The following is a 100,886-nucleotide window of genomic DNA, read 5'->3' as shown; positions in this document are numbered from 1 at the left end:
ACTCAGCAGTGAAACGATGCATCGCCGATGGTAGTGTGGGGTTTCCCCATGTGAGAGTAGGTCATCGTCAAGATTCATTTCGCAAAACCCCTATCTGCGCGAGCAGGTAGGGGTTTTGTCTTTTCCGCGCGCCAATGTTGCCGGCTTTTGACTTCTAAAATTCCTACGCCAAACAAGGCGGCCACCGGTCAGTCAGTAACGGATGTTTCCTGCAAATCTATCGGAAGCGCCTGACTGTCCAAGATAGCCAAGTGCCAGCTCTACTGTGTCCTCCAGAAATCGAACGAGGATGCATGCTTGGACAACGACACCGACTCTCTAAGGCACGGCTTTTTCTCCCAGCTCCTGCTGTGCGTGTCCATCTCGATCTTTTCAGTGCTCCTCATCGAAGTGCTCACCGGCCGTGCCCAACAGTGGTTCGATGGCTGGTCCTACTACGCTTACATGCTGCTTAATATCAACGAGCCTTTCGAAAGAATGCGCTGGATCGTCGGCGATATCAGCGAAGTAATGTTCTACAAGCATGAGCTGCCCGCCTTGGGCCTGCTCCTGGGTGCATGGCTGGCCCACTCCGCGCATCGCCAAGGCCGCCGTTGGCAAGGCTTTGCCATTTGTTATGGCAGCGGTCTATGGCCCTGGCTGGTCACCAGCTCGCTGCTCTCGCTGTTGCTCAGCCATGTCCTGTGGGGCTGGACCCTGCGCAGCGGAATCTGGCAGCCCACCTATGTCGCTTTCGTTTCGCTACCCGCCGCGCTTGTACTCGTATTCGGGAGTGGCTGGAGGGTATCCCTCACCGGCGCCGTTCTTGGAGCCGCGTTGGTGACCCCAGCGAGCCTGCTGCTGGTCAATTATCTTTGCTACCCCCTCGGGTTGCCGTTGGTGATCGGTAATCTCGGCGGCATGGCCGTCGCAAGCGCGCTCGGATTCCTCCTCTGCAAGCGCATGCCATGGATGAGGAGAGCGCTGCGGCTTTTCAATCGTGCAAGCGCATGTCGATTGCACGATGAGGCAGCATCCAACTACGGGGTACTCTGGACACTGCGCCGCGTATTGGCTGACTTTAGCGAGGCACTGTTTTTAGGCAATGAGATCGCCAGCCTTGGTTTGCTGTTCGGGGTGCTGGCGGCCTATGCGTTGTCCCCAGCGAGTCCGGCCTATGGCTCCTACCTGCTGCACGAGATCATCATCGGCCAGGCACTGTCTTCGTTGCTTGGGGTAATGCTATGGCGCCAGCAGTGGAAGCGACATGGCTGGTATCCCACATACCTGCCCCTTGTGTCAGTCGTACCCGCTGCCGTGCTGAACCTGGGTGGGCAATGGCAGGTCGTCGCCTTGAGCGCGGGGTTCGGTGCGCTGGTAGCGCCACCCTTGGCGGTGGCCATCAACATGAGACTGCCGCACTCCATGCCGGTCTTTGTTGGTAATGTACTGTCCATGGTGCTCACAACCCTGGTGATCGTGCCTCTGGTCGGGCTTTTGACGGGTTCATCAGCTTGATCCAGGCGAGAGGTTGGAAAAAACGTGACTTGACAGCGCATTGCCTGCGTCAAGGATTTGTTCGCAGGTATTGCTTGCCTCTGGACAGACTGACGTCAGCGCACCGCGCTGAGCATTCCTGGATTCATCACTGCAGTATCACTTGAGGTAGCAAGCAAGATGGCCAAGGCCGCCGATGTCGTTGTGCAATGCCTGGAAAACGAAGGTGTCGAGTATGTGTTCGGCATTCCCGGTGAAGAAAACCTCGACCTGCTCGAGTCCCTGCGCAAGTCGAAGATCAAGCTGGTGCTCACCCGCCACGAACAGTCTGCAGGTTTCATGGCCGCCACCTATGGCCGCCTGACTGGCAAGACCGGCGTCAGCCTGTCGACCCTCGGCCCTGGCGCGACCAACCTGGTCACCGCCAGCGCCTACGCCTATCTCGGCGGTATGCCGATGATGATGATCACCGGCCAGAAGCCGATCAAGAAGTCCAAGCAAGGCCGCTTCCAGATCATTGATGTGTGCGGCATGATGGCGCCCATCACCAAGTACACCCACCAGTTCGCCTCGGCCGACAACATCCCGGCTCGTATGCGAGAAGCGTTCCGCCTGGCTGAAGAAGAAAAGCCGGGCGCTGTGCACCTGGAGCTGCCGGAAGACATCGCCGCCGAGCAGACCGACAGCCTGCCGATCCCGCCAAGCCTGACCCGCCGTCCGCTGGCCGAACACAAGGCCATCGAAGCTGCCGTCGAGAAACTGCGCAACGCGCGCAACCCGATCCTGGTGATCGGTGCCGGTGCCAACCGCAAGATGACCGCCAAGGTCCTCAAGCAGCTGATCGACAAGACCGGCATCCCGTTCATCACTACCCAGATGGGCAAGGGTGTGGTCGACGAGCGCCACCCGCGCTTCCTCGGCAACGCCGCGCTGTCGTCCGGTGACTTCGTTCACCGCGCCGTCGAGGCCGCCGACCTGATCGTCAACATCGGCCACGACGTGATCGAGAAGCCGCCGTTCTTCATGGTCCGTGGCGGCACCGAAGTCATCCATGTGAGCTTCCGTTCAGCGGAAGTGGATGCCGTGTATTTCCCGCAGATCGAAGTGATCGGCGACATTGCCAACACCGTCTGGCAGCTCGGTGAAGCACTGACCGACACTTCGCACTGGGATTTCACCCGGCTGATGGCCATCCGCGAAGCCAACGAAGCCCAGATCGCCGAAGGCGCCGACGATGACCGTTTCCCGGTCTACCCACAGCGCCTGGTTGCCGACATCCGCCGCGCATTGCCTTCCGAAGGCATCGTTGCTCTCGACAATGGCATCTACAAGATCTGGTTCGCCCGTAACTACAAGGCACACAAGCCCAACACCGTGCTGCTCGACAACGCCCTGGCGACCATGGGCGCGGGCCTGCCATCGGCCATGGCCGCGCACCTGGTCTATCCGGACCGCCCGGTGATCTCGGTGTGTGGCGACGGCGGCTTCATGATGAACAGCCAGGAGCTGGAAACCGCCGTGCGCCTGGGCATGCACATCACCGTGGTGATCCTGCGTGACGACGGCTACGGCATGATCCGCTGGAAGCAGGCCAACATGGGCTTCACCGATTTCGGCCTGGACTACGGCAACCCTGACTTCGTCAAGTACGCCGAAGCCTACGGTGCCAACGGCCATCGCGTGGAAAGCGCCGAAGGCTTCCTGCCGTTGCTGGAGCACTGCATCAAGACCCCAGGCGTTCACGTGATCGACTGCCCGGTCGACTACTCCGAGAACGACCGCATCCTCAACAGCGAGCTGCGCGAGCGCGCGCTGGCGGTGTAAGGAAGTCAGCCCCGGCATCAGCCGTCGGGGTTTAAAAATGGGGCCGCATCGCGGCCCCATTTTTTTTGGTCTGGATAAACAGCCCGCTCGACACGCCCTTCAACGGCCTCAGAAATTTCGTCCCCCTCACTCAGATCTGGCTGACTAGTTGCGGTACTAAAAGACTGGCTTAACTGGCGTTCCTTCCAATAACGATAAAAAGGACGCCACCATGCCAACCCTGTCAGCCCCGCCCGGGTCGCCGTCATCCAGTTCGACCCGCAGGTCGGGCTGGAACACCGCGAAGACAATCTCCTCAAGAGCCTGGCCCTCGCCGAAGAAGCGGTGGGGCAGGGCGCGCGGGCGGTGGTGCTGACCCAGGGTACGGACAGCCTTGAGGAGACGGCCTACTTTCTGGAGCTGCTCTGGCCCCTTGAGGCGCCTCTGGTGCTGACCGGGGCGATGCGCTCGGCCAGCCAGCCGGGAGGCGATGGCCTGGCCAACCTGCTGGCGGCGGCGCAAGTGGCGCTAGCGGTCTCCAGCCGTGGGCGGGGTGTGCAGGTGGTGATGAATGACGAGATTCATGCCGCCGCCCGCGTGCGCAAGGTGTACAGCCTGGCGGTCGCTGCCTTCGCCTCACTCGGCTTCGGGCCGCAGGGGCGGGTGGTCGAAGGACGTGCAGTCTACTCAGTGCCTCCCTGCCTCGGGTCGTCCTGCCGCTGCCCCGGCGTACGGCCCATCGGGTAGCCTTGCTCGAAGCCTGCCTGGATGGTGACACGCAGCTGCTGGAGCAGATCGCTGGCCTGGGGTATGAGGGCCTGGTGATTGGCGGGTTCGGTGCCGGCCATGTCCCGGCAAGCTGGGCGCAGCCGCTTGAGACGATCGCCCGCGAGCTGTGCGTGGTCGTGGCGACCCGAACCGGCAGCGGTCCGACCGCCACTCACGGTTATGGCTTCGCTGGCGGCGAGATAGACCTGCTCAGGCGCGGTGTGCGAATGGCCGGGCCGCTCTGTCCGCGCAAGTGCCGGGTGCTGATGTGGCTGCTGTTGGGGTGTGATCTGGTCCGTGACATCGATCGCATCCTGGCGCCCCCGGTCTAGCCCGAGGGCACGGGCGGGTATTTGCCGAGGGCCGTCTTCGACCGCGCGCTTGTGCTAGGGTGCTCGGAGATTTCATCTTATGGATACCCGCCCCATGCTACCCGCGCTCACTGAAAAAGAACTCGATCGCCTCGAAGACCTGCTGATCAAATACGGAAACGACCTCTCCGTGCTCAACATCGCGGAGCTTCATGGCTTTTTCACGGCGCTGGCCAGTTCGGTCCCACGGGTGACGCCGGAGCGTTGGCTTCCGGTGGCCAGCGGCGGCAAGGTCCCGAAGTTCAAGACGCCGTCCGACGAAGAGGCCTATACCGCGCTGATGCTGCGCTTCGCTAGCGACGTAGCCAGCGAGCTTGCCAGTGAGCTCGATAGCTTCGAGCCACTCTTCGAGGAGTCGCTGGACGAAGAGGGCCCGGTGACTGTCATGGAGGAGTGGTGCTTCGGATACATGCGCGGCGTGCAGGTGGCGGGGTGGGGCGAATTGCCTCTCGAGCAGGCCGAGCAACTGAGCGTGATTTCCCTGCATGGCTTCGAGGACAACTTCGAGCTGCTCGACGCCATGACGCCAGAGCAGCTGCAAGATTGCGTGCCGCAGGTCATCGACGCGGCGAAGGCGTTGTACCGTTATCAACACAACTCACATCGCTTCTGAAGCTGCCCGCTCGCGATTATTTCGGCCAGCGAAATTATGGATTGCTGAACACGAGGATTCCCTCCGCTAGCGAACGGATACAGCATGACTTGTCTCATCGCATCCCGTTCGCCAGCCAGGAGCCTCAGTCCATGCCTGACCCTATCAAGCTCTATGACTTTCCCACGTCCGGCCACGCCCACCGCGTAAAGCTGATGCTTTCGCTGCTGAACCTGCCCAGCGAAACGGTGTTGGTCGATCTCGCCAACGGTGCGCACAGGCAGCCTGGCTTTCTGGCCCTCAACTCCTTCGGCCAGGTTCCGGTAATCGATGACAACGGTACGGTCGTCGCCGACTCCAACGCCATACTCGTCTATCTCGCCAAGACCTACGACCAAGGCCGCTGGCTACCCGAGGAGCCCGTCGCTGCCGCGCGGGTGCAGCGCTGGTTGTCGGTGGCGGCGGGGCTGGTCGCCTATGGTCCGGCCGCAGCCCGCCTGGTGACCGTGTTCGGCGCGCCGTTCAACCCAGAAGAGGTCATGGGCCGCGCCCACGGTTTGTTCAAGGTGATGGACAGCGAACTGGCCAAGACCCCGTTTCTGACAGGCTCGATTCCGACCATTGCCGATATCGCCAACTACTCCTACATCGCCCACGCGCCTGAAGGCAATGTCTCGCTGGAGCCGTACCCGCACATCCGCGCCTGGCTGGCGCGCGTCGAGGCGCTGCCCGGCTTCGTGCCCATGGCGCGCACTGCCGCCGGCCTGCAGGCCGCAGTCTGAGCCACTTCGCCCGAGGAGTTGCAGCATGTTCCCAGCTCATCCTGAATCACCGTGGCACGCGGGTGAAAAAAAGCTGCAGGAAGCGGCCGGCGTGTCCCTGCGCATGGACGAAATAGGCGCAAAGATCATCCGCGATCACATGCCGGATCAGCATCGCGCGTTCTACCAGCAATTGCCCTTCGTGATCGCAGGCACGGTCGACGCCCAAGGCAAGCCGTGGGCAACGCTGATCGAGGGCCCGGAGGGATTCATGAGTTCTCCCGAACCCAGGCGCCTGCGGATTGCGGCCACCGCGCACGAGGATGACCCCGCCGCTTCGGGCTTCATCCCCATGGCTGCCATCGGCCTGCTCGGAATTGAACTGCACAGCCGCAGGCGAAATCGCCTCAACGGCACCCTCCGGCACGTTGACGGTTATCTTGACCTGGCCGTAGAGCACGCCTTCGGTAACTGCCCCCGCTATATCCATCGACGCGCGTATACCCGCGTCGACCAGCCGGCAGGTCCCCGTGAGGACGCCACGGCACTGAATGCGCGGGCAGTCACAATGATCGAGCGCGCAGACACCTTTTTCGTCGCAAGCTATATCGAGCAGGCCGGCGGCGGGCGCTCGGTGGACGTGTCACACCGTGGCGGCCCCCCTGGTTTCGTCCGCGTGCAACACAACCGTCTGACCATCCCCGACTATGCGGGCAACCTGCACTTCAACACCTTGGGCAACCTGCTGCTCAACCCGGTGGCCGGACTATTGTTCGTCGACTTCGCGACCGGCGACCTGCTGCAACTGAGCGGGCGAGCGGAGGTGCTGCAGGACAGCTCGCTGACCGCCGCCTTCGAAGGTGCCGAGCGGGTGTGGTCGCTGGAGGTCGAGCACGTGGTGTGGCGTCCCGCGGCTGTGTCGCTGCGCTGGGCTTTCCAGGAATTGGCGCCATAATCCCACCCGAGGCGATGACCGCAGGGGCGGCGCATGGATCAGATCCACCTGATGAAAGTATTTGTGGCGGTGGGCGAGCTGGAAGGTTTCGCCGCCGCTGCCCGCCGTCTGGGCATCTCGCCTGCGGCGGTGACTCGTGCCGTGGGCACGCTGGAAGCGTCGCTGGGTGTCAAGCTGCTGCTGCGCACCACTCGCAGCGTGCGGCTGACCGAGGCGGGGGGGCGCTACCTGCAGGACACGCGGGATATCCTGGCCAGTATTGCAGAGGCCAATGAAGCGGCGGCCGGCGTCAACGCCGCGCCCAAGGGCAACCTGTCGGTGACCGCGCCGCTGCTGTTCGGCAAGGCGTTTGTCATGCCGTGTATCGTTCGTTACCTGCAGGATTATCCCGAGGTCGACGTATCGGCGTACTTTCTGGATCGAGTCGTCAACCTGGTGGAGGAGGGAATGGATGTCGCCGTCCGTATCGGCCCTCTGCCCGACTCTGGTCTCAAGGCCCTGCATGTCGGCCAGGTGCGCCGTTTGCTCTGTGCCTCACCGGGTTATCTGGACAGTCACGGAGTGCCATCGCATCCCGGCGAGTTGGCCCGGCATTCAATGATCGCCGCCAGTGGCGTTTCACCGCGGCTGGACTGGATATTCGAGCACGACGGCGACACGGTTTCCCTGCGCATCAAGCCGCGCTTGACCGTTACCAGCAATGACGCCGCCATCGTGGCCGCCGCTGGCGGCTTCGGCATCGCGCGTTTGCTGTCCTATCAGGTCGCCGAGGAGGTGGCCGCAGGACGCCTGCAGGTCGTCCTAGAGACCTTCGAGGAAGCACCTTGGCCGATCCATGTACTGCACCGCGAAAGCAAGTACGGGTCGGTCAAGGTGCGTACGTTCATTGACCAGTTGGTGGAGCATTTGCGCGCGCACCGGTATCTGAGCTGAAGAACGGCTCCTGACGAGCTGCAGATTTCGGCACCCATGCCAGCGCTCCACCAACGAGGAGATCAATCCTCGTACGCGCCACCTCCTTCACCCTCGTCTGGTGGATCGAACACTTGCTCCAGCAAGGTGCCGGTCGGGTCTGGACGGTCGGTTATCTCGACCGTACGCACCACGTCCGGCGCCAGCGGGTTGCTCGAGGTAACCGGCAGTTCCTGCCGGAACGGGCTGAACACTCTTGCCCTTAGCCGCACATCCTGCGAAGAAGCGCCGACCGACACCGTGAAGACATCGTCGTCGACTACCCAGGCCCGCTCGCGCGGCTGATAGTAGGCGAGCGCCCGCCCATTGAGCTGCACGGTGACGCGGCGTGTTTCGCCGGGCTCGAGCGTGACCTTGTTATAGCCCTTGAGCTCTTTTTCAGGCCGGTCGACCGGCGCATGCCGGGCCCCGACATACACCTGCGAAATCTCCGCCCCGGCGCGCTGGCCGGTATTGGTCACGTTGTACGAAACCCGGATCGGCCTTCCGAATGCAACAGGGGGCGACACGTCGATGTTCGAGTAGGCGAACGTGGTATACGAAAGCCCGTAGCCAAACGGATACAGCGCCTTGTTGGCCTGGCGATCGTAGCCCCGGTAGCCCAGGAACAGGTCGTTGGCGTAGCTCGTCTCGACGATGGTGCCGAAGTTGTCGAACTCGGGGAAGCTTGAGTAGAGCGGGTTGTCCTCCAGATTGCGCTCCAGGCTGATGGGCAGCTTCGCCGAAGGGTTGACGCTGCCGAACAGGATCTCGGCCAGTGCCTGGCCGCCGTTCTGACCCGGATAGAACGCGTGAAGCACGCCGCCTACCTGGTCTACCCAGTCGTTCATCTTCAGGCCCGTACCGCCGTGCATCACCACGATGGTGTTCGGATTGGCCGCCGCAACGCTCTGCACGAGCTGGCCCTGGAACTCGGGCAGCTCCCACATGTGGTCCCAGCCTTCTCCTTCGTACTCGGCGCTGTTGCCCACGGCCACCACTACGGCATCGTAGCCGGCAAGGTCGGCAGGGGCTGCCAGCGATGCCCAGCTCAGCTGCACCCCGGTGAATCCGCCAAACACGCCGATGTAGCCAGGGCGGCGGATGTATTCCAGTGTAACGTCGTAGGTCTGACCGGCCTCCAGGCTGACCTTTACCGACTCGGGGATCGTGGGAGGAATGCTGTTGTCGGGTAACGGATCGCCAGTGCCGTTGTTGAGAACTTCGGCGCCATTGACCGTGAGCCGGAACGCTCCGTCGGCGCGCACCTTGAACACGTGTTCGCCCGTGACGGTCGGCGTGACCTGCCCGCGCCAGCGCGCGGAGGTGTTGGCCGTGTCACCATTGGTGGGAGGAGCGGGATCGGTATTCCAGTCCAGGTTGACGCCAGTCTCGGTTCGGGTGACCGCCGGAGTACCGTTCAGCGTCGGATTGGTGAAGTACTCGGCGACCACACCGTCCACGGAGGTGCCCGTACCGTCGTCATGAGTCCATACGGTGGCGGCGGGGTCCAGAGACAGCCCGTCCAGGAAATCCACCTGCGCGCCCGGGGCCGTTTGGCGCAACCCGCTGAGCTCGCTGATGTAGTAGGAAGGTTCGATGAAGGCACTGCCGAAACCGGTCGGCGGCGCGTACTTGGCAAACATCCCTATGACCGCGATTCGCTGCACCTGGGCGCTGTCGAGCGGCAACAGGCCATTCCTGTTCTTGAGCAGCACGATGCCTTCGCGGGCGACGCTCAGCGCTGCGAGGTTGCTGTTCAGGCTCTGGGTGTCGAAGGTGGTGGGCGGTACATAGGTGTCGAAGCCGAAGAGGTAGATCTGGCGCAGGATCCTGCGCACCTTGTCATCAATGGTCGACTCCTGGAGTTCGCCACTTTCGATGGCCGGCAAGAGGATCGCGGCATTCATCTGGGAGCCGGCCAGCATGTCCAGATCAGTACCCGCTTGCGCAGCAGCGACGCCTTCGACAATAGCGTTGTAATCGGTCTGCACGAAGCCGCGGGAGCGCCAGTCGCGCTTGAGGATCTGGCGGATGAGATGACTGTTCTGGCAGGCATACTCACCGTTGACCTTCTGGAACGCGCACATCAAGAGTGCCACGGTGCCGTTTTTCACCGCGGACTCGAATGGCGGCATGGTGATTTCGCGAAGCACCCGCTCCGGGATGGTTTCATTGAGCGTGAAGCGGTTGGTTTCCTGGTCATTGGCCGCATAGTGCTTTGCGTCCGCCCAGACTCCGCGGGACTGGATACCGTTGATGACGGCCGCCGCCATGCCAGCGCCAAGGTAGGGATCTTCCCCTGAGACATACTCGAAGTTACGCCCGCCGTACGGCATGCGGTACATGTTCATGCCGGGACCGGTGATGTAGTGATAGCCACCGTTCGCGGTGTCATAGCCCAGAGCGCGGCCGAAATCCACCGCGCGCTCGAGGTTGAAGGTAGACGCCAGCGAGGGGCCGCTGGGATAGCCGACGCCCTGGTCATTGCCCTGGTTGGTGTAACGCAGGCCAAGGCCGCCATCCGCGCCGCGGATTTGCGGAATGCCGAATCGGGGGAGCGGCTTGACGTCCCATCCGCCGGTGCCTCCGATGTAGTCGAGTTTCTCGAGCAGTGTCATCTGCGCAACCGTTTGCCGAGCCAGGCGATCGGCCTCGGCATCGGTGCGCATGGCAGCATTGGCAGTCGGTAGAAGCGCTAGAAGTATCGCCGAGGACAACAGCGACAATATCCTGGGGTGAGGAATTGCAGGACCTTGTTTCATGATGTCATTCCGCTGTTAGTCGACCTGACGCAGGGTTCAGATCGTTCGCCAGTAATTGGCACGTGGCAGGGAAGAGCAACTGTGCAGTTGGAATGGCACCCAGGAGAACAAGCTCCGGGTTCCGCATTTATATGCAGGAAACAGGGGGTGCAGCGATCTGCATGTTCGTCCGCGCGTATAATGTCGTATTGATATTGGTGAAGATTTCCTCGAGGGGGAGTTCTGAATAAGACTTCGCTGAAACCGGCAAGTCAATGAATTATGTTTCTTTATGGTTATTTATTCTGGAAAGGAAATTCATAAGATGCATTGCATCTGAGGACCCAGAAAACTGCGTTGCACGAAGCCTGCGCAAGGGGCTACTTTCAATTGATGCTCAACTTGCATTTGCACACCAAGCTAATCGTTGTTCAGCTAACTTGTCTCAGTTATTTAACAATTTATTCAGACTCCGGACTTGTCCCGCCATGACCGAACTGCAAAGTGCAACTCCCGCTGCCGAACAGGTATGTCGGTGGCTGCTGGTCAATGGAGGGCTCAAGCCTGGGGAACTGGAGCGGGCGCGCCGACTGGCGGAGTCTGACCCAGACACTGCCTTGCTCGACCTGCTGACCCGTATGGGCAGCGTTTCCAGCCGGGAGGTGGCGCGCGCCTGGTCGGCGTTGCTGCCCTCGCCGCTGCTGGACATGGACGACATGCCCGCGCTGCTCGACCCACTGCCGCCTCTGGGCGAGCGCTTCCTGCGCCAGTACCAGGTGGTACCGGCCGGCTGGCGCGAAGGCGTGCTGATGCTGGCCCAGGTGAATCCCGCAGACCGCTATCCCGCCAGGGCAGTTGCCTACGCCTGTGAAGTGGGCTTGGACACTCTGGTCGCGGCCCGGGAAGACGTCGAAGCGCTGATTGAACGTTTTTACGGCCAGGGCCGCTCTGCCATTGGCACCCTGATCGAAAACCTCGACGGCCCGGCGCGCGGTTCAGGTGATGATATCGAGCGCCTGAAGGACCAGGCCTCCGAAGCGCCGGTGATCCGGCTGGTCAACTTGCTGATGCAGCGGGCGGTGGACTTGCGTGCCTCGGACATCCACATCGAGCCCTTCGAAAACCAGTTCAAGGTCCGCTACCGCATTGACGGCGTCCTGCAGGAGGGCGAAGCGCCACCGGTCAACTCGGCCGCAGCGGTGATCTCGCGTATCAAGATCATGGCGCACCTGGACATCGCCGAGCGGCGCCTGCCCCAGGACGGCCGGATCATGCTGCGCGTCCAGGGGCGAGAGCTCGACCTGCGGGTCTCGACCGTGCCTACACGTTTTGGCGAGTCGGTGGTGATGCGACTCCTCGACCGTCAGACCGTGGCCTTCGACCTGCCCAGTCTCGGGCTCGACAGCGCACGCCTGCAGCGCCTGCTCGACCTGTTGGCACAGCCCAACGGCATCGTGCTGGTGACCGGGCCCACAGGGTCTGGCAAGACCACCACGCTGTATACCGCACTCACGCAGCTCAACACGCCCGAGCGCAAGATCATCACCGTCGAAGATCCCGTTGAATACCAGATCGAGGGCATCAACCAGATTCAGGTCAAGCCCGCCATCGGCCTGGACTTTGCCACCTCCCTGCGCTCGATCGTGCGTCAGGACCCGGACGTCATCATGATCGGCGAGATGCGCGACCTCGAGACCTGCCGCATCGCCATCCAGTCATCGCTCACCGGCCACCTGGTGCTGTCCACGCTGCACACCAACAGCGCTGCCTCAAGCATCACGCGCCTGCTCGACATGGGCGTTGAAAGCTACCTGATCGCCTCGACCGTGACCGGAATCCTCGCCCAGCGCCTGGTACGCCGGCTGGCGCCGGAACATCGCGAGGCGTTCGCTGCGAGCCCGGCGCTGATCGCCGAGCATGGCCTTGAGCGTTTCACCGACGAGCGCCCGATCCTGCTGTATCGACCCAAGGCCGGATCACCTGCGGGCGGATACAGTGGGCGCAGTGCGATTACCGAGTTGCTGGTGATGAACGATGACTTGCGTGAGTTGCTGATGGCCCACGCCGACGCAGCGACGCTTGAGCGCGCCGCCCGCCAGGGCGGGCTTCGTACGCTCTTCGAGGAAGGCCTGCGCCAGGCACTGGCGGGTATCACCAGCCTCGAGGAAGTCTTGAGGGTCACGCGCAGCGACTGAGGGAGGCGATCCATGCCCCGTTTTCAATACAAAGCGCTGGAGGCCGACGGTACCGCCCGCCACGGTGATCTCGAGGCTGCCGACAGCGCGACCGCTGCCCAGCTGTTGCACAAGCGTGGCTTGATGGTGGTGCACGTGCAGGCGGGGCAGTCCAGCAGCTGGCGCGCACGTGGCACGGCACGGCTGAAACAGGCTTTTGTGCTCAATTTCACCCAGCAGCTGGCTATTCTGCTGGGTGCTGGTCAGCCGCTGGAGCAGGCGCTGGGCGTGCTGCTCAAGCAGCAGCCGGGTGAAGCCACGACGGCCCACGCATTGCTCGAGCGCATCCGCGAGCGGGTCAAGGGCGGCAAGTCGTTGTCGACCGCGATGGCAGAAGAGGATGGCCAGTTTTCTGCCTTGTACCTGAGCATCGTACGGGCAGGGGAGGCGAGCGGTGCGCTGCACGACACGCTCCAGCAACTGAGCGATTACGTCGAGCGTCGCCAGGTGCTCAAGGGCCAGCTCATCAATGCGCTGATCTACCCGGTTTTCCTGGTGGTCGGTGTCATCGGGGCGCTGATCCTGCTGATCGCCTACGTGGTGCCGCAGTTCGTGCCCATCTTCAAGGACCTTGGCGTGCCGCTCCCGCTTATCACCGAGGTGATCCTGGCCGCAGGCCTGTTCATCGGTGACTACTGGCCGTGGCTGCTTGGAGGGCTGGCGGCGGTGGCACTGGGATGGCCAGCCTATTGGCGCGTGCCCGAACGCAAGCGCCGGCTGCACCGGCGGCTGCTGGGGTTGCCCGTGATCGGCGTGCTCGGCCAGCGGCTTGAGGTGGCCCGCCTGGCGCGCACGCTGGGTACCCTCCTGCACAACGGCGTGCCGCTGCTGGAAGCCTTGGCGATCGCCCGTGAAGTCTGCGTCAACCAGGCGGTGGCCGAGCTGGTCGACCTGGCGCTTGACCGGGTAAGAAATGGTGGGTCGCTCGCGGCGGCCCTGCACGATGACCGGCTGTTGCCATCGCTCGCCTTGCAGATGATCGAGGTGGGTGAACAGGCCGGACAACTGGACCGGGTACTGCTCAAGGTCGCCGACGTATTCGACCAGCAGGCCCAGCGCAGCATCGACCGGCTGCTTGCGGCACTGGTGCCGACCCTGACCCTGGTCATGGCGCTCCTGGTGGCAGTCATCATGTTGGCCATCATGCTGCCGCTGATGAGCCTGACCAACAACCTCTGAGGTCCCGACATGCGCCATTCAAATGCCAAGCGTCGCCGCCAGCAGGGTTTCACGCTGCTCGAAATGCTCGCAGTGATCGTCCTGCTGGGGATCGTCGCGACGATTGTCGTCCGCCAGGTGGGCGGCAATGTCGACAAAGGCAAGTACGGCGCGGGCAAGGCGCAGCTGGCCAGCCTCGGCATGAAGATCGAAAGCTACGGGCTCGACCTTGGCGCCCCGCCCAGGCAACTGTCGCAACTGCTCGCCCGGCCCAGTGGGGAAAAGGGCTGGAACGGGCCATACGCCAAGCCGTCCGATCTCAAGGACCCGTTCGGCCATGCCTTCGGTTATCGCTACCCGGGCCAGCACGGCCAGTTTGACCTCATCTTCTACGGTCAGGACGGCCAGCCGGGGGGTGAAGGCTACAGTGCCGATATCGGCAACTGGGAATAACCGCCATGTGCCGCCGGGCGGGGTTCACCCTCATCGAGATGCTGGTGGTCATCGTCCTGATCGCCCTGGCTGCCGGCCTCATGGCCACCGGCATTGCCCAGGGGCTGCAAGCCAGCCGCGACCGCCAGGCAGTGCGCGAGATGGTTTACGCCCTGCGCCAGACACGCTCCCAGGCCGTGCTGAACAACGCACCCTCGCTGCTGCATTTCGACATGGCCGGGCGCTGGTACGGCGGCCCCGGGCAACCACGCCGCAGTTGGCCAGGCACGGTCCAGGTACGGCTGGTCACGGCCAAGCGGCTGGGCAGCGCAGTAGCGTTCTACCCCGATGGCAGCTCTAGCGGAGGGCACCTGCTGTTGATCCGTGGCGACCGCCAATGGCGCATCGACATTGGCTGGCTCACCGGCGACGTGCGCTGGACGGACACTCCATGAACCGGCCCAGCCATCGCAGCGCCGGTTTCACCCTGCTCGAAGTGCTGGCGGCTCTGGCGTTGCTGGCGGTGCTACTGACCGTGACCCTCTCGGCCCTCGCCCAGATCAACCGCAGCCTCACGCAGATGCGCGACAGCGAAAGCAAGCGCCAGGCGGCCCGCAGCCTGCTCGATGAACAGCGCGACGAGCACCTGCGACCTGGGTTGCGCCGGGGCGTCACCGAGGGTGGCATCCGCTGGACCGAGCGTATCAGCCTGATGCCTGGCGGCGAGGGCCGCTTGCCGGTCTTGCGCGTCGACTTGCAGCTGGACGCACCCGGCACGCCGCCCTGGGTGCTGAGCACGCTGGTGGTGCAGGCACCTTCCGTGGAGGAGGTCGCCCCATGACGCGCCCGGCGCGTGGCTTCACCCTCCTGGAAATCCTCGTGGCGCTGATGCTGCTCGGCGTGCTGTTGACCGTGGTGACGAGCACACTGGTGCTCGCCCAGCGTGGCTTGAATGGTGCCGACCGGTACCTGCAACGACTGGGTGAAGTCCGCGCCGCGCAGAACTTCCTGCATCAGTCCATCCAGCAGACGCTGCCGATCCAGCGAATGCAACAAGGCTTGGGTCAGGTCTTCGTGGGTGAATCCGATTCACTGCGCTTTGCGGCCGCCTTGCCCTCCGACCTTGGCGGAGGTATCCATTGGCACATCCTCGACGTGGCCGGGGATGGCAAGCACCAGGCCTTGCGTATCCGCTTCGAGACCAGCGCATCGACGCCATGGGGCGAGCCGCAGTGGCTGCTGCGCGAGGTGCGCGCGGTACGCCTGAGCTACCGGGGCGTGGATGCCATGGGCAAGCGGACCGCATGGCTGGACAGCTGGCCATGGCCCAGGCGCTTGCCCCGGCAAGTGCGTATTGCGGTACAGGCCGATGGCCCGGTGCCCTGGACGACTCAAGTGATCGCACTGCGCCTCGACCTGAGCGGCGAGCTGGCAGCGCCATGAAGCGTCGATCGCGAGGCATCGCCTTGCTGCTGGTCATCGGCTTGCTGGCGCTGCTCACGCTGATGTTGTCCGGCCTGGTCGGTGCGGTGCGCCAGGAGCTGCGCCTGGGCCAGTGGCAGCGCGAGCATACCCGCGCGCAGTGGGCGGCCGAAGCCGGTCTGGCGCTGGCGATTCGCGGACTCCGCGAACCGCTGCCGACGCGACGCTGGATCGCCGATGGGCGTCTGCAGGCACTGGAATTCGATGGTGCGGCGCTGCGGATACGCGTGCGCAGCGAGCGCGGCAAGCTTGATCTGAACGTGGCCAATGCCACTGACTTCGCGCGGGTCGCCCTCGGTCTGGGCGCCACTGCGGGACAATCGCAGCAACTCGCCGCCGCGCTTTCGGCCGAGCGCGGGGATGACCGGCCTCCGTTGCGCGCCCTGGAGGAGATACGCAGCTGGCCCGGCATGACCAGTGCCCTGTATGCGCGGATACTGCCGGAAGTGACGCTCTGGAGCGGGCTGGCCAGCCCCGATCCCGCCTTCGCCAGTGCCCCCTTGCGCCAGGCCCTGGGCCTTCCCCGACTGCAAGCCGAAGGGAGCGATCCCGGGCCTATCGTGACCATCGAGAGCCTGGCCATCCGACCGCATGGCTTTTCCGCCCAAATCCACGGCACGGTGCTACTTTCAATTGAGCAAGGCCCCAGGCCATTCCGGGTCCTGCGCTACAGCGAGTGAGGCGCTGGTACGCATGCACGCACTTTCGCTATGGAACCTGAGCAAGCACATGCCTGCCCGCTGGCAAGGCAGCCCTGTGCAACACGCCTGGCGCTGGTGGAGCGAGCAACTGCGTGCCTGCGTGCCCCAGCGTCTGGCGCGCAAGATACCCGAGCAGCTTTACCCATGGCCGCTGGTCGCAGACCCGGCACCTGCGGTTGATGCGCGCGCAGTACTTCTCCTGCAGCCCGATCAAGCGCTGCGGCAGTCCTTGTCCCTGCCATTGGCGGCGGCCCGCGACCTGGACGGGATCCTCACCTACGAACTGGACCGTTTCACGCCTTTCACTGCCCAGCAGGCGCACCATGTAGTGCGGCGCGAAGGCATCAGTGGTGGACGCTTGCGGCTCACGCTGGTGACCCTGCGGCGTGACCGGCTTGCCACTTGGCTCGCGGGTTTCGCAGAGCACGGCATTACGCTCGAATGCATCGACCTGCTGGACGAGCAGGGCGAGCGGCTAGGGCTGAACCTGCTGCCCGTACAAGCGTCCCGCGCCGGGAGCCAACGTCGGATGCGCATGCTTGCGGCGCTGGGCGTGCTGGCGCTGGTGCTGGTGTATGCCGCAATGGCAGCCTTGCTCCACCAGCGCGAGGCCGCCGTGCAGCAGCGCACTTCCGAGGTCCAGGCGCTACGGGCGCAGACCGCCGAGCTGCAGAGCCTGCGCCAGGAGCTTACCCAGGCCGACAGCGCGACGCGCTCGCTGACCACGCTCAAGCAGCGCCAGGCCACCTATGCGCTTTTGCTCGCCGAACTGAGCGCCTGCCTGCCGCTCGATACCTGGCTGCAAAGCCTGCAGGTCAACCGTGACGGCCAGGTCGACCTGGCGGGCTTCACCGCCCATGCGAGCGGTCTGCTCAACCAGATGAAAGGCTGCCCGCACCTCGCGGATGTGCGCTACCAGGGCGTCATCCAGCCGGATGCCGACAGCGGCAAGGATCGGTTCTACGTGCGCGCCCAGCTCTCGCGGGAGCAAGCCCATGCGGCCACAACTGTCAGCCCGTGACCAGCGCGTGGCAGCACTGGCCCTGCTCGGGCTGGTGATCGTCGCGGCCTACTGGCTACTGGTGCACAGCTGGTTCGTCGGTCCTTTGATAGCGGCCAACCAGCAATTGGCCGGCCTGGATGAGCAGCAGCAGCACTACAGCGCACTGCTCGGGCAGCGTGAGGCGCTGCAGCGCCAGGTCCAGGATGCCCGGCTGCACAGCAGCGATACGCAGACGTTGCTGCCCGGTGACGACAGCGGCGCGGTGGCGGGTGACCTGATGCAGAAGGTTGCCGAGCAGGTCAAGCGCCTCGAAGCGGTAGGGCCTGGATGCAAGGTCACCCAACGCATGCCCATGGCCGCCGAGCGCGCCGCCCAGGACCTGCCATACCAGCGGGTCATGCTCAGCCTGGACCTCGAATGCGCCATCGAGCCCCTGACCAGATTGCTGCATGCGCTGGAATACGCCCGGCCCCTGCTGTTCGTCGAGGAGCTCCACATCAGCCGCGCCCCGCAGGCCAAGGAAGGGCAGGGGTCGGGCAGGCTCAGCGTTCATCTGCTGGTAGCAGGCTACATGGCTGCTCAGTCACCCAGGACCTCCACCGAAACAGGTGACGGCGAGGTGCCTGAAGACACACCCGAGGCACAGGACGAATCCTTCCAGTCGGGGGGTGAGCAGTGACCCGCAGGGCGTCTCTCATGGCGTTGCTGCTGGCTGCGGTATTGCTGGCTGTCCTGGCGGTCGTTCTTCTCCGGGTTCAGGTAGCGCCAGAACAGGCGTCCTCGGCGCCCCCCGCCACAGCCCCTGTCCCCGAATCACCTGGCACTCCCGAGACTCCCTCGCTGCAGAGTCTTGCCGCTGCCTGGCAACGGCCCTTGTTCAACCCTGACCGCGAACCGGATGCACAGGGAATATCCGCAAGCTCAGGCCCTGACCTCAGCACGTTCCTGCTCACCGGCATCGTCATCGACGGCGATCATCGTGTCGCCATGTTCAAGCAGAAAGGCGGCGCCAGCCTGACGCTCAGGGAGGGCGCAACGCTAAAGGACGGCTGGCGGATCCGGCGCATAGACCCGCGCCGCGTGGAGCTTCACAACAACAGCGAATCGCGCGTGCTGCAGCTGCTGACCCCGCGTTTGCCCAGCGCTCCGGCACCTGCCAGGGCGCGCAGCGCAAGTCCATGAGGCCATGACATGAGCAAACCCTTGCACGATGGCCTGGCACTCCTGCTGCTGACGCTGCTGGCTGGGTGTGCCCAGCAGAAAGTGCCGGACACTGACCCCGAGCTCGTGCACGAAGCCTTGCGTGGTACCGGTGCCGATCGTCGTCCGATGGCCAGCGTGCCGATGCCCTCCACCGCACCCCAGCCGGTCACGAGCACCACCACCGCTGCCGGGCGTCAGGTCATCAGGGGCAACGCGCGCTTCATCCGCGATGTCGCGCCTGCAACGGGCGCGCGGGCGGCGGAACCGGGCTCGGGTGGAGTGATGCTCAACTTCACCAGCCAGCCCATCGTCGCGATCATCAACACCATCATGGGAGACCTGCTCCAGGAGAACTACAGCATTGCCCAGGGCGTGACGGGCGAGGTGTCGTTTTCGACCTCCAGACCAATCCCCAAGGACCAGGCCATGGGCGTGCTCGAAAGCCTGCTGGGCTGGACCAACAACGCCATGATCCGCCAGGGCGACCGCTACGTGATCCTGCCGGCCAGCCAGGCGGTGGCCGGCCAGCTGATACCCTCCATCGGCATGGGCGCGCCGCCCCGCGGCATGTCGGTGCGGCTGTATCCGCTGCAATTCATCTCGGCCACCGAGATGCAGAAACTGCTCAAGCCCTTTGCCCGCGAGAATGCATTCCTGCTGGTCGACCCGGCCCGCAACGTGATAGGCATGGCCGGCACGCCCGAAGAGCTGGCCAATTACCAGGGCACCATCCAGACCTTCGACGTGGACTGGCTCAGGGGCATGTCGGTAGGTGTGTTCGGCCTGCAGCGCGCCAACGTGGGCGAACTGATGCCCGAGCTGCAAAAGGTCTTCGGCAGCGAGAGCGGTACACCCCTTGCCGGCATGCTGCGCTTCCTGCCCATCGAGCGGACCAACTCGATCGTGGTGATCTCGTCCCAGCCGCAGTACCTGCAGGAGGTGGGCCAGTGGATCCGCACCATCGACGAAGGCGGCGGCAACGAGCCGCAGCTGTATGTGTATGACGTGCGCAACATGAAGGCCGCCGACCTTGCCCGCTACCTGCGCCAGATCTACGGCGGCGGGGCGATCCAGGAGCAGGCGCCTGCCCAGGTGGCCCCAGGACTGTCCACCACGATCCTCTCCTCACCCGTGGGCAGCGGGTCCGGCCTGGGACGTGGCGCGGGGAACTCGCTGGGCCGCGGTACGGCGGGCGGCTACGGGAGCATGTCCGGCGACACCTCCCAGGGTGCCACCCGCACGTTCGGCCCCACCGGCGAAGAGCAGGAGGGCGATGCCAATGCTGAAGGCAATGGTATGGGCACCGCTGAAACTGGTGGCGACAAGAGCCTGGATGACAGCACGCGGATCACCGCGCAGAAGAGCAGCAACCAGTTGCTCGTGCGCACCCGGCCTTCGCACTGGGCCGAGATCGAATCGGCCATCCGCCGGCTCGACAACGCTCCCATGCAGGTGCAGATCGAGACGCGCATCCTCGAGGTTACTCTCAGCGATGAACTGAACCTGGGCGTGCAATGGTACCTGGGCAATCTTGCGGGAAACTCCACCACCGAGGGAATCGCCGATGCCCCTGGCAGTCAGGGCGCGCTGGGTTTTGGCGGGGTAGGGCTGGGGCCGGCCGATGCGCTGTTCTACTCCTTCGTCGGCGGTGATCTGCAGGTCGCCATACGGGCGTTGGAAGCCACCGGCAAGACCCAGGTGCTCTCTGCCCCTTCGCTGGTGGTGATGAACAACCAGCAGGCGCAGATTCAGGTCGGCGACAACATTCCCATCAGCCAGACCACCGTGAACACGATCAACACCGACACCACCCTCAGCAGCGTGGAATACATCCAGACCGGCGTGATTCTCGACGTGGTCCCGCGCATCAACCCAGGCGGCCTGGTGTACCTCGACATTCACCAGCAGGTCAGTGACGCAGGGGCAACCACCAGCGATGACATCAACCCTCGTATCTCGACACGTTCCATCGCGACGCAGGTGGCAGTGCAGAGCGGCGAAACCGTATTGCTGGGCGGCCTGATCCGCCAGGATGACGTGAACACCCGGAGCCAGGTGCCTTACCTGGGCCGCATACCGTGGCTGGGCTGGCTGTTCGGCGCCAGTACGCGGTCCAAGGGACGAACGGAGCTGATCGTGTTGATCACCCCGCGCGTCGTCACCAGCAGCAGCGAGGCGCGAAGCGTGACGGATGAATACCGCGACAAGATGCGCCTGTTGAACGTGCCGGGTTCCTTGCCACCGCCGGGTATACCCCGGGCCTATTGAGGTCCGGGACTGTTCAGGTGATCAATGCGCCGCTTGCATATGAAAAAATCGACTGAACGACGCGCCTGTTCATTTCCTCTTCATTAAAGCTCGACACTGAATTTATCAACGTTACTTATCTGCGCTGATTGCACTCTTCGCAGACATGGAAGCCAGACGGGCCGGTTGTCCTGGATCACATCCAGGACGCGTTCTCGGTTGTCCGTGGAAGTGCCCTCATGTCCAGTCACTCACTGTCCCTGTTGAAAAGCTCGCTGTTGACGCTAGGCCTGGCCAGCCTGGCTCCCGCCTGGGCCGCGCCGCCACTGCAAGGCCCGGAAGTCGAACAACGCGTCGAGGCAATACTCTCGCAAATGACCCTGTCGGAGAAGTTGAGTTACATCAACATCGACGACGGCCATATGTTACGGCCCTTGCCCCAGTACGGCCTGCCAGGCACGGTAAGTTACGACTCGTCCATGGGCGTGCATGTCGAGTCCACCATGTTCGGCACGCAATATCCCGCCATGTCGGCGCTGGCGGCTACCTGGAACATCGAGCGAGCCAAGCAATATGGCTTGGCCATCGGTTTCGATACACGCGCGGCAGGAGGGCAGCAGCTGCTGTCGCCAGGCCTCAACATGTACCGCACACCCTTCAACGGGCGCTCCGGCGAACACGTCAGTGGCGAGGATCCTTTCATTGGCGCGGTCATGGGGCCGGCGATTGCCAATGCCATCGAACGCCAGGGCGTCTGGACGGGATCCAAGCACTTCGTGGCCAACGAGCAAGAGGCCAATCGGCACTTCCTGAATGTGCACGTCAGCGAGCGTGCCCTGCGTGAGATCTATCTGCCTGGGTACGAGTCGTTGGTGAAAAACGCCAGCCCCGCCGCCATCATGTGCGGTTTCAACAAAGTCAACGACGACTACGCCTGCGAGAGCCATAGCCTGCTCGCAGACCTGCTGAAAGGGGAATGGAATTTCCAGGGGTTCGTGCTCAGTGACTTCAACTCCATTACCGACGGCCTGAAGGCCGCGCTGGCCGGTGCCGACCTGGACATGCCCAGCGGGCTGAAGATGAACGAGGCCACGTTGCTGCCCTTCATCGAAAGCGGGGTATTGCCCGTGGCGACCATCGATGACAAGGTGCGACGCAACCTGCGCGCCATGGTCAGCTATGGCTTCGACAATGGGCTGCCGGTACCGTCAGGCATCAAGGACGATCCGCGTAGCCTGCGTGCATCGCTCGACGTTGCCCGCGAAGGGATCGTCCTGTTGAGAAACGAAGCGGTGGAAGGTGGCAATGTGCTGCTGCCGCTAAGCAAGACCGCCAATATCGCAGTGATTGGCAATATCGCGGAACAGGCACCGCCGTCGCCCTTCGGCACGGCCTGGTCGGAGGTGGAAGACAACGTCACCGAGCTGCAGGGCATACGCCGCGGCACCACGGGCACGGTCACCTTCCTGCGCAGCCTGTCGCTGAACCCGGCCCGCGCCGCATGGTTCACCCAGGACCCGACCTCCAGCAACCCCCAGGCCTTCATCCGCGGGTTGCGTGCCGAGTACTTCAACAACGCCAACTGGTCCGGCTCGCCGGCGGTCACGCGCATCGAGCCTGGCGTTAACTGGGCGTTCACCTCGAACACCAATACCACCTCGCGCGGCACCACCACCGTGGAAGGCTTCGCGCCCACCCAAGGGAGTTTCTCGGCCCGCTTCATCGGCAAGATCCGCCCAACCGTTACCGGTCGCCATGTGTTCAAGGTGCGTGGGGATGGCTCGCTGCGGCTCTGGGTCAACAACCGGTTGATCGTCGACCATGACGGCACGCCGCTGTCCACCGACCTCGCCGACGCCATCTCGCAGTCCGGTCGCACGGTCGTGCTGCAAGCCGGTGAGTTCTACGATGTGCAGCTCGAGTACAGTCGCGTGTCGAGCTTCTACATCCCGGCCCAAGGAGGGCTATGGGGCGTGCAGATGAGCTGGGCGGCCTTGGCGGCTCCCGAAGACCTTGCCGGTTATGACGCTGTCGTGGTGGCCGCCGGGCTCAACAATGAGTACGAAGGCGAAGCCTCCGATCACGGTTTTGGTCTTCCAGAGTTTCAGGATGAACTGATTCGCAACCTCATCGCTGCGAATCCCAAGACTGTCGTCGTGCTGCATGCCGGCGGTACTCTCGACATCAACAGCTGGGCCCGCCGTGCGAACGGCATAGTGCACGCCTGGTACCCCGGCGCATTCGCTGGCCGGGCACTTGCCGAGATCTTGTTCGGCGACATCAGCCCGTCCGGCAAGCTGCCTGTCACCTGGGACCGCGATATCCAGGACAACCCCAGCTACCCGAGCTATCCCGATCCTCGGCCTTACCAGGGGCCCAATGCGCTGGCAGATATGACCTACACCGAGGACATTTTCATGGGCTATCGCGGGTATGACCAGTCTGGTGCCCGACCGCTGTATCCCTTTGGGCATGGTCTGTCGTACACCACCTTCCAGTACAGCGACATGAGGGTGTCGCCCGCCGTCATCGTGCCTGGCAGCGACATCAGCGTGACCTTTACCGTGACCAACACCGGGCCCGTGGCTGGCGCCGAGACAGCCCAGCTGTATGTCCGCCCACTGGCCCCCAGCGTGTCGCGTCCGCTCAAAGAGCTCAAAGGATTTGGCAAGGTGATGCTGCAACCGGGTGAGGCCCGTGAGATGACGCTGGTGATTAACAGCCGGGCGTTTGCGTACTTCGATCCCGTGACGTTCAACTGGATCGTCGATCCGGGGCGGTACCGGATACAGGTGGGAGGCGCTTCCAATGCGCTGCCGCTGCGCGCCAATGTCCGCGCGTTGTTCCGCCAGGAGCTGCCGACCAATACCAGCAACCCGTTGTCCGGCGTGATGCGCGCCGCAGTGCAGGTGGACGCAGGCGCTGCCTATTGATTGACCTCAAGAGTCTGCACACCTGCTGACCAGGCGCCGCAGTGCTCACGCTGCGGACCCGCGTCTTTCAATCAAGCGCTCGGTAGCGCATGCGCAATCCGAGTCTCATCTCCTCGCCCTGGCGCAGCAGCCGCAATCCCGGACGACCCGGCAGGTGATGGGCGTTGATCGGATGGCTGACCGGTTCAAGGCAGAAGAATCCTCGGTCTTGCGGGCAGAACAGCAAATAGTGATCTGCGCCGCTGGCGCTGCACTCCAGGCGGTAGCCTGCACTGGGCTGCACGATCGTGGCATGGCCGTCCCAGCCCTCGAAGGCATGGTCAACGGTAGTGGCGGGCAGTGCTCGTGGCCTGTCGAACCGCCACTCATCCGGGATCGCAGCCTGGCGCGAGGGCAGTTGTCCTTCATCGGCCAGCCATACCTGGCGCGCCGGGGCCAGCAGCCGGGTATCCGGATAGCGGGGGAAGTAGGGGTGAAGGCCGGCTCCGTGCCAGCTCGGTTGGGCATCAAGGTGGATCACCTGCAGCTCCAGGTTCAGGCAGCCTTCCTCCAGGCTCACGTGCATCGTCGCCCGGTAGGCAAACGGCACGCGGCTTTCCAGGACCAGGCAAGCATGGTCGCTGCCTTGCTCCGTCACCTGCCATGGCTGCTGCCAGGCGCTGCCGTGAATGGGGTAGGGATCATGTTCGGTGTTGGGTGCCAGTGTCAGCCAGCCACCGGGCCGTTCGAAACCACCTTCGGAAATGCGGTTCGACCACGGCACCAACGGGTAGCAACCCAGGCGCCGCGGCGTCGCCGCGTCAATCGCGGCTTGGTCGCTGTGGCGCAGTAACGCCTGGCCGGTTTTTCTGACCTGCCAGTTGACCAGGCTGGCGCCCAGCTCCGGCGCGAGAGTGAGACGTGTGAGGCGGTCGTGCAGATGCAAGGGGTGCATGGGCGTCAGTTCCTCTGAGCAGCGCGCGTCAGGACGATCGGCGGTAGGTCAGCAGCACAATCCCGCAGACCACCACCGCGCCCCCGATCAGTTGCAAGGTGGACAAACGCTGGTCCAGCAATGCCCAGCCCAGCATCAGGGTGGCGATCGGCTCGATGTTCATCACCGGCGCGTTCTGCGCCATGTTCAGGCGCGGCACGCAGACGAACAGCAGCGTGAAGGCCAGGCCGTACAGCACCACCAGGCTCGCGAGGGCCATCCAGCCGGTACTGCTGCCCGGCAGCGACAGGCCCGCTGGCACCCAGCCGCCAGCTCCCGCGACCAGCATGCTGGCAAACACGATCAGCAACGTCAGCAGGCTGCGCACCGGCCCCCGGACACCCGCGAGCTTGTGATCGGTGATCCACAGGGCACAGGCAAAGACACACGCCGCGCAAAATGCCAGGCTGACCCCAAGTGTCCAGTCCGGGTTCGCATCACCGCTGTCGGCCAGGCGCGAGGGTACATCCAGCGCCAGTAACAGCCCAACCAGGATAAGCCCCATCAACAGCAAGGTTCTGCGGGTCGGACGCGCCCCTCCGAGGGCCCAGGTCAGCAGTGCCAGGAGGATCGGGAACGTACTGCCCACCAGCAGCGCCAGTGCCACTGGAATTCGCGCCACGGCCGAATACAGGCACAGGCTCTGGGTCGCGATCAGCAGTCCCAACAGCAACTGCCAGCGCCGCGAGCCTGCAGGCATGCCCAGGGGCTGGCGCTGCCACAGCACCACGCAGGCCAGTACCAGCAGGGTAAGGCCCGAGCGGCAGAGAATGGCCAGCAACACACCGGTATCGTCATCGAAAGCGATGCGCGCCGCGATGTGATTGCCGGCAAAAGAGCACGCCAGCAATGCCAGTAGCATGACCGCCAGTTTGCGTGGGAAGAGCGTGGCGCCCGAAGAGACAACAGCCATGTGCAGAATCCATTTGCAGGGAAGGGGCGGGCCGTCTAGGCCCGCCTGGAACGGTCAGAGCACCACGCTCGGCAGCCACAGGGAAATGGCAGGAACGTAGGTCACGAGCATGAGCACCAGGAACAGCGCCGCATAAAACGGCAGCAGCGCCTTCACCGTGGACTCGATGCTGACCTTGCCGATAGCCGAGCCGACGAACAGCACGGCGCCCACCGGTGGCGTGATCAGTCCGATCCCGAGGTTGACCAGCATGATCATGCCGAACTGCACCGGATCGACACCGATGCCGACGATCACCGGCAGCAGGATCGGCGTGAGGATGAGGATCAGCGGCGCCATGTCCATCACCGTTCCCAGCAGCAGCAACATGAAGTTGATGCACATCAGGATCACGTAGCGGTTGTCCGACAGGGTCAGGAACATCGTGGTGATCTTCGACGGGATCTGCATCAGCGTCATGACATAGCCGAAGCTGGCCGCAAAGCCGATCAGGATCATCACGATGGAGATGGTGCGTACCGTGCGGTGCATCAGCTTGGGCAAGTCGCGCCACTTGTAGTCGCGGTAGATGAACATGGTCACGAAGAATGACCAGACCACCGCGATCGCCGCCGACTCGGTGGCCGTGAACACACCCGAGAGAATGCCGCCGAGGATGATGACCATCGCCATCAGGCCCCACAGTGCCTCGCCCGCGATCTTCAAGGCCTGGCGCAGCGGAATCACCTCACCCTTGGGGTAGTTGCGCTTTCTCGCGAAGATCAGGCACAGCCCCATCAGCATCGCACTCATCAGCAGCCCGGGCATTACCCCGGCCATGAACAGCGACGCGATCGACACCGTGCCGCCGGCCGCCAGCGAATAGAGTACCGAGTTGTGGCTAGGGGGCGTCAGCAGCGCCTGGACCGAACCACTGACCGTCACGGCCGTGGAGAATTCGCGCGGATACCCCTTGCGTTCCATTTCCGGAATCAGCACAGAGCCGACCGAAGCGGTATCGGCCACCGAGGAGCCCGAGATCGCGCCAAAGAAGGTCGAGGCGGTGATGTTGACCAGTGACAGGCCGCCACGCACGAAGCCCACCAGCACCCCGGCGAACGCCACCAGCCGCCGTGACATCCCCCCTTCGGCCATGATCGCACCGGCCAGTACAAAGAACGGAATGGCCAGCAGCGAGAACTTGTTAACCCCGCTGGCGACCTGGATCATCATCGCCTGCAACGGGATGTCGATCCACCAGGCGCCGACCAGTGCAGACAGGCCCAGCGCGTAGGCGACCGGCATGCCCAGCAGGATGAGCACGATGAAACTGCCCAACAGAATGAAGGCATCCATTTATGCAGCTCCCTCGTTTTCTTCGACCACGTCAAAGCGCATCACCTTGCGGTGGCTCTGATCGCCCAGGATGAGTTTTTCGAGCACAAAGCACAGGGTCACCGCGCCACCGATCGGGATCGGCGCGTAGGTCATGCCGACCCGCACCGACGGCAGCGTGGCCAGAAACTGGTTCCAGGTGGTCATGCACAGCTTGTAGCCGTAGTAGGTCATGAACGCGCACACCAGCAGCATCAGCAGCTGTACCAGAAGCGCGGTGCTCTTGCGCAGCGCGGGCTTCATGCGGTCGGTGACCATCGCCACCGCCATGTGCGCACCAGCCCGGTAGCTTGCGGCCGCACCGATGAAGGCGAACACCACCATCAGCAGGATCGCCACCGGCTCCGGCCAACTGGAGCCGGTGCCCAGCACGTAACGGGCGAAGATGCCCCACGGGATTATCAGCGTCATGGTCAGGATCGACAGACCCGCAACCCAGATGCAGCTGGTGTACAACGCGTCGTTCAGACGCAGGAAAAAACTTTTCATAGGGCATCACCGCAGCCGCAGGGCGGCGAATGCCGCACTGCAGGAGTCATCTGGGAACAGAGCCGGGTATTACTGGACGTCGGCGATACGCTTCATCAGGTCGGCGTATTGCGCACCGTATTTTTCCCGCACCGGAGCGGTGGCGTCATAGAAGGGTTTCTTGTCGACCTCGATGAACTCAACGCCCGCGGCCTTGAGTTTTTCTTCACTGGCGATCGACTTGGCGTCCCACAGCGCACGCTCTTCCATCTGCGCCTCGCGGGCGACCTTTTTCACCAGGGCCTGCTGCTCGGGGGTGAGCTTGTTCCAGGTGGTCTTGGACATCACCACCGGCTCCGGAAGGATCAGGTGCCCGGTCAGGGTGTAGTACTTGGCGCTCTGGAAGTGGTTGTGTTCCAGCAAGGTCGGCGGGTTGTTCTCGGCGCCGTCGATGACACCGGTCTGCAGGGCACTGAAGATCTCGCCGGTATCCATGGCGATGCCGTTGCCGCCCATGGCGTTCATCATGTCGAGGAACAGCGGGTTGCCCTGCACGCGGATCTTCATGCCCTTGAGGTCGTCGATGCTGCGCACCGGTTTCTTGGTGTAGAGGCTGCGCGAGCCGCCATCCATCCAGGCCAGGGCGACCAGGTTGAATTCGGAATTGGTGATCTTGTCGAGCATTTCCTGGCCGATGTCACCGTCGATGATCTTGCGCATGTGCGCGTGGTCGCGGAACACGAAGGGCATGTTGAACACGTTCACGTCCGGCACCACCGGGCCCACGATGCCCAGGCTGACGCGGGTCATCTGCACCGCGCCGATCTGCGCCTGCTCGATCACTTCCTTCTCGGAGCCCAGCACGCCACCGGCGAACATCTTGAAGGTGATTTCGCCGTTGCTGGCGGCTTCGAGTTTCTTGCCCATGTTCTGTTCGGCGACCACGGTCGGGTAGCCTGCCGGGTGAATTTCAGCGAACTTGATGTCCAGCGCGAAGGCCGTCGAAGACAAGGTGAAGGCGAACGGAAGTACGGCAAGAAGCAGCTTGCGTTTGAAGATCATGATGAAACTCCGCTGTTGTTATTATCTGGTTTCGTGCTTGTGGTGGTGCGGCAGTGTCGGCTTCAGCCTCGGTAAGCGGGCTCCTCCATGCCCTTGACGCCAGGGTCCAGGGCGAATACCCCGCCAGCCAGTGGCTGGTCGTCGAGGTCCACGCCTGATGGGCGAATCGATGTCACGAACAGGGTGTCCAGGCCCGCGCCGCCGAAGGCGCACATGGCCGGCTTTTTCACCGGGACGCTGAGCGAGCGGTCCAGGCGGCCGTCAGGGGTAAAGCGGTGCACCAGGCCTGCATCGTTGCCGCAGATCCAGTAGCAGCCGTCCTGGTCGATCGCGGCGCCGTCGGGGCGCCCGGGGAACTCGCGCATGTCGACGAAGACCCGCTGGTTGTGCGGGACACCGGTGTCGATGTCGTAGTCGAACACCCAGATGGTCTGCACCTGCGGGTGCGAGTCCGACAGGTACATGCGCGTTCCATCGGGGCTGAAGGCCAGTCCATTGGGCACGATCATGCCGTCGAGCTGCAGGCTGAGCGGCAGGCTCCTGTCGTCCTGGCGATACAGCGCCCCGACCTGTGCGCCCTGTGGCATGTCCATCAGCATGGTGCCGGCCCAGAAGCGACCTTGCCGATCGCAGCGCCCATCATTGAACCGCATGCCCGCGCGGGCGTGCTCGACAGGACTGACCAGTTGGCTGACGAGCGTGCCTTCGTCATTGATATCCAGGTGAAAGATGCCAGTCTGCATCCCCGCGATCCAGCCACCCTCTGGGCTGGCGCTGCGTGCGATGCAGGCGAGCATCTCGTCGCCTTGCCAGCTGTGGTGCGTGCCATCCGCCGCTCGCCAGCGGTGCAGTTGGCGCTCAGGAATGTCCACCCAGTACAGGGCTTGTTCCGTGGGGTGCCACACCGGGCTCTCACCCGTGGCATTGCGTGCGTCGACGATCAGTTCGCAGCTCATGGCCGGCCTCCTTGCAGTGCTTGAATCAGTCGAATGGCCCGGCTGCAACGAATGCGCCGCCTTGATAGACCATCGAAGGGTCGTCGGCAGCCGGCGCCGGTTGCGCCTCCACGGCCGGGCGGAATTGCTCGGAGGAATCCTTGGGTTCGAAGCCCAGGTGAGCGGCGTAGCGGTTGTCCCACCACACATCGCGGTTGTCCGAGGCGCCGTAGACCACCGTGTGGCCAACGTTGGCGGTGAACAGCCCGCGCTCGATCAGTTGGGTCAGGTCGTCGTAGCTCAGCCAGGTGCTGAGCATTCGCCGGTTCTGCGGCTCGGGGAAGGAGGAGCCGATGCGGATGCTGACGGTCTCGATGCCATAGCGGTCGAAGTAGAAGCTGGCGACGTCTTCGCCATAGCATTTGGACAGGCCGTAATAGCCATCCGGCCGGCGCGCGGCGAGGGCGTCGATGCGCTCGTCCTGCCGATAGAAACCGATGGTGTGGTTGGAGCTGGCGAAGATGATGCGCTTGACGCCATGCTTGCGCGCGGCTTCGTAGAGGTGGAAGACACCGCAGATGTTGGGCCCGAGAATCTCTTCGAAGGGGCGTTCGACCGATACCCCGCCAAAGTGGCAGATGGCATCGACGCCTGCTACCAGGTGATCGACAGCGGCCTTGTCCGCCAGGTCGCATTCGACGATTTCTTCATGGGGGCCGGTTGCCGGCGCCATGGAGTTGATATCGGAAAGACGCAGCACCTCGGCACAGCCCTTGAGGCGCTCGCGCAGCACTTTGCCAAGGCCGCCTGCAGCTCCGGTGAGCAGCAGGCGATTGAACGGTGTGATAGTCATGGCAAGCTCGTTTGTTATGTGTCGTTGTAGGTTGTCATATGACTTGGCTGGATTATCGACAGCGCTTACTGGGCTGTCAATGCTCCAGGTATGGCTTTTCGAGCCAATTACAGAATCGAGATCGGATAGTTGATGATCAGCCGGTTCTCGTCGAACTCGTTGCTGCTGAAGTCGCGCCGAATGGTCGAATTGCGCCATTTGAGGCTCAGGTCCTTGAACGCACCGCTCTGGATGACATAGGCCAGTTCCGACTCGCGCACCCATTCCTTGCCGTCGGTGACCGCGCCGCTGTGGACTTCACGGCCGCTGATATAGCGGTTCATCAGCGTCAATCCAGGCACGCCCACGGTGACGAAGTTGAAATCGTGGCGCAGCTGCCAGGAGCGTTCGTTGGCGTTGTCGAAACTCGCGTTGTAGCTGTCGTTCGCCAGCGTGCCGCCGCTGGTGCCGTTGACCCGCATCCAGGTGTCGCCACTGACCTTCTGCAACCCGACATAGAAGGTATTGCCGCCGATCTTTGCCGAGAACATGCCCGAGTAGGTCTTGTTGTCCAGACTCCCTGCGCGCTCCGCGCCATCTTCCTCACCCTGGAAGTACCCCAGGTTGGCGCCCAGGGTCCAGCTGCCGATCGGCTGGCTGTGGGTGAGCTGCGCATACTGCTGCTTGTAGACGTCCTTGAGCTCCGCGTTCCACAGCCCGAACAGCGTCCGGTCCTGGTTGAACTTGTACTCGCCCCCGACAAAGTTGAAGCGATCCGACAGTGCACCGGCGTAGCTCATGTCGTCCATGCTGGCATCGTTGCGTGGACTGTTGCCCCGGAACTGCCCGCCGTACAGCGTCAGGCCGGCGATTTCGCTCGACGTGACCTGCCCACCCCGGAAAGTCTGTGGCAGCGAGCGCCCATCGTCGGAGCGCAGGACAGGCAGTACCGGCATCCACTCGCCGACCTTCAGTTCGGTCTTCGAAATCCGCGCCTTGCCCGACACCGCCAGCCGTCCGTAGTCATCGGCGGGGCGCCCATCGTCGTGGCGCGGCAGCAGCGCCGTACCGTAGGTGCCGCCGCCGCCGTCGAGCTTGACCGACCACAGCCCCAGCACATCGACCCCGAAGCCGACCGGCCCCTCGGTGAAACCAGAGCGCGCGTCGAGGATGAAACTCTGGGTCCATTCCTCGGCCTTGCTCTGCGGGTTGCTGGGGTCTACGAAGTTGCGGTTGATGTAGAAGTTTCGCAGGCCCAGCAGGGCCTTCGAGTCCTCTACGAACCCGGCTGCGACGCTCGCGCCCGGCATCGTGCCGATCGCAGTGGCGCCCAGCAGGGCGAAGGGAAAGGTTTGGCGGATTCTCATTATTGTTGTGCTCCTAGGTTGAAGCTTTCCGTATGCCAGGCGCATGCAAGCGGCCAGCGGCAGTGGCGGGTATGGGGTGCCCGGCAGGGCAGAGGCGTGATCGGTAGCGGGAAGGCTTATGTGCCCCTGGCGTGATGCGACGGGCTGAGGGCGAGAGGCGTAGGCGCGGCGGATATAGCGGGTCCGGTCGTCATAGGGATACTCACTGTATTGTTTTTGTTGTGTGTTGTCGTACGACTAAGGCAATTATTAGCCAGTGGCAAAATGCCTGTCAACGCTTATGACGTGATCATTTGTAGGAGCGTGCCTTGTGTCGCGATGGGCCGCGCGGAGCGGCCCTGAAATCGAATGGCCACTGCAAGGGTCACTGACTGACCGTGGCGTTCCCTGCAAGCGTCGCGGGGAACGGTAATGCTTTGGCCCGGCGAGGGCTCTGCCCTCGTTTCGCGACACGAGGCCGGCTCCTACGGGACCGCGCTGCGCCGGAATACAGCGCGATATCTGTGGGAGCCTGGCTTGCCAGCGAAGAGGCCATTCAATACGCCAAATGCAATATCATCGTGAAAGCGGCTGTATATCGAAGAGGCGGGCCGGCAGCTTCCGAAAATCATCGCATCACACTCTTGACACACCACGGACGCGAGTCTGGCTAGTCCAAGCTGCCCATTCTCATCGCAGCCAGAGCAATCCCCAGCTCAGGCTCCTGAAGATGTTCACGGTAATGCATTATCAGCTCAGGACCCCAGCCCATAACTTCGTCAATCACTTCGCGGCCCTGAGCCTCCGTCAATCCGTAATGCTGCACATGACTGAGCAAGTTGCGCCGCGAGAGCTCCCTCCCATAACGCCCGACACCCATGGCCAGATAAGGTGGCGGCCCGCCTTCAGTAGTAGGAAGGACATCGTACATAGGCGATAGCCGCCATTCCCCTTTTCTGAATATGATCGCGACGTTCTTCGGATGATCATCATCATTGCCAACCAGAATGTTGAAGCAGATGCGCTTGAACAGCTCCTGACGATCAGTCGCCGGAACGCCCCGGCGAGCCATTTCGTCCGCCAGAAATCCGTAGTGCCACTTGCTGTTCCAGTCCTTCGGATCATTCCAGTCACTGTCGAGCAATGTCAGGCCACTGAGCATAGGAATTCGACAGAAACGGCCATTCTCAGCCGGTTGTCGGTCGAAGCGCTCAACCAACAAGGTATTCACCCTTCCGCTATGCAAATCCACCGGCGCAACCTTCAAGCCCTTTCTCGCGGCGAAGGACATGCAGGCGTATTCCATAGCTGGGATGTCATACAGATCATGGCGATCCCGAGGTTTGGCCAGAATCAGGCGATTGTCATCTACCAAAGTACATTTCGGCCGCGCGCCGCCCAGTGAAGACCTTTGCTGAAGGGTCGCCTTCGTTGTCTTGTCTGCGGTGGGAGGAAACCCACCCTGGACGCCGTCTGCGAATTGAATGAAGGCATCGAGTTGAGTCACGGTGCCCAGACCAGCGTCGCCGATACCATCCGGTGCCCTCCGGGCCGACCCGGCCATGAGGTTGCCCGTGCGGTCGTGGTTCGGCGTCTTCAGCAGAAAGCCGATTGCGCTGAGCTCTCCGCCATATTCACGGGTAGCCAGCCGTTCACCCCAACCATCCGGAGCCGCATCCCGAATGAAGCCCGGCACGCCACGGTTCTTGGTGATCTGGCTATAAGGTGTCGATCGAAGTGGGTAGCGCACTGGATCAGGAACCCAGCCCTCTGCCTTGACATATGCCGGGCTGTACAAAAATTCGCCCACCCCATTCACAATTTGTAATCGACCGAACGTCGTCACTTCCAGCGAGTCGGGTAGCTGCATATACACATACAAAGAAGTCATCAGAAATCATCCTCAGATATGCGCTTTACTCGAACCCGGTGTTCCGTGGCATGCCGAGCGACCGGAGGAAGCTCCGGATTCGCAAACGCGTCATCGAGAAGGCCCAGATGCCAGAGGGCGATCATGTAACCCCGCATCTCCACCGTAGGCGTCCCGGCTTCGATTTTGCCAAGGGTGGTAGTGGACAGACCGGTCTGCAGGGCCAGGTCTTTCTGGCGAATTTTTCGCTCGAGACGGCGTTGTTTGATCAGAAGCCCCATGGTCTGGAGCCTGGCGGCGCATTCAAGCGGAAAAACGATCATTATAGGATTGCTTATAAGTTGTCTTAAGTAATTTAAGAGCAACCATACCACCTCTAAGTCGAAGAGGAGAACTCTTGATGTCAAGGCCCGATGAAAGGCCCTGGCTGCCAGCTCATTTGGCACTCAGCCTCACCGCTCGAGCCGCGCGCCCCCACCAAAGTCGAGTCCTGTGCCAGTCATCGTTAGCGACTTCGGCCGCAAAAAAAGGCCACCGATTGGTGGCCTCCGATAAAGCCGTAGATTTTCACTGATCCCTGGACCAAAAGCCCATGCTAGACGGGCCACCGAGGGGATACGTTCACCAGGCTCGAGTAGAATTTCAAGAGACCCCGGAAAACGACAGTATCGCGAACGGCAGCGATGAGTCGGTAGCCGCCCTTCGCGACACGCAGCAGTCTGCCAATGGAATCAGACCAAGCCTTCTGCCTTCAGAGTCTTCTGCACCGCCGGACGGCTGGCGACGCGTTGCTGGAACTCGGCCACGGTCGGCCAGGGTGAAATGTCGATGTTCAGCTTCGGAGCCCAGTTCACGATGGTGAACAGGTAGGCATCGGCCACGCTGAAGTTTTCGCCGGTCAGGAAGTCCTTGCCCTGCAGCGCCTTTTCCACGAAGCCCAGGCGTTTGCCGAACGTATCGATGGTCTTGGTCCTGGCCTCTGCACTGATGCTTGGGGTGAACAAGGCAGCGAGGGTCTTGTGCAATTCGGTGCCAATGAAGTTCAGCCATTCCTGCACCCGCGCACGCTCCAGCGAGCCCGCAGCGGGCAGCAGGCCAACCTGGGGCTTCTGGTCGGCGAGGTATTGGATGATGGCCGGGCCTTCGGTGAGGACTTCTCCGTCATCCAATTGCAGGGCTGGAACATAGCCCTTGGTATTGATCGTGTAGAAATCGGCGCCGCTGGCGGTGGTGTGGTTCTTGAGATCGACTTTCTCGACGGTGTGGGGCAGGTCCAATTCGTTGAGAACGATGTGCGGCGAGAGCGAACAGGCACCTGGCGTGTAGAAGAGCTTCATTTCTTTCTCCCATTGGGCGGGCCAGCCGCGAGGCGGCTGGCGAAGTGAGGCACGTACAGCGCGCTGGTTATGACACCAAAGCTGGAAGTTGCGCAAGCTGCCCTTCAGCTGATCCAGAGGCGGCCCACGATCAGGAGGGCACCATTCGAACCCTCGGGCGATGCCTCGATCTATACTCGACACTCCCAAGAGGAATTACAGACCATGACCCGTCAAACCGAAACCGCCATTCTTGCCGGCGGCTGCTTCTGGGGCATGCAGGACCTGCTGCGGCGCTATCCCGGCGTGCTGGATACGCGCGTCGGCTATACCGGCGGCGATGTGCCGAATGCCACCTACCGCAACCATGGCAACCACGCCGAGGCCATAGAGATCGTCTTCGACCCTGCCGTGATCAGCTACCGGCAGATCCTCGAATTCTTCTTTCAGATCCACGACCCCAGCACCCCCAATCGTCAGGGCAACGACCGCGGTCCGAGCTACCGCTCGGCCATCTATTACCTTAGCGAACAGCAACGCGAAGTCGCCGAGGACACCGCTGCCGACGTCGATGCATCACGCCTGTGGCCAGGCCCGGTGGTCACCGAAATCGAGCCAGCCGGGGCCTTCTGGGAAGCGGAACCGGAGCATCAGGATTATCTCGAGCGTATCCCGAATGGCTACACCTGCCACTTCATCCGCCCGAACTGGAAACTTGCGAAGCGCGGCTGAAAGTCTGAGTGCTCCATTGGCGCTTCGGTCCAAGAGGCCATGGTCCGCTTTTGCATAAAAAAAGCCACCTCAGCTTCTATCACTGGGGTGGCTTCGATGCCGAAGGCCCTATGGTTTCAGATCATTCTGAAAACCTGCGCCGGAATTATCAATCCCAGCTCAACGCGCCACCGGTCTGATACTCGATCACGCGAGTCTCAAAGAAGTTCTTCTCCTTCTTCAAGTCCATGATCTCGCTCATCCACGGGAACGGGTTGGTCGTGCCCGGGTATTCTTCCTTCAAGCCAATCTGGGTCAGACGACGGTTGGCGATGAACTTGAGGTAGTCCTCCATCATCGCTGCGTTCATGCCCAGTACGCCGCGAGGCATGGTGTCGCGGGCGTATTCGATCTCCAGCTGGGTACCCTGCAGGATCATCTGCTGGGCCTCTTCCTTCATCGAGGCATCCCACAGGTGCGGGTTTTCGATCTTGATCTGGTTGATCACGTCGATGCCGAAGTTCAGGTGCATCGACTCGTCACGCAGGATGTACTGGAACTGCTCGGCAACGCCGGTCATCTTGTTGCGGCGGCCCATGGAGAGGATCTGGGTGAAGCCGCAGTAGAAGAAGATGCCTTCAAGCACGCAGTAGTAGGCGATCAGGTTGCGCAGCAGCTCCTTGTCGGTCTCGACGGTGCCGGTGTTGAATTCCGGATCGGAGATGGCGCGGGTGTACTTGAGGCCCCAGGCGGCTTTTTTCGCGACCGACGGGATCTCGTGGTACATGTTGAAGATCTCGCCTTCATCCATGCCCAGCGATTCGATGCAGTACTGGTAGGCGTGGGTGTGGATCGCCTCTTCGAAAGCCTGGCGCAGGATGTACTGGCGGCACTCGGGGTTGGTGATCAGGCGGTACACGGCCAGCGCCAGGTTGTTGGCAACCAGGGAGTCGGCGGTGGAGAAGAAGCCGAGGTTGCGCATCACGATGCGGCGCTCGTCGTCGGTCAGGCCTTCCGGATTTTTCCAGAGGGCGATGTCCGCGTTCATGTTGACCTCTTGCGGCATCCAGTGGTTGGCGCAGCCGTCGAGGTACTTCTGCCAGGCCCAGTCGTACTTGAAAGGCACGAGCTGGTTGAGGTCGGCGCGGCAGTTGATCATGCGCTTCTCGTCAACCGCGACGCGGGCCGAGGAGCCTTCGAGCTCGGCCAGGCCTTCGGCGATGTCGAGGGCGTTCAAGGCTGCCTTGGCACGCTTGACCGCCTCGGAGTCGGACGCCGTGGTGGCGCGGGCTTCGAGCGCGGCGGCACCGCCGGCGCTGTCGAGCTTGTCGAGGTTGGCGGCAGCGGTGGTCTGGGCAGGGGTGCTGCCCTTTGCGGCGACTTCGCCGTCTTCGTTATCGACTTCGTCCCAGCTCAGCATGGTGGGTATCTCCTGCTTGAGGGCCATCTATGGATGTGGCCAGTGGATCTTGGTTGCGGTGCTTGGGTGTGGCTGCACGCAAAATCTGCAATGCCCGGGGAGGGCGAGCCGGGGCTGTGGGGCCCCGGCTTTCTTATGTCTGGCTGTGGGAGGAAGGGAAATCAGTTACGGCCCTTTCGCTACGGTTCGGCGCTCCGACAAGCCAGCTCCCACAGGGGTCTCCATTCCATGGATGGAATTGGAGTGAGGCCTCGGATGAGGCCTCAGGGTGCCTTACTGGCAAGCCTCGCAATCCGGCTCGTCGATCGCGCAGGCCTTTGGCACTGGCGCGGGGCCGGCTGCCTGGACCGGGGCGCTGTCGCCGCCGCTGGATACGGCGTTGAGCTTGCCGGTGTTGATGGTCGACTTCTCGGTGCTGGTCGCGGCCAGGGCACGGAGGTAGTAGGTGGTCTTCAGACCACGGTACCAGGCCATGCGGTAGGTCACGTCAAGCTTCTTGCCCGAGGCGCCGGCGATGTAAAGGTTCAGCGACTGGGCCTGGTCGATCCACTTCTGGCGACGGCTGGCCGCGTCGACGATCCACTTGGTCTCGACTTCGAAGGCGGTGGCGTACAGGTCTTTCAGCTCTTGCGGGATACGCTCGATCTGCTGCACCGAACCATCATAGTACTTGAGGTCGTTGATCATGACCGAGTCCCACAGGCCGCGAGCCTTGAGGTCGCGGACCAGATACGGGTTGATCACGGTGAACTCGCCCGACAGGTTCGACTTCACGTACAGGTTCTGGTAGGTCGGCTCGATGGACTGCGATACGCCGGTGATGTTGGCGATGGTCGCGGTCGGCGCGATGGCCATGATGTTCGAGTTACGAATACCTTTCTGCACGCGGGCACGGACCGGGGCCCAGTCCAGGGATTCTTCCAGGTTGACGTCGATGTACTTGGCGCCACGGGCTTCGATCAGGATCTGTTGCGAATCCAGCGGCAGTACGCCCTTGGACCACAGCGAACCCTGGAACGTCTCGTAGGCACCGCGCTCGTCGGCCAGGTCGCACGAGGCCTGGATGGCGTAGTAGCTGACCGCTTCCATCGACTTGTCGGCGAACTCGACGGCCGCGTCGGAACCGTAAGGGATGTGCTGCAGGTACAGCGCGTCCTGGAAGCCCATGATGCCCAGGCCGACAGGGCGGTGCTTGAGGTTCGAGTTACGCGCCTGCGGCACCGAGTAGTAGTTGATGTCGATCACGTTGTCGAGCATGCGCACGGCGGTGTTGACGGTGCGCTGCAGCTTGGCGGTGTCGAGCTTGCCGTCGGTGATGTGGTTCGGCAGGTTGATCGAGCCCAGGTTGCAGACCGCGATCTCGTCCTTGTTGGTGTTCAGGGTGATCTCGGTGCACAGGTTCGAGCTGTGGACCACGCCCACGTGCTGCTGCGGCGAGCGCAGGTTGCACGGGTCCTTGAAGGTCAGCCATGGGTGGCCGGTCTCGAACAGCATCGACAGCATCTTGCGCCACAGGTCTTTGGCCTGGACGGTCTTGAACACCTTGATCTTGTTGTACTCGGTCAGCGCTTCGTAGTACTCGTAGCGCTCTTCGAAGGCCTTGCCGGTCAGGTCGTGCAGGTCAGGCACTTCGTTCGGCGAGAACAGGGTCCACTTGCCGTCATCGAAGACACGCTTCATGAACAGGTCAGGGATCCAGTTGGCGGTATTCATGTCGTGGGTACGGCGACGGTCATCACCGGTGTTCTTGCGCAGCTCGATGAACTCTTCGATGTCCAGGTGCCAGGTCTCGAGGTACGCGCAGACCGCGCCCTTGCGCTTGCCACCCTGGTTTACGGCCACGGCGGTGTCGTTGACAACTTTCAGGAACGGCACGACGCCCTGGGACTTGCCGTTGGTGCCCTTGATGTAGGAGCCCAGCGCACGCACAGGGGTCCAGTCGTTGCCCAGGCCACCGGCGAACTTGGACAGCATGGCGTTGTCGTGGATCGCGTGGTAGATGCCCGACAGGTCGTCCGGCACGGTGGTCAGGTAGCAGCTCGACAGCTGCGGACGCAGGGTGCCGGCGTTGAACAGGGTCGGAGTCGAGGCCATGTAGTCGAAGGACGACAACAGGTTGTAGAACTCGATCGCGCGGGCTTCCTTGTCTTTCTCTTCCAGCGCCAGGCCCATGGCCACACGCATGAAGAATACCTGCGGCAGCTCGAAGCGCACGCCATCCTTGTGGATGAAGTAGCGGTCGTACAGGGTCTGCAGGCCGAGGTAGGTGAACTGCTGGTCGCGCTCGTGATTGATCGCATTGCCCAGCTTCTCGAGGTCGAAGTCGGCCAGGGCCGGGTTCAGCAGCTCGAACTGGATACCCTTGGCAACGTAGGCCGGCAGGGCCTTGGCGTACAGCTCGGCCATCTCGTGGTGGGTGGCGCTCTCGGCCACGCCCAGGAAGCCCAGGCCTTCGGCGCGCAGGGTGTCCATCAGCAGGCGGGCGGTAACGAACGAGTAGTTCGGCTCGCGCTCGACCAGGGTACGGGCGGTCATCACCAGGGCGGTGTTGACGTCCTTGAGGGCGACGCCGTCGTACAGGTTCTTCAGGGTTTCACGCTGGATCAGCTCGCCATCGACTTCGGCCAGGCCTTCGCAGGCCTCGGTGATGATGGTGTTCAGGCGTGCCATGTCCAGCGGCGCGAGGCTGCCGTCGGCCAGGGTGATGCGGATGCTCGGGTGCGGCTCGACGACCGAATCGGCGTTGCTGCGGGTAGCGCGCTCTTTGGCGCGCTGGTCGCGGTAGATCACGTAGTCGCGGGCGACTTTCTGCTCGCCGGCGCGCATCAGGGCCAGTTCGACCTGGTCCTGGATTTCTTCGATGTGGATAGTGCCACCCGATGGCATGCGACGCTTGAACGTGGCGGTGACCTGCTCGGTCAGGCGCGCGACGGTGTCATGGATGCGCGACGAGGCGGCGGCGGCGCCACCCTCAACTGCGAGGAACGCCTTGGTGATGGCTACGGTGATCTTGTCGTCGGTGTAGGAGACGACAGTGCCATTGCGCTTGATGACGCGCAGTTGGCCCGGAGCGGTCGCGGCCAGGTCCTGGTTCGAATCGGCGGCCGGATTCACCTTGGCCTGCGCGTTCTCGCGAGTTGTGTCGGTTTGCATGGGGGGTGTGTCTCCACATTCTCAATGTTGTGTTCAGGCGCCTTGTGAGCGCCCACCGTTCTGTCCCTCCACCCGACTCCCCCTGAGGGGACGCGCGTCGAACGCGCATCCGCCTGGGGGGCGTGGCGACTTCAGGACAGATCAGGAAATAGGGGCAATATCTCACCGTTCCCTGTGCAATACAGGGCTTGAGTTCTCTACCAGTCTTGTGCTTGGGAAATGCTCGAAAACCCAAGATGTAGTGGTTTGCCGCGATGGGCATACAAGATAATGCGGTATCGGACCCTTTGCAAGGTAACCCGCTGTGGATAACTTGTGGGTATTTTGTGAGTGATTCGTGCGCCCTGGCTGTAGGCCTTGTCCCTAGCGCTTTGCAGCATATTTCTGCAGCCGACGCCTTCGTGGACTTTTTTCAGGGCGCGGAAGGTATCACGAAATTTGAGTTTGTCGAGTCCTGCGCGGGACGTAGTATCCGAACCCATGCTGCCCTCGGAAAAAGGGCGCCCCTTTCACAACTACAACGCACAAGAGGTGGTCGGTGGAGCAGCCCAGCAGCCGGATATTGATCGTCGAAGACGACCAGCGCCTTGCCGAACTCACGGCCGAATACCTGCAGGCCAACGGCTTCGAGGTGGCGGTGGAGGGCGATGGCGCCCGCGCTGCACGGCGGATCATCGACAGCCAGCCAGACCTGGTGATCCTCGACCTGATGCTGCCTGGCGAAGACGGCTTGAGCATCTGCCGCAAAGTGCGAGCCCAGTATCCTGGGCCGATCCTGATGCTCACTGCCCGTACCGACGACCTCGACCAGGTGCAGGGATTGGACCTGGGCGCCGACGATTATGTCTGCAAGCCGGTGCGCCCGCGCCTGCTGCTGGCGCGCATCCATGCCTTGCTGCGGCGCAGCGAGGCGCCGGAAGACAAGCGCCGGCAACTGCAGTTTGGTGCGTTGCGCATCGACAATGGCCTGCGCGAGGCGTGGCTGCACGGACAGGGCATCGAGTTGACCAGCGCAGAGTTCGACCTGCTGTGGCTGCTGGTGAGCAATGCCGGGCGGGTACTGTCGCGCGAGCAGATCTTCACGGCCCTGCGCGGCGTAGGCTATGACGGCCAGGACCGCTCGATCGATGTGCGCATTTCGCGGATCCGCCCGAGGATTGGCGATGATCCGATCCATCCGCGCCTGATCAAGACCCTGCGCGGCAAGGGTTACCTGTTTGTCGGCGAAGCGGCCGACGCGTCAGGGACGATGTCCAACCCATGAACTCGATCTTCCTGCGCATCTATGGCGGCATGCTGGGCGTGCTGGTACTTGTTGCCGTGCTCGGCGTGCTGAGCCTGCACCTGGTCAACGAGGTGCGCGCCGGCCAGCATCGGGAGCGTCTGGCCCAGGGGACGTTCAGCCTGATGGCTGACAATCTGGCCCTGCAGAACGAGGTGGAGCGCAAGCGCTCGCTGGTGATCTGGGAGCGCCTGATGGGCATCCCCCTCGACCTGCAGCCGTTGTCTGCGGCTGCGTTGGACGCCAGCCAGCGCTCGCGCCTGGTGCGCGGTCTGGTGGTGGTGCAGGAGACCGGCCCGCATGCGGCGCGGGTGCTGCGCCAGATTGCGGATCAGGATGTGCTGTTGGTAGGGGAGGTCCAGCAGGTCAGCGAGCAGTTGGCCCGCGCCACCCTCTACCTGCTGGCCGATGAGCTGGTGCGCTATCCGGTTACCGAGCAGCGCCAGCGTCTGCTTGAACTCAAGCAGAGCAAGGGCTTTGGCTTTGACGTGGCCCTGCAACGGCTGGAGCGCGCCGGGCTCGACGACGACCAGCGGCGCCGGGTCGAGGAGGGAGACACGGTGATGGCCCTAGGCAAGGATGGCGATTCGGTCCGGGTGTTCTCAGGGCTCTCGGGGTCACCCTGGGTGCTGGAAATCGGCCCGCTGCACCAGATGAATCTTTATCCCCCGCAGTTGCTGATCCTCATCGTCTGCCTTGGACTGTGCCTGATCGGACTGGTGGTCTACCTGCTGGTGCGTCAGCTTGAGCGGCGCCTCTCGGGCCTCGAAGTCGCGGCTACCCGGATCGCCCAGGGCAGCCTGGACACGCGAGTGCCTGCCGATGACGCCGATTCGGTGGGGCGCCTTGCCGAGGCCTTCAATGGCATGGCCGAGCACCTGCAGCGCTCGTTGAGCATGCAGCGCGAGCTGGTGCGGGCGGTGTCCCATGAGCTGCGTACCCCGGTGGCGCGCCTGCGTTTTGGCCTGGAGATGATCGAGACCGCCAGCACGGACCAGGCTCGCGGGAAGTACCTGGCCGGGATGGACAGCGATATCCAGGACCTGGACAAGCTCGTCGACGAGATGCTCACCTACGCCCGCCTGGAGCAGGGCGCTCCGGCGCTGCTGTTCCAGGCGGTGGACCTCGATGCGCTGTTCGAGCGGGTGATCGCCGAGCTTGCACCCCTGCGCGCCGACGTCAGGGTCAGCCTTGGCACCTGCCAGGCGCTTGAGGGGCAGGGCGCCTGGGTCGAGGCCGAGCCGCGCTACCTGCACCGTGCGGTGCAGAACCTGGTCAGCAATGCCATGCGCCATGCCGGATCGCGGGTCCGCCTGAGCTATCACGTGGGGCAGCAGCAGTGCCGCATCGATGTGGAAGACGATGGCCCCGGGGTGCCTGAGCGCGCCTGGGACCGGATCTTCACTCCCTTTACCCGCCTCGATGACAGCCGGACCCGCGCTTCTGGCGGGCATGGGCTGGGTCTGTCGATCGTCCGCCGGATCATCTATTGGCATGCGGGCCGTGCCCTGGTGGGGCGCAGCGAGCAGTTGGGCGGCGCCTGCTTCAGCTTGAGCTGGCCGCGTTCGCGAGGTAGCCAGCAGGCCTAGACGCTGACCAGGCTCAGCAGCTGGTCGCCCTGCACGCTGAACTGGCCGTTGATTTCCCGACCGTGACGCCACTCTGGCGACAAGTCGATGAGCAGGCGCAGGCGGGCCTGGCCGTCGGCGGACCATTCCAGCACCTCGGCGTGCTCGAAATAGAAACGCTGCCGGGTCAGCGGGTAGAGCGTCTTGAACAGGCTTTCCTTGAGCGAAAACGTCAGCGTCACGGTCAGGCCCAAGTGTTCGGGCGACAGCCGCTGCATTTCAGCGTGCGTGAGAATCTCGCTGGCCAGGCGTTCGGCGCGCTCGTCGCGGATCAGCGTCTCCTGGTCCAGCCCGATACCCCGGCAACTGCCCTCGGCGGCCACCACGGCAGCGGCCCAGCCTTTGCCATGGGTGATCGAACCGTGGATACCCGTGGGCCAGATGGGTGAGCGATCCTCATGGGTGCCTGGTATGTAGTCACGTCCATCAAGCCGAAGCAGCGCTGCCCGCGCGCATACCCGTCCTGCCAGGTACTCGGCCTGGCGCTTGGCCACCGAGCGTTGCAGGCTGGCGGTCTGTTCGATCCCGGCACGCTGGAAGTCATCGGCGGCCAGGCGTGTTGCGTCGAAGCCGCAACTGACCAATACCGCGCCCGGCAGGGGCTGCGGCAGGGGCCAGTGGTGACGGAGAGGGGTGCAGCAGGTGGGCAATCTGTTCATGGCAGGTATTGTGCCCGCTCCCATAGGGGAGGGTGTAGTACCTGATCAGTCATTCGAACAGCTTCTTGAGAAATGCCTGCATGTCAGCCCATGAGCTCTCATCCGCTTTCTTGCTGTACGCGATATCCGGCCCGCCATGACTGTCGTGACCCGCATGCCCCAGCCGGTCGGCATCAGGATTGCTGAACCCGTGCTTGGCCCCCGGGATACTGACGAACTCGAAGCTCGCCCCCGCTGCATCCATCTCTTTCTTGAACGCCTCGGCCTGCTGCTCGGTGACCATGCTGTCCGCCGCGCCATGTTCGACCAGCACCTTGGCCTTGACGCTGCCGGGTGTGGCCGGAGTCTGGGTCACCAGCGCGCCGTGGAAACTGACCACCCCAGCCAGGTGCTCGCCGCGGCGCGCGGCATCGAGCACCACCTTGCCACCGAAGCAGTAGCCGATCGCAGCCAGCTTGCCGGCATCGGTCCGGGGCTGGATCCTGAGCAACTCAAGCCCTGCGTTGAAACGCTTGGCGGCCGCTTCGGGATTCTTCAACGCGGCGCTGCTGAAGGCCTTGGCGTCCTCCGGGTGCTCGGTGTTCTTGCCGTCGCCGTACATGTCGATGGCCAGGGCGCTGTAGCCGAGCGCGGCGAGGTCGCGGGCGCGGCGCTTGGCGTAGTCGTTGAGCCCCCACCATTCATGCACCACGACGACGCCAGGGCGCTTGCCTTCGATGGCATCGTCATACGCGTAATAGCCGATCAGACGTTGGCCATCGGCATCCTGGTAGGGAATCTCACGGGTCTGCACCGCCGCCTGGGCGACGGTGGCACTGCACAGCAGGGCCAGGGCAAGCAGGGAACGCATAATGCTCTCCTTGTCGGAATGGGGCCCCCGGTCGAACCGGCATCGCGCAGCGGTCCAGAGGCGTCCTGCTTACTCTAGCCGCCACATCGGGGCCACGCATCAGCACCAGTGTTCAAGGCTGGGGGATTCTCGCCATCGGGCGGATTCCCGCCATCTCCCGGGCATTCTCGACGTGCCCAGGCGGAAATCCGCCAAACCAGTAGGGTTTTCTGCCTCTTCGCTGTGCGCACAATCCCGTTGAATGCGCCCGCCGCACCGATTACGGGCATTCTGGCATCACCCTTGCTATGGCTTTGGGTGAGAGGCAGAAACCTGCCAGCAGTTTCAAACAACAAATCCCTCCGGGTGCAGGAGGGTTCGCGCGCTTTGGGCATCGCCACATCCTGGGAAGGATGACTCGACACCCTTGAGGAAAGACTAGCCATGACGACACGTCAGCCGCTGTACAAATCGCTGTATATCCAGGTGCTGGTTGCCATCACCGTCGGTATCCTGCTCGGCCACTTCTACCCTGAAACGGGCGTTGCCCTCAAACCGCTGGGTGACGGGTTCGTCAAACTGATCAAGATGGTCATCGCCCCGATCATCTTCTGCACCGTGGTCAGCGGCATCGCTGGCATGCAAAGCATGAAGTCGGTCGGCAAGACCGGTGGCTACGCGCTGCTCTACTTCGAGATCGTCTCCACCATCGCGCTGATCATCGGCCTGGTCGTGGTCAACGTGGTCAAGCCCGGCGCGGGCATGCACATCGACGTCACCACCCTGAACGCCAGCAGCGTGGCAGCCTACGCCGCCGCCGGCGCGCAGCAGACCACCATCGGCTTCCTGCTCAACATCATCCCTAACACGGTGGTGGGCGCCTTCGCCAACGGCGATATCCTGCAAGTGCTGATGTTCTCGGTGATCTTCGGCTTCGCCCTGCACCGCCTGGGCAGCTACGGCAAGCCGTTGCTCGACCTGATCGATCGCTTCGCCCATGTCATGTTCAACATCATCAACATGATCATGAAGCTGGCGCCGCTGGGTGCATTCGGTGCGATGGCCTTCACCATCGGCCAGTACGGCGTGGGTTCGCTGGTGCAGCTGGGCTACCTGATGGCCTGCTTCTACGTCACCTGCCTGCTGTTCATCCTGGTGGTGCTGGGCGGTATCGCCCGCGCGCACGGTTTCAGCGTACTGAAGCTGATCCGCTACATCCGTGAAGAGCTGATGATCGTGCTGGGCACCTCGTCGTCCGAATCGGCCCTGCCACGCATGCTGACCAAGATGGAGCGCCTGGGCGCGAAGAAATCTGTGGTTGGCCTGGTGATCCCGACCGGCTACTCGTTCAACCTCGACGGTACCTCGATCTACCTGACCATGGCCGCGGTGTTCATCGCCCAGGCCACCGACACCACCATGGACATCACTCACCAGATCACCCTGTTGCTGGTGCTGCTGGTGGCCTCCAAGGGTGCTGCGGGCGTTACCGGTTCGGGCTTCATCGTACTGGCGGCAACCCTGTCCGCGGTCGGCCACCTGCCGGTTGCCGGCCTGGCCCTGATCCTGGGTATCGACCGCTTCATGTCCGAAGCCCGCGCCCTGACCAACCTCATCGGCAACGCTGTTGCCACCGTGGTCGTGGCCAAGTGGGTCAACGAGCTGGACAGCGACAAGCTTCAGGCCGAGCTTGCCTCGGGTGGTTCGCCGATCATCGAGACCCACCCGGTCGATGACCTGGGTGTCGCCGAGACCCCGGCACGGGGTTGATCTGCCAGCGTGACTGAAAAAGCCCATCTTCGGATGGGCTTTTTTTTTTGCTATTACAGCGTTCCTCGTCGGCGGTACGTCTTCATTCCACCCGCATCTCGCCGCTATACACCAATATCTCCCGACATCTGCGGCACAGGTACCGCCGTCCCTTGTGCACCAGCTTGTGCCGCTGGGCGCTGAAGGGGAAGTCGCTGTCGGGGCAGGGGCAACGATAGATGTAGCGGGTCGCGCTGCGCCGCTTCACTTCGTAGTTGTGGCAGCGGTTGGGCGCAAGCTCGTACACGCCACGCATGATCAATTGCCACTCCTCGCCGTGGGGCTGGATACGGTCGCCGAACAACTGGTGGGCCACCAGATGGGCGACTTCGTGGGCGACGGTCTGGCGCAGGAAGTCCTCGCTGTTCTCTCGATACAGCTGCAGGTTGAAGCGCAACAGGTTCTCGTGCAGGTGAGCGACGCCGGCCTTCTGACCGCGCAGCTTGAAGCTCACCTGCGGGCGCGTGAAAGGGCGTTTGAAGAAGGCTTCGGCTTGCTGGTAACAGGTCTCGACGCGGGATGTAAGCAACTCTGGCATGGCGGGGACAGTCTCCTGGGCGGTCATTATGCCGCAAGGCCGTCAGCGCGGCCCAGCCACCGGTCAGCGTACAGCCAAAGGCCGCCTCGCGGCGGCCCTGTGCACAACGCCCTCGTGGCTCTAGCTGGTGTACATCGGCCCCACGCCCAAGCCCCAGATGATCACCGTGGCTGCCATGATCGCGACCAGCACTACCAGTCCGACCGCCAGGACCGAGCTTGAAAACAGGAAGCCCTCATCGGCCGGAATGTTCATGAAGGTCGGCAAGCCCACGTACAGGAGAAACACCGTGTACGAAATGGCCGCGAGGCCCACCACCATGCCTAGCGCAAGGTCAGGGTACAGCGCCGCCAGCCCGCCGACGAACAGTGGTGTGGCGGTATAGGTGGCAAAGGCAATGCACTGCGCCATGCTCGGATTGGCGTCGTAGGTGCGGGCCATCCAGTGGATGAAGGCGCCCATGACCGCCACCCCGCCCAGCATCGCCACGTACGACATGATACTCATCCACAACGCGCTTTCCACCGTCAGCATCACTGGTGGCCGGTCACCGATCACCCAGCCCATCTGGGTGGTGCCGATGAATGCCGAAACCACGGGGATCGCTGCCAATATCAACGTGTGGGTCAGGTACATGTGGCTGATGGATTCTTCCTCGCCACGTATTTCGTGCCATTCCTGGTCTGGATGGGTAAACAGGCCTAGAACGTGATGGATCATGCCGGTCACTCCTATCGTCGTTGTCGCTGCCCAGGGTTGGGCGCTCGCGACCCGAGGTCGAGGCCAGACAAAACCGAACACGCGGCTACGTGGCCTAAGTCGCAGTATAGGAAGCGAGGCGCAACGCAATCCGGCCTTTTTAGAGCAAATCGTGCTGTCCAGGAGGCGGTTGATTACCTTGCAGTCTTTGTCGGATGGGTCTACGCGGGGCCTTGGTTTATGCGTAAAATAGTCCGCTTTTGTCACACCTCGCGGATTCAAGCGCTATGGGCACCCTTTCGGTCAACCAGAACAAACTGCAAAAACGCCTGCGTCGCCTCGCTGGCGAAGCCATCACCGACTTCAACATGATCGAGGACGGTGACAAGGTCATGGTCTGCCTGTCCGGCGGCAAGGACAGCTACACCATGCTCGATGTTCTGCTGCACCTGCAGAAAGTGGCGCCGATCACCTTCGAGATCGTCGCGGTGAACATGGACCAGAAGCAGCCAGGCTTCCCAGAGCACGTCCTGCCGGCCTACCTGAAAACCTTGGGCGTCGAATACCACATCGTCGAGAAAGACACCTATTCGGTGGTCAAGGAGCTGATTCCGGAAGGCAAGACCACGTGCTCGCTGTGCTCGCGCCTGCGCCGCGGCACCCTGTACACCTTCGCCGACGAGATCGGCGCGACCAAGATGGCCCTCGGGCACCACCGCGACGACATCGTCGAGACGTTTTTCCTCAACATGTTCTTCAACGGGACGATCAAGGCCATGCCGCCCAAGCTTCGTGCCGACGACGGCCGCAACGTGGTCATCCGCCCGCTGGCCTACTGCAGCGAGAAGGACATCCAGGCCTACTCGGACATGCGCGAATTCCCGATCATCCCGTGCAACCTCTGCGGCTCCCAGGAAAACCTGCAGCGCCAGGTGGTCAAGGAGATGCTGGTGGAGTGGGAGCGCAAGCATCCGGGGCGTACCGAGAATATCTTCCGCGGCCTGCAGAACGTAGTGCCGTCACAGCTCGCCGACCGCAACCTGTTCGACTTCGGCAGCCTGAAGATCGACGAAAGCGCCACCCCGCGTTTTCTCGACGTGCTGAACCTCTGACCGCATGCGCGATTATCAATGGCTACACGAATACTGCCTCAACCGCTTCGGCTCATCCGCGGCGCTGGAGGCCATGCTGCCCCAGCCAAGGTCGGCGGCGCAGCTGCGCGGCATCGCTGACGACCGCTATCTGTCGACCCTGGCGCTGCGCGTATTTCGTGCCGGGCTCAAGCACAGCCTGGTGGATTCGAAGTGGCCGGCGTTCGAGCAGGTATTCTTCGGCTTCGACCCCGAGAAGGTCGTGCTGATGGGCGCCGAGCACCTGGAGCGCCTGATGCAGGACGCGCGCATCATTCGCCATCTCGGCAAGCTCAAGAGCGTGCCGCGCAATGCGCAGATGGTGCTGGACCTGCAGAAGGAAAACGGTAGTTTCGGCGCGTTCATCGCCGACTGGCCGGTGACCGATATCGTTGGCCTGTGGAAGTACCTGGCCAAGCACGGCAATCAGCTGGGTGGCCTTTCCGCGCCACGTTTTCTGCGCATGGTCGGGAAGGACACCTTCGTGCCGACCGATGACATGAGCGCTGCGCTGATCGCCCAGGGCGTCATCGACAAGGCCCCGACCAGTCAGCGCGACCGGGCATTGGTACAGGATGTGTTCAACCAGTGGCACGCCGAAAGCGGCAGGCCGCTGTGCCAGCTTTCAGTGATGCTGGCGCATACGGTCAACCACTGATCCCGCCACCCGCCGCTCATACTGAAACCGCCAGCGCACATACAACAGTGCGCTGGCGAACAACCCCAGGCTCACTCCCACCTCGACCCCGCCAGACACCGCCCGCCCCGGATCGAACGCTGCCAGCACGCCCTTGATGAAGTAGATATTCACCACGAAGCACGTCCAGGCATGCGCCCGCGCGCTGCCGAGCAGCATGCCGGGCAGCAGCAGGACCAGTGGCACCAGTTCGATGGCCAGGATCACCTCGGGCCGTGCGCCATGCAGGTTGGCGAACCACAGGGTGTTGACCGTCAACAGCGCAATCAGGCCCAGAAAGCAGGCCAAGCTCAAAGCCCGAGCCAAGCGCAGGCGCGGCGCGAGCCAGTCCAGGGCCGGCAGCACCTTGGGCGTTCTAGCCACGGCTGCCTTCCAGGGCCTTGGCGGTATTGGCCAGACGCTGGCCAAGGGCACGGCACAAGGCGATCTCGTCGGCATCCAGGTCACGCTTGCCGTCGGCGCCGGCGTGATGGCTGGCGCCATAGGGTGTGCCCCCACCACGGGTATCGAGCAGCGCGGACTCGCTGTAGGGCAGACCCAGCACAAGCATGCCGTGGTGCATCAAGGGCAGCAGCATCGACAGCAGGGTCGATTCCTGCCCGCCATGCAGGCTGGCGGTAGAGGTGAACGCCGCCGCCGGTTTGCCGACCAGTTCACCGCCCAGCCACAGGCTACTGGTGCTGTCGACAAAATACTTGAGCGGTGCAGCCATGTTGCCGAATCGGGTAGGGCTGCCCAGCGCCAGTCCCGAACAATGACGCAGGTCGTCAAGGGTGGCGTACAGCGCGCCGCTGGCCGGGATGTCCGGAGCCACGGCCTCGCACTCGGTGGAGATCGCCGGCACCGTGCGCAGGCGCGCTTCCAGGCCAGCCATCTCGACGCCCCGGGCGATGTGCCGGGCCATCTCGCTGGTCGAGCCATGGCGGCTGTAATACAACACCAGGATGTAGGGAGCGCTCACGGCAGGATCTCCAGCACTTTCTCCGGCGGCCGGCCGATCACTGCCCGGTCGCCTGCGACCAGAATCGGCCGCTCGATGAGTTTGGGATGCTTGACCATGGCGTCGATCAATTGCGCATCGCTCAGGGCAGGGTTGGCCAGGTCCAGGGCCTTGTACTCGTCTTCGCCAGTGCGCAGCAGCTGGCGTGCGGCGATGCCCAGTTTGCCGAGCAGGGTCTTCAGGGTATCGGTGTCGAGCGGTGTTTCGAGGTAACGCACCACGGTGGGTGCCAGGCCGCGGCCTTCGAGCAGTTCCAGCGCGCCGCGGGATTTCGAGCAGCGCGGGTTATGATAGAGGGTCAGATCAGTCATGACGGGTCGCATCCAGCTGGGTGTGGCGGCTATTCTAACCGCAGCGACTGCGTATTTTGCTTGAAACTTCGAGAAGGATTGACCCATGGCAAGGCGTTTGGCAGCAGCATTGGCCATCACCGCGGGCCTGTTGCTCGGCGGGTGTGGTGCGGACTACGGCGTGGACCAGCACGGCAACACGGTAAAGGCCGAGCAGATCGAAGGGCGCTGGGTGGTGCTCAACTACTGGGCGGAATGGTGCGGCCCGTGCCGAACTGAAATCCCCGAGCTGAACGCCGCTGCCAGCCAGTGGCAGGCCCAGGGCATCAAGGTGGTGGGCGTGAACTTCGATGGCCTGCAAGGCCAGGAGCTCAAGCAGGCCAGCGAAGCCCTCGGCATCGGCTTCACCGTGCTTGCCCAGGACCCGGCCGAGCGCTACGACCTGCCCCGCAGTGAAGCGCTGCCGGTGACCTATATCATCGATGACAAGGGCAAGGTGCGCGAGCAGCTGATGGGCGAGCAGACCCTGGAAGGACTGCAAGCCAGGATCAAGGCGCTCAAAGGCGCCTAGCGGCTACTTCAGCCTTCTTCAGCCCACAACCGCAGTGGCTGGCCTTCGGCTGGCCAGAAGCGGACCTGCTCCTGCGGGGTGATATCCCAGCGCTGCACTGTCTCCAACGCCTGCAAGAAGCGTTGCTCCTGCTCCATCAGGGCAGGGGCGCACAGCTTGCGGGTCTTGCCGACCTTGCCGAAGTGCAACTGCTCGCCGTCCAGGGTATACGGCGCGAACCAGTGGTTACAGCCAGCGTTGCCGTAGGCCCGGCCATCGGCAGCGAGGGTCAGGGTCAGGTGGCTGTAGTCGATCAGTGGGCGTTCGCCAATCCACTCGAGCACGTAGCTGCGTTCCTGCTGCAACTGCAGCGGTTCGGCGGCGCAGCCCACCAGACTGCCGACCGCCAGGGCGCCAAGCAGCAGTTTTTTCACTGGGCGCTCTCCTGGCAACGTGGGCACAGGTGCCTGTCGCCGCGGCTGGTCCAGCCAAGCGCCGCGATCCGTGCGCTGGCAGCGGGTTGGCGGGCCTTGTTGCCAAGCTTGCTGTCCACGGCGAACTCGAAGTCCAGCACCGCGTCGCAGCCGTCGCACTTGACCTGCCAGTTGAGGATTTCCAGTTCGCCGAAGACCGGCCCGCTGGCCACGGCGACCCACTGGCCGCTCGGGTTGATCAGGTGGCGCACGCTCTCGACGGTCAGGCGCATGGACAAGTCCTTGCTGCCCTTGAGCGTGACCAGCAGGACGTCGCTCTTCTGGATCGAGCCACCGTTGCCGGTGACCTGGTAACGGCCTGGCACCAGGGCACGGCATTCGATCAGGGTATGTTGCGGATTGAATAGGGTGTAGCGGAAATCGTGCTCGACCATGGGTCCTCCAAATCTGGCGCGTATCCTAGCATCAACCCTCGACCAGATTCTGCGGATTGCCCGCCGCCCAGCGGCTTATGTTGTCCAGAGTGGTCTGGGCGATGGCGGCCAGGGCCTCGTTGGTAAGAAACGCCTGATGGGCAGTGACGATGACGTTGGGGAAAGTCAGCAGCCGGGCCAGCACATCGTCCTGCAGCGGCAGGTCGGAGCGGTCCTCGAAAAACAGCTGCGCCTCTTCTTCGTACACGTCCAGCCCCAGGTACCCGAGTTGCCCACTCTTGAGCGCCTCGATCAGCGCCGGCGTATCGACCAGCGCGCCACGCCCGGTGTTGATCAGCATCGCCCCCGGTTGCAGCTGGGCCAGGCTGTTGGCATTGATCAGGTGCCGGGTGCTGTCGGTCAGCGGGCAGTGCAGGCTGATGATGCGCGACTGGCGCAGCAGCTCGGGCAGCTCCAGATAGCGTGCGCCCAAGGCCAGCACCTCAGGGTTGGGAAAGGGGTCATGGGCCAGCAGCTGGCACCCGAAGCCCGCCATGATCCGGGCGAAGGCAGCGCCGATCTGCCCGGTGCCGATTATCCCGACAGTCTTGCCGTGCAGGTCGAATCCGGTCAGCCCATGCAGGGTGAAATCGCCCTCGCGGGTGCGGTTGTAGGCCCGGTGCAAACGCCGGTTCAGCGCGAGGATCAATGCCACGGCATGCTCGGCCACGGCGTGCGGGGAGTAGGCCGGTACCCGTACCACCGCCAGGCCCAAGTGCTTCGCGGCATTCAGGTCGACGTGGTTGTAGCCGGCGGAGCGCAGGGCGACCAGGCGAGTGCCGCCTGCGGCGAGCTGTGTGAGCACCTCGGCGTTCAGGTTGTCATTGATGAACGCGCAGACCACCTCGAAGCCTGTGGCAAGGGCGGCGGTATCCCCGGTCAGCCGGGCCGGCTGGAAATGCAGCTCGAGGCCGGGCATCGCCGGGGCCGTGGTGAAGCTTTCCTGGTCATAGTGCTGGCTGCTGAACAACAGTGCGCGCATTGGAGGCTCCTGTAACGAGGTGGAAAAACAGATTCAGGCGCTCAGCCGCGCCTCGGCGGCCAGCCGCAGGATGGCCCTGTCAAGTTCATCGAGCGCCTGCAGCGCTTGCGGATGGTCCTGCTTGAGCAGCGTCTCGCTACGCTGGCACGCCGCGCGCAACTGCGGCACGCCGCAGTAACGTGTGGCACCGTTCAGGCGGTGGACGCGCTCGATCATCGCCGTGCGGTCGGCCGCTTCGCGAGCGCTGCGGATGGCCTCGCGTTCAGCGTCGAGCGAGGCCAGCAACATGGCCAGCATGTCGGCGGCCAGGTCCGGCTTGCCGGCGGCCAGGCGCAGGCCTTCATCGCGGTCCAGGACCCTCGGCTCGCTACTCTCTGCCAGGCGTTCGGCAGGCCGCTCCTGCTGCGGCGCCCGAAGGCTCAGGCCGGTCCACTTCATCACCACCTGGGCCAGCTGGCGTTCGCTGATCGGCTTGGTCAGGTAGTCATCCATGCCACTGTGCAGCAGGGCGCGTTTTTCATTGGCCATGGCGTGCGCAGTGAGGGCGACGATGGGAAGGGGGTTGCCGGGCTGGCTGCTTTCCCACTGGCGGATCTGCTCGGTGCAGGTCCGCCCGTCCATGCCCGGCATCTGCACGTCCATCAACACCAGGTCGAAGGGCTCGTCCTGCACGGCTTGTACCGCTGCATAGCCACTGTCGACGGCATGTACCTCGGCGCCGAGGCCTTGCAGGAGGGTCTGCACCAGCATCAGGTTGGCCGCGTTGTCGTCGACGCAGAGAATCCTGGGCGCAGGCTGATTGCTGAGGGCATGCGGCTCCGTGCCGGTATTGCGCGGATGCACCAGCTCTTGCAACAGGCGCCGCAGCTTGCGCGTGCAAGCCGGTCTGGACAGCAGCTGTCCGTGGCCATTGGCAAGATAGGGGTGGTACATCGCCTGTTCACTGGTAGGGCAAAGCACCACCGCCTGACAACCCGTTTGTTCCAGTTGCCGGTTGTACTGCCCGAGCCGTTCGGGCGACAGGCTGCCCACATTGGCGCCGAGCACCGCGAAATCGAAGGGCTGCCCAGCCTGGCTGGCGGCCTGCACGCCCTGCAGCAGTTGGTCAAAGGAGCCGAACAGGCTGACGCCCAGGCCGCAATCCTCCAGTTGATGCTCCAGTGCCTGACGCGCCAGCTCATGGCTGTCGACGATGGCGGCGCGGCGCCCCAGAAGTGCCTGCAATGGCCGCTCCTCGGCATCATCGTGGGCTTTGGGCAGGGTAAGGCTGATCCAGAACATCGAGCCTTCGCCCGGCGTGCTGTCGACACCGATCTCGCCACCCATCTGCTCGATCAGGCGTTTTGAAATCACCAGCCCCAGCCCGGTACCGCCCGGCTGGCGCGACAACGAATTGTCGGCCTGGCTGAACGCCTGGAACAAGGTGCGCACGTCCTCGGGCGACAGGCCAATACCGGTGTCCTGCACACTGATGCGCAGTTGCACGCTGTCCCCGTGCTCGTCTTCGAGCATGGCGCGGGCGACGATGGTGCCCTCGCGGGTGAACTTGATTGCATTGCTCACCAGGTTGGTGAGGATCTGCTTGAGCCGCAGGGGGTCGCCGACCAACGACAGCGGGGTATCGCGGTAGACCAGGCTGACCAGTTCCAGATGCTTGGCGTGGGCGGCCGGAGCAAGGATCGTCAGGGTGTCCTGGATCAGGTCGCGCAGGTTGAAGGGGATACTGTCGAGCACCAGCTTGCCGGCCTCGATCTTGGAGAAGTCGAGGATCTCGTTGATGATCCCCAGCAGGTTGTCGGCGGATTTCTCGATGGTGCCCAGGTAGTCAAGCTGGCGCGGGGTCAGCTCGCTTTTCTGCAGCAGGTGGGTAAAGCCCAGAATGCCGTTGAGCGGCGTGCGGATCTCGTGGCTCATGTTGGCCAGGAACTCCGACTTGATGCGGCTGGCTTCCAGGGCTTCCTTGCGCGCCATGTCCAGCTCGATGTTCTGGATCTCGATGGTCTCGAGGTTCTGGCGGACATCCTCGGTAGCCTGGTCGATGCTGTGCTGCAGCTCTTCGTGGGCGTTGTGCAGGGTCTCGGCCATGCGGTTGATGCCGGCAGCCAGTTCGTCCAGCTCATGGCTGCCCATGGCCGGCAGGCGTTCTTCGAGGTTCCCGTCCTTGAGCTGGTTGACTGCATGCTTGATCTGCCCGATCGGGCGGTTGATCGCGCGGCTCATGCGCAGGGCGAGCAGGGCGGTGAGCGACAGGCAGGCAAAGATCAGCAGGACGCTGGTGAACAGGTTGCGGTAGCCGCGCAGCAGCGTACCGTCATGGGACAGCTCGATCTCCAGCCAGCCCAGCAGGCGTTCGGCTTCGGCCGGCACGGCGTCATTGGCCAGGTCACGGTGGTGGCCGAACACTGGCAGGAGGTAGCGGGTGGCATCGTTGCCCGTGCGCTGGAGCAATTGCGTGCCATTGCCGCCGCTGGGTGGCGGGTTGAGCATGCTGGGACCGGCATGGGCGAGGCTGGTGCGGTCTGGCGCCAGGAAAGCCACCGAGCGTACGTCGGTCTGCTCCAGCGCCTGGGTGGCGATGCGCTCAAGCTGCGCACCTGTGCCGCGGGCCATGGCAGGAGCGGCCAGGGGTGCCAGTTGCTCGGCGATCATCCTGCCGCGTTGCAGCAGCTGGGTCTGCAGCTCGTTCTGCTGCAACCAGGTGAAATAGCTGCCCAGTACCGTTGCCATCAGGCCGGCGGGCAGCAAGGCCAGCAGCAGTACCCGGCTTCTGATTCCCACTCGATCGAGCACACGTGTCTCCTGTCATGTACCGAGGCCGCGTCTTCTCGTCTGACGTGCGCGGCCCACCGGGGAAATTACTCCGGGCGTGCTCTCATTGCCAGGCAAAATGCGGCGTCCGTCGAAGACCTGTTGCCTGACCCCCGGGATTGCTCAATACTTGCGCGATTGAGAATTGCTAGCAGCCGCCAATGAATCCCGAAGCCATTCAACCCTCAAACATCCTTGCCATCGAGGACGATCCGGTGCTGGGCGCCTACCTGCACGAGGAGCTGCAACGTGGCGGCTTTCAGGTGACCTGGTGCCGCAATGGCCTTGAAGGTCTTGAAGTGGCAGGCCGCAACACCTTCGACGTGGTGTTGCTGGATATACTGCTGCCTGGGCTCAACGGCCTCGATGCCCTGGCCCAGTTACGCACGCGCAGCACCACCCCGGTGATCCTGATGTCCGCGCTGGGGGCCGAGGCCGACCGCATCAGCGGTTTTCAACGCGGTGCCGACGACTATCTCCCCAAGCCGTTCAGCATGGCCGAACTGCAGGTGCGCATCGAGGCCATCCTGCGCCGGGTGGCGCTCGAGCGTCGCCGTCCCACCCCCAGTGAACCGCTGCCGGGCCAGCTGCGCTTCGACGAGCAGGCCGCCGACGTCTGCCTGGGCGAGCAGTGGGCCGGGCTGACACCCAGCGAGTACCGCTTGCTCGAAACCCTGCGGCGCAGCGAGGACGAAGTGCTGAGCAAGCCCTTCCTCTACCAGCAGGTCCTGCAACGAGGCTACGCCCGGCATGACCGCAGCCTTGACATGCACGTGAGCCAGATCCGCCGCAAACTCAAGGCCATCGGCTATCTCGAGCAGCAGATCCGCACTGTATGGGGCAAGGGGTACATGCTCAGCGCCAGCGAGGTCGAATAGCGTGCCCGACCGCCATTCCCTGTTCTGGAAGCTGTCCATCCTGCTGGTAGGCTTCTGCCTGCTGATGATCGGCCTCAGCTACACCTGGGGCCGTCACATGGACACCCGGAACGCCTTCCTTTCCGAGTCGGCGAGAGCCCAGCTGCGTGTTTATGCCCATGATGCCGAACAGGCTTGGCGCAACGGCGGCAAAGCCGGGGTCGATCGCTGGATCGACGGCATGCGCATGCGTGAGCAGGGCTGGATCGGTGTGCTGGATGCCGATCTGCGGCCGCTGGGCAGCGCCGAGCTCGAGTCCGCGACCGTGCAGCGCCTGACGCGCCTGCGCCATGTGGATTGGCCAATGAGCCGCCGTTCGGTGGTCCAGCCCTGGCTGCGTCTGCCGTTTCCGGGGGCGCCGGAACAGGGGATGCTGGTCATGGAGTTGCCCCAACGGCTCAATCCCGGCCAGTTCCGGCTGGTGTGGCGGATCGTTACCAACGGCATCATGCCCGGCCTGTTCACGCTGCTGTTATGCGTGGGTCTCTACCGCATGCTGATCGTGCCACTCAACCAGCTGCGGGAGCAGGCCGGTGCCTGGCGCGCCGACCAGCTGTCCGCACGGCTCGCACCCAGCATTACACGCCGCAGTGACGAGCTTGGCGAGCTGGCACGCGCCTTCGACCAGATGGCCGAGCGCCTGCAAGGTACGGTGGCGCTGCAGCAGCAGATGCTACGCGACCTGTCCCATGAGATGCGCACACCCCTGAGTCGCCTGCGCGTCGCCAGCGAGAGCGAAACCGATATCGCCCGCCTGCGCGAACGCCTCGACCGCGAAGTCGATGGCATGCAGCGCCTGGTCGAGGATGCCCTGCAACTGGCCTGGCAGGATGCCGAGCGCACGCCGATAAACCTTGAACCGGTGCAGTTCCAGGCGCTATGGGACATGCTCGCCGAAGACGCCTGCTACGAAAGCGGGTGGCCGCTTGAGCTACTGCGCTGCGAGGTCTCCAGCGACTGCTGGTTGCAAGCCAATCTGAATGACCTGGCGCAGGCACTGGAAAACATGCTGCGCAACGCCATCCGTCACTCCCCTGAGGGCGGCGTGATCCGCATGAGCGGTCGGCGCGAAGGTGGCCATTGGTTGCTGTGGCTGGAGGACCAAGGCGGGGGCGTCAGGGATGATGACCTCGAACGTATCTTCGCCCCGTTCTCGCGCCTGGACGGGTCACGCCCTGGCGATGGTGGATTTGGCCTCGGCCTGAGCATCGCACGGAGCGCGATCCGCCGGCAGGGCGGGATGCTCTGGGCCGAAAACGGCAGTACCGGCTTGCGCCTGTGCATACGTCTGCAAGCCCACACGTCCGGGATTTCATCTACCGCGAACGTTGCGGAAAGCCCGGCGCCAATGGCTTATAGCTTGTAGCTATAACCCCTGCACATTGCGTGATATGGCGAGGGAAGCTTTGCCGGTATGATAGTCGCCCCTGCCGCCCGGATTGCGAAACACGCCATGATTCTGCAGTACCCAACCATCGCCGATTGCGTCGGCAACACGCCTCTGGTTCGCCTGCAGCGTCTCGCCGGCCAGAGCAGCAACACGCTCCTGCTCAAGCTCGAGGGCAACAATCCGGCGGGCTCGGTCAAGGACCGTCCTGCCCTGTCGATGATCACGCGCGCCGAACTGCGTGGCCAGATCAAGCCAGGCGACACGTTGATCGAGGCCACCTCGGGCAACACCGGCATCGCGCTGGCAATGGCTGCGGCGATCAAGGGCTACAAGATGATCCTGATCATGCCCGACAATTCCACCGCCGAGCGCAAGGCTGCGATGACCGCCTATGGCGCCGAACTCATCCTGGTCACTCGCGAAGAGGGCATGGAAGGCGCTCGCGACCTCGCTGGCAAGCTGCAGGCCGAAGGCCGTGGTCTGGTTCTCGACCAGTTCGGCAATGCCGACAATCCCGAGGCCCATTACGGCAGCACCGGTCCCGAGATCTGGCGCCAGACCGAGGGCAGCATCACCCATTTCGTCAGCTCCATGGGTACCACCGGCACCATCATGGGTTGCTCGCGCTACCTCAAGGAACAGAACCCCGCCATCCAGATCGTTGGCTTGCAGCCCATGGAAGGCTCGGCGATCCCCGGTATCCGCCGCTGGCCTCACGAATACCTGCCCAAGATCTTCGATGCCGAGCGAGTCGACCGCGTGATCGACATGTCGCAGGAAGAGGCAGAGGACGTCACCCGCCGTCTTGCCCGTGAAGAGGGCATTTTCTGTGGTGTGTCCTCCGGTGGTGCGGTCGCGGCCATGCTGCGCCTGTCCCAGGAAGTGGAAAACGCCGTGATGGTTGCGATCATCTGCGATCGCGGCGACCGCTACCTGTCCACTGGCCTGTTCGACGCGGCGCCCTGATGTCCAGACAGAAACGCAACGGCGGCCTGCGCTTCCAGCCAGCCGGCGGCGACCGTGCGCCCCAGGTACCCGTGGGCAAGAAACAACACCTGAACATCGAACGGCTATCCGGTGACGGTCGTGGCATTGCTTTTCATGAGGGCCGCACTTGGTTCGTCAGCGGCGCATTGGCGGGCGAGGCGGTCGAAGCTCGTGTGCTCAACGCCCGTGGCAAGGTGGTCGAGGCTCGCCTGGAGCGGGTCCTGCAGGCCAGCGCCAGTCGCCGTCCGGCGCCCTGCAAGCACTTCGACCGCTGTGGCGGTTGCAACCTGCAACACCTGCCCCACGACGAGCAACTGGCGCTCAAGCAGCGCACCCTGGCCGAGCAGCTGCAGCGGGTTGCGGGCATCCAGCCAGAAGAGTGGGCCCCGCCTCTGGCCGGTCCGGAATTCGGCTATCGCCGCCGCGCTCGCGTGGCGGTGCGCTGGGACCCCAAGTCGCGCCAGCTGGATGTGGGCTTTCGCGCCGAGGCCAGTCACGACATCGTAGCGATCGAGGAATGCCCGGTGCTGGTACAGCCCTTGCAGTCGATCATGCGGCATCTGCCGACCCTGCTTCGCAGTCTCGACAAGCCACAGGCCATCGGCCATGTGGAGTTGTTCAGCGGCACTGCCGAAGCGATTTTGGTTCGACATACAGCCCCGCTGGGTGAAGATGATCTGAAGCGGTTACTGGCGTTTTGCCAGGAAGCCAAGGCCCAGCTATGGTTGCAAGGAGAGGGTGCGCCGCACGCTGTCGAAGCCGGACAGGCCTTGGGTTTCGCCCTGGAACCCTGGGGGCTGGAGCTGGCCTGGCGGCCGGGTGATTTCATCCAGGTCAATGCCCCGGTCAACACCGCGATGATCCAGCAGGCCCTGGCCTGGCTGGCGCCGCAGGCCGACGAGCGAGTCCTTGACCTGTTTTGCGGGCTGGGCAACTTCGCCTTGCCTCTGGCGCGCCAGGTGCGCGAGGTGGTGGCAGTGGAAGGTGTTCAGGCAATGGTGGAGCGGGCAGCCGCCAATGCGAGGGACAATGACGTGCATAACGCGCGGTTTTTTCAGGCCGATTTATCGCAGCCGTTGGCAGGCGCGGAGTGGGCCGACGAGGGCTTTTCTGGGGTAATCTTGGACCCACCCCGTGACGGCGCCTACGAGATGGTGCGAAACATCGCCAAGCTTGGGGCGAAACGCCTGGTTTACGTATCGTGCAATCCGGCCACCCTGGCGCGAGACGCGCAGGTGCTGGTCGATGAGGGTTACCGGTTAAAAAGGGCCGGGATTCTCGACATGTTTCCTCAGACGGCGCATGTCGAGGCCATGGCGTTATTCGAAGCGGACTAGCCATGCTGGTCCGTGTGGTGCGGCTCCCAGGGAACAGGGAGCGGCACAGGTGATTGCCAGTGCACCCGCGTGGTGTGCTGTATGGAAAGGTAGATAAAAGATGGTACAGGTGAGAGTGCACCAGCCGGTCAACCACGACGGCAGTATCAATCTCGAGGCATGGCTGGATCATGTGGTAAGCGTTGACCTGGCGCTGGACCGCGAGGCGCTCAAGGCGGCTTGCGAGTTCGCCCAGGACGTCGAGAAAAAAGGCAACCCGGCCAAGCATTCATGGGCCGATGGTACTTCGAGCTTCCAGGCAGGCCTGGAAATTGCCGAAATCCTGGCCGACCTCAAGCTCGACCAGGACTCGCTGGTGGCGGCGGTCATCTACCGCGCCGTGCGCGAGGGCAAGGTGACCCTGGCCGAAGTGGGCCAGCGTTTCGGTCCGGTGGTGTCCAAGCTGATCGACGGCGTATTGCGCATGGCCGCCATCAGCGCCAGCCTGAGCCCGCGGCAGTCGCTGGTGCTCGGCTCGCAGGCGCAGGTCGAGAACCTGCGCAAGATGCTCGTGGCGATGGTCGACGATGTGCGTGTTGCGTTGATCAAGCTGGCCGAACGTACCTGCGCGATCCGGGCCGTCAAGGCCGCCGATGACGAGAAACGCCTGCGGGTTGCCCGCGAGGTGTTCGACATCTATGCCCCGCTGGCCCACCGCCTGGGCATCGGCCACATCAAGTGGGAGCTGGAAGACCTGTCCTTCCGCTACCTGGAGCCTGATCAGTACAAACAGATCGCCAAGCTGCTGCACGAGCGGCGCCTGGACCGCGAGCGCTTCATCAGCGACGTGATGAACCAGCTGCAGAACGAGCTGCTGGCCACCGGCGTCAATGCTGACATCAGCGGCCGGGCAAAGCATATCTACTCGATCTGGCGCAAGATGCAGCGCAAAGGCCTGGAATTCAGCCAGATCTACGACGTGCGCGCCGTGCGGGTGCTGGTGCCGGAAATGCGCGACTGCTACACCGCGCTGGGCATCGTCCACACCCTGTGGCGACATATTCCCAAGGAGTTCGACGACTACATCGCCAACCCCAAGGAGAACGGCTATCGCTCCTTGCACACCGCGGTGATCGGTCCCGAGGGCAAGGTGCTCGAGGTGCAGATCCGTACCCACGCCATGCATGAAGAGGCCGAGTTGGGCGTCTGCGCCCACTGGCGCTACAAGGGCACCGACGTCAAGCAGAGCTCCAACCACTACGAAGAGAAAATCTCCTGGCTGCGCCAGGTGCTGGAGTGGCACGAGGAACTGGGCGACATCGGCGGTCTGGCCGAGCAGCTGCGAGTCGACATCGAGCCCGACCGGGTCTACGTGTTCACCCCCGACGGTCATGCCATCGACTTGCCCAAGGGCTCCACGCCGCTGGACTTTGCCTACCGCGTGCACACCGAGATCGGTCACAACTGCCGTGGCGCCAAGATCAACGGTCGCATCGTGCCGCTCAACTACAGCCTGCAGACCGGCGAGCAGGTCGAGATCATCACCAGCAAGCACGGTCACCCGAGCCGCGACTGGCTGAACAGCAACCTGGGCTACGTCACTACCTCGCGGGCCCGGGCCAAGATCGTACATTGGTTCAAGCTGCAGGCCCGCGACCAGAACGTCGCTGCCGGCAAGACCCTGCTCGAACGCGAGCTGAGCCGCCTGGGCCTGCCGCAGGTCGACTTCGAGCGGCTGTCGGAAAAGGCCAACGTGAAGACGGCCGAAGACATGTTCGCTGCGCTCGGTGCCGGCGATCTGCGCCTTGCTCACCTGGTCAACGCGGCGCAGCAGTTGCTCGAGCCCGACCGCCGCGAGGAAGTCGAACTGGTGTCGCGCAAAGCTACCGGCTACAAGCCTGGCAAGCGCGGTGACATCCAGATTCAGGGCGTCGGCAACCTGTTGACGCAGATGGCTGGCTGCTGCCAACCATTGCCTGGCGAGGCCATCGTTGGCTTCATCACCCAGGGCCGTGGCGTCACCATTCACCGCCAGGACTGCGCCTCGGTGCTGCAACTGGCGGGGCGCGAGCCTGAGCGGATCATCCAGGTCAGCTGGGGTCCGGTGCCGGTGCAGACCTACCCGGTCGATATCATCATCCGCGCCTACGACCGGCCCGGCCTCCTGCGTGACGTCTCCCAGGTGCTGCTCAACGAGAAGATCAACGTGCTGGCGGTCAACACTCGTTCAAACAAGGAAGACAACACCGCGCTGATGTCGCTGACGATCGAGATTCCCGGTCTCGATGCACTGGGACGCCTGCTGGGCAGGATCTCGCAGTTGCCGAACATCATCGAGACGCGGCGTAACCGCACCCCGTGAGCCTGACCATGACCTATACCCTCGACGACCTGCTCCACCTGATGGCCCGGCTGCGCGACCCGCAGCATGGCTGCCCCTGGGATCTCAAGCAGGACTACGCGAGCATCGTCCCGCACACGCTCGAAGAAGCCTACGAGGTGGCTGATACCATCGAGCGGGGCGACTTCGATCACCTGCAAGGCGAGCTGGGCGACCTGTTGTTCCAGGTGGTGTACTACAGCCAGCTGGCCCGCGAAGACCAGCGTTTCGAGTTTGCCGGAGTAGTCGACGGCATTACCCGCAAGCTGATCCGTCGGCATCCCCACGTGTTTCCGACGGGTGATCTCTACGCACCGCTGGATACTCCCAGCCTGAGCGAGGCCGAGGTCAAGCAACGCTGGGAAGAGATCAAGGCGACGGAACGTGCCGAGAGAAGCGTGCCCGAGCAGCTCTCCCTGCTGGACGATGTACCAGCCGCCCTGCCAGCGCTGTCACGTTCAGCCAAGTTGCAGAAGCGCGCGGCCCAGGTCGGTTTCGACTGGCCTGACGCCCTGCCGGTGCTCGATAAAGTCCGCGAAGAATTGGACGAGGTGTTGCAGGCCATGGCTGATGGCGATCCGCAAGCGCTCGAAGATGAAGTCGGCGACTTGCTGTTCGCTGCCGTCAACCTGGCCCGTCACCTCAAGCTGGATCCCGAAAATGCCCTGCGCGGCGCCAATCGCAAGTTCGAACGGCGTTTTCGCTTTATCGAACAGGCCTTGCGTGACAGCGCGCGTCCCATCGAAGATTGTACCCTTGAAGACCTGGATACCCTTTGGGGTGAAGCCAAGCGTCAGGAAAAGAACCTGCCCAGCTGCGGCTGAGCTGATGCATAAGTGAGTGAGTAATCCATGAGCCTTTCCCTTCGCGACCAATTGCTCAAGGCCGGTCTGGTCAATCAGAAACAGGTCAAGCAGGTCAACAAAACCGAGAAGAAACAAAAGCGGCTGGAGCAAAAAGGCCAGGCCGAGGTCGATGACAGCCAGCAGCGGCAGGCCAAGGAGGCCATGGCCGAGAAGGCCAGGCGCGACCAGGAGCTGAATCGCCAGCAGCAGGAAAAGGCCGAGCAGAAGGCCCGCGCAGCACAGGTCAAGCAGCTGATCGAGGTGTCGCGCCTGCCCAAGATGACGACCGAGGACTACTACAACTTCGTCGACGACAAGAAGGTCAAGCGCATCGCGGTCAACGCCCTGATGCGCAGCAAGCTTTCCAGTGGCTCGCTGGCGATCGTTGCCCATGGCGGCGGCTACGAAGTGATCCCGCGGGAAGCGGCGGTGAAGATCCAGGAGCGGGCGCCCGAGCGGATCCTGCTGCTCAACACCCGGGTCGAAGAGCCGGATGCCGATGATCCCTACGCGGCCTACGTCATCCCGGACGACCTCATGTGGTAAGGCACTTTTGAGTTGCAACCCGCAAGAGACAAGTAAAAGCGGATCGGAGGAGTGCCTGCGATCCGCTTTTTTCTTGCAGCCGGCGTCTGAGCCGGCTCAGTCGGCGGGCCGATTTTCCAGCGTTTCCAGCTCGCTGCGGTATTGCTCGGCTTCGTGCTCATTGTGGAACATGCCAACCAGCTGACCCTGCTGATGGACATCCCAGATCCGCACGCCAGCGGCCAGGCCTTCGTGGGACAGTTTCGATTCGTCGCGTTCGGTTACTTGGACAGTCATCGGTAAACTCCACAGTTTCAGTTGGCTGCGGCAGTGTGTCGCAGGCCTTCTTTATAGAGTTTGTTAGCTGCCTAAGTAAATAAACACAGAATGAAACATATTTCATGAAAGCTGAAGGCCTAAAAAAACCCCGCACCAGGCGGGGTTTCGGGTGCAGCTGATGAACTTGGTTCAGTTACCCTTCACCGACTTGCCATCGACCGTGCCTTCCTGCAGCACGATCACGTACTCCTTGCCGTCAGTCTCGACCTGACGCAGTTGCACCAGCAGGTAATCCCAGTCCTTGGCAAACCACAGCTCGGTGATGCGCTTGCTCTGGCTCGGGTCGCGGACGCGCTCGACCTTGACCGCATCGACCTGGCCGGTCTTGGTGGCAACCTTTTCGGTGCCCAGCACGCGGAAGTCGTAGGTGTCGATCTCGTCGCCGTCGACCACCTGGTAGGTCATGCTTTTCTTGCCGGCCGCCACATCGTGCTGCAGTGCCAACTGATAGGACGACTTGTCGAGCACGCCACGGTTCAGCGGAAGGTTTACCGCGTCGCCACGGTCGCTGCCAGTGACCTTCTTGCTGCTCCAGTCGAAGTCCAGGTCGACCTTCTTGGCCTTGCCGAGGCCGCCACGCTGGAAATGATAGCTCTGCGGCAGCAGGGTCTCGTTCTCCATGCGCAGCGTGCTCTGTTCAGTCAGGCTGGCGATCATCATCGAAGCCTTGAAGTTCAGGCTCCATGTACCATTGGCGTTTTTTTCCAGGCTGCGCTCGGCAGTACCGCTCATGGGCAGTTGCTTCCAGTCGGCGGTGTAGCTGGCCGAGAAAGGCTTCAGATCAGCTGCCTGGAGGGGCAGGGCAAGCACGGCGAGAGCCAAGAGCAGTGCACGACGCATAATATCTCCTAGGGTCGAATCAAGTGGCCGCTGGCCGCCAGCGGCTGGCCATCCAGTAATGCACCGTGCTCGCCAAGACGCAAGCGTCCTTCGGCGAACCAGCGCACGGCCAGCGGGTAGATCTGGTGTTCCTGGCAATGAACCCGCTGGGCCAGGCTCTGCGGGGTATCATCCAGCGCTACCGGCACCACAGCCTGTGCGACCAGGGGGCCGCCATCGAGTTCCTCCGTGACGAAGTGCACGCTGCAGCCGTGCTCGGCGTCACCGGCTTCGAGTGCCCGGAGGTGGGTATGCAGGCCCTTGTAGAGGGGCAGCAACGAAGGATGGATGTTCAGCAGGCGCCCCTGATAATGGCGGACAAAGCCCGCGCTCAGGATACGCATGAAGCCGGCCAGCACCACCAGGTCCGCCCCGAAGCCGTCGATGACTTGCATCAACGCCGCATCGAAGGCCTCGCGGCCTTCGTAACCACTGTGATCGAGCACGGCGGTTTCAATGCCGGCTGCCTCCGCACGCTGCAGACCGTAAGCGTCGGCACGGTTGGACACCACCGCACGGATGCGTACCGGACTGTCCGCGCCACGGCTGCTGTCGATCAGCGCTTGCAGGTTGCTGCCAGAGCCCGACAGCAAGACCACCACATCACAGGAGTTGCTTGGCATCAGTGCGCCTTGACGTTCTTCAGCTCGACCTGGGCTGCGCCTTCGGCGGCAACGCCGATCTGGCCGATGACCCAAGGCTGCTCGCCTGCTTCGCGCAGGACGTTCAGGGCGGTTTCGACCTGGTCCTGGGCCACGCAGATGACCATGCCGACGCCGCAGTTCAGTACGCGGTGCATCTCATGCTCGTCAACGTTGCCTTGCTGCTGAAGCCAGTCGAACACCACCGGACGGTTCCAGCTGGCGACATCGACCACGGCCTGGGCGCCTTTTGGCAGCACGCGCGGGATGTTGTCGAGCAGGCCGCCACCGGTGATATGGGCCATGGCCTTGACCGCGCCGGTCTGCTTGATCAGTTGCAGCAGAGGCTTCACGTAGATACGGGTCGGCGCCATCAGCAGCTCGGTCAGCGGGGTACCGTCGAGCTCGATGGTCTCGATGTCGGCGCCGGAAACCTCGATGATCTTGCGGATCAGCGAGTAGCCGTTGGAGTGCGGGCCGGAGGAGGGCAGGGCGATCAAGGCGTCGCCGGTGGCAACCTTGGAGCCGTCGATGATCTCGGCCTTTTCCACGACGCCGACGCAGAAGCCGGCCAGGTCGTAGTCTTCACCTTCGTACATGCCAGGCATTTCGGCGGTCTCGCCACCTACCAGCGAGCAGCCGGCCAGTTCGCAACCGGCACCGATGCCGGTGACCACGGTAGCGGCGACTTCGACGTTGAGCTTGCCGGTGGCGTAGTAGTCAAGGAAGAACAGCGGCTCGGCGCCGCAGACCACCAGGTCGTTGACGCACATGGCGACCAGGTCCTGGCCGATGCTGTCATGCTTGTTCAGGTTCAGTGCCAGGCGCAGCTTGGTGCCGACGCCGTCGGTGCCCGAGACCAGCACCGGCTGCTTGTAGCCGGCCGGGATCTCGCAGAGGGCGCCGAAGCCGCCCAGGCCGCCCATGACTTCCGGGCGCGCCGTGCGCTTGGCGACGCCTTTGATGCGTTCGACCAATGCTTCACCGGCGTCGATGTCTACACCGGCGTCCTTGTAGCTCAGGGAGGGTTGCTTGCTCATGATCCAGGCCTTTAGGAGGGAGGGATTCGTGGAATCGACCGCAACGGTCAAGGCCGGGTACCAGGGTGCCGCTGCCTGAACGTCGCTGGTCTGCGAAGGCGCGCGATTTTATCAGGGTTGCCGTGCAGCGGCCATCCTTGAGCCGACGGGATGGGCGCTGATTTCGCTAAAAAGAGCTTGAGAACAATGGTTGAGAGCGCATGACGGGTTGCCTTGCCACAGGCTATATAAGGTATGCAAAGGTAGTGGGATGTTACCTTGTGCGCCTGCAGGCCATCCCGTCGTGAGCGTTACTCTTCACTTTGCGGTCATGGCAGCTGGTTTGGCGCCCGGCGCCCCTTGTTATCAGGACAGGAATCCCTCATGCGTTTTTTCAATTACCTGGCGGTTGGTTGTCTGGCCTTGGTCGGTTTCGCGGCGCAGGCCGAAACGGTCTCCGGTCTCTATCAGGTGCGCGAGCCCGTGGCCGGTGAGGGCGCCGAGGCACGCACTCAGGCGACTGGCAAGGCCCTCGAAACCCTGGTGCTGCGTCTGACCGGCGACGCCAAGGCGGCGCAGAGCCCCGCTCTGGCAGCCCTGCGCAAGGACCCTCAGCAGATCATCAGCCGGTTCGGCTTTGAAGCGGGCCCTCCCGAAACCGTCCTGGTCGACTTCGATCCCGGCACCACCGAACGCACTTTGCGCAAGGCCGGTCTGGCACTGTGGGGCAGCAATCGACCTTCGATCCTCGGCTGGTGGCTCAATGATAGCGTCGAGGGCAGCAGCCTGGTCGGCGATGGCCAGAACGCCGCGGGCCCGCTGCGCCGGGCCGCTCAGCATCGTGGCCTGCCGTTGCGCCTGCCGCTGGGCGACCTGCAGGAACAACTGGTGGCCAATGGCGAGCAGCTCGAGAGCAAGGACCCGGCACCGTTGCGGGAAGCGTCCGGGCGCTATGGCGCCGACGCCCTGCTGGCCGTGCATGCCCATGAGGCAGATGGCAAGTGGCAAGGCAAGTGGCAGCTGTGGCTGGGTGACCAGCGCGAGCAGGGCACCGCCGAAGGCGCCGATCAGGCAGCCCTGGCCGATGCCGTGATGCTGGCCGTCAGTACGCGCCTGGCGCCGCGCTTCGTTGCCCGCCCTGGCGCCAGCAGCGAACTGCAGCTGCAGGTCCAGGGCATGAACCTGGCGCGCTACGCCGAGCTCGGCCGAGTGCTCGAACCCTACGGCGCCCGCCTGCGCGAAGCTGATGGCGGAACATTGGTCTACAAGGTCACCGGCAATGCCGACCAACTGCGCGCGCAGCTGGGCCTGGCCAAGCTGCAGGAACTGCCTGCCGAGCAGGCCCCGGCCGCACCCGCCGTGCCGGCGCCTGCGCCGGGCGCCGCCGACGAACCGGCCCAGGCTGCGACGCCGAAGCCGTTCGATGGCTTGCGGTTTCGCTGGTAAGGGGCGCTGACAGTGACCGATATTCGCCGTTGGGCGTGGTTGGGCATTGCCCTGCTGATAGCCGTGCTCCTGTACCTGCTGCATGGCATTCTGTCGCCGTTTCTGATCGGCATTCTTCTGGCCTACCTCGCCGACCCGCTGGTCGATCGTCTGGAGCGCATGGGGCTGTCGCGCACCTGGGGCGTGGTGGTGGTATTCACACTCTTCACCCTGATATTCCTGGCCTTGCTGCTGGTGCTGATCCCGATGCTGGCCAAGCAGTTGCTGCGCCTGTACGAGCTGGCGCCACAGATGCTCGACTGGCTCCAGCATTCAGCCTTGCCATGGGTGCAGTCTCGCCTTGGCCTGGCCGACGGCTTCTGGAAATTCGACAAGATCAAGGCCGCCATCGGTGCGCACATGGGCCAGACCACCGACATCGTCGGCATCATCCTGTCCCAGGCGACCGCCTCGAGCCTGGCGCTGATCGGCTGGCTGGCCAACCTTGTGCTGATCCCGGTAGTCGGCTTCTACCTGCTGCGCGACTGGGACCTGATGATGGCCAAGCTGCGTGGCCTGCTGCCGCGCCAGCGCGAGGATCAGGTAGTGGGATTGGCAGGCGAATGCCATGAGGTCCTGGGTGCCTTCGTACGTGGGCAACTGATGGTGATGCTTGCCCTTGGTCTGATCTACTCGGCGGGCCTGATGCTCGTGGGCCTCGAGCTGGGCCTGCTGATCGGCCTGCTGGCCGGCCTTGCCGCCATCGTGCCCTACATGGGCTTTATCATCGGCATTGGCGCGGCCATCATTGCCGGGCTGTTCCAGTTTGGCGGCGATCCGTATCCCCTGCTCGCCATCGTGGCCGTGTTCATGGTCGGGCAGGCACTCGAAGGCATGGTGCTCACGCCGCTGCTGGTGGGCGACCGCATCGGCCTGCATCCGGTGGCGGTAATCTTCGCCATCCTGGCGGGTGGAGAACTGTTCGGCTTCACGGGCGTCCTGCTGGCGCTGCCGGTGGCCGCGGTGATCATGGTGCTGCTGCGTCACGTCCATGACCTCTATAAAGAGTCGGACATGTATGGCGGCGACGTCGACCCGCACCTGTAGCTTTGCCAGTCGTCGTCACAGGCGCGCAAGCCCTTGATTTCGCTTGCGCTCTTGTGCGTGCCGATTGTGCGACCGGCACGGCAGGTATAGACTTTGCACACTCTTCACCGAAGGCCCCCTGTGGATCATCCCGACCGCCCAGCCAGCATGAAACCCATCCAGTTGCCACTGGGTGTGCGTCTGCGCGATGACGCCACCTTCATCAACTACTATCCGGGCGCCAATGCCGCGGCATTGGGCTACGTAGAGCGGCTTTGCGAAGCCGACGCCGGCTGGACCGAGAGCCTCATCTACCTGTGGGGCAAGCAGGGGGTCGGCCGTTCGCACCTGCTCCAGGCAGCCTGCCAGCGCTTCCAGCAGATGGGCGAGCCGGCGGTGTACCTGCCGCTGGCCCAACTGCTCGATCGTGGCATCGAGCTGCTCGACCATCTCGAACAGTACGAACTGGTCTGCCTTGATGACCTGCATTCGATTGCTGGCAAGCCGGATTGGGAGGAGGCCATGTTCCACCTGTTCAACCGCCTGCGCGACAGCGGCCGCCGCTTGCTGATCGCTGCCGCGAGCTCTCCCCGCGAGCTGCCGATCAAGCTGCCGGACCTCAAGTCGCGCCTCACCCTCGCGTTGATTTTCCAGATGCGTGGCCTGTCGGACGAAGACAAGCTGCGCGCCTTGCAGCTGCGCGCCTCGCGCCGTGGGCTGCATCTTACCGATGAGGTAGGACATTTCATCCTTACCCGTGGGACGCGTAGCATGAGCGCGCTGTTCGACCTGTTGGAGCGCCTCGACCAGGCGTCTTTACAGGCCCAGCGCAAGCTCACAATTCCCTTCCTCAAAGAGACTCTGGGCTGGTAAAAAGCCTGAAAAGCTTGATCCAGAGCCTTCAGACACAAAAGTCACAAAAAAATCGATTAAATTTGCAAATCGATTCGATAGTAGGCATAGTCGCGCCCTCCTACAGAATCTTCCGACACGGTCGTGCCCATGCTGAAGCGCTTCGCACCCCTCGTGCCCCTCGCACTTGTGACACTGCTGTTTGGCTGCGCGGCTCAAGGCCCGGTATCCCAGCCCCAGGCGCCACATCCCGTCGCCGTACAATCGCCAGTCAAGGCCAAGCCATCGGCCTCATCGGTGTTCGGCGAAGAAGAGCTCGTCACTGAAGACGAAGCTGATGTCTTTTCCAGCAACAGCAAGCCTTATGTGCTTCCAGTGCTTGCCGACAGCATCCTTGAGCGTGGCATGTCGCTGATCGGAACCCGCTATCGCTTCGGTGGTACTTCGGAAAAATCCGGCTTCGACTGCAGCGGTTTCATTGGCTATCTGTTCAAGGAAGAAGCCGGGCTCAAGTTGCCGCGCTCGACCCGCGAGATGATCAACGTCGACGCCCCTCAAGTCTCGCGCAACAAGCTCAAGCCAGGCGACCTGCTGTTCTTCAGCACCAATGGCCGTGGCCGCGTCAGCCATGCCGGTATCTACCTGGGTGACAACCAGTTCATTCACTCCAGCAGCCGCCGCAGCGGTGGCGTGCGCATCGACAATCTCGGTGACCGCTACTGGAGCAAGACCTTCATCGAGGCCAAGCGTGCCCTGGCCATGGCCCCGACCAACATCGCACGCAACTGATCGCATCCCTCGCGGGTCCAACACGGCGGCATAGCTCAAAAAGCGTGCCGCCGTGCGTATTTACGCAAAGCGTCTAATCTAGTTTCTCAACTCTTTTCGACTGCGGTCGACCGGTTACAGACAGGATGTTCTGACCATGGCGATGATGGCGCGCTTCGCTCTTTTTTCCCTGACGGCACTGCTCGGTGCCTGCTCGAGTCATGCCCCCGCGCCGGCTCCCGTGGCCCCACGGGTGGTCATGTACAGCCAACCCTCGTTCTCCCCAGTGGCCGAAGACGTGCTGTTCAGAGCCATCGGCCTGGTGGGCACGCCCTATCGGTGGGGAGGCAACACGCCTGATTCCGGATTTGATTGCAGCGGCCTGATCGGCTACGTGTACCGCGATGCCGCAGGCATCAGCCTGCCACGCACCACCCGCGAGATGATCAGCGTTCGCGCGCCGGATATCGACATTCAGGCACTGCAGTCTGGCGACCTGGTGTTCTTTGCGACCAACGGCGGGTCGCAGGTCAGTCATGCCGGAATCTACGTAGGAGAAGGGCGCTTCGTGCACGCCCCGTCGACCGGCGGGACGGTGCGACTGGATTACCTGTCCAACAGCTACTGGCACAAGGCGTATCTGCAGGCGAAGAGAATCATTCCTTCCGGCAACCTGGCGACCAATCCCTGACGCCAGAAGCCTGGTCACTTCGCCTTGGTCACCCGCCAGATCACATTTCCTACATCATCGGCGACCAGCACGCCGCCTTGTTGGTCGGTGACCACGCCAACCGGCCGGCCCATGGCTTTCTCGTCATCGTTCAGGAACCCGCTCAGCAGATCCACCGGCTTGCCCGAGGGCTTCCCGTCCGCCCCGAACGGCACGAATACCACTTTGTAGCCACTGTGCGGATCGCGGTTCCAGGAGCCGTGCTGGCCGATGAACGCACCCCGCCCGAATGGCGCGGGCAGCACGCCGTCCTTGGCGAACGCCAGTCCGAGCGAGGCGGTGTGCGGGCCGACGGCGTAATCGGGGACCAGGGCCTTGGCGACCATGTCCGGCGCCTGTGGCTTGACCCGCACGTCGACGTGCTGCCCGTAGTAGCTGTATGGCCACCCGTAGAAGCCGCCCTCCTTGACCGAAGTGATGTAGTCGGGCACCAGATCGCTGCCAATCTCGTCACGCTCGTTCACCGCCGTCCATAACGCGCCTGTGGTCGGCTCCCAGTCCAGGCCATTGGGATTGCGCAGACCTGAAGCAAAAATCCGGTGCTGGCCGGTGGCGCGGTCGACTTCCCAGATGGCGGCTCGGCCTTGCTCCTGCTCAAGGCCGTTTTCCCCCACATTGCTGTTGGAGCCGACGGTAACGTAGAGCTTCTTGCCGTCGCGGCTGGCGATGACGTTCTTGGTCCAGTGATGGTTGAGCATGCCGCCCGGCAGGTCGACCACCTTGGCGGGATTCTGGACTTGCGTGGTGCCAGGCGGGTAGTGGAAGCGCAGCAGGCGATCGGTGTCGGCTACGTAGAAGTCTGTTCCGACGAGGGCCATGCCAAAGGGTGAGTTGAGTCCATCGATAAAGGTGGTACGCACTTCGGCGACGCCGTCATGGTCGGCGTCGCGCAGCAGGGTGATGCGGTTGGCACTGGGCACGCCTGCGCCTGCGCGCTTCATCACTTTCTTCATTATCCAGCCGCGCACGCCCTTGTCGTCATCGGGCTTGGGCGGGGCGTTGGTCTCGGCCACCAGCACGTCACCGTTGGGCAGTACATAGAGCCAGCGCGGATGATCGAGGTTGCCCGCGAAGGCCGTCACCTGGGTGCCGGGCGCCGCTTGGGGCTTGACGCCTTGTGGCCAGCCCACCGCGGGTGCGATGTTGACGGTGGGCATGAGGGTCTCGTTCGGCTCGGGCAGGTTTGGCGAGGGGCCGAAGCCTTCGTCCAGCTTCAGCCGGGCGGTCTCGCCGCAACCGCCCAGGCCGGTGGCCAGGGCCAGCACTATCGCTACGCGTATCCTGTCCATGTTCGAGATCCTCGCAAGGTGGTCATCAAGTATTCAGAGCCATACCCCGCAAACTAGGTTCAGTGCCCCCGGTCCAGTGGCAGATCGTCCCGGGTTTGATTGACGCTCCGAGTGCAACCCTCTAACCTTCGCGGCGTGTTTCAGGTGCTCTGCGGGCGAAGGCTCGGCAGGGTGAAACTGGGAAGCCGGTGAGCGCAGACAAGGCGCGATTCCGGCGCTGCCCCCGCAACGGTAAGCGAGTGAACGCCGCGCATGGCCACTGGGTTTGACTACCCGGGAAGGCGCGTGGCACAAGGCCCCGAGCCTGCTCGCAAGTCCGGAGACCGGCCTGTTACAGCCAACGGCATCACGGAGGGTGATGCGCGGAGCACCGTGGCCAGCGCCGCGGCCCTGCGCGTTTTCCGTATGCCTGCCTATTTATCTGTCGTCGCCTGGTGCCTGCCAGCGCGCGCCCGAGCGCGGCGCCCGACAGTCTGCGGAGAACTTTCATGAGCGAATCCACCGAGCGTGACGAACGCCACCTGGCGCGCATGCAGCGCAAGAAGGCCGTGATCGACGAGCGTATCGCCAGCGCCCCTAATGAATGCGGCCTGCTGCTGGTGCTGACGGGCAACGGCAAGGGCAAGAGCAGCTCGGCCTTCGGCATGCTCGCCCGCGCCATGGGTCACGGCATGCAGTGCGGCGTGGTGCAGTTCATCAAGGGCCGCAACAGCACCGGCGAAGAGTTGTTCTATCGCCGCTTCCCTGAACAGGTGCGGTATCACGTGATGGGCGAGGGCTTTACCTGGGAAACCCAGGACCGCCAGCGCGATATCGCCGCCGCGGAAGCAGCCTGGGCCGTGTCGCGGCAGATGCTGCAAGACCCTGCGATCGGCTTCGTTGTGCTCGACGAGCTCAATATTGCGCTCAAGCATGGCTATCTCGACCTCGACCAGGTCCTTGGCGACCTGCAGGCCCGCCCGCCGATGCAGCATGTGATCGTCACCGGCCGCGGCGCCAAGCCCGAACTGATCGACCTGGCCGACACCGTTACCGAGATGGGCGTCGTCAAGCATGCCTTCCAGGCCGGCATCCGCGCGCAAAAGGGTGTCGAACTGTGAGCCAAGCCCGGCACTGCCCGGCGGTTCTGATCGCGGCACCGGCTTCAGGCCAGGGCAAGACCACGGTCACCGCTGCATTGGCACGCCTGCATCGAAACCTCGGCCGCAAGGTGCGGGTGTTCAAGTGCGGGCCGGATTTTCTCGATCCGATGATTCTCGAGCGTGCCAGCGGTGCGCCGGTGTACCAGCTCGACATGTGGATGATCGGCGAGCAGGAGAGCCGCCGACTGCTGTGGGAAGCGGCACTGGATGCCGACCTGATCCTGATCGAAGGAGTCATGGGGCTGTTCGATGGCACTCCTTCGAGCGCGGATCTGGCGCGGCACTTTGGCGTGCCGGTGCTGGCGGTGATCGACGGCACGGCCATGGCCCAGACCTTCGGCGCCCTGGCCCTGGGTCTGGCGCGCTATCAGGCCGACCTGCCGTTCGCGGGTGTCCTGGCGAACCGCGTCGGCACGCTGCGCCACGCGCAATTGCTCGAAGGGAGCCTGACCGAAGGGCTGCGTTGGTATGGCGGGCTGTCGCGGGGGAGCGACATCGAGCTGCCGAGCCGGCATCTCGGCTTGGTCCAGGCGAGCGAATTGAATGATCTGGACGCGCGTCTCGATGCCGCCGCCCAGGCCTTGGGCGAGAGCTGCGATGCCGCCTTGCCGCCGCCTGTCCGCTTCGCCGAGCCGGATCCTGTCGCGGTCGAGCCGTTTCTGGCCGGCGTGCGCATCGGCGTGGCCCGTGACGAAGCCTTTGCCTTCCTGTACGGCGCCAATCTCGACCTGCTGCAGGCCATGGGTGCCGAGCTGGTGTTCTTCTCGCCTGTGCATGACGCGCATCTGCCTGACGTCGACAGCCTTTATCTGCCCGGCGGTTATCCCGAGCTGCACCATCAGGTCCTGTCCGGCAATGGCCCGATGCTGCACGCCATCCGTGCGCACCACGCGCAAGGCAAGCCACTGCTCGCCGAATGCGGCGGGATGCTGTACCTGCTCGATTCCCTGACCGACGTGACGGGTGAACGAGCCGAGCTGCTTGGCCTGCTTGCAGGGGACGCCGTGATGCAGAAACGGCTGGCGGCGTTGGCCCTCCAGGACGTTGCATTGCCGGAGGGCAACCTGCGCGGACATACCTACCATCATTCGCTGACCAGCACCGAGCTGGAACCGATCGCCCGTGGGCACAGCCCGAATGGTGGACGTGGCGCCGAGGCGGTCTATCGCTGCGGCCGGCTGACGGCGTCCTACGTGCACTTCTATTTTCCGTCCAACCCACCTGCGGCGGCGGCGCTGTTGCGGCCATGAGCGAGCAGGCCTTCAACGACGCCGAGCGTGCAGCGGTCTACCGCGCCATTGGCGAGCGGCGCGACATGCGTCATTTCACCGGGGGCGAGGTCGCTCCCGAGCTGCTGGCCAGACTGCTGGGCGCGGCGCACCAGGCGCCCAGCGTCGGGCTGATGCAGCCCTGGCGTTTCATCCGCATCAGCGACCGGGCCCTGCGTGGGCAGATCCAGGCGCTGGTCGAGGAGGAACGGGTGCGCACGGCGCACGCGCTGGGCGAGCGTTCCGATGAGTTCATGCAGCTCAAGGTCGAGGGTATTGGCGACTGCGCCGAGGTGCTGGTGGCAGCCTTGATGGACCAGCGCGAAGCGCACATCTTTGGCCGCAGGACCTTGCCGGAGATGGACCTCGCATCGCTGTCGTGCGCGATCCAGAACCTCTGGCTGGCGGCGCGTGCCGAAGGCCTGGGCATGGGCTGGGTGTCGCTGTTCGAGCCTCAGGCACTGGCGGCGCTGCTGGGCATGCCGGCAGGCGCCAAGCCGCTGGCGGTATTGTGCCTGGGCCCGGTCGAGGCATTCTACCCGGCGCCGATGCTGGTGCTCGAAGGGTGGGCGCAGGAGCGGCCGCTGAGCGAGATGCTGTTTGAAAACCACTGGGGGAACAAGCAATGAGCGTGGCCTTGCTGACCGTGGCCGGGGTGGCCATGGATGCGCTGCTGGGCGAACCGCAGCGGCGACATCCGCTGGTGGCGTTCGGACGCCTGGCGTCGCGCCTGGAGCAGCGCCTGAACGCCGGTGGCCGAGGCTGGCGCAGCCATGGCGTCAGCGCCTGGTTCCTGGCCGTGGTGCCGCTTACGCTGGTCGCGATGATCCTTTCGTGGCTGCCTTATGTTGGCTGGCTGGTCGAGGTTCTTGCACTGTATTGCGCGCTGGGAATGCGCAGCCTTGGCGAACATGTGCTGCCAGTGGCCGAGGCCTTGCGCCGGGGTGATCTTGACCAGGCACGCCAGCGCGTGGGGTACCTGGTGAGCCGCGAAACCCGCGAGCTCGACGAGCCTGCCGTGGCGCGCGCGGCCACTGAATCAGTGCTGGAAAACGGCAGCGATGCGGTGTTCGCCGCGTTGTTCTGGTTTGCCGTGGCCGGTGCCCCCGGGGTGGTGCTGTATCGCCTGAGCAACACCCTCGATGCCATGTGGGGTTACCGCAACGAGCGCTTCGAGCGCTTTGGCTGGGCCGCGGCGCGCATCGATGACCTGCTCAACTATATTCCGGCCAGGCTGGTGGCGCTGACCTACGCCTCGCTGGGCAAGACCCGCCTGGCCCTGTCCTGCTGGCGTCGCCAGGCCCCACTGTGGGACAGCCCGAATGCAGGCCCCGTCATGGCCGCAGGCGCTGGCGCGCTGGGCGTCGAGCTCGGCGGACCGGCGGTCTATCACGGTGAGTTGCACGAGCGCGCGCGCCTGGGTGAGGGCCCGATGGCCGATGCCGACGCCATCGAGCGAGGCTGGCAACTGGTGCGCAAAGGCGTGTGGTTGTGGTTGTTGCTGATCTGCCTGGGAGCGCAGTGGAATGCTTGAGCACGGTGGACGCTTGCTGCGCGCAGTGCAGCACTACGGCATCGCCCGGGACCGCTGGCTGGACCTCTCCAGCGGCATCGCCCCGTGGCCGTATCCGATTCCTGAAATCCCCCCGCAGGCCTGGGCACGCCTGCCCGAAACCGACGACGGCCTGGAGCAGGCCGCGCGTCATTATTACGGTGTGCGCCAGATCCTTCCGGTGGCCGGTTCCCAGGCCGCGATCCAGGCCTTGCCCCAGCTGCGCGAGCGCAGCGTAGTGGGCGTGCTTGCGCCGTGCTATGCCGAGCACGCCGAAGCCTGGCAGCGTGCCGGGCACGAGGTGCGCGAGCTCGACGAGGATACGCTGGAGCCTGCGCTCGACGACCTGGACGTGCTGGTGCTGGTCAACCCCAACAACCCTACCGGCCGGGTGGTCTCGGGCGAGCGCCTGCTGGCCTGGCACGCTCGCCTGGCCGCGCGTGGCGGCTGGCTGCTGGTCGACGAAGCCTTCATGGACAACACTCCCGGGCGAAGCATCGCGACCCATGCCGAGCGGCCCGGCCTGATCGTGCTGCGTTCATTCGGCAAGTTCTTCGGCCTGGCCGGTGTGCGCCTGGGCTTCGTGCTGGCCGAGCACGCGCTGCTCGAACGCCTGGCCGAGCTGCTCGGACCCTGGACCATCAGCGGACCGACGCGAGTGCTCGGGCAGGCCTGCCTGCGCGATGAGACTTCCCATCAGGTCCAGATCAGCCGATGCGCCCTCGCCAGCGAGCGCCTTGCAGCGCTGCTGGGCAGCGCCGGCCTGAGTCCGGCCGGCGGCTGCGACCTGTTCCAGTACGTGCGCACCGAGCGCGCGTCTCAGTTGCACGATTTTCTTGCCCGACGCGGCATCCTCGTGCGTCTGTTCAGCACTCCGGCAGCCCTGCGCTTCGGTCTGCCTGAGCACGACGCCGACCTGGAGCGCCTGCGCCAGGCCCTGAACGACTACCGCAAGGAGCCCGCATGACCACCCTGATGGTGCAAGGCACTACCTCCGATGCCGGCAAGAGTACCCTCGTGACCGCGCTATGCCGCTGGCTGCTGCGCCAAGGCATTGCCGTCGTGCCTTTCAAGCCGCAGAACATGGCGCTCAACAGCGCCGTCACCGCCGACGGCGGCGAGATCGGCCGCGCCCAGGCGGTGCAGGCCCAAGCCTGCCGGCTGGCGCCGCATACAGACATGAACCCGGTGCTGCTCAAGCCCAACAGCGATACCGGCGCCCAGGTCATCGTCCATGGCCGCGCGGTCACCTGCATGAATGCCGTGGCCTACCACGACTACAAGTCCATCGCCATGCAGGCCGTGCTGGCATCCCACCAGCGCCTGAGCGGACAGTATCCCGTGGTGGTGGTCGAAGGCGCAGGCTCCCCGGCCGAGATCAACCTGCGGGCTGGCGACATCGCCAACATGGGCTTTGCCGAGGCGGTCGACTGCCCGGTGATACTGGTGGCCGACATCAACCGTGGTGGGGTTTTCGCCCATCTGGTCGGTACCCTCGAACTGCTGTCGCCGAGCGAACAGGCGCGGGTCAAAGGCTTCGTCATCAATCGCTTCCGGGGTGACATCGCCTTGCTGCAGCCAGGCCTGGACTGGCTTGAAGCGCGCACCGGCAAGCCGGTACTGGGCGTGTTGCCCTATGTCACCGACCTGCACCTGGAAGCGGAGGATGGCATTGATCAGCGCCAGGGCGCGAAGCACGAGCGTGCGCTGAAGGTCATCGTCCCGGTGCTGCCGCGCATCAGCAACCATACCGACTTCGACCCGCTGCGCCTGCATCCGCAGGTCGACCTGCAGTTCATCGGGCCTGGCCAGCCGATACCCGCAGCCGACCTGATCATCCTGCCCGGCTCCAAGAGCGTGCGCGGCGACCTGGCGCAGTTGCGCGCACGCGGCTGGGGCAGCGCTATCGCTCGTCACCTGCGCTATGGCGGCAAGGTCATCGGGATCTGTGGCGGGCTGCAGATGCTCGGCCAGCAGGTGCACGACCCGCTGGGGCTCGAAGGGGCCGCGGGCTCCAGTGCCGGTCTGGGCCTGCTCGACTACAGCACAGTGCTCGAAGCCGACAAACAGCTGCGAAACGTTGCCGGTATCCTCGAACTCGAGGGGGCGCCAGTCACTGGCTACGAGATCCATGCGGGTGTCACTAGCGGCCCAGCCCTGGAGCGCCCCGCGCTACAGCTGGCAGACGGGCGCTGCGACGGCGCGGTAAGCGCCGACGGGCAGGTGCTGGCCACCTATCTGCACGGGCTGTTCGAGGGCACCGAGTCGTGCGCTGCGCTGCTGCGCTGGGCGGGACTGCACGCGGTGGAACCGGTGGACTACCAGGCCCTGCGCGAGCGCGACATCGAGCGCCTGGCCGACCTGGTCGAGCAGCACATGGACACTGCGGCCCTGCGCCAACTCTGTGGAGTCGACTGACATGCGCAGCCTTATCCTCGGCGGCGCCCGCTCCGGCAAGAGCCGCCTGGCCGAGCAACTGGCTGCGGCCAGCGGGCTGCCGGTCACCTACATCGCCACCAGCGAACCGCTGGATGGCGAAATGAACGCGCGGGTGCAGTTGCACCGCGAGCGCCGTCCCGCAGACTGGGCGCTCATCGAAGAACCCGTGGCCATGGCCGCCGTGCTGCGCCGCGAAGCTGCCGAAGGCCGCTGCCTGCTGGTCGACTGCCTGACCCTGTGGCTGACCAACCTGCTGATGCTCGAAGACCCTCAGCGCCTGGCCGAGGAGCGCGACGCGCTGCTCGACTGCCTGGCGCAGCTGCCCGGCACCGTCATCCTGGTCAGCAACGAAACCGGCCTGGGCGTGGTGCCCATGGGCGAGCTGACTCGCCGCTACGTCGACCTGGCCGGCCTGATGCACCAGGCCGTGGCCGAGCGCTGCGAGCGCGTGGTGCTGACGGTTGCCGGTCTTCCTCTCATGCTCAAAGGACCTGCTCTATGACTCAAACCTGGTGGCGCGATGCCTGCCAACCTCTCGATCACGCCGCCATGGACCAGGCCCGCGCCCGTCAGCAGCAATTGACCAAACCCACTGGCTCGCTAGGCCAGCTGGAAGTCCTCGCGGTGCAGCTGGCAGGCATGCAAGGACAGGAGCGGCCACAACTGGACCAGGTGTTCATCAGCATCTTTGCCGGTGACCATGGCGTGGTCGAGGAAGGCATCTCGGCCTATCCGCAGGCGGTGACCGGCCAGATGCTGCGCAACTTCGTCGGCGGCGGGGCGGCCATCAGTGTGCTGGCGCGCCAGCTCGACGCGCGGCTTGAAGTGGTCGACCTCGGCACCATCGATCCGGACCTCGAGTTGCCGGGCGTCCGGCATCTGCGCCTGGGCGCCGGTACCGCCAACTTCGCCCGCCAGCCAGCAATGACCCAAGAGCAACTGCACGGTGCCCTGAAAGGCGGTCGCGACAGTGTTCTGCGGGCACTTGGGCACGGCGCGCAGCTATTCATCGGCGGCGAGATGGGCATTGGCAACACCACGGCGGCCGCAGCCCTGGCAAGCGCCCTGATGGGTTGCCCGGCGCGCGACCTCAGTGGCCCTGGCACCGGCCTGGACAGCGCCGGTGTGCGCCACAAGGCCGAGGTGATCGAGCGGGCCCTGGCGCTGCATGGCGTGCGGGCAGACGAGCCGTTGCATGCCCTGGGCTGCGTGGGTGGTTTCGAGATCGCTGCATTGGCAGGTGCGTACCTCGCCTGTGCGCAGCAAGGCGTGCCAGCGTTGGTCGACGGTTTTATCTGCAGCGTCGCGGCGTTGGTGGCGGTGCGCCTCAATCCGCAGTGCCGGCCATGGCTGATGTTTGCCCACCAGGGCGCCGAGCCTGGCCACCAGGCCTTGCTCGCCGCACTTGGAGCCGAACCCTTGCTGGCCCTGGGCCTGCGCCTGGGCGAAGGCAGCGGCGCCGCTCTGGCAGTGCCGCTCTTGCGTCTGGCCTGCGCCCTGCACGGGCAGATGGCCACTTTTGCCGAAGCGGCCGTGGCGGACCGTCCTGCATGATTCTCGACCTCTTGCGCCATGGTGAAACCGAGCAGGGCGGCGGCCTGCGTGGCAGCCTGGACGATGCCCTCACTCCGCTCGGCTGGTCGCAGATGCGTGAAGCGGTCGCTCACGGCGGTACCTGGGAGGTGCTGGTCAGCTCGCCCTTGCAGCGCTGCGCGCTGTTCGCCGACGAGCTCGGCGCACGCCTTGGCTTGCCGGTGCAGCGCGAGCCTGCGTTGCAGGAGCTGCATTTCGGCGAGTGGGAAGGCCACAGCGCCCTGCAGCTGATGGACACCCACGCCGACGAGCTTGGCCGCTTCTGGGCTGATCCTTACGCCTACACCCCTCCCGGCGGCGAAACCGTGCTGGCCTTTGCCGAACGGGTGTTTGGCGCCATCGAGCGGCTGCAGCGCAATCACGTGGGCAAGCGCGTGCTTCTCGTCACCCACGGCGGCGTCATGCGCCTGCTGCTGGCCCATGCCCGTGGCTTGCCGCGCGAGCAGTTGCTGCAGGTCGAAGTCGGCCATGGCACCCTGGTACGCCTGGCGCCGCGCGATGACGGGCAACTGGGCGAGGTGGCCTGACGTGCTGCCTTTCTGGATTGCCCTGCAGTTCCTGAGCAGCCTGCCAGTGACCCTCCCCGGTATGCCCGCGCCGCGCCAGATGGGCCGTTCGTTGCTGTTCTACCCCGCGATCGGGTTGCTCTTCGGCGTGTTGCTGTGGGGCGCCAGCAGCGTGCTGCATGGCACTGCACCGCCGCTGCAAGCCGCCCTGTTGCTGGCGTTGTGGGTCTTGCTCAGCGGTGCGCTTCACCTTGACGGCCTGGCGGACAGCGCCGACGCATGGCTGGGCGGATTCGGCGACCGCGAGCGCACCTTGCAGATCATGAAGGACCCGCGCAGCGGACCGATCGCCGTGGTCACCCTGATGCTGGTGTTGCTGCTCAAGTTCTGCGCGCTGTGGGTGCTGGTCGAGCGCGGGGAGGGTGCCTGGCTGGTACTCGCGCCGGTGGTCGGCCGCGCGGGACTGCTGGGGCTTTTCCTGTGCACGCCCTACGTCAGGCCTGGGGGCCTGGGCCAGGCGCTCGCCGATCATCTGCCGCGCAGCGCGGGCCGCGGGATGCTGCTGGCGTGCAGCCTGGCGTGCCTGCTGCTGGGCGGACTGCAGGCCGCTGCGGTGCTGGCCGTGTCGCTGCTGGTGTTTGCCTGGTTGCGTCTGCTGATGTGCCGACGCCTGGGCGGTACCACCGGTGATACGGCAGGGGCGCTGCTCGAGGTGCTTGAACTGACCGTGGTGGTGGTCCTGGCCCTGTAACGCCTGGTCACGTGTCGTTTAGTGTTTGAACATGGACCCAGCCGTATGCTCGCCGCCTTTCTCATTCTGGTCGGGGAGGCTGTATGCGCAGCTGGATCACTGCAAGCCTGATAACACTGTGCTGCCTCTCGGGCAACGCGCCCGCCGCCGACCTGATCGGTTTCTGGGACATGCCGCGGCATGGGGGCAACAGCTTCAACCGCCTGCCGCCCGAGCAGGATTACTTCACTGCCCTGCAGGGCTATGGCGCGAGCTGGGTCCGCCTGTCCTACGACAAGTGGCAGCCCAGCGGGCGGGACTTCCTGCTGGGGGATGCCGATGACTACCAGGGCCTTGCCCAGTCTGACCTGGCGACACTGCGCCGGGTGCTGGATGACGCCCATGCGGCGGGTTTGAAAGTGGTCGTCGCTCCGCTGTCGCTGCCCGGCATGCGCTGGGCACAGAACAACCACGACCGCTTCGACGACCGCCTCTGGCAAGACAAGCGCTACTGGGAACAGTCGGCCGCCTTCTGGCGCGACCTGGCCATCGAGCTCAAGGACCACCCGGCGGTCGCCGCCTACAACCTGATCAACGAACCGGCCCCGGAAAAGAACGGTGGCCTGCCCGAGCATGCCAGCGCCGAAGCGATGCGCGCCTGGTACAAGGATGAACAGGGTGGGGCCCGTGATCTGCCATTGCTTTACAAGCGGATTGTTGCGGCTATCCGCGAGGTCGACCCGCACACCCCGGTGATGCTCGACGCCGGTTGGTACGCCGCGGCTGATGCCTTCACCTATTGGCCCGCGCCGCTGGCGGACAGCAAGACCCTCTACAGCGTGCACATGTACGAGCCCTACGCGGCCACCAGCGCGCCCAACCTGACGCGTGCCAAGCCCTACGCCTATCCCGGCCCGGTGCCCTTTGGCGGACGGACGCAATACTGGGATGCCCGCCGGGTTGCCGACTATCTGCAGCAGCCGCTGCGCTGGGCGGCGGCCATGAATCTGCCCAGTTCGCGGCTGGTGGTCGGTGAACTCGGATGCATGCGCCGCCTCCCAGGCTGCCACCAGTACCTGGAAGATACGCTGGGCGTTCTTGACGACGCTCGCCTGCACTGGGCGTTCTACAGTTTTCGCGAAGACAGCTGGGATGGCATGGACTACGAGCTGGGTACCGCAAAGGTGCCCTGGAAGTATTGGGAGGCGATCGAACAGGGCACCCCCGACCCGATTGCACGCGAGGCGACACCGGCGTTCGAGCCCATTCGGCGGCGACTGCAACCGTGATCGATGCATGAAACACTTGCAGTCGTCTCGACGCGGGTATATATCCGCATGACCTTGCGACGGCTGGAGAACAACAATGACTTCCGTTTGGCGGACCAGTGGCTGGATCCTGCTGGGGGCGGCGCTGATCCTGGCACTGTCCCTTGGCGTGCGCCATGGCTTCGGCCTGTTCCTGGCGCCCATGAGCGCCGATTTCGGTTGGGGCCGCGAAGTGTTCGCCTTCGCCATTGCCTTGCAGAACCTGATCTGGGGTCTGGCCCAGCCGTTTGCGGGTGCCTTGGCCGACCGCCTTGGGGCGGCGAGGGTCGTGATCATCGGCGGCATTCTCTACGCCGCCGGGCTTGCGCTCATGGGCATGGCCGACTCCCCCTTGTCGCTGTCACTGAGTGCGGGGCTGCTGATTGGCATCGGGCTTTCCGGGACGTCCTTCTCGGTGATCCTCGGTGTGGTCGGACGTGCGGTACCGGCCGAGAAACGCAGCATGGCCATGGGTATTGCCAGTGCTGCGGGATCGTTCGGCCAGTTTGCCATGCTGCCCGGCACCCTCGGTCTGATAGGCTGGCTCGGCTGGTCTGCGGCGCTGTTGGTACTGGGATTGCTGGTCGCTTTCATCGTGCCATTGGTGGGCCTGCTGCGTGACCGGCCGCTGCCCAGTCATGGGGTAGAACAGACCCTGGGCGAGGCCCTGCGCGAGGCCTGCTCACATTCCGGTTTCTGGCTGCTGGCGCTGGGCTTCTTCGTCTGCGGCTTCCAGGTCGTGTTCATCGGCGTGCACCTGCCGGCCTATCTGGTCGACCAGCACCTGCCCGCCAGCACCGGCACCACAGTGCTGGCCCTTGTCGGGCTGTTCAACATCGTCGGCACCTACACCGCCGGCTGGCTCGGCGGACGCATGTCCAAGCCGCGGCTGCTGACCGGGCTTTACCTGCTGCGCGGGGTAGTCATCGTGCTGTTCCTGCTCGCTCCGGTGACAGAGGTCAGCGCCTACCTGTTCGGCATCGCCATGGGCCTGTTGTGGCTGTCCACCGTGCCCTTGACCAATGGCACCGTCGCCACGCTGTTTGGCGTGCGTAACCTGTCCATGCTCGGCGGGATTGTGTTCCTGTTCCACCAGCTGGGAGCTTTCCTGGGTGGCTGGCTGGGCGGCGTGGTGTATGACCAGACCGGCAACTACGACCTCGTCTGGCAGATCTCGGTGCTGCTCAGCCTCCTGGCTGCCGCACTGAACTGGCCGGTTCGCGAGCGTCCGGTCGCCCGCCTGCAGGCGCATGCCGCATGAGTCGCCGCGCGCTGCCCTGGCTACTGCTGCCTGCCGTGCTTGCGCTGTTGGCTCTCGCCTGGTGGGGTTGGCAGAAGGGCGGGCTGGCGCTGATGCAGTTGGGCATGGGGGTATGTTAGGGGTAACCTGCAAGTCCAAGGACCGTTAGGCAGGAGAACGAAGATGCGAGCACGCTGGTTGTCGATTCCGCTGTTGACCCTCGCCACCGCTGCATCCAGCTGGGCGGCGGATTGCCCGGCGCTGCTGCAGGGCACTTTGCCGGAGCTGCGTGGCAAGGACCAGGTTGATCTGTGCGAACGGTTCGCCGGCAAGCCGCTGGTGGTGATCAACACCGCCAGCTATTGCGGCTTCGCGCCTCAGTTCGAAGGTCTGGAGGGCGCGTACAAGACATATCACGGGCAAGGGCTGGAAATGCTCGGCGTACCCTCCAATGACTTCAAGCAGGAAGACGCTGACAGCGACAAGACCGCCAAGGTCTGCTACGCCAACTACGGCGTCACCTTTACGATGACCAAGGCGCAGACTGTCCGCGGTGCCGATGCCATCCCTTTGTTCAAGAAGCTGGCCGAGCAGAGCAGCGCGCCCAAGTGGAATTTCTACAAGTACGTGGTTGATCGGCGCGGGAAGGTGATCGCCAGTTTTTCAAGCCTCACCAAGCCCGATGATCCGGAGTTCAAGGCGGCGATCGAGAAGGCGATCGCTTCGCAGTAATGAGCTGTTGGCATGCCCGGATGTGCCGCCCATGCTCCTCCCCGAGAAAAACCGCCACAAGGGCGGTTTCTCGTCATCCAGGAAAACCTGTCAGAACCGGTACGTCAGCGAAGCACCTAAGCCATGAGCGACGTTTTCGTACTTGGCCTGGTAACGGCCTTTGGTCGTGCTGGCCAGGTTGACCTTGGTGTCCTCCTCCCAGAGGTATGAGTAGGCCACGTCGATGGTCATGTCATCGCTCGGGCTCCAGCCTGCGCCGACGCTGAATATCTTGCGATCGCCGGTCGGGATGCGGGGCGAACGGTCATGATTGTTGGTCGGCGACTGGTCGACGGTGAAGCCGGTACGCAGCGTCCATTCCTTGTTCAGCTTGTAGGATGCACCGATGGCGTGGGCCCAGGTATCGTGCCAGTTCTGCTCCTCGCTGATGGTCTCGAATGCCGAACCGACCAATGGCTGGGGTACGTCGTTCTGAACGGTGATGTCTTCCAGACGGCTCCAGCGGGTCCAGGTGCTGCCCGCGTAGAGAGTCCACTGGTCGTCCAGTTCATGCGTGATCGACAGATCTACCGATTCCGGCGTCTTGATCTTCAGCGTAGCGTCGAACTTGTCGCCGTTGTATGGGCCGATCAACGGCGTGCTCACGCGCGTCTTGCCTTCGAGCTTGTAGTCGACCATCGAGTGGTAGGTCAGGCCCAGGCGGGTGCTGTCGGTGGCCTGCACCATGATGCCGATGTTGTAGCCGACGGCAGTATCGTCGCCCTTGATCTTCACTTCACCGTCATTGCGGCCTGGGGTGAAGGGATTGATCAGGCTGGAACCCAGCTCACCCTCGATACGGTTGATGGTCGGGCCGAAACCGATCGACACCCGGTCGTTGAAGGCGTAGCTGATGGTGGGCTGGAGGGTGATGACTTCGACATGGCTTTTCTTGCCCCAGTAGCGTGCGGCATCGTCGCTGCCGTAGTCGGTCACCAGGCCGAAAGGTACGTAGATACCGAAACCGACGCTCCAGTGCTCATCCAGTGGCTTGACGTAATAACCCATGGGCACGCCGACGACCGGGACCATATCGCCGTCGGTCTCGCCGCCCAGGTTGCTGCCACCCTTGATGTCGGTCTTGGCAATGACGGCGGCACCGCCAACGGTGACTTGCTCGCGCTTGAGGCGCGACATGCCGGCAGGGTTTCCGTAAATGGTGCTGGCATCTTCTGCAGCGGAAGAACGACCCGCGAAACCTACCCCCATGCCGCTGATGCTTTGTTCATTGAGCGCGAAACCGCTGGCGAGCAGTTGGCTTGAAGCAAGCGTTACGGCAACGGCGAGAGAAGATTTGAGCATTACTTTTTTCATTATTAGAACTCCTTGGGATCTCCGGAGCGAACGCTACCAACATTTCCCTCGGCGCGCTATAGGCTGAATCCCCGGAGATAGAGCGGTTTTGTAGGACAATCCTACCTGTATCGACAGACCTTTCTGATTCCCTCGTAGGAAATTTCAGCAAGCGTGCAGGGCCAGCGGATCGATGCAGGTATGCCAGGCATCGGTGAAGTCGCGCAAGCGGCCCTGTGGATGGAAAGCCTGGCGCCAGATGCGTGCCAATCCCAGCAAGTCATCGGCCCTGGGCAGGGGCGAACCTTGCTCCTCGATGAGCATCCACGCAATGGCAGTGGCGTAGCGCAGATTGACGGTGAGTTCGAGATGCGGACCGCAGAGAAAAGCATGCTGACTGGCCAGCCCGCGCACCAGGCTGGCAAGCTCCGGATCGCGGGCAAGGAATTTATCCCACAAACAATTGTGACGTGTCTCACCGATTCTATAGAGCCCGTGCCCACGTCGATCATGCAGCGCCGATCCCAGTGCCGACTGGCTGGCAGCCACCCCCAGAAGCAGGGCTTCGGCGCTCTGGCAATGGCGGCCCAGATAGAGAAGGGTCGGGCGGATCACATACTGGCTCAATTCGTTCGCAGCGATACCCATGGTGGCCTCGAACTGAAGATGGCCGACGGGCACTGGAGCTTGGCAGCTGTTGAATGGTCAGGCCCGCCGGAAGCGACATGAGCCGCTCGAGTTGAAGTGTAGTGTGATAACCGTGATGTAAAGGACTGTTTTTAAATCGATTGAAACAAGCGCCGCAGTACCTATATGCCTTCAGGCGATTACCAGGTCTGGGAGGGAAGAAAGGTGGCGATAGGCTTGTAGGCGGGTTCGCTGGGCAAGCCGGAGCGCCGGATCGGCGCTCCCATGGCAGGCTTGCCTTGGCGAGAGGTGGCTTATGCGGTGAGCGACTGGCGGGTGCGAGCGATGATCGCTTGCAGTGGCTCGGCCGTCTTGTATTGCTCTGGGTACAGGCGTTCGGTATGGCATGCAATGCCATGCTCGTCGACCAGGGTAAAGCTGAAGCTGCCTTTGCGCGGAGCAAAGATCAGGCAGTTCAAAGGGGCAAATGCCTGGGAGAGGGTGCTAACCGCAGCCTGGAAGTGATGATTATGCGTCATAGTTATTGGATGTTCCTGCAATAAACACGGATTCGAGCCGTGCACGATGAAAACGTTCCAGTAGCGTCATGATTTAGTGAGGACGCAGGACCTGTCTGGAACAGGACAGCCAGTTTGGGCGCAATGATATGAGTGGCGCTGGGCTGACTGGTAGGTACATGGGAAGGCAGGCATGCAGCCAGGGCAAGGTTCTAGGCCTCTGGATGAAGATCCTGATCAATTTTCCGGTAGGTTCTTGCTTGGGCAGGTATTGATTGCCGAGGGAACCATCGAGTGGGCCGGTCCTGGTTTCGACAGCCGCTGCTCGATGATTGAGCAGGATGCTGCAAGGACAGTGTGGCCAGAATTGACTTTCAAGCTTGGTACTAACGGCGGCAACGTTACAGCAGTTGCCTGAGGATAGCAAGCGCTGATTCTGCTACCGAGCTTAGCCGAGCAGTATCTCCCAACCGATAAGCGATGTGAAGAGGCTCGAGGCTCTGGAACCCGGTTCACTGACACATTTCGTTTCTCTCACGCACGGCGCCGTGAGGGTTGTACACATCGGGAAGCAGGCTTGTCTCAACCTCGTGACATGGCGGCGGTTCCCCGCCAATGACTTGGCTGCAGACTTAAGTCAATGAAAAAAAACACTAATTCGAGCTGGTGAAAAAATCGTCAGTTTGACTTCGAGCCCCATTCCATAAGGGTTTGCGGGCTCCCGGAGGGGGTTGTCCACTGAGTTATCCACAGCTTCTGTGGATTGTCCCAAGGGCTTGCTCTAGCACGGGCGTGCCAGGATTTGCCGGTCTGTCCGACAATCCAGCGCACGCCTCTTTGACGGAATTGGAGCAGGTGAAACCGTCAAGAAAAAAACGTGATTTTTTTTGAGTTTTCTGTAGGAAAGCGCCCTGCCATTCGGCGGAAAAAGGAGTAGAGTGGCGCGCCTCTCGAGTTGCCATCGCTTTTTGTCATGATATTTCGCGGTAAAAATCTCGCTGACCCGTCGGCCCCCATGTCGTTACCCGAGCCCAAGCGCTTTTCGCTGAAGGTGGCCTTGTGGCTGCTCGACAGTCCACGATTGGGAGACAAGCCCAGCGTCAAGCATTTTGCCGGGCGCCTGCTCAAGCAGCCCGCGCGCCAAGGTGTGGTAGTGGCCCAGAGCCGCCTTGGACAGATGCTCTGCCGGGACTGTGGCAATGCCCGAGACCGGCGTATCGGCCACGAGCTGCTACGCCAGGCTGCCCGCGCGGGTGATCGCCGCGCTCAGCTCGAATACGGCCGCCTGTGCTCGCAGCCTCATGCCAACGCGCCGGAGCAGGCGCGTTACTGGCTGGAACTGGCAGCCGCAAAAGGCTCGCAGGAAGCACGCCGTTTGCTCAGGCAATTACCGCAGTCTTGAGGCCTTCGCCGCGCCAGGCTGATAAGCTGCGAACATGATTCGCAGGATTGATCGGGGTAGCTATGGCGGTAGATCTGGCCAGCATTGCGGTGGGCATGGTGGCGGCGGCAGTGCCGTGTCTGGGCTGGGCGTTGCACCTGCAGCGGCGGTTGGCATTGCGCCAGGGCGAATTGGCCCTGCTTGAAGAACGCCTGGGCAGTTCGCAACTGGCGCAGGAGGGCCTGCAGGCTCAGCTTGAGGCCAGCCGGGACGAAATCAGCGATCTCAGCGAAGCCAACGCCGCCAAGCAGGCCAGCCTGGCCGCACAGGGCCGTGAGCTTGAGCTGCTGCAGGTGGACCGTGACAACGCTCGTGACGCGGCCCACGCCTGGCAGCTCGAGCGATCCACCCGTGAAGCGGAGCTGCGCCGCCTCGATGCCCAGGCCGCGGGCCTGGCCGCCGAGTTGCGCGAACAGCAGGAAAATCACCAGCAGCGCCTCGAAGACTTGCAAGAAGCCCGCGATACCTTGCGGGCGCAGTTTTCCGACCTGGCCACCAAGATCTTCGACGAGCGCGAGCAGCGCTTCGCCCAGACCAGCCAGCAGCACCTCGGCCAACTGCTCGATCCGCTCAAGGAGCGTATTCAGTCCTTCGAGAAACGCGTCGAGGAAAGCTACCAGCAAGAAGCTCGCGAGCGTTTTTCCCTGGGCAAGGAACTGGAGCGCCTGCAGCAGCTCAACCAGCGCCTGAGCGATGAAGCAACCAACCTCACCCAGGCCCTCAAGGGCCAGAAGACCCAGGGCAACTGGGGCGAGCTGATTCTTGAGCGGGTGCTTGAGCATGCAGGCCTTGAGAAGGGTCGCGAATACCAGACTCAGGTCAGCCTCAAGAGCGCCGACGGCGAGCGCTTCCAGCCCGATGTGCTGATCATGATGCCGGGCGGCAAGCAGGTAGTGGTCGACGCCAAGGTCAGCCTTACAGCCTATCAGCAGTATGTCAGCGACCCCGACAGTCAGGCCGCCCAGGCCGCGCTCAAGCAGCACGTGCTGTCGCTGCGCAACCACGTCAAGGGCCTTTCAGGCAAGGACTACAGCCGCCTGGACGGCCTGCACAGCCTGGATTTCGTGCTGCTCTTCGTGCCCATCGAGGCGGCGTTCTCGGCGGCCCTGCAAGCCGAGCCCAATCTGTTCCAGGAAGCCTTCGACCGGCAGATCATCATCGTCAGCCCGACCACGCTTCTGGCCACGCTGAGGGTGATCGACAGCCTGTGGAAGCAAGAGCGCCAGAGTCAGAACGCCCGCGAAATCGCCGAGCGTGCCGGGTGGCTGTACGACAAGTTCGTGCTGTTCATCCAGGACCTGGACGAGCTGGGCACGCGCCTGCAGCAAGTGGACAAAGCCTACGCCGCGGCGCGCAACAAGCTGTGCGAAGGGCGCGGCAACCTGATCAGCCGCAGCGAGCAGCTCAAGCTGCTCGGTGCACGCGCCAGCAAGAGCCTCGCGGCCGACCTGCTGGAACGCGCGCTGAGTGATACCCCGGTCACTGAGCCAGGCTCAGATGGCGATTGAGTAATGCCCGCAAGGCTGCCGGCTTGACCGGCTTGGTCAGATAGTCGAGGCCTGCGGCATGTACCTGGGCGATCGTTTCGCTGCGCCCGTCGGCACTGATCACCACCCCCGGAACCGGCTCGCCCAGGCGGGTCCGTAGCCAGGCCATGAGCCCGGTACCTGTCTCGCCGTCATCCAGGTGATAGTCGACCAGCGCCAGGTGCGGACGCATGCCTTTGTCCAGCAGCGCGCCGCATTCCTGCTGGTTTCGCGCGGTCCACACCTGACAGCCCCAGCGGCTGAGCAGGCTGCTCATGCCTACCAGGATGCTGTCCTCGTTATCGACGCACAGCACCTGGAGGCCGGCCAGCGGCTGCCCGGGCTGTTCGACCGGCGCGCTCTGCACGGGCGCGGCGCTGCTGGCCAGCGGCACGCTGACCCGAAACACCGTGCCCTTGCCTGGCCACGAGCGCACCTGCAGCTCATGGCCCAGCACACGGCACAGGCCGTCAGCAATCGCCAATCCCAGCCCCAGACCTTTCTCCGCGCGGGTCTGGTGGCTGTCCAGGCGCTTGAACTCCTGGAAAATCACCTGCAGCTTGTCGTCGGCAATCCCCGGTCCCCGGTCCCATACCTCCAGCCACAAGCGACCCTTGCGGCGCCTGGCGCCCAACAGGATGGGGCTCTTGCCGTAGCGCAAGGCGTTGGTAAGGAAGTTCTGCAGGATACGCCGGAGCAGCTTCATGTCGCTGTGCACCCGCAGGCGGCTGCCGCGCAGGCGGAACTCCAGGCCTTTCTGGCGCGCCAGCACCGTGAACTCCGCGCCCAGGGCGTCAAACAGCTCACTCAGGGCGAACGGCTTGGGATCGGGGGTGATCTTGCCGTTTTCGAGGCGCGAGATGTCGAGCAGGTCGCTGATCAGCTCTTCGGCGGAACGCAGCGAGCTGTCCATGTGCTGCACCAGTTGCTGGGCGTCCTCGGACAACTCCTCGCCTTGCTGCGACAGCGCGGCCGAGAACAGCCGGGCAGCATTCAGGGGCTGCATCAGGTCATGGCTGACTGCCGCGAGGAAGCGCGTCTTGGACTGGCTCACCGCCTCGGCGTGGCTCTTGGCCTCGCTCAAGGCCTGGTTGAGCTGCGAGAGCTCGAACGTGCGGGCGGCAACGCGTTGTTCCAGCCCTTCATTGGCCTCCTTCAACGCCTGCTCGGCCTCGCGGAACGGGGTGATATCGGTGAAGCTCATGACGAAACCGCCGCCGGGCATCGGGTTGCCGATCAGTTCGATGACCCGGCCATTTGGAAACAACCGCTCGGAAGTGTGCGCGCGGCCTTGGCGCATCCAGTGCAGGCGGCGGGCGACATGCACCTGCGCCTCGCCCGGCCCGCACAGGCCACGCTCGGCGTTGTAGCGGATGATGTCGGCGATCGGCCGGCCGACACTGATCAGCCCGTCCGGATAGTTGAACAGCTCCAGGTAACGGCGGTTCCAGGCAACCAGATGGAGGTTCTGGTCGACCACGCTGATACCCTGGTTGATGTTCTCGATCGCTCCCTGCAGCAAGGCGCGGTTGAACTGCAGCACCTCGGAAGCTTCGTCGGCAATGCGCACTACGTCCTCGAGCTGCATCTCGCGGCCTTCGATGGCCGCCTTGACCACTGCGCGGGTCGAGGAGGTGCCGAGCACCCCGGCCAGCAGGCGTTCGGTATGCTCGATCCAGTCGCCATCGGCGTTCTGGTTGGGGTTGAAGCCTTTGCCCTGGCGATAGGCGAAGCGTATGAAGCTCTGCCGGGCGCGTTCCTCGCCGACGAAGCGCGCCGCCAGTTGGAGCAGGTCGTCGATCTGCACCGCCAGCAGCGAGCGGCTGCCCGGCCGGGCGCTGGTCTGCTGTCCGATGAATCGACCGGCCTGCCAATGCTCCGACACCCGCGTGCGCGACAGGATCGACACCCAGGCGAACAGCGTGAAGTTACCTGCCAGTGACAGCACCACCCCTTGGGTCAGCGGCGTGATCGGCAGGTTCAGCGGGTTGCCGTGCAGCCAGTCCAGGCCGGGGAACAGCGCCAGGGACCAGCCCAGGCTATGGGCGGTGATGGGTAGCACCAGGGTGTAGAACCACAGGAAGATCCCTGCGGCCAGCCCCGCGAACACGCCACGCCGGTTGGCTTGTTTCCAGTACAGCGCGCCGAGCATCGCCGGCGCCAGTTGCGTCACCGCGGCAAAGGCGATCTGGCCGATGGTCGCCAGGCTGGCGGTGGAGCCCAGCAGGCGGTAGCTGACATAAGCCAGCAGGAGGATCACGACGATGGTCACCCTGCGCACCGACAGCATCCAGTGGCGGAACACCTCGAAAGGCCGCTCTGCGTTGTTGCGCCGCAGCAACCAGGGCAGGAGCATGTCATTGGAAACCATGGTCGACAGCGCCACCGCCTCGACGATCACCATCCCGGTGGCGGCGGAGGCGCCGCCGATGAAAGCGAGCAGGGCGAGGCTCGGGTGTGCCTCGGCGAGCGGCAGACTGATGACGAAGGAGTCGGAAATCACCGTGCCCGGCAGCAGCAGTTGCCCGGCCAGCGCGATCGGCACCACGAACAGCGCGGCGAGCACCAGGTACAGCGGAAACACCCATCGCGCCAGGCGCAGGTCCTGAGCCTCGGTGTTCTCCACCACGGTAACGTGGAATTGGCGAGGCAGGCAGATGATCGCCATCATCGCCACCATGGTCTGCACCACCATCGAAGGCCAGTTGATGGTCTCTTCCCAGTAGCTGTCCAGGTGGGGTGCCAGACGCGCCTGAGTGAACAGGTCGTCGAAGCCGTCATACAGGTTGAAGACCACGAAGGCGCCCACGGCTAGAAACGCCAGCAGCTTGACCAGCGCTTCGAACGCAATCGCCAGCACCATGCCCCGGTGGTGCTCGGTCACGTCCAGGCTACGAGTGCCGAAGACGATACTGAACAGCGCCAGCACCAGCGAGACCACCAGCGCGGTGTCCTGCACGCGGCTGCCGGTGGCGTCGGCATTGGCGCCGATCAAGAGGTTGACCCCCAGCACGATGCCCTTGAGCTGCAGCGCAATGTAGGGCAGCACGCCGACCAGGCAGATCAGCGCCACGACCACGGCCAGGGTCTGCGACTTGCCATAGCGCGCTGCGATGAAGTCGGCGATCGAGGTAATGTTTTCCTGCTTGCTGATCAACACCATCTTCTGGAGTACCCATGGCGCGAACAGCAACAGCAGCACCGGGCCCAGGTAGATCGGCAGGAATGCCCAAAGCTGCTCGGCGGCCTGGCCGACCGCGCCGAAGAACGTCCAGCTGGTGCAGTAGACCGCCAGCGACAGGCTATAGACCCAGGCGCGCAGACGCGGCGGCAGCGGGGTGCTGCGGCGGTCGCCGTAGAAGGCGATGGCGAACATGATGGCCATATAGACCAGGGCGACCACGGCGATCAGCCCGCTGGACAACGACATGACAACTCCGCAAAAAAGCCGATCCCGGTCAGACAGTCTGGCACGGCGCCCGGGGTTAGTCAGCGCCGACGTTGGTTGTAGTAGCAAGCGTGACAAGGGTCGCAGTCCTGGCCCGCCAACGGTAATCTGCAGCTTGGGCCCTGTGGCGCTATCATGGCGAACCCCAATGACAACGCCTCATGCATGTACAAGGACGGACGATGAGTCACCCCTCGCAATTCACCTTGCTCGGCAAGCGACGCTTCTTGCCTTTTTTCATCACCCAGTCGCTGGGTGCCTTCAACGACAATCTGTTCAAGCAGTCGCTGATCCTGGCGATTCTCTACAAGCTCAGCCTTGAAGGCGACCGGTCGATCTGGGTCAATCTTTGCGCGCTGCTGTTCATCCTGCCGTTCTTTCTGTTTTCGGCGCTCGCCGGGCAATTTGGCGAGAAGTTTGCCAAGGACGCGCTGATCCGCGTGATCAAGCTGGCCGAGATCGTCATCATGGCCATCGGTGCGGTCGGTTTCGTCAGCAATCATCTCGAACTGATGTTGCTGGCGCTCTTTGCCATGGGCACCCATTCGGCGCTGTTCGGGCCGGTGAAGTACTCGATATTGCCCCAGGCGTTGCGCGAGCAGGAGCTGGTGGGTGGCAACGGATTGGTGGAGATGGGGACCTTCCTGGCCATCCTGGCGGGCACCATCGGTGCCGGGGTGATGATGTCGAGCACCCACTATGCGCCCATCGTCGCCATGGCCGTGGTGGGTGTGGCGATGCTGGGCTATCTGGCCAGCCGCTGGATTCCCCGGGCCGCCGCGACTGCTCCGGGCATGAAGCTGAACTGGAACATCTTCACTCAGACCTGCGCCACCTTGCGCCTGGGCCTGGGACAGACACCGGCAGTGTCGCGGTCGATCGTCGGCAATTCCTGGTTCTGGTTCGTCGGGGCCATCTACCTGACCCAGATCCCGGCATACGCCAAGGACTGGCTGCATGGGGACGAGACGGTCGTGACCCTGGTGCTGACACTGTTCTCGGTGGGCATCGCAGTGGGTTCGCTGCTGTGCGAGCGCCTGAGCGGGCGAAAGGTGGAGATCGGCCTGGTGCCGTTCGGATCGTTCGGGCTCACCGTCTTCGGCCTGCTCTGGTGGTGGCATTCCGGTGATGTAGAGGCTGCGGCCACGCCCCATGACTGGCTAGCGCTGCTGGGCATGGCGCAAGCATGGTGGATTCTCGGGGCGATCGTCGGGCTGGGCGTGTTCGGCGGCTTCTATATAGTCCCGCTATACGCACTGATCCAGGCGCGGACAGCCGAAGACCAGCGGGCGCGGGTGATTGCCGCCAACAACATTCTCAACGCGTTGTTCATGGTGGTTTCGGCGATCGTCACCATCGTCCTGCTGAGCGTGGCCAAGCTGTCGATTCCGCAACTGTTCCTGGTGGTGTCGCTGCTCAACATCGCGGTCAATGCCTATATCTTCCGCATTGTCCCCGAGTTCACCATGCGCTTCATGATCTGGCTGCTCAGCCATTCCATGTACCGGGTCGAGCATCGCGGCCTAGAGCGGATTCCCGATGAAGGCGCGGCACTGCTGGTGTGCAACCACGTGTCGTTCGTCGATGCGCTGCTGATCGCCGGAGCCGTGCGCCGGCCGATCCGTTTTGTCATGTACTACAAGATCTACCGTCTGCCGGTGCTCAACTTCATCTTCCGCACGGCGGGTGCGATTCCGATTGCCGGACGCAGCGAAGATGCGGCGGCCTACGAGCAGGCCTTCGAGAGGATTGCCGCCTCACTGGCGGCGGGGGAGCTGGTGTGCATCTTCCCCGAAGGCAAGCTCAGCACTGACGGCGAGATCGACGTGTTCAAGAGCGGCGTCAAGCGCATCCTCGCAGAGACACCGGTACCGGTGATTCCATTGGCCTTGCAAGGGCTCTGGGGGAGCTTCTTCAGCCGGGATCCAGCCAAGGGGCTGTTCCGAAGGCTATGGTCGCGGGTCACGCTGGTAGCCGGGGAAGTCGTCGAGGTGGAGGAGGCGCAACCCGAATCGCTGCGCGCGAAGGTCAGTGCCCTGCGCGGCAGCGTACGGTAGAGCGGGGCAAAGTTCAGCTGGCGCTGACCTTGAGGCCGATCAGCCCGCAGACGATCAGCGCCACGCTGACCAGTCGAACCAGCGCCATCGATTCACCAAACAGGATGATCCCGGCGATGACCGTGCCGACCGCGCCGACACCCGTCCAGATGGCGTAGGCGGTCCCCAGCGGCAACTCTTTCACGGCCAGGCCCAGCAGGCCAAGGCTGATGACCATTGCTCCCACAGTCAGCACGGTGGGCAATGGACGCGAAAAGCCGTCGGTATATTTCAAGCCGACGGCCCAGCCAACCTCGAACAGGCCGGCGAAAAACAGAATGATCCAGGACATAGGTCAGGTCTCCATCAGCTCAAGGATGGGGCCGTCCCCGGATCGTTCACGCAGCGCGTCGTGAGGTCGTCCTCACAGTGCGCACTATATTGCACATCTGCCGGTGCCGGGGCAAGCCTTCAGGAAGAACGGGCAGCCTGTTCCACCTTCGTGGATGGGGGCGATGGCTCTTCCATGCGGCGGAACCAAGTGGAGAGCAGGGCGCCGGAAATGTTGTGCCATACGCTGAACAACGCGCTTGGCACCGCCGCCAGTGGTGAAAAGTGCGCGCTGGCCAGTGCTGCCCCCAGCCCCGAGTTCTGCATACCCACCTCCAGCGCCAGCGACTTGCGCTGGGCCAGAGGCAACTTGCACAGCTTGCCGGTCAGGTAGCCGAGCAGGAAGCCGAAGCTGTTGTGCAATACCACCACCGCCATGATCAGCAGGCCGGACTCGGCGATCTTCGCCTGGCTGGCGGCAACCACCGCGCAGACAATCATCACGATGCTCACCACCGACACCAGCGGCAGCACCTGTACTGCCAACTGCACCCGTGCGCCAAGCAGGCGCTGGGCCAGTACGCCGAGCACGATCGGCAGCATCACCAGTTGCAGGATCGACCAGAACATGTCCATGAAGGACACCGGCAGCCAGGCCGAGGCCAGCAGCCAGATGAGGGTAGGGGTGAGCAGCGGCGCCAGCAGCGTGGTGACCGCGGCGATCGCCACCGCCAGCGCCAGGTCCCCCTTGGACAGCCACACCATGACGTTGGACGCGGTGCCGCTCGGGCAGCAGCCGACGAGGATTACCCCCACGGCGATTTCCGGTGGCAGGTGGAACAGCTGGCAGAGCAGCCACGCCACACCTGGCATGATCATGAAATGCGCCACTACCCCCAGCGCCACCCGCCATGGCTGGCGAGCCACGGCGGCGAAGTCGTCGAGCTTGAGCGTCAGGCCCATGCCGAACATCACCAGGCCCAACAGCGGCACGATCCAGCTTTTCAGGCCGATGAACCACTGCGGCTGGAAAAATGCCAGGCAGGCGAACAGCAGCACCCACGCGGCAAAGGTATTGCCGACGAATCGGCTGAGGGCGGCAAGGGCACGCATGATATTTCCTTCTTCTTGTATAAGCGTCAGCACGAGGGGCGAGGTAGATCAGACCCCCTGCGGGATCTCTTCGCCACCCAAGGCTTCGAACAGCGCTGGCAGGTAGTCGGCGAAGGTGAGCATCATCAGCAGGAAGCTGGCGTCGAGTTGGCCAAGGGCTTCGTCGCCGCCATCCTGTTCAGCCTGGTCCTGCAGCAGCTCTTCGAACTTGAGGCGCTTGATGACCATCTTGTCGTCGAGGACGAACGACAGCTTGTCCTGCCAGGCCAGCGACAGCTGGGTGACCACCTTGCCGGTACCCAGGTGCAGCTGGATTTCGTCGCTGGTCAGGTCCTGGCGTTTGCAGCGCACGATGCCGCCGTCTTCGTGAGTGTCGCGCAGTTCGCATTCGTCCAGCACATGGAAGTCCGGGGCAGCTTTTTGCGATTTGACCCAATCGGTCATGGTCGCGGTCGGCGCGATCTTCACCGACACCGGACGTACCGGCAGCGAGCCCATCACTTCGCGCAGGGTGGAGAGCAGGTCTTCGGCGCGTTTGGCGCTGGCAGAGTTGACCAGGATCAGGCCCTGGCGCGGAGCGATGGCGGCGAACACCATCGAGCGGCGGATAAAGGCACGCGGCAGGAATGCCTGGATGATCTCGTCCTTGATCTGGTCGCGTTCCTTTTTATAGACCTTGCGCATCTGCTCGGTCTCGATCTCGTCGATCTTCTCTTTAACGGCATCGCGCACGACGCTGCCAGGGAGGATACGTTCTTCTTTACGCGCAGCGATCAGCAGGTAGTCACCGCTGACGTGAACCAGCGGTGCATCCTCGCCCTTGCCGAAGGGCGCGACGAAACCGTAGGTGGTCAACTCCTGGCTGGCGCAGGGACGGGCCGGCTTGGAGGCCAGGGCGGTTTCCAGAGCTTCGGCGTCGAACGCAACGTCCTGGGTCAGGCGGTAGGTCAGCAGGTTTTTGAACCACATGGGGTGAAACTCTCCTTAATGCATAAGGAGGGCATTATTCTCCGTGCGGCAGTTTCAGGCCAGACCTGTAGGTCTTTGAAACGCCTCAAAAAATAATTTAAAAAAGTGCTTGCCAGGGTGGCGGGTGCTCCGTAGAATGCGCGCCACACCGAGACGAAGGGTGATTAGCTCAGCTGGGAGAGCATCTGCCTTACAAGCAGAGGGTCGGCGGTTCGATCCCGTCATCACCCACCACTTCTCAGTGTATAGCGCAGCGGTAGTTCAGTCGGTTAGAATACCGGCCTGTCACGCCGGGGGTCGCGGGTTCGAGTCCCGTCCGCTGCGCCATATTCCAGCTTCCAGGGCCCACTGAACACCCGGAAGCCACAAAGAAAGCGACCTTAGGGTCGCTTTTTTTGTTTGTATCGTTTTCCCGACGCTCCCCCTGAATGCCGCTCAGGGCTCATCAGGGGAATGGCTCGGCGTACCGCTATCCTCGCAACTCCTCTTCCCGCAACGTCAGCACCTCAAACCCATCCTCGGTCACTGCCACCGTATGCTCCCACTGCGCCGACAGGCTGCGGTCCCGCGTGATGACGGTCCAGCCGTCGCGCAGGGTGCGGGTGCCACGTCCGCCCTGGTTGATCATCGGCTCGATGGTGAAGACCATGCCCGGCTTCAGGGTCAGGCCACTGCCCCGTTGTCCGTAGTGCAGCACTTCGGGACCTTCGTGCATCTGCCGGCCAATACCGTGTCCGCAGTATTCTCGCACCACGCTGTAGCCTGCTGCTTCGGCGTGTGTCTGGATCGCGTGGCCGACGTCGCCAAGAGTGGCGCCGGGGCGGACTTGCTCGATGCCCTTCCACATTGCGTCGTAGGTGGTTTCGACCAGGCGACGGGCTTCAACTTCGATTTTGCCCACACAGTACATCTTCGAGGAATCGGCAATGTACCCACCTTGTTCCAAGGTGATGTCGACGTTGATGATCGAGCCCTCGGCCAGGATCTCGCTCGCATTCGGCATTCCATGGCAGACCACGTGATCGACCGAGGTATTCAATGAGTAGGGGAAGCCGTACTGGCCCTTGCTGGCCGGACGTGCCCTCAGCGTCTCGACGATGAAGGCATCGGCGCGGTCGTTGATCTGCAGGGTGCTGACGCCGGCGCGAATGAACCCGTCCAGGTCGGCGAACACCTGGGCCAGCAGTTGCCCGGCACGACGCATCAGCGCCAGTTGGGCGGCGTCCTTGATGATCACTTGGCTCACTGGATCAGCTCCTTGAGGCTGGCTTGCTCCTGACGCAGCAGTTGGCGCAGCAACTCCTGGTAATTGGCCTGGGGGTTCAGTTCGGCGAGCATGCCGATGCGAATCCAGAACTCGGCCTGGGCGTTGATCGAGCGCGACAACGCAGCGCTGGCGACGCGCAAGTCCTCGTGCAGGTCTTCGGCAATCTTGAGTGCTCCTGGATATACGAAACATATCTGAATCATATACTCCTACTGTTTTGGCGCGCTACCTCTTGGTGCGCTAATCACCCAATCAGTGCAAGCCACCCCGGCCCATGTGGGAGCGCGCCTTGTGCCGCGATCGGGCCCGCAGGGGCCGCAAAATCTGCAAACGCAGTGGTTCTGGCACACCGCGATTGCAGGTTTTACGGCCCCTGCGGGCCCGATC

General features: G+C 63.6%; 93 protein-coding genes, 2 tRNA genes, 2 pseudogenes and 1 riboswitch. Of the genes and pseudogenes, 58 read left to right on the top strand and 39 right to left on the bottom strand.

Annotated features, from left to right (window positions below; genetic code table 11):
• The first annotated feature begins 345 nt into the window (after nt 1–345).
• From AC0ZZU_RS22350 to AC0ZZU_RS22320, 7 genes and pseudogenes are all read left to right on the top strand, one after another.
• On the top strand, nt 346–1,497 hold the full coding sequence (locus tag AC0ZZU_RS22350) for a hypothetical protein (protein WP_476343452.1): 1,152 nt from the start codon (nt 346–348) through the stop codon (nt 1,495–1,497).
• A gap of 159 nt (nt 1,498–1,656) precedes the next feature.
• Entirely contained in the window at nt 1,657–3,300 is a 1,644-nt protein-coding gene (locus AC0ZZU_RS22345) for an acetolactate synthase large subunit (protein ID WP_476343448.1), read from the top strand.
• A gap of 246 nt (nt 3,301–3,546) precedes the next feature.
• Nucleotides 3,547–4,379, top strand: a pseudogene (locus AC0ZZU_RS22340) (asparaginase domain-containing protein).
• Between the two features lie 94 nt (nt 4,380–4,473).
• Nucleotides 4,474–5,031 (top strand): UPF0149 family protein, encoded by a 558-nt coding sequence (locus AC0ZZU_RS22335; RefSeq protein WP_476343451.1) that lies wholly within the window; start codon nt 4,474–4,476, stop codon nt 5,029–5,031.
• A gap of 131 nt (nt 5,032–5,162) precedes the next feature.
• Nucleotides 5,163–5,792: a glutathione S-transferase family protein gene (locus AC0ZZU_RS22330; protein WP_476343447.1), complete on the top strand. Its 630-nt coding sequence runs from the start codon at nt 5,163–5,165 to the stop codon at nt 5,790–5,792.
• Between the two features lie 25 nt (nt 5,793–5,817).
• Nucleotides 5,818–6,723: pseudogene (locus tag AC0ZZU_RS22325) on the top strand (pyridoxamine 5'-phosphate oxidase family protein); the annotation flags it as partial.
• Between the two features lie 36 nt (nt 6,724–6,759).
• Nucleotides 6,760–7,659, top strand: coding sequence for a LysR family transcriptional regulator (locus AC0ZZU_RS22320; protein WP_476343446.1), 900 nt, complete (start codon nt 6,760–6,762; stop codon nt 7,657–7,659).
• 62 nt (nt 7,660–7,721) lie between these two features.
• On the opposite strand, the gene AC0ZZU_RS22315 is transcribed toward AC0ZZU_RS22320, so the two are convergent.
• Nucleotides 7,722–10,442 (bottom strand): beta-glucosidase H, encoded by a 2,721-nt coding sequence (locus tag AC0ZZU_RS22315; protein WP_476343445.1) that lies wholly within the window; start codon nt 10,440–10,442, stop codon nt 7,722–7,724.
• 467 nt (nt 10,443–10,909) lie between these two features.
• Between AC0ZZU_RS22315 and gspE the strand changes: the two genes are divergently transcribed.
• From gspE to AC0ZZU_RS22255, 12 genes are all read left to right on the top strand, one after another.
• The gene (gspE, locus tag AC0ZZU_RS22310) at nt 10,910–12,616 is read left to right on the top strand and encodes a type II secretion system ATPase GspE (RefSeq protein ID WP_476343444.1); all 1,707 of its coding nucleotides are present in this window, start codon (nt 10,910–10,912) and stop codon (nt 12,614–12,616) included.
• Nucleotides 12,617–12,628: 12 nt separating this feature from the next.
• Complete coding sequence (gspF, locus tag AC0ZZU_RS22305) at nt 12,629–13,834, top strand: type II secretion system inner membrane protein GspF (protein WP_476343443.1); 1,206 nt, start codon at nt 12,629–12,631, stop codon at nt 13,832–13,834.
• 9 nt (nt 13,835–13,843) lie between these two features.
• On the top strand, nt 13,844–14,266 hold the full coding sequence (gspG, locus tag AC0ZZU_RS22300) for a type II secretion system major pseudopilin GspG (protein ID WP_476343442.1): 423 nt from the start codon (nt 13,844–13,846) through the stop codon (nt 14,264–14,266).
• Nucleotides 14,267–14,271: 5 nt separating this feature from the next.
• Nucleotides 14,272–14,700: a GspH/FimT family pseudopilin gene (locus AC0ZZU_RS22295; RefSeq protein WP_476343441.1), complete on the top strand. Its 429-nt coding sequence runs from the start codon at nt 14,272–14,274 to the stop codon at nt 14,698–14,700.
• Nucleotides 14,697–15,086, top strand: coding sequence for a prepilin-type N-terminal cleavage/methylation domain-containing protein (locus AC0ZZU_RS22290; RefSeq protein WP_476343440.1), 390 nt, complete (start codon nt 14,697–14,699; stop codon nt 15,084–15,086). The genes AC0ZZU_RS22295 and AC0ZZU_RS22290 overlap by 4 nt, the downstream gene beginning before the upstream one ends.
• Entirely contained in the window at nt 15,083–15,688 is a 606-nt protein-coding gene (locus AC0ZZU_RS22285; RefSeq protein ID WP_476343439.1) for a prepilin-type N-terminal cleavage/methylation domain-containing protein, read from the top strand. Before AC0ZZU_RS22290 ends, AC0ZZU_RS22285 begins: the two co-directional genes overlap by 4 nt.
• Nucleotides 15,685–16,407, top strand: a complete 723-nt coding sequence (locus tag AC0ZZU_RS22280) for a type II secretion system minor pseudopilin GspK (RefSeq protein WP_476343438.1) — start codon at nt 15,685–15,687, stop codon at nt 16,405–16,407. The genes AC0ZZU_RS22285 and AC0ZZU_RS22280 overlap by 4 nt, the downstream gene beginning before the upstream one ends.
• Nucleotides 16,408–16,420: 13 nt before the next feature.
• Nucleotides 16,421–17,449 carry a PilN domain-containing protein gene (locus tag AC0ZZU_RS22275; RefSeq protein WP_476343437.1) on the top strand — a complete coding sequence of 343 codons (1,029 nt, stop codon included), beginning with the start codon at nt 16,421–16,423 and terminating at the stop codon, nt 17,447–17,449.
• Complete coding sequence (gspM, locus tag AC0ZZU_RS22270; protein WP_476343436.1) at nt 17,424–18,110, top strand: type II secretion system protein GspM; 687 nt, start codon at nt 17,424–17,426, stop codon at nt 18,108–18,110. The genes AC0ZZU_RS22275 and gspM overlap by 26 nt, the downstream gene beginning before the upstream one ends.
• 17 nt (nt 18,111–18,127) lie before the next feature.
• Entirely contained in the window at nt 18,128–18,613 is a 486-nt protein-coding gene (locus tag AC0ZZU_RS22265) for a SctD/MshK family protein (protein ID WP_476343435.1), read from the top strand.
• 9 nt (nt 18,614–18,622) lie between these two features.
• Nucleotides 18,623–20,902, top strand: coding sequence for a type II secretion system secretin GspD (gspD, locus tag AC0ZZU_RS22260; protein ID WP_476343434.1), 2,280 nt, complete (start codon nt 18,623–18,625; stop codon nt 20,900–20,902).
• Nucleotides 20,903–21,120: 218 nt separating this feature from the next.
• Nucleotides 21,121–23,814, top strand: coding sequence for a beta-glucosidase (locus AC0ZZU_RS22255; protein ID WP_476343433.1), 2,694 nt, complete (start codon nt 21,121–21,123; stop codon nt 23,812–23,814).
• Between the two features lie 67 nt (nt 23,815–23,881).
• Here the strand turns inward: AC0ZZU_RS22255 and AC0ZZU_RS22250 are convergent, their stop codons facing one another.
• The 11 genes from AC0ZZU_RS22250 to gstA form a co-directional block, all read right to left on the bottom strand.
• Nucleotides 23,882–24,748, bottom strand: a complete 867-nt coding sequence (locus tag AC0ZZU_RS22250) for an aldose 1-epimerase (protein ID WP_476343432.1) — start codon at nt 24,746–24,748, stop codon at nt 23,882–23,884.
• A 28-nt stretch (nt 24,749–24,776) separates the two neighbouring features.
• The gene (locus AC0ZZU_RS22245) at nt 24,777–25,700 is read right to left on the bottom strand and encodes an EamA family transporter (RefSeq protein WP_476343431.1); all 924 of its coding nucleotides are present in this window, start codon (nt 25,698–25,700) and stop codon (nt 24,777–24,779) included.
• A 54-nt stretch (nt 25,701–25,754) separates the two neighbouring features.
• A complete protein-coding gene (locus tag AC0ZZU_RS22240) occupies nt 25,755–27,035 on the bottom strand; it encodes a TRAP transporter large permease (protein ID WP_476343430.1) in 1,281 nt (426 codons plus the stop codon).
• On the bottom strand, nt 27,036–27,563 hold the full coding sequence (locus AC0ZZU_RS22235) for a TRAP transporter small permease (RefSeq protein ID WP_476343429.1): 528 nt from the start codon (nt 27,561–27,563) through the stop codon (nt 27,036–27,038).
• Nucleotides 27,564–27,632: 69 nt separating this feature from the next.
• Nucleotides 27,633–28,604, bottom strand: coding sequence for a TRAP transporter substrate-binding protein (locus AC0ZZU_RS22230; protein ID WP_476343428.1), 972 nt, complete (start codon nt 28,602–28,604; stop codon nt 27,633–27,635).
• 62 nt (nt 28,605–28,666) lie between these two features.
• Nucleotides 28,667–29,560, bottom strand: a complete 894-nt coding sequence (locus AC0ZZU_RS22225; protein WP_476343427.1) for a glucurono-1,5-lactonase — start codon at nt 29,558–29,560, stop codon at nt 28,667–28,669.
• A 25-nt stretch (nt 29,561–29,585) separates the two neighbouring features.
• Nucleotides 29,586–30,392 (bottom strand): NAD-dependent epimerase/dehydratase family protein, encoded by an 807-nt coding sequence (locus AC0ZZU_RS22220; protein ID WP_476343426.1) that lies wholly within the window; start codon nt 30,390–30,392, stop codon nt 29,586–29,588.
• 107 nt (nt 30,393–30,499) lie between these two features.
• Nucleotides 30,500–31,738, bottom strand: coding sequence for an OprD family porin (locus AC0ZZU_RS22215; RefSeq protein ID WP_476343425.1), 1,239 nt, complete (start codon nt 31,736–31,738; stop codon nt 30,500–30,502).
• Nucleotides 31,739–32,387: 649 nt separating this feature from the next.
• Nucleotides 32,388–33,608 carry a type II toxin-antitoxin system HipA family toxin gene (locus tag AC0ZZU_RS22210; protein ID WP_476343424.1) on the bottom strand — a complete coding sequence of 407 codons (1,221 nt, stop codon included), beginning with the start codon at nt 33,606–33,608 and terminating at the stop codon, nt 32,388–32,390.
• Nucleotides 33,608–33,910 carry a helix-turn-helix domain-containing protein gene (locus tag AC0ZZU_RS22205; RefSeq protein ID WP_476343423.1) on the bottom strand — a complete coding sequence of 101 codons (303 nt, stop codon included), beginning with the start codon at nt 33,908–33,910 and terminating at the stop codon, nt 33,608–33,610. The genes AC0ZZU_RS22210 and AC0ZZU_RS22205 overlap by 1 nt, the downstream gene beginning before the upstream one ends.
• A gap of 408 nt (nt 33,911–34,318) precedes the next feature.
• Nucleotides 34,319–34,924, bottom strand: coding sequence for a glutathione transferase GstA (gstA, locus tag AC0ZZU_RS22200; protein WP_476343422.1), 606 nt, complete (start codon nt 34,922–34,924; stop codon nt 34,319–34,321).
• Nucleotides 34,925–35,128: 204 nt separating this feature from the next.
• On the opposite strand from gstA, the gene msrA reads away from it, so the two are divergent.
• Complete coding sequence (gene msrA / locus AC0ZZU_RS22195; RefSeq protein ID WP_476343421.1) at nt 35,129–35,635, top strand: peptide-methionine (S)-S-oxide reductase MsrA; 507 nt, start codon at nt 35,129–35,131, stop codon at nt 35,633–35,635.
• 148 nt (nt 35,636–35,783) lie between these two features.
• Here the strand turns inward: msrA and AC0ZZU_RS22190 are convergent, their stop codons facing one another.
• Nucleotides 35,784–37,034, bottom strand: coding sequence for a ribonucleotide-diphosphate reductase subunit beta (locus AC0ZZU_RS22190; RefSeq protein ID WP_476343420.1), 1,251 nt, complete (start codon nt 37,032–37,034; stop codon nt 35,784–35,786).
• Between the two features lie 273 nt (nt 37,035–37,307).
• Nucleotides 37,308–40,187 (bottom strand): ribonucleoside-diphosphate reductase subunit alpha, encoded by a 2,880-nt coding sequence (locus tag AC0ZZU_RS22185; protein ID WP_476343419.1) that lies wholly within the window; start codon nt 40,185–40,187, stop codon nt 37,308–37,310.
• Nucleotides 40,188–40,725: 538 nt separating this feature from the next.
• Here AC0ZZU_RS22185 and AC0ZZU_RS22180 point away from each other — a divergent pair.
• The gene (locus AC0ZZU_RS22180; protein WP_476343418.1) at nt 40,726–41,451 is read left to right on the top strand and encodes a response regulator; all 726 of its coding nucleotides are present in this window, start codon (nt 40,726–40,728) and stop codon (nt 41,449–41,451) included.
• Nucleotides 41,448–43,058 carry an ATP-binding protein gene (locus AC0ZZU_RS22175; RefSeq protein ID WP_476343417.1) on the top strand — a complete coding sequence of 537 codons (1,611 nt, stop codon included), beginning with the start codon at nt 41,448–41,450 and terminating at the stop codon, nt 43,056–43,058. The genes AC0ZZU_RS22180 and AC0ZZU_RS22175 overlap by 4 nt, the downstream gene beginning before the upstream one ends.
• Here the strand turns inward: AC0ZZU_RS22175 and AC0ZZU_RS22170 are convergent.
• Together AC0ZZU_RS22170 and AC0ZZU_RS22165 are read right to left on the bottom strand one after the other, a co-directional pair.
• A complete protein-coding gene (locus tag AC0ZZU_RS22170) occupies nt 43,055–43,756 on the bottom strand; it encodes a 4'-phosphopantetheinyl transferase family protein (protein ID WP_476343416.1) in 702 nt (233 codons plus the stop codon). The genes AC0ZZU_RS22175 and AC0ZZU_RS22170 overlap by 4 nt on opposite strands.
• A 49-nt stretch (nt 43,757–43,805) precedes the next feature.
• Nucleotides 43,806–44,606 (bottom strand): dienelactone hydrolase family protein, encoded by an 801-nt coding sequence (locus tag AC0ZZU_RS22165; protein ID WP_476343415.1) that lies wholly within the window; start codon nt 44,604–44,606, stop codon nt 43,806–43,808.
• A gap of 423 nt (nt 44,607–45,029) precedes the next feature.
• Here AC0ZZU_RS22165 and AC0ZZU_RS22160 point away from each other — a divergent pair, with 423 nt between their 5' ends.
• Nucleotides 45,030–46,355, top strand: coding sequence for a dicarboxylate/amino acid:cation symporter (locus tag AC0ZZU_RS22160; protein ID WP_476343414.1), 1,326 nt, complete (start codon nt 45,030–45,032; stop codon nt 46,353–46,355).
• An 82-nt stretch (nt 46,356–46,437) separates the two neighbouring features.
• Here AC0ZZU_RS22160 and AC0ZZU_RS22155 read toward each other — a convergent pair whose 3' ends face one another.
• Nucleotides 46,438–46,959, bottom strand: coding sequence for a SprT family zinc-dependent metalloprotease (locus AC0ZZU_RS22155; RefSeq protein WP_476343413.1), 522 nt, complete (start codon nt 46,957–46,959; stop codon nt 46,438–46,440).
• Between the two features lie 93 nt (nt 46,960–47,052).
• The gene (locus AC0ZZU_RS22150) at nt 47,053–47,652 is read right to left on the bottom strand and encodes a Yip1 family protein (RefSeq protein WP_476343412.1); all 600 of its coding nucleotides are present in this window, start codon (nt 47,650–47,652) and stop codon (nt 47,053–47,055) included.
• Between the two features lie 266 nt (nt 47,653–47,918).
• Between AC0ZZU_RS22150 and ttcA the strand changes: the two genes are divergently transcribed.
• Together ttcA and AC0ZZU_RS22140 are read left to right on the top strand one after the other, a co-directional pair.
• Nucleotides 47,919–48,743 (top strand): tRNA 2-thiocytidine(32) synthetase TtcA, encoded by an 825-nt coding sequence (gene ttcA / locus AC0ZZU_RS22145; RefSeq protein WP_158460040.1) that lies wholly within the window; start codon nt 47,919–47,921, stop codon nt 48,741–48,743.
• A gap of 4 nt (nt 48,744–48,747) precedes the next feature.
• Nucleotides 48,748–49,419 (top strand): DNA-3-methyladenine glycosylase I, encoded by a 672-nt coding sequence (locus AC0ZZU_RS22140; protein WP_476343411.1) that lies wholly within the window; start codon nt 48,748–48,750, stop codon nt 49,417–49,419.
• Here the strand turns inward: AC0ZZU_RS22140 and AC0ZZU_RS22135 are convergent.
• The 3 genes from AC0ZZU_RS22135 to arsC are packed head-to-tail and all read right to left on the bottom strand — an operon-like array spanning nt 49,387 to nt 50,769.
• Nucleotides 49,387–49,821, bottom strand: coding sequence for a DUF2069 domain-containing protein (locus AC0ZZU_RS22135; RefSeq protein ID WP_476343410.1), 435 nt, complete (start codon nt 49,819–49,821; stop codon nt 49,387–49,389). The genes AC0ZZU_RS22140 and AC0ZZU_RS22135 overlap by 33 nt on opposite strands.
• Entirely contained in the window at nt 49,814–50,419 is a 606-nt protein-coding gene (wrbA, locus tag AC0ZZU_RS22130) for an NAD(P)H:quinone oxidoreductase (RefSeq protein ID WP_476343409.1), read from the bottom strand. The genes AC0ZZU_RS22135 and wrbA overlap by 8 nt, the downstream gene beginning before the upstream one ends.
• Nucleotides 50,416–50,769: an arsenate reductase (glutaredoxin) gene (gene arsC / locus AC0ZZU_RS22125; RefSeq protein ID WP_476343408.1), complete on the bottom strand. Its 354-nt coding sequence runs from the start codon at nt 50,767–50,769 to the stop codon at nt 50,416–50,418. The genes wrbA and arsC overlap by 4 nt, the downstream gene beginning before the upstream one ends.
• A gap of 85 nt (nt 50,770–50,854) precedes the next feature.
• Between arsC and AC0ZZU_RS22120 the strand changes: the two genes are divergently transcribed.
• Nucleotides 50,855–51,319 carry a peroxiredoxin family protein gene (locus AC0ZZU_RS22120; RefSeq protein ID WP_476343407.1) on the top strand — a complete coding sequence of 155 codons (465 nt, stop codon included), beginning with the start codon at nt 50,855–50,857 and terminating at the stop codon, nt 51,317–51,319.
• Between the two features lie 8 nt (nt 51,320–51,327).
• Here AC0ZZU_RS22120 and AC0ZZU_RS22115 read toward each other — a convergent pair whose 3' ends face one another.
• The 4 genes from AC0ZZU_RS22115 to AC0ZZU_RS22100 are packed head-to-tail and all read right to left on the bottom strand — an operon-like array spanning nt 51,328 to nt 55,977.
• Nucleotides 51,328–51,732, bottom strand: coding sequence for an META domain-containing protein (locus AC0ZZU_RS22115; protein ID WP_158460046.1), 405 nt, complete (start codon nt 51,730–51,732; stop codon nt 51,328–51,330).
• The gene (locus AC0ZZU_RS22110) at nt 51,729–52,166 is read right to left on the bottom strand and encodes a hypothetical protein (protein WP_476343406.1); all 438 of its coding nucleotides are present in this window, start codon (nt 52,164–52,166) and stop codon (nt 51,729–51,731) included. The genes AC0ZZU_RS22115 and AC0ZZU_RS22110 overlap by 4 nt, the downstream gene beginning before the upstream one ends.
• Before the next feature lie 31 nt (nt 52,167–52,197).
• Nucleotides 52,198–53,187, bottom strand: coding sequence for a 2-hydroxyacid dehydrogenase (locus tag AC0ZZU_RS22105; protein ID WP_476343405.1), 990 nt, complete (start codon nt 53,185–53,187; stop codon nt 52,198–52,200).
• A gap of 33 nt (nt 53,188–53,220) precedes the next feature.
• Entirely contained in the window at nt 53,221–55,977 is a 2,757-nt protein-coding gene (locus tag AC0ZZU_RS22100) for a response regulator (protein WP_476343404.1), read from the bottom strand.
• A 179-nt stretch (nt 55,978–56,156) separates the two neighbouring features.
• Here AC0ZZU_RS22100 and AC0ZZU_RS22095 point away from each other — a divergent pair, with 179 nt between their 5' ends.
• From AC0ZZU_RS22095 to AC0ZZU_RS22065, 7 genes are all read left to right on the top strand, one after another.
• Complete coding sequence (locus AC0ZZU_RS22095) at nt 56,157–56,873, top strand: response regulator transcription factor (RefSeq protein WP_476343403.1); 717 nt, start codon at nt 56,157–56,159, stop codon at nt 56,871–56,873.
• A gap of 1 nt (nt 56,874) precedes the next feature.
• Nucleotides 56,875–58,278 carry a HAMP domain-containing sensor histidine kinase gene (locus AC0ZZU_RS22090; RefSeq protein WP_476343402.1) on the top strand — a complete coding sequence of 468 codons (1,404 nt, stop codon included), beginning with the start codon at nt 56,875–56,877 and terminating at the stop codon, nt 58,276–58,278.
• 87 nt (nt 58,279–58,365) lie between these two features.
• Nucleotides 58,366–59,268, top strand: coding sequence for a cysteine synthase CysM (gene cysM / locus AC0ZZU_RS22085; protein WP_476343401.1), 903 nt, complete (start codon nt 58,366–58,368; stop codon nt 59,266–59,268).
• Complete coding sequence (gene rlmD / locus AC0ZZU_RS22080; RefSeq protein WP_476343400.1) at nt 59,268–60,626, top strand: 23S rRNA (uracil(1939)-C(5))-methyltransferase RlmD; 1,359 nt, start codon at nt 59,268–59,270, stop codon at nt 60,624–60,626. Before cysM ends, rlmD begins: the two co-directional genes overlap by 1 nt.
• 100 nt (nt 60,627–60,726) lie before the next feature.
• Entirely contained in the window at nt 60,727–62,967 is a 2,241-nt protein-coding gene (gene relA, locus AC0ZZU_RS22075; protein ID WP_476343399.1) for a GTP diphosphokinase, read from the top strand.
• A gap of 8 nt (nt 62,968–62,975) precedes the next feature.
• Complete coding sequence (gene mazG, locus AC0ZZU_RS22070; protein WP_476343398.1) at nt 62,976–63,809, top strand: nucleoside triphosphate pyrophosphohydrolase; 834 nt, start codon at nt 62,976–62,978, stop codon at nt 63,807–63,809.
• A 27-nt stretch (nt 63,810–63,836) separates the two neighbouring features.
• On the top strand, nt 63,837–64,376 hold the full coding sequence (locus AC0ZZU_RS22065; RefSeq protein ID WP_476343397.1) for a DUF2058 domain-containing protein: 540 nt from the start codon (nt 63,837–63,839) through the stop codon (nt 64,374–64,376).
• Nucleotides 64,377–64,472: 96 nt separating this feature from the next.
• On the opposite strand, the gene AC0ZZU_RS22060 is transcribed toward AC0ZZU_RS22065, so the two are convergent.
• From AC0ZZU_RS22060 to purM, 4 genes are all read right to left on the bottom strand, one after another.
• Nucleotides 64,473–64,652 carry a hypothetical protein gene (locus AC0ZZU_RS22060; protein WP_476343396.1) on the bottom strand — a complete coding sequence of 60 codons (180 nt, stop codon included), beginning with the start codon at nt 64,650–64,652 and terminating at the stop codon, nt 64,473–64,475.
• 171 nt (nt 64,653–64,823) lie between these two features.
• Nucleotides 64,824–65,534, bottom strand: a complete 711-nt coding sequence (locus AC0ZZU_RS22055) for a DUF3108 domain-containing protein (protein ID WP_476343395.1) — start codon at nt 65,532–65,534, stop codon at nt 64,824–64,826.
• Nucleotides 65,535–65,542: 8 nt separating this feature from the next.
• Entirely contained in the window at nt 65,543–66,196 is a 654-nt protein-coding gene (purN, locus tag AC0ZZU_RS22050; protein ID WP_476343394.1) for a phosphoribosylglycinamide formyltransferase, read from the bottom strand.
• Nucleotides 66,196–67,254 carry a phosphoribosylformylglycinamidine cyclo-ligase gene (purM, locus tag AC0ZZU_RS22045; RefSeq protein ID WP_476343393.1) on the bottom strand — a complete coding sequence of 353 codons (1,059 nt, stop codon included), beginning with the start codon at nt 67,252–67,254 and terminating at the stop codon, nt 66,196–66,198. Before purM ends, purN begins: the two co-directional genes overlap by 1 nt.
• A gap of 363 nt (nt 67,255–67,617) precedes the next feature.
• Between purM and AC0ZZU_RS22040 the strand changes: the two genes are divergently transcribed.
• The 5 genes from AC0ZZU_RS22040 (at nt 67,618) to AC0ZZU_RS22020 (ending at nt 72,055) form a co-directional block, all read left to right on the top strand.
• Complete coding sequence (locus AC0ZZU_RS22040) at nt 67,618–68,679, top strand: DUF2066 domain-containing protein (protein WP_476343392.1); 1,062 nt, start codon at nt 67,618–67,620, stop codon at nt 68,677–68,679.
• A 12-nt stretch (nt 68,680–68,691) separates the two neighbouring features.
• Nucleotides 68,692–69,765, top strand: coding sequence for an AI-2E family transporter (locus AC0ZZU_RS22035; RefSeq protein ID WP_476343391.1), 1,074 nt, complete (start codon nt 68,692–68,694; stop codon nt 69,763–69,765).
• A gap of 147 nt (nt 69,766–69,912) precedes the next feature.
• Nucleotides 69,913–70,617: a DnaA regulatory inactivator Hda gene (hda, locus tag AC0ZZU_RS22030; protein WP_158460063.1), complete on the top strand. Its 705-nt coding sequence runs from the start codon at nt 69,913–69,915 to the stop codon at nt 70,615–70,617.
• Between the two features lie 129 nt (nt 70,618–70,746).
• Entirely contained in the window at nt 70,747–71,385 is a 639-nt protein-coding gene (locus AC0ZZU_RS22025; protein WP_476343390.1) for a C40 family peptidase, read from the top strand.
• A 136-nt stretch (nt 71,386–71,521) separates the two neighbouring features.
• A complete protein-coding gene (locus tag AC0ZZU_RS22020; protein WP_476343389.1) occupies nt 71,522–72,055 on the top strand; it encodes a C40 family peptidase in 534 nt (177 codons plus the stop codon).
• Between the two features lie 14 nt (nt 72,056–72,069).
• On the opposite strand, the gene AC0ZZU_RS22015 is transcribed toward AC0ZZU_RS22020, so the two are convergent.
• Entirely contained in the window at nt 72,070–73,383 is a 1,314-nt protein-coding gene (locus AC0ZZU_RS22015) for a PQQ-dependent sugar dehydrogenase (protein ID WP_476343388.1), read from the bottom strand.
• Between the two features lie 125 nt (nt 73,384–73,508).
• Nucleotides 73,509–73,729, top strand: a riboswitch (cobalamin riboswitch).
• Between the two features lie 142 nt (nt 73,730–73,871).
• Between AC0ZZU_RS22015 and cobO the strand changes: the two genes are divergently transcribed.
• From cobO to AC0ZZU_RS21945, 14 genes are all read left to right on the top strand, one after another.
• Nucleotides 73,872–74,483 carry a cob(I)yrinic acid a,c-diamide adenosyltransferase gene (gene cobO / locus AC0ZZU_RS22010; RefSeq protein ID WP_476343387.1) on the top strand — a complete coding sequence of 204 codons (612 nt, stop codon included), beginning with the start codon at nt 73,872–73,874 and terminating at the stop codon, nt 74,481–74,483.
• Nucleotides 74,480–75,775: a cobyrinate a,c-diamide synthase gene (locus AC0ZZU_RS22005; protein WP_476343386.1), complete on the top strand. Its 1,296-nt coding sequence runs from the start codon at nt 74,480–74,482 to the stop codon at nt 75,773–75,775. The genes cobO and AC0ZZU_RS22005 overlap by 4 nt, the downstream gene beginning before the upstream one ends.
• Complete coding sequence (gene bluB / locus AC0ZZU_RS22000; protein WP_476343385.1) at nt 75,772–76,422, top strand: 5,6-dimethylbenzimidazole synthase; 651 nt, start codon at nt 75,772–75,774, stop codon at nt 76,420–76,422. The genes AC0ZZU_RS22005 and bluB overlap by 4 nt, the downstream gene beginning before the upstream one ends.
• Nucleotides 76,419–77,327 carry an adenosylcobinamide-phosphate synthase CbiB gene (gene cbiB, locus AC0ZZU_RS21995; protein WP_476343384.1) on the top strand — a complete coding sequence of 303 codons (909 nt, stop codon included), beginning with the start codon at nt 76,419–76,421 and terminating at the stop codon, nt 77,325–77,327. The genes bluB and cbiB overlap by 4 nt, the downstream gene beginning before the upstream one ends.
• Nucleotides 77,320–78,312 (top strand): threonine-phosphate decarboxylase CobD, encoded by a 993-nt coding sequence (cobD, locus tag AC0ZZU_RS21990; protein WP_476343383.1) that lies wholly within the window; start codon nt 77,320–77,322, stop codon nt 78,310–78,312. Before cbiB ends, cobD begins: the two co-directional genes overlap by 8 nt.
• On the top strand, nt 78,309–79,763 hold the full coding sequence (locus AC0ZZU_RS21985) for a cobyric acid synthase (RefSeq protein WP_476343382.1): 1,455 nt from the start codon (nt 78,309–78,311) through the stop codon (nt 79,761–79,763). The genes cobD and AC0ZZU_RS21985 overlap by 4 nt, the downstream gene beginning before the upstream one ends.
• 1 nt (nt 79,764) lies before the next feature.
• Nucleotides 79,765–80,286 (top strand): bifunctional adenosylcobinamide kinase/adenosylcobinamide-phosphate guanylyltransferase, encoded by a 522-nt coding sequence (gene cobU, locus AC0ZZU_RS21980; RefSeq protein ID WP_476343381.1) that lies wholly within the window; start codon nt 79,765–79,767, stop codon nt 80,284–80,286.
• Entirely contained in the window at nt 80,283–81,338 is a 1,056-nt protein-coding gene (gene cobT / locus AC0ZZU_RS21975) for a nicotinate-nucleotide--dimethylbenzimidazole phosphoribosyltransferase (protein WP_476343380.1), read from the top strand. The genes cobU and cobT overlap by 4 nt, the downstream gene beginning before the upstream one ends.
• Nucleotides 81,335–81,904, top strand: coding sequence for an alpha-ribazole phosphatase family protein (cobC, locus tag AC0ZZU_RS21970; protein WP_476343379.1), 570 nt, complete (start codon nt 81,335–81,337; stop codon nt 81,902–81,904). Before cobT ends, cobC begins: the two co-directional genes overlap by 4 nt.
• Before the next feature lies 1 nt (nt 81,905).
• Nucleotides 81,906–82,634 (top strand): adenosylcobinamide-GDP ribazoletransferase, encoded by a 729-nt coding sequence (locus AC0ZZU_RS21965; protein ID WP_476343450.1) that lies wholly within the window; start codon nt 81,906–81,908, stop codon nt 82,632–82,634.
• An 83-nt stretch (nt 82,635–82,717) separates the two neighbouring features.
• On the top strand, nt 82,718–83,902 hold the full coding sequence (locus tag AC0ZZU_RS21960; RefSeq protein ID WP_476343378.1) for a glycoside hydrolase family 5 protein: 1,185 nt from the start codon (nt 82,718–82,720) through the stop codon (nt 83,900–83,902).
• 76 nt (nt 83,903–83,978) lie between these two features.
• Complete coding sequence (locus AC0ZZU_RS21955; RefSeq protein ID WP_476343377.1) at nt 83,979–85,181, top strand: MFS transporter; 1,203 nt, start codon at nt 83,979–83,981, stop codon at nt 85,179–85,181.
• Entirely contained in the window at nt 85,178–85,300 is a 123-nt protein-coding gene (locus tag AC0ZZU_RS21950; protein WP_476343376.1) for a hypothetical protein, read from the top strand. Before AC0ZZU_RS21955 ends, AC0ZZU_RS21950 begins: the two co-directional genes overlap by 4 nt.
• A gap of 43 nt (nt 85,301–85,343) precedes the next feature.
• The gene (locus AC0ZZU_RS21945) at nt 85,344–85,892 is read left to right on the top strand and encodes a glutathione peroxidase (protein WP_476343375.1); all 549 of its coding nucleotides are present in this window, start codon (nt 85,344–85,346) and stop codon (nt 85,890–85,892) included.
• A 90-nt stretch (nt 85,893–85,982) separates the two neighbouring features.
• Here AC0ZZU_RS21945 and AC0ZZU_RS21940 read toward each other — a convergent pair whose 3' ends face one another.
• The 3 genes from AC0ZZU_RS21940 to AC0ZZU_RS21930 form a co-directional block, all read right to left on the bottom strand.
• The gene (locus AC0ZZU_RS21940; RefSeq protein ID WP_476343374.1) at nt 85,983–87,245 is read right to left on the bottom strand and encodes an OmpP1/FadL family transporter; all 1,263 of its coding nucleotides are present in this window, start codon (nt 87,243–87,245) and stop codon (nt 85,983–85,985) included.
• Between the two features lie 144 nt (nt 87,246–87,389).
• The gene (locus AC0ZZU_RS21935; protein WP_476343373.1) at nt 87,390–87,872 is read right to left on the bottom strand and encodes a hypothetical protein; all 483 of its coding nucleotides are present in this window, start codon (nt 87,870–87,872) and stop codon (nt 87,390–87,392) included.
• 293 nt (nt 87,873–88,165) lie between these two features.
• Complete coding sequence (locus AC0ZZU_RS21930; RefSeq protein ID WP_158460083.1) at nt 88,166–88,390, bottom strand: hypothetical protein; 225 nt, start codon at nt 88,388–88,390, stop codon at nt 88,166–88,168.
• A gap of 172 nt (nt 88,391–88,562) precedes the next feature.
• Here AC0ZZU_RS21930 and AC0ZZU_RS21925 point away from each other — a divergent pair, with 172 nt between their 5' ends.
• From AC0ZZU_RS21925 to AC0ZZU_RS21915, 3 genes are all read left to right on the top strand, one after another.
• Nucleotides 88,563–88,787, top strand: coding sequence for a hypothetical protein (locus tag AC0ZZU_RS21925; protein WP_476343372.1), 225 nt, complete (start codon nt 88,563–88,565; stop codon nt 88,785–88,787).
• Nucleotides 88,788–89,342: 555 nt separating this feature from the next.
• On the top strand, nt 89,343–89,771 hold the full coding sequence (locus tag AC0ZZU_RS21920) for a tetratricopeptide repeat protein (protein WP_476343371.1): 429 nt from the start codon (nt 89,343–89,345) through the stop codon (nt 89,769–89,771).
• A gap of 176 nt (nt 89,772–89,947) precedes the next feature.
• On the top strand, nt 89,948–91,318 hold the full coding sequence (locus AC0ZZU_RS21915; protein ID WP_476343449.1) for a DNA recombination protein RmuC: 1,371 nt from the start codon (nt 89,948–89,950) through the stop codon (nt 91,316–91,318).
• Here the strand turns inward: AC0ZZU_RS21915 and AC0ZZU_RS21910 are convergent.
• Entirely contained in the window at nt 91,290–94,766 is a 3,477-nt protein-coding gene (locus AC0ZZU_RS21910; protein WP_476343370.1) for a hybrid sensor histidine kinase/response regulator, read from the bottom strand. The genes AC0ZZU_RS21915 and AC0ZZU_RS21910 overlap by 29 nt on opposite strands.
• 200 nt (nt 94,767–94,966) lie before the next feature.
• On the opposite strand from AC0ZZU_RS21910, the gene AC0ZZU_RS21905 reads away from it, so the two are divergent.
• Nucleotides 94,967–96,841 (top strand): MFS transporter, encoded by a 1,875-nt coding sequence (locus AC0ZZU_RS21905; protein ID WP_476343369.1) that lies wholly within the window; start codon nt 94,967–94,969, stop codon nt 96,839–96,841.
• A gap of 13 nt (nt 96,842–96,854) precedes the next feature.
• Here AC0ZZU_RS21905 and sugE read toward each other — a convergent pair whose 3' ends face one another.
• From sugE to rdgC, 3 genes are all read right to left on the bottom strand, one after another.
• Complete coding sequence (gene sugE, locus AC0ZZU_RS21900) at nt 96,855–97,172, bottom strand: quaternary ammonium compound efflux SMR transporter SugE (protein WP_476343368.1); 318 nt, start codon at nt 97,170–97,172, stop codon at nt 96,855–96,857.
• A 119-nt stretch (nt 97,173–97,291) separates the two neighbouring features.
• Nucleotides 97,292–98,263, bottom strand: coding sequence for a bile acid:sodium symporter family protein (locus tag AC0ZZU_RS21895; protein ID WP_476343367.1), 972 nt, complete (start codon nt 98,261–98,263; stop codon nt 97,292–97,294).
• A gap of 48 nt (nt 98,264–98,311) precedes the next feature.
• Entirely contained in the window at nt 98,312–99,232 is a 921-nt protein-coding gene (gene rdgC / locus AC0ZZU_RS21890) for a recombination-associated protein RdgC (protein WP_158460091.1), read from the bottom strand.
• Between the two features lie 158 nt (nt 99,233–99,390).
• Between rdgC and AC0ZZU_RS21885 the strand changes: the two genes are divergently transcribed.
• A tRNA-Val gene (locus tag AC0ZZU_RS21885) sits at nt 99,391–99,466 on the top strand.
• Nucleotides 99,467–99,482: 16 nt separating this feature from the next.
• Nucleotides 99,483–99,559 (top strand) — tRNA-Asp (locus AC0ZZU_RS21880).
• Nucleotides 99,560–99,701: 142 nt separating this feature from the next.
• Here the strand turns inward: AC0ZZU_RS21880 and map are convergent.
• The gene (map, locus tag AC0ZZU_RS21875) at nt 99,702–100,478 is read right to left on the bottom strand and encodes a type I methionyl aminopeptidase (protein WP_476341779.1); all 777 of its coding nucleotides are present in this window, start codon (nt 100,476–100,478) and stop codon (nt 99,702–99,704) included.
• Nucleotides 100,475–100,702, bottom strand: a complete 228-nt coding sequence (locus tag AC0ZZU_RS21870) for a ParD-like family protein (RefSeq protein WP_476341777.1) — start codon at nt 100,700–100,702, stop codon at nt 100,475–100,477. The genes map and AC0ZZU_RS21870 overlap by 4 nt, the downstream gene beginning before the upstream one ends.
• Nucleotides 100,703–100,886 lie beyond the last annotated feature (184 nt).

Source organism: Pseudomonas sp. JE3303, assembly GCF_056312565.1.
Note: the sequence above shows the minus strand (reverse complement) of the source record. Positions and strands in the feature narration are given on the sequence as shown.

What these genes read in the sequence shown, in the direction of transcription:
- AC0ZZU_RS22230 (WP_476343428.1), bottom strand. Translation starts at nt 28,604, where the DNA reads ATGATCTTCAAACGCAAGCTGCTTCTTGCCGTACTTCCGTTCGCCTTC.
- AC0ZZU_RS21985 (WP_476343382.1), top strand. Translation starts at nt 78,309, where the DNA reads ATGACCACCCTGATGGTGCAAGGCACTACCTCCGATGCCGGCAAGAGT.
- AC0ZZU_RS22290 (WP_476343440.1), top strand. Translation starts at nt 14,697, where the DNA reads ATGAACCGGCCCAGCCATCGCAGCGCCGGTTTCACCCTGCTCGAAGTG.
- sugE (WP_476343368.1), bottom strand. Translation starts at nt 97,172, where the DNA reads ATGTCCTGGATCATTCTGTTTTTCGCCGGCCTGTTCGAGGTTGGCTGG.
- gspF (WP_476343443.1), top strand. Translation starts at nt 12,629, where the DNA reads ATGCCCCGTTTTCAATACAAAGCGCTGGAGGCCGACGGTACCGCCCGC.
- AC0ZZU_RS21945 (WP_476343375.1), top strand. Translation starts at nt 85,344, where the DNA reads ATGCGAGCACGCTGGTTGTCGATTCCGCTGTTGACCCTCGCCACCGCT.
- relA (WP_476343399.1), top strand. Translation starts at nt 60,727, where the DNA reads ATGGTACAGGTGAGAGTGCACCAGCCGGTCAACCACGACGGCAGTATC.
- AC0ZZU_RS22315 (WP_476343445.1), bottom strand. Translation starts at nt 10,442, where the DNA reads ATGAAACAAGGTCCTGCAATTCCTCACCCCAGGATATTGTCGCTGTTG.
- AC0ZZU_RS22110 (WP_476343406.1), bottom strand. Translation starts at nt 52,166, where the DNA reads ATGGTCGAGCACGATTTCCGCTACACCCTATTCAATCCGCAACATACC.
- mazG (WP_476343398.1), top strand. Translation starts at nt 62,976, where the DNA reads ATGACCTATACCCTCGACGACCTGCTCCACCTGATGGCCCGGCTGCGC.
- gspG (WP_476343442.1), top strand. Translation starts at nt 13,844, where the DNA reads ATGCGCCATTCAAATGCCAAGCGTCGCCGCCAGCAGGGTTTCACGCTG.
- AC0ZZU_RS22320 (WP_476343446.1), top strand. Translation starts at nt 6,760, where the DNA reads ATGGATCAGATCCACCTGATGAAAGTATTTGTGGCGGTGGGCGAGCTG.
- AC0ZZU_RS21960 (WP_476343378.1), top strand. Translation starts at nt 82,718, where the DNA reads ATGCGCAGCTGGATCACTGCAAGCCTGATAACACTGTGCTGCCTCTCG.
- AC0ZZU_RS22225 (WP_476343427.1), bottom strand. Translation starts at nt 29,560, where the DNA reads ATGAGCTGCGAACTGATCGTCGACGCACGCAATGCCACGGGTGAGAGC.
- AC0ZZU_RS22285 (WP_476343439.1), top strand. Translation starts at nt 15,083, where the DNA reads ATGACGCGCCCGGCGCGTGGCTTCACCCTCCTGGAAATCCTCGTGGCG.
- ttcA (WP_158460040.1), top strand. Translation starts at nt 47,919, where the DNA reads ATGGGCACCCTTTCGGTCAACCAGAACAAACTGCAAAAACGCCTGCGT.
- AC0ZZU_RS22160 (WP_476343414.1), top strand. Translation starts at nt 45,030, where the DNA reads ATGACGACACGTCAGCCGCTGTACAAATCGCTGTATATCCAGGTGCTG.
- bluB (WP_476343385.1), top strand. Translation starts at nt 75,772, where the DNA reads ATGAGCGAGCAGGCCTTCAACGACGCCGAGCGTGCAGCGGTCTACCGC.
- AC0ZZU_RS22170 (WP_476343416.1), bottom strand. Translation starts at nt 43,756, where the DNA reads ATGAACAGATTGCCCACCTGCTGCACCCCTCTCCGTCACCACTGGCCC.
- AC0ZZU_RS21925 (WP_476343372.1), top strand. Translation starts at nt 88,563, where the DNA reads ATGCAGCCAGGGCAAGGTTCTAGGCCTCTGGATGAAGATCCTGATCAA.
- AC0ZZU_RS22250 (WP_476343432.1), bottom strand. Translation starts at nt 24,748, where the DNA reads ATGCACCCCTTGCATCTGCACGACCGCCTCACACGTCTCACTCTCGCG.
- AC0ZZU_RS22155 (WP_476343413.1), bottom strand. Translation starts at nt 46,959, where the DNA reads ATGACCGCCCAGGAGACTGTCCCCGCCATGCCAGAGTTGCTTACATCC.
- AC0ZZU_RS22040 (WP_476343392.1), top strand. Translation starts at nt 67,618, where the DNA reads ATGCGTTTTTTCAATTACCTGGCGGTTGGTTGTCTGGCCTTGGTCGGT.
- AC0ZZU_RS22205 (WP_476343423.1), bottom strand. Translation starts at nt 33,910, where the DNA reads ATGATCGTTTTTCCGCTTGAATGCGCCGCCAGGCTCCAGACCATGGGG.
- AC0ZZU_RS22185 (WP_476343419.1), bottom strand. Translation starts at nt 40,187, where the DNA reads ATGCAAACCGACACAACTCGCGAGAACGCGCAGGCCAAGGTGAATCCG.
- AC0ZZU_RS22060 (WP_476343396.1), bottom strand. Translation starts at nt 64,652, where the DNA reads ATGACTGTCCAAGTAACCGAACGCGACGAATCGAAACTGTCCCACGAA.
- AC0ZZU_RS22235 (WP_476343429.1), bottom strand. Translation starts at nt 27,563, where the DNA reads ATGAAAAGTTTTTTCCTGCGTCTGAACGACGCGTTGTACACCAGCTGC.
- AC0ZZU_RS22095 (WP_476343403.1), top strand. Translation starts at nt 56,157, where the DNA reads ATGAATCCCGAAGCCATTCAACCCTCAAACATCCTTGCCATCGAGGAC.
- AC0ZZU_RS21905 (WP_476343369.1), top strand. Translation starts at nt 94,967, where the DNA reads ATGAGTCACCCCTCGCAATTCACCTTGCTCGGCAAGCGACGCTTCTTG.
- AC0ZZU_RS21930 (WP_158460083.1), bottom strand. Translation starts at nt 88,390, where the DNA reads ATGACGCATAATCATCACTTCCAGGCTGCGGTTAGCACCCTCTCCCAG.
- AC0ZZU_RS22190 (WP_476343420.1), bottom strand. Translation starts at nt 37,034, where the DNA reads ATGCTGAGCTGGGACGAAGTCGATAACGAAGACGGCGAAGTCGCCGCA.
- AC0ZZU_RS22065 (WP_476343397.1), top strand. Translation starts at nt 63,837, where the DNA reads ATGAGCCTTTCCCTTCGCGACCAATTGCTCAAGGCCGGTCTGGTCAAT.
- AC0ZZU_RS22025 (WP_476343390.1), top strand. Translation starts at nt 70,747, where the DNA reads ATGCTGAAGCGCTTCGCACCCCTCGTGCCCCTCGCACTTGTGACACTG.
- AC0ZZU_RS21895 (WP_476343367.1), bottom strand. Translation starts at nt 98,263, where the DNA reads ATGCGTGCCCTTGCCGCCCTCAGCCGATTCGTCGGCAATACCTTTGCC.
- AC0ZZU_RS22275 (WP_476343437.1), top strand. Translation starts at nt 16,421, where the DNA reads ATGCACGCACTTTCGCTATGGAACCTGAGCAAGCACATGCCTGCCCGC.
- AC0ZZU_RS22150 (WP_476343412.1), bottom strand. Translation starts at nt 47,652, where the DNA reads ATGATCCATCACGTTCTAGGCCTGTTTACCCATCCAGACCAGGAATGG.
- AC0ZZU_RS22220 (WP_476343426.1), bottom strand. Translation starts at nt 30,392, where the DNA reads ATGACTATCACACCGTTCAATCGCCTGCTGCTCACCGGAGCTGCAGGC.
- AC0ZZU_RS22140 (WP_476343411.1), top strand. Translation starts at nt 48,748, where the DNA reads ATGCGCGATTATCAATGGCTACACGAATACTGCCTCAACCGCTTCGGC.
- AC0ZZU_RS22215 (WP_476343425.1), bottom strand. Translation starts at nt 31,738, where the DNA reads ATGAGAATCCGCCAAACCTTTCCCTTCGCCCTGCTGGGCGCCACTGCG.
- AC0ZZU_RS22280 (WP_476343438.1), top strand. Translation starts at nt 15,685, where the DNA reads ATGAAGCGTCGATCGCGAGGCATCGCCTTGCTGCTGGTCATCGGCTTG.
- cobO (WP_476343387.1), top strand. Translation starts at nt 73,872, where the DNA reads ATGAGCGAATCCACCGAGCGTGACGAACGCCACCTGGCGCGCATGCAG.
- AC0ZZU_RS22255 (WP_476343433.1), top strand. Translation starts at nt 21,121, where the DNA reads ATGTCCAGTCACTCACTGTCCCTGTTGAAAAGCTCGCTGTTGACGCTA.
- purM (WP_476343393.1), bottom strand. Translation starts at nt 67,254, where the DNA reads ATGAGCAAGCAACCCTCCCTGAGCTACAAGGACGCCGGTGTAGACATC.
- hda (WP_158460063.1), top strand. Translation starts at nt 69,913, where the DNA reads ATGAAACCCATCCAGTTGCCACTGGGTGTGCGTCTGCGCGATGACGCC.
- AC0ZZU_RS22175 (WP_476343417.1), top strand. Translation starts at nt 41,448, where the DNA reads ATGAACTCGATCTTCCTGCGCATCTATGGCGGCATGCTGGGCGTGCTG.
- AC0ZZU_RS21935 (WP_476343373.1), bottom strand. Translation starts at nt 87,872, where the DNA reads ATGGGTATCGCTGCGAACGAATTGAGCCAGTATGTGATCCGCCCGACC.
- AC0ZZU_RS22020 (WP_476343389.1), top strand. Translation starts at nt 71,522, where the DNA reads ATGGCGATGATGGCGCGCTTCGCTCTTTTTTCCCTGACGGCACTGCTC.
- cobT (WP_476343380.1), top strand. Translation starts at nt 80,283, where the DNA reads ATGACTCAAACCTGGTGGCGCGATGCCTGCCAACCTCTCGATCACGCC.
- AC0ZZU_RS22295 (WP_476343441.1), top strand. Translation starts at nt 14,272, where the DNA reads ATGTGCCGCCGGGCGGGGTTCACCCTCATCGAGATGCTGGTGGTCATC.
- rdgC (WP_158460091.1), bottom strand. Translation starts at nt 99,232, where the DNA reads ATGTGGTTCAAAAACCTGCTGACCTACCGCCTGACCCAGGACGTTGCG.
- rlmD (WP_476343400.1), top strand. Translation starts at nt 59,268, where the DNA reads ATGTCCAGACAGAAACGCAACGGCGGCCTGCGCTTCCAGCCAGCCGGC.
- cysM (WP_476343401.1), top strand. Translation starts at nt 58,366, where the DNA reads ATGATTCTGCAGTACCCAACCATCGCCGATTGCGTCGGCAACACGCCT.
- AC0ZZU_RS22055 (WP_476343395.1), bottom strand. Translation starts at nt 65,534, where the DNA reads ATGCGTCGTGCACTGCTCTTGGCTCTCGCCGTGCTTGCCCTGCCCCTC.
- msrA (WP_476343421.1), top strand. Translation starts at nt 35,129, where the DNA reads ATGACCCGTCAAACCGAAACCGCCATTCTTGCCGGCGGCTGCTTCTGG.
- AC0ZZU_RS22120 (WP_476343407.1), top strand. Translation starts at nt 50,855, where the DNA reads ATGGCAAGGCGTTTGGCAGCAGCATTGGCCATCACCGCGGGCCTGTTG.
- AC0ZZU_RS22165 (WP_476343415.1), bottom strand. Translation starts at nt 44,606, where the DNA reads ATGCGTTCCCTGCTTGCCCTGGCCCTGCTGTGCAGTGCCACCGTCGCC.
- AC0ZZU_RS22105 (WP_476343405.1), bottom strand. Translation starts at nt 53,187, where the DNA reads ATGCGCGCACTGTTGTTCAGCAGCCAGCACTATGACCAGGAAAGCTTC.
- AC0ZZU_RS22015 (WP_476343388.1), bottom strand. Translation starts at nt 73,383, where the DNA reads ATGGACAGGATACGCGTAGCGATAGTGCTGGCCCTGGCCACCGGCCTG.
- AC0ZZU_RS22245 (WP_476343431.1), bottom strand. Translation starts at nt 25,700, where the DNA reads ATGGCTGTTGTCTCTTCGGGCGCCACGCTCTTCCCACGCAAACTGGCG.
- AC0ZZU_RS21940 (WP_476343374.1), bottom strand. Translation starts at nt 87,245, where the DNA reads ATGAAAAAAGTAATGCTCAAATCTTCTCTCGCCGTTGCCGTAACGCTT.
- purN (WP_476343394.1), bottom strand. Translation starts at nt 66,196, where the DNA reads ATGCCAAGCAACTCCTGTGATGTGGTGGTCTTGCTGTCGGGCTCTGGC.
- gspM (WP_476343436.1), top strand. Translation starts at nt 17,424, where the DNA reads ATGCGGCCACAACTGTCAGCCCGTGACCAGCGCGTGGCAGCACTGGCC.
- AC0ZZU_RS22345 (WP_476343448.1), top strand. Translation starts at nt 1,657, where the DNA reads ATGGCCAAGGCCGCCGATGTCGTTGTGCAATGCCTGGAAAACGAAGGT.
- AC0ZZU_RS21920 (WP_476343371.1), top strand. Translation starts at nt 89,343, where the DNA reads ATGATATTTCGCGGTAAAAATCTCGCTGACCCGTCGGCCCCCATGTCG.
- AC0ZZU_RS21950 (WP_476343376.1), top strand. Translation starts at nt 85,178, where the DNA reads ATGAGTCGCCGCGCGCTGCCCTGGCTACTGCTGCCTGCCGTGCTTGCG.
- AC0ZZU_RS21910 (WP_476343370.1), bottom strand. Translation starts at nt 94,766, where the DNA reads ATGTCGTTGTCCAGCGGGCTGATCGCCGTGGTCGCCCTGGTCTATATG.
- AC0ZZU_RS22335 (WP_476343451.1), top strand. Translation starts at nt 4,474, where the DNA reads ATGCTACCCGCGCTCACTGAAAAAGAACTCGATCGCCTCGAAGACCTG.
- AC0ZZU_RS22210 (WP_476343424.1), bottom strand. Translation starts at nt 33,608, where the DNA reads ATGACTTCTTTGTATGTGTATATGCAGCTACCCGACTCGCTGGAAGTG.
- cobC (WP_476343379.1), top strand. Translation starts at nt 81,335, where the DNA reads ATGATTCTCGACCTCTTGCGCCATGGTGAAACCGAGCAGGGCGGCGGC.
- cobD (WP_476343383.1), top strand. Translation starts at nt 77,320, where the DNA reads ATGCTTGAGCACGGTGGACGCTTGCTGCGCGCAGTGCAGCACTACGGC.
- gspE (WP_476343444.1), top strand. Translation starts at nt 10,910, where the DNA reads ATGACCGAACTGCAAAGTGCAACTCCCGCTGCCGAACAGGTATGTCGG.
- cbiB (WP_476343384.1), top strand. Translation starts at nt 76,419, where the DNA reads ATGAGCGTGGCCTTGCTGACCGTGGCCGGGGTGGCCATGGATGCGCTG.
- arsC (WP_476343408.1), bottom strand. Translation starts at nt 50,769, where the DNA reads ATGACTGATCTGACCCTCTATCATAACCCGCGCTGCTCGAAATCCCGC.
- AC0ZZU_RS22330 (WP_476343447.1), top strand. Translation starts at nt 5,163, where the DNA reads ATGCCTGACCCTATCAAGCTCTATGACTTTCCCACGTCCGGCCACGCC.
- AC0ZZU_RS22240 (WP_476343430.1), bottom strand. Translation starts at nt 27,035, where the DNA reads ATGGATGCCTTCATTCTGTTGGGCAGTTTCATCGTGCTCATCCTGCTG.
- AC0ZZU_RS21870 (WP_476341777.1), bottom strand. Translation starts at nt 100,702, where the DNA reads ATGATTCAGATATGTTTCGTATATCCAGGAGCACTCAAGATTGCCGAA.
- cobU (WP_476343381.1), top strand. Translation starts at nt 79,765, where the DNA reads ATGCGCAGCCTTATCCTCGGCGGCGCCCGCTCCGGCAAGAGCCGCCTG.
- AC0ZZU_RS21955 (WP_476343377.1), top strand. Translation starts at nt 83,979, where the DNA reads ATGACTTCCGTTTGGCGGACCAGTGGCTGGATCCTGCTGGGGGCGGCG.
- gstA (WP_476343422.1), bottom strand. Translation starts at nt 34,924, where the DNA reads ATGAAGCTCTTCTACACGCCAGGTGCCTGTTCGCTCTCGCCGCACATC.
- gspD (WP_476343434.1), top strand. Translation starts at nt 18,623, where the DNA reads ATGAGCAAACCCTTGCACGATGGCCTGGCACTCCTGCTGCTGACGCTG.
- AC0ZZU_RS22265 (WP_476343435.1), top strand. Translation starts at nt 18,128, where the DNA reads ATGGCGTTGCTGCTGGCTGCGGTATTGCTGGCTGTCCTGGCGGTCGTT.